At 72.4% G+C, this 115,343-nt stretch carries 95 protein-coding genes, 2 pseudogenes and 1 riboswitch (2 of these 98 cut by a window edge); of the genes and pseudogenes, 37 read left to right on the top strand and 60 right to left on the bottom strand.

Features of this window, described 5'->3' with window-relative positions; genetic code table 11:
- Window positions 1–716: the 3' portion of a LysR family transcriptional regulator gene (locus tag QFZ64_RS24610; protein WP_307069209.1), read on the top strand. Its footprint begins 166 nt before the window's first position; the window shows 716 of its 882 coding nt (coding positions 167–882); its start codon lies beyond the left edge, outside the window; it ends in the stop codon at window positions 714–716.
- A 6-nt stretch (window positions 717–722) separates the two neighbouring features.
- On the opposite strand, the gene QFZ64_RS24605 is transcribed toward QFZ64_RS24610, so the two are convergent.
- Window positions 723–1,304 (bottom strand): TetR/AcrR family transcriptional regulator, encoded by a 582-nt coding sequence (locus QFZ64_RS24605; RefSeq protein WP_307069207.1) that lies wholly within the window; start codon window positions 1,302–1,304, stop codon window positions 723–725.
- A 151-nt stretch (window positions 1,305–1,455) separates the two neighbouring features.
- On the opposite strand from QFZ64_RS24605, the gene QFZ64_RS24600 reads away from it, so the two are divergent.
- A complete protein-coding gene (locus QFZ64_RS24600) occupies window positions 1,456–3,084 on the top strand; it encodes an MFS transporter (RefSeq protein WP_373430659.1) in 1,629 nt (542 codons plus the stop codon).
- A gap of 52 nt (window positions 3,085–3,136) precedes the next feature.
- Here the strand turns inward: QFZ64_RS24600 and serA are convergent, their stop codons facing one another.
- From serA to QFZ64_RS24570, 6 genes are all read right to left on the bottom strand, one after another.
- The gene (gene serA, locus QFZ64_RS24595; protein WP_307069204.1) at window positions 3,137–4,726 is read right to left on the bottom strand and encodes a phosphoglycerate dehydrogenase; all 1,590 of its coding nucleotides are present in this window, start codon (window positions 4,724–4,726) and stop codon (window positions 3,137–3,139) included.
- A gap of 311 nt (window positions 4,727–5,037) precedes the next feature.
- Window positions 5,038–6,036: a ketol-acid reductoisomerase gene (gene ilvC / locus QFZ64_RS24590; protein ID WP_307069202.1), complete on the bottom strand. Its 999-nt coding sequence runs from the start codon at window positions 6,034–6,036 to the stop codon at window positions 5,038–5,040.
- Between the two features lie 185 nt (window positions 6,037–6,221).
- Complete coding sequence (gene ilvN, locus QFZ64_RS24585; RefSeq protein ID WP_307069200.1) at window positions 6,222–6,749, bottom strand: acetolactate synthase small subunit; 528 nt, start codon at window positions 6,747–6,749, stop codon at window positions 6,222–6,224.
- Between the two features lie 69 nt (window positions 6,750–6,818).
- Entirely contained in the window at window positions 6,819–8,684 is a 1,866-nt protein-coding gene (locus QFZ64_RS24580) for an acetolactate synthase large subunit (RefSeq protein ID WP_307069198.1), read from the bottom strand.
- Window positions 8,685–8,935: 251 nt separating this feature from the next.
- Window positions 8,936–12,166 (bottom strand): putative bifunctional diguanylate cyclase/phosphodiesterase, encoded by a 3,231-nt coding sequence (locus tag QFZ64_RS24575; RefSeq protein ID WP_373430658.1) that lies wholly within the window; start codon window positions 12,164–12,166, stop codon window positions 8,936–8,938.
- Between the two features lie 462 nt (window positions 12,167–12,628).
- The gene (locus QFZ64_RS24570; RefSeq protein WP_307069196.1) at window positions 12,629–13,582 is read right to left on the bottom strand and encodes a 2-hydroxyacid dehydrogenase; all 954 of its coding nucleotides are present in this window, start codon (window positions 13,580–13,582) and stop codon (window positions 12,629–12,631) included.
- A 74-nt stretch (window positions 13,583–13,656) separates the two neighbouring features.
- On the opposite strand from QFZ64_RS24570, the gene QFZ64_RS24565 reads away from it, so the two are divergent.
- Together QFZ64_RS24565 and QFZ64_RS24560 are read left to right on the top strand one after the other, a co-directional pair.
- The gene (locus QFZ64_RS24565) at window positions 13,657–14,655 is read left to right on the top strand and encodes an aldo/keto reductase (RefSeq protein ID WP_307069194.1); all 999 of its coding nucleotides are present in this window, start codon (window positions 13,657–13,659) and stop codon (window positions 14,653–14,655) included.
- Between the two features lie 502 nt (window positions 14,656–15,157).
- On the top strand, window positions 15,158–16,309 hold the full coding sequence (locus QFZ64_RS24560) for a sorbosone dehydrogenase family protein (RefSeq protein ID WP_307069192.1): 1,152 nt from the start codon (window positions 15,158–15,160) through the stop codon (window positions 16,307–16,309).
- Between the two features lie 17 nt (window positions 16,310–16,326).
- Here QFZ64_RS24560 and QFZ64_RS24555 read toward each other — a convergent pair whose 3' ends face one another.
- The 13 genes from QFZ64_RS24555 to QFZ64_RS24495 form a co-directional block, all read right to left on the bottom strand.
- On the bottom strand, window positions 16,327–16,587 hold the full coding sequence (locus tag QFZ64_RS24555; protein ID WP_307069190.1) for a type II toxin-antitoxin system RelE/ParE family toxin: 261 nt from the start codon (window positions 16,585–16,587) through the stop codon (window positions 16,327–16,329).
- 99 nt (window positions 16,588–16,686) lie between these two features.
- A complete protein-coding gene (locus QFZ64_RS24550) occupies window positions 16,687–17,412 on the bottom strand; it encodes a hypothetical protein (protein ID WP_307069188.1) in 726 nt (241 codons plus the stop codon).
- 36 nt (window positions 17,413–17,448) lie between these two features.
- Window positions 17,449–18,036, bottom strand: a complete 588-nt coding sequence (locus tag QFZ64_RS24545) for a GNAT family N-acetyltransferase (RefSeq protein WP_307069186.1) — start codon at window positions 18,034–18,036, stop codon at window positions 17,449–17,451.
- Window positions 18,014–20,272, bottom strand: coding sequence for an MMPL family transporter (locus QFZ64_RS24540; RefSeq protein ID WP_307069184.1), 2,259 nt, complete (start codon window positions 20,270–20,272; stop codon window positions 18,014–18,016). Before QFZ64_RS24540 ends, QFZ64_RS24545 begins: the two co-directional genes overlap by 23 nt.
- Before the next feature lie 202 nt (window positions 20,273–20,474).
- Entirely contained in the window at window positions 20,475–20,876 is a 402-nt protein-coding gene (locus QFZ64_RS24535) for a hypothetical protein (RefSeq protein ID WP_307069181.1), read from the bottom strand.
- 190 nt (window positions 20,877–21,066) lie between these two features.
- Entirely contained in the window at window positions 21,067–22,581 is a 1,515-nt protein-coding gene (gatB, locus tag QFZ64_RS24530; RefSeq protein WP_307069179.1) for an Asp-tRNA(Asn)/Glu-tRNA(Gln) amidotransferase subunit GatB, read from the bottom strand.
- 15 nt (window positions 22,582–22,596) lie between these two features.
- Window positions 22,597–22,839: a hypothetical protein gene (locus QFZ64_RS24525; protein ID WP_006139668.1), complete on the bottom strand. Its 243-nt coding sequence runs from the start codon at window positions 22,837–22,839 to the stop codon at window positions 22,597–22,599.
- Window positions 22,836–24,329: an Asp-tRNA(Asn)/Glu-tRNA(Gln) amidotransferase subunit GatA gene (gatA, locus tag QFZ64_RS24520; RefSeq protein ID WP_307069175.1), complete on the bottom strand. Its 1,494-nt coding sequence runs from the start codon at window positions 24,327–24,329 to the stop codon at window positions 22,836–22,838. Before gatA ends, QFZ64_RS24525 begins: the two co-directional genes overlap by 4 nt.
- A 5-nt stretch (window positions 24,330–24,334) precedes the next feature.
- Window positions 24,335–24,631, bottom strand: coding sequence for an Asp-tRNA(Asn)/Glu-tRNA(Gln) amidotransferase subunit GatC (gatC, locus tag QFZ64_RS24515; RefSeq protein WP_030380187.1), 297 nt, complete (start codon window positions 24,629–24,631; stop codon window positions 24,335–24,337).
- 289 nt (window positions 24,632–24,920) lie between these two features.
- Entirely contained in the window at window positions 24,921–27,053 is a 2,133-nt protein-coding gene (locus QFZ64_RS24510) for a putative bifunctional diguanylate cyclase/phosphodiesterase (RefSeq protein ID WP_373430657.1), read from the bottom strand.
- A 925-nt stretch (window positions 27,054–27,978) separates the two neighbouring features.
- Window positions 27,979–30,174 (bottom strand): NAD-dependent DNA ligase LigA, encoded by a 2,196-nt coding sequence (gene ligA / locus QFZ64_RS24505; protein ID WP_307069170.1) that lies wholly within the window; start codon window positions 30,172–30,174, stop codon window positions 27,979–27,981.
- Between the two features lie 15 nt (window positions 30,175–30,189).
- Window positions 30,190–31,197, bottom strand: a complete 1,008-nt coding sequence (locus QFZ64_RS24500; RefSeq protein ID WP_307069168.1) for a methionine synthase — start codon at window positions 31,195–31,197, stop codon at window positions 30,190–30,192.
- Between the two features lie 79 nt (window positions 31,198–31,276).
- Complete coding sequence (locus QFZ64_RS24495; RefSeq protein WP_307069166.1) at window positions 31,277–32,002, bottom strand: SDR family oxidoreductase; 726 nt, start codon at window positions 32,000–32,002, stop codon at window positions 31,277–31,279.
- 160 nt (window positions 32,003–32,162) lie between these two features.
- On the opposite strand from QFZ64_RS24495, the gene QFZ64_RS24490 reads away from it, so the two are divergent.
- The gene (locus tag QFZ64_RS24490; RefSeq protein WP_307069164.1) at window positions 32,163–33,158 is read left to right on the top strand and encodes a helix-turn-helix domain-containing protein; all 996 of its coding nucleotides are present in this window, start codon (window positions 32,163–32,165) and stop codon (window positions 33,156–33,158) included.
- On the opposite strand, the gene QFZ64_RS24485 is transcribed toward QFZ64_RS24490, so the two are convergent.
- From QFZ64_RS24485 to QFZ64_RS24460, 6 genes are all read right to left on the bottom strand, one after another.
- Window positions 33,127–33,816, bottom strand: a complete 690-nt coding sequence (locus QFZ64_RS24485) for an SDR family oxidoreductase (protein WP_307069162.1) — start codon at window positions 33,814–33,816, stop codon at window positions 33,127–33,129. The two genes, QFZ64_RS24490 and QFZ64_RS24485, sit on opposite strands and share 32 nt — an antisense overlap.
- A gap of 112 nt (window positions 33,817–33,928) precedes the next feature.
- Entirely contained in the window at window positions 33,929–34,639 is a 711-nt protein-coding gene (locus QFZ64_RS24480) for a hypothetical protein (protein ID WP_307069160.1), read from the bottom strand.
- A complete protein-coding gene (locus tag QFZ64_RS24475; RefSeq protein ID WP_307069159.1) occupies window positions 34,636–35,055 on the bottom strand; it encodes a hypothetical protein in 420 nt (139 codons plus the stop codon). The genes QFZ64_RS24480 and QFZ64_RS24475 overlap by 4 nt, the downstream gene beginning before the upstream one ends.
- A gap of 63 nt (window positions 35,056–35,118) precedes the next feature.
- Window positions 35,119–37,452 carry a glycoside hydrolase domain-containing protein gene (locus tag QFZ64_RS24470; protein WP_307069157.1) on the bottom strand — a complete coding sequence of 778 codons (2,334 nt, stop codon included), beginning with the start codon at window positions 37,450–37,452 and terminating at the stop codon, window positions 35,119–35,121.
- Window positions 37,453–37,559: 107 nt separating this feature from the next.
- Window positions 37,560–38,099, bottom strand: coding sequence for a hypothetical protein (locus QFZ64_RS24465; RefSeq protein ID WP_307069155.1), 540 nt, complete (start codon window positions 38,097–38,099; stop codon window positions 37,560–37,562).
- A gap of 439 nt (window positions 38,100–38,538) precedes the next feature.
- Window positions 38,539–39,078: a TIGR00730 family Rossman fold protein gene (locus QFZ64_RS24460; protein WP_307069152.1), complete on the bottom strand. Its 540-nt coding sequence runs from the start codon at window positions 39,076–39,078 to the stop codon at window positions 38,539–38,541.
- A gap of 93 nt (window positions 39,079–39,171) precedes the next feature.
- Here QFZ64_RS24460 and QFZ64_RS24455 point away from each other — a divergent pair, with 93 nt between their 5' ends.
- The 4 genes from QFZ64_RS24455 (at window position 39,172) to QFZ64_RS24440 (ending at window position 42,191) form a co-directional block, all read left to right on the top strand.
- Complete coding sequence (locus QFZ64_RS24455) at window positions 39,172–39,510, top strand: DUF427 domain-containing protein (RefSeq protein ID WP_307069150.1); 339 nt, start codon at window positions 39,172–39,174, stop codon at window positions 39,508–39,510.
- 122 nt (window positions 39,511–39,632) lie between these two features.
- The gene (locus QFZ64_RS24450) at window positions 39,633–40,415 is read left to right on the top strand and encodes an alpha/beta fold hydrolase (protein ID WP_307069148.1); all 783 of its coding nucleotides are present in this window, start codon (window positions 39,633–39,635) and stop codon (window positions 40,413–40,415) included.
- A gap of 185 nt (window positions 40,416–40,600) precedes the next feature.
- Window positions 40,601–41,563 (top strand): ketopantoate reductase family protein, encoded by a 963-nt coding sequence (locus tag QFZ64_RS24445; protein ID WP_373430656.1) that lies wholly within the window; start codon window positions 40,601–40,603, stop codon window positions 41,561–41,563.
- A 100-nt stretch (window positions 41,564–41,663) separates the two neighbouring features.
- Window positions 41,664–42,191: an SRPBCC family protein gene (locus QFZ64_RS24440; protein ID WP_307069144.1), complete on the top strand. Its 528-nt coding sequence runs from the start codon at window positions 41,664–41,666 to the stop codon at window positions 42,189–42,191.
- 18 nt (window positions 42,192–42,209) lie between these two features.
- On the opposite strand, the gene QFZ64_RS24435 is transcribed toward QFZ64_RS24440, so the two are convergent.
- Window positions 42,210–42,377, bottom strand: coding sequence for a hypothetical protein (locus QFZ64_RS24435; RefSeq protein ID WP_307069142.1), 168 nt, complete (start codon window positions 42,375–42,377; stop codon window positions 42,210–42,212).
- On the opposite strand from QFZ64_RS24435, the gene QFZ64_RS24430 reads away from it, so the two are divergent.
- Both QFZ64_RS24430 and QFZ64_RS24425 read left to right on the top strand, forming a co-directional pair.
- Window positions 42,376–43,146 (top strand): SAM-dependent methyltransferase, encoded by a 771-nt coding sequence (locus QFZ64_RS24430; RefSeq protein ID WP_307069140.1) that lies wholly within the window; start codon window positions 42,376–42,378, stop codon window positions 43,144–43,146. The two genes, QFZ64_RS24435 and QFZ64_RS24430, sit on opposite strands and share 2 nt — an antisense overlap.
- A gap of 160 nt (window positions 43,147–43,306) precedes the next feature.
- A complete protein-coding gene (locus tag QFZ64_RS24425; RefSeq protein WP_307069138.1) occupies window positions 43,307–44,725 on the top strand; it encodes a hydrolase in 1,419 nt (472 codons plus the stop codon).
- Between the two features lie 293 nt (window positions 44,726–45,018).
- Here the strand turns inward: QFZ64_RS24425 and QFZ64_RS24420 are convergent, their stop codons facing one another.
- Window positions 45,019–45,546, bottom strand: coding sequence for an ATP-binding protein (locus QFZ64_RS24420; protein ID WP_307069136.1), 528 nt, complete (start codon window positions 45,544–45,546; stop codon window positions 45,019–45,021).
- A gap of 305 nt (window positions 45,547–45,851) precedes the next feature.
- On the opposite strand from QFZ64_RS24420, the gene QFZ64_RS24415 reads away from it, so the two are divergent.
- Together QFZ64_RS24415 and QFZ64_RS24410 are read left to right on the top strand one after the other, a co-directional pair.
- Entirely contained in the window at window positions 45,852–46,703 is an 852-nt protein-coding gene (locus QFZ64_RS24415) for a helix-turn-helix transcriptional regulator (RefSeq protein ID WP_307069134.1), read from the top strand.
- A gap of 12 nt (window positions 46,704–46,715) precedes the next feature.
- Complete coding sequence (locus tag QFZ64_RS24410; RefSeq protein ID WP_307069132.1) at window positions 46,716–46,904, top strand: DUF397 domain-containing protein; 189 nt, start codon at window positions 46,716–46,718, stop codon at window positions 46,902–46,904.
- Window positions 46,905–47,031: 127 nt separating this feature from the next.
- Here the strand turns inward: QFZ64_RS24410 and mnmA are convergent, their stop codons facing one another.
- On the bottom strand, window positions 47,032–48,162 hold the full coding sequence (gene mnmA / locus QFZ64_RS24405) for a tRNA 2-thiouridine(34) synthase MnmA (RefSeq protein WP_307069130.1): 1,131 nt from the start codon (window positions 48,160–48,162) through the stop codon (window positions 47,032–47,034).
- A 60-nt stretch (window positions 48,163–48,222) separates the two neighbouring features.
- Here mnmA and QFZ64_RS24400 point away from each other — a divergent pair, with 60 nt between their 5' ends.
- Entirely contained in the window at window positions 48,223–48,945 is a 723-nt protein-coding gene (locus QFZ64_RS24400) for an N-acetylmuramoyl-L-alanine amidase (protein ID WP_307069129.1), read from the top strand.
- A 38-nt stretch (window positions 48,946–48,983) separates the two neighbouring features.
- Here QFZ64_RS24400 and QFZ64_RS24395 read toward each other — a convergent pair whose 3' ends face one another.
- The 3 genes from QFZ64_RS24395 to QFZ64_RS24385 form a co-directional block, all read right to left on the bottom strand.
- Window positions 48,984–50,153 (bottom strand): cysteine desulfurase family protein, encoded by a 1,170-nt coding sequence (locus QFZ64_RS24395; RefSeq protein ID WP_307069127.1) that lies wholly within the window; start codon window positions 50,151–50,153, stop codon window positions 48,984–48,986.
- A gap of 274 nt (window positions 50,154–50,427) precedes the next feature.
- Window positions 50,428–50,694, bottom strand: coding sequence for a DUF4190 domain-containing protein (locus tag QFZ64_RS24390; RefSeq protein ID WP_307069125.1), 267 nt, complete (start codon window positions 50,692–50,694; stop codon window positions 50,428–50,430).
- A gap of 47 nt (window positions 50,695–50,741) precedes the next feature.
- Window positions 50,742–50,909: a hypothetical protein gene (locus QFZ64_RS24385; RefSeq protein ID WP_307069123.1), complete on the bottom strand. Its 168-nt coding sequence runs from the start codon at window positions 50,907–50,909 to the stop codon at window positions 50,742–50,744.
- 111 nt (window positions 50,910–51,020) lie between these two features.
- Between QFZ64_RS24385 and QFZ64_RS24380 the strand changes: the two genes are divergently transcribed.
- The gene (locus QFZ64_RS24380) at window positions 51,021–51,722 is read left to right on the top strand and encodes a TetR family transcriptional regulator (RefSeq protein WP_307069121.1); all 702 of its coding nucleotides are present in this window, start codon (window positions 51,021–51,023) and stop codon (window positions 51,720–51,722) included.
- 36 nt (window positions 51,723–51,758) lie between these two features.
- On the opposite strand, the gene QFZ64_RS24375 is transcribed toward QFZ64_RS24380, so the two are convergent.
- The 5 genes and pseudogenes from QFZ64_RS24375 to QFZ64_RS24355 all read right to left on the bottom strand — a co-directional run bounded on the left by QFZ64_RS24375 (window position 51,759) and on the right by QFZ64_RS24355 (window position 56,171).
- A complete protein-coding gene (locus QFZ64_RS24375; protein ID WP_307071850.1) occupies window positions 51,759–52,469 on the bottom strand; it encodes a response regulator transcription factor in 711 nt (236 codons plus the stop codon).
- Window positions 52,466–53,419, bottom strand: a complete 954-nt coding sequence (locus QFZ64_RS24370) for a cell wall metabolism sensor histidine kinase WalK (RefSeq protein ID WP_307069119.1) — start codon at window positions 53,417–53,419, stop codon at window positions 52,466–52,468. Before QFZ64_RS24370 ends, QFZ64_RS24375 begins: the two co-directional genes overlap by 4 nt.
- A gap of 103 nt (window positions 53,420–53,522) precedes the next feature.
- Window positions 53,523–54,173, bottom strand: a pseudogene (locus QFZ64_RS24365) (MMPL family transporter); the annotation flags it as partial.
- 374 nt (window positions 54,174–54,547) lie between these two features.
- Window positions 54,548–55,438, bottom strand: coding sequence for a thioesterase family protein (locus QFZ64_RS24360; protein WP_307069117.1), 891 nt, complete (start codon window positions 55,436–55,438; stop codon window positions 54,548–54,550).
- Window positions 55,439–55,463: 25 nt separating this feature from the next.
- Entirely contained in the window at window positions 55,464–56,171 is a 708-nt protein-coding gene (locus QFZ64_RS24355; RefSeq protein ID WP_307069115.1) for a trimeric intracellular cation channel family protein, read from the bottom strand.
- Window positions 56,172–56,387: 216 nt separating this feature from the next.
- On the opposite strand from QFZ64_RS24355, the gene QFZ64_RS24350 reads away from it, so the two are divergent.
- A complete protein-coding gene (locus tag QFZ64_RS24350; protein ID WP_307069113.1) occupies window positions 56,388–57,077 on the top strand; it encodes a siderophore-interacting protein in 690 nt (229 codons plus the stop codon).
- A gap of 164 nt (window positions 57,078–57,241) precedes the next feature.
- On the opposite strand, the gene QFZ64_RS24345 is transcribed toward QFZ64_RS24350, so the two are convergent.
- The 9 genes from QFZ64_RS24345 to QFZ64_RS24305 all read right to left on the bottom strand — a co-directional run bounded on the left by QFZ64_RS24345 (window position 57,242) and on the right by QFZ64_RS24305 (window position 68,378).
- On the bottom strand, window positions 57,242–58,636 hold the full coding sequence (locus tag QFZ64_RS24345; protein WP_307069110.1) for a M1 family metallopeptidase: 1,395 nt from the start codon (window positions 58,634–58,636) through the stop codon (window positions 57,242–57,244).
- 108 nt (window positions 58,637–58,744) lie between these two features.
- Window positions 58,745–60,316, bottom strand: a complete 1,572-nt coding sequence (locus QFZ64_RS24340) for a dipeptide ABC transporter ATP-binding protein (protein ID WP_307069108.1) — start codon at window positions 60,314–60,316, stop codon at window positions 58,745–58,747.
- A gap of 14 nt (window positions 60,317–60,330) precedes the next feature.
- On the bottom strand, window positions 60,331–61,434 hold the full coding sequence (locus QFZ64_RS24335; protein ID WP_307069106.1) for an ABC transporter ATP-binding protein: 1,104 nt from the start codon (window positions 61,432–61,434) through the stop codon (window positions 60,331–60,333).
- On the bottom strand, window positions 61,431–62,429 hold the full coding sequence (locus QFZ64_RS24330; protein ID WP_307069104.1) for an ABC transporter permease: 999 nt from the start codon (window positions 62,427–62,429) through the stop codon (window positions 61,431–61,433). The genes QFZ64_RS24335 and QFZ64_RS24330 overlap by 4 nt, the downstream gene beginning before the upstream one ends.
- 111 nt (window positions 62,430–62,540) lie before the next feature.
- Window positions 62,541–64,334, bottom strand: coding sequence for an ABC transporter substrate-binding protein (locus QFZ64_RS24325; RefSeq protein WP_307069102.1), 1,794 nt, complete (start codon window positions 64,332–64,334; stop codon window positions 62,541–62,543).
- A gap of 69 nt (window positions 64,335–64,403) precedes the next feature.
- A complete protein-coding gene (locus tag QFZ64_RS24320; protein WP_307069100.1) occupies window positions 64,404–65,411 on the bottom strand; it encodes an ABC transporter permease in 1,008 nt (335 codons plus the stop codon).
- Window positions 65,412–65,757: 346 nt separating this feature from the next.
- Entirely contained in the window at window positions 65,758–66,549 is a 792-nt protein-coding gene (locus QFZ64_RS24315; RefSeq protein ID WP_307069098.1) for an enhanced serine sensitivity protein SseB C-terminal domain-containing protein, read from the bottom strand.
- A gap of 224 nt (window positions 66,550–66,773) precedes the next feature.
- Window positions 66,774–67,535: an enhanced serine sensitivity protein SseB gene (locus QFZ64_RS24310; protein WP_307069096.1), complete on the bottom strand. Its 762-nt coding sequence runs from the start codon at window positions 67,533–67,535 to the stop codon at window positions 66,774–66,776.
- 132 nt (window positions 67,536–67,667) lie between these two features.
- Complete coding sequence (locus tag QFZ64_RS24305) at window positions 67,668–68,378, bottom strand: AAA family ATPase (protein ID WP_307069095.1); 711 nt, start codon at window positions 68,376–68,378, stop codon at window positions 67,668–67,670.
- Between the two features lie 322 nt (window positions 68,379–68,700).
- Window positions 68,701–68,803, top strand: a riboswitch (glycine riboswitch).
- Window positions 68,804–68,984: 181 nt separating this feature from the next.
- Here QFZ64_RS24305 and gcvT point away from each other — a divergent pair.
- From gcvT to QFZ64_RS24285, 4 genes are all read left to right on the top strand, one after another.
- Complete coding sequence (gcvT, locus tag QFZ64_RS24300; RefSeq protein ID WP_307069093.1) at window positions 68,985–70,124, top strand: glycine cleavage system aminomethyltransferase GcvT; 1,140 nt, start codon at window positions 68,985–68,987, stop codon at window positions 70,122–70,124.
- A gap of 265 nt (window positions 70,125–70,389) precedes the next feature.
- Window positions 70,390–70,770: a glycine cleavage system protein GcvH gene (gene gcvH, locus QFZ64_RS24295; RefSeq protein WP_307069091.1), complete on the top strand. Its 381-nt coding sequence runs from the start codon at window positions 70,390–70,392 to the stop codon at window positions 70,768–70,770.
- 11 nt (window positions 70,771–70,781) lie between these two features.
- The gene (gene glyA / locus QFZ64_RS24290; protein ID WP_307069088.1) at window positions 70,782–72,065 is read left to right on the top strand and encodes a serine hydroxymethyltransferase; all 1,284 of its coding nucleotides are present in this window, start codon (window positions 70,782–70,784) and stop codon (window positions 72,063–72,065) included.
- 190 nt (window positions 72,066–72,255) lie between these two features.
- Window positions 72,256–73,623, top strand: a complete 1,368-nt coding sequence (locus QFZ64_RS24285) for an L-serine ammonia-lyase (protein WP_307069086.1) — start codon at window positions 72,256–72,258, stop codon at window positions 73,621–73,623.
- A gap of 192 nt (window positions 73,624–73,815) precedes the next feature.
- Here QFZ64_RS24285 and QFZ64_RS24280 read toward each other — a convergent pair whose 3' ends face one another.
- Window positions 73,816–74,289, bottom strand: coding sequence for a hypothetical protein (locus tag QFZ64_RS24280; RefSeq protein WP_307069084.1), 474 nt, complete (start codon window positions 74,287–74,289; stop codon window positions 73,816–73,818).
- A 335-nt stretch (window positions 74,290–74,624) separates the two neighbouring features.
- Here QFZ64_RS24280 and QFZ64_RS24275 point away from each other — a divergent pair, with 335 nt between their 5' ends.
- Window positions 74,625–75,182, top strand: a complete 558-nt coding sequence (locus QFZ64_RS24275) for a glycoside hydrolase family 25 protein (RefSeq protein ID WP_307069082.1) — start codon at window positions 74,625–74,627, stop codon at window positions 75,180–75,182.
- A 30-nt stretch (window positions 75,183–75,212) separates the two neighbouring features.
- Here the strand turns inward: QFZ64_RS24275 and QFZ64_RS24270 are convergent, their stop codons facing one another.
- Entirely contained in the window at window positions 75,213–75,902 is a 690-nt protein-coding gene (locus QFZ64_RS24270; protein WP_307069080.1) for a FadR/GntR family transcriptional regulator, read from the bottom strand.
- Between the two features lie 211 nt (window positions 75,903–76,113).
- On the opposite strand from QFZ64_RS24270, the gene leuA reads away from it, so the two are divergent.
- Window positions 76,114–77,886 carry a 2-isopropylmalate synthase gene (gene leuA / locus QFZ64_RS24265; protein ID WP_307069078.1) on the top strand — a complete coding sequence of 591 codons (1,773 nt, stop codon included), beginning with the start codon at window positions 76,114–76,116 and terminating at the stop codon, window positions 77,884–77,886.
- The gene (locus tag QFZ64_RS24260) at window positions 77,883–78,728 is read left to right on the top strand and encodes an ABC transporter ATP-binding protein (protein WP_307069077.1); all 846 of its coding nucleotides are present in this window, start codon (window positions 77,883–77,885) and stop codon (window positions 78,726–78,728) included. The genes leuA and QFZ64_RS24260 overlap by 4 nt, the downstream gene beginning before the upstream one ends.
- A 103-nt stretch (window positions 78,729–78,831) precedes the next feature.
- Here the strand turns inward: QFZ64_RS24260 and QFZ64_RS24255 are convergent, their stop codons facing one another.
- Both QFZ64_RS24255 and QFZ64_RS24250 read right to left on the bottom strand, forming a co-directional pair.
- Window positions 78,832–79,044 carry an EF-hand domain-containing protein gene (locus QFZ64_RS24255; RefSeq protein WP_307069075.1) on the bottom strand — a complete coding sequence of 71 codons (213 nt, stop codon included), beginning with the start codon at window positions 79,042–79,044 and terminating at the stop codon, window positions 78,832–78,834.
- 131 nt (window positions 79,045–79,175) lie between these two features.
- The gene (locus QFZ64_RS24250) at window positions 79,176–79,673 is read right to left on the bottom strand and encodes an ATP-binding protein (protein ID WP_307069074.1); all 498 of its coding nucleotides are present in this window, start codon (window positions 79,671–79,673) and stop codon (window positions 79,176–79,178) included.
- 180 nt (window positions 79,674–79,853) lie between these two features.
- Here QFZ64_RS24250 and QFZ64_RS24245 point away from each other — a divergent pair, with 180 nt between their 5' ends.
- A complete protein-coding gene (locus QFZ64_RS24245) occupies window positions 79,854–80,621 on the top strand; it encodes an enoyl-CoA hydratase/isomerase family protein (protein ID WP_307069072.1) in 768 nt (255 codons plus the stop codon).
- Between the two features lie 321 nt (window positions 80,622–80,942).
- Here QFZ64_RS24245 and QFZ64_RS24240 read toward each other — a convergent pair whose 3' ends face one another.
- Window positions 80,943–82,181 (bottom strand): Ig-like domain-containing protein, encoded by a 1,239-nt coding sequence (locus tag QFZ64_RS24240; protein WP_307069070.1) that lies wholly within the window; start codon window positions 82,179–82,181, stop codon window positions 80,943–80,945.
- Window positions 82,182–82,544: 363 nt separating this feature from the next.
- Here QFZ64_RS24240 and glgX point away from each other — a divergent pair, with 363 nt between their 5' ends.
- Window positions 82,545–84,797, top strand: coding sequence for a glycogen debranching protein GlgX (glgX, locus tag QFZ64_RS24235; protein WP_307069068.1), 2,253 nt, complete (start codon window positions 82,545–82,547; stop codon window positions 84,795–84,797).
- A 141-nt stretch (window positions 84,798–84,938) separates the two neighbouring features.
- On the opposite strand, the gene QFZ64_RS24230 is transcribed toward glgX, so the two are convergent.
- From QFZ64_RS24230 to QFZ64_RS24215, 4 genes are all read right to left on the bottom strand, one after another.
- A complete protein-coding gene (locus tag QFZ64_RS24230) occupies window positions 84,939–85,592 on the bottom strand; it encodes a response regulator transcription factor (RefSeq protein WP_307069067.1) in 654 nt (217 codons plus the stop codon).
- A complete protein-coding gene (locus tag QFZ64_RS24225) occupies window positions 85,582–86,832 on the bottom strand; it encodes a sensor histidine kinase (RefSeq protein WP_307069065.1) in 1,251 nt (416 codons plus the stop codon). Before QFZ64_RS24225 ends, QFZ64_RS24230 begins: the two co-directional genes overlap by 11 nt.
- Before the next feature lie 87 nt (window positions 86,833–86,919).
- Complete coding sequence (locus QFZ64_RS24220; protein WP_307071849.1) at window positions 86,920–87,654, bottom strand: ABC transporter permease; 735 nt, start codon at window positions 87,652–87,654, stop codon at window positions 86,920–86,922.
- Window positions 87,655–87,737: 83 nt separating this feature from the next.
- Entirely contained in the window at window positions 87,738–88,697 is a 960-nt protein-coding gene (locus tag QFZ64_RS24215) for an ATP-binding cassette domain-containing protein (protein ID WP_373430771.1), read from the bottom strand.
- A gap of 172 nt (window positions 88,698–88,869) precedes the next feature.
- Between QFZ64_RS24215 and QFZ64_RS24210 the strand changes: the two genes are divergently transcribed.
- The 6 genes from QFZ64_RS24210 to QFZ64_RS24185 all read left to right on the top strand — a co-directional run bounded on the left by QFZ64_RS24210 (window position 88,870) and on the right by QFZ64_RS24185 (window position 99,152).
- Window positions 88,870–90,789 (top strand): ABC transporter ATP-binding protein, encoded by a 1,920-nt coding sequence (locus QFZ64_RS24210; RefSeq protein ID WP_307069060.1) that lies wholly within the window; start codon window positions 88,870–88,872, stop codon window positions 90,787–90,789.
- On the top strand, window positions 90,786–92,702 hold the full coding sequence (locus QFZ64_RS24205; protein WP_307069058.1) for an ABC transporter ATP-binding protein: 1,917 nt from the start codon (window positions 90,786–90,788) through the stop codon (window positions 92,700–92,702). Before QFZ64_RS24210 ends, QFZ64_RS24205 begins: the two co-directional genes overlap by 4 nt.
- Window positions 92,703–92,801: 99 nt before the next feature.
- The gene (locus QFZ64_RS24200) at window positions 92,802–94,679 is read left to right on the top strand and encodes an ABC transporter ATP-binding protein (RefSeq protein ID WP_307069056.1); all 1,878 of its coding nucleotides are present in this window, start codon (window positions 92,802–92,804) and stop codon (window positions 94,677–94,679) included.
- A complete protein-coding gene (locus QFZ64_RS24195) occupies window positions 94,676–96,565 on the top strand; it encodes an ABC transporter ATP-binding protein (RefSeq protein ID WP_307069054.1) in 1,890 nt (629 codons plus the stop codon). Before QFZ64_RS24200 ends, QFZ64_RS24195 begins: the two co-directional genes overlap by 4 nt.
- A gap of 343 nt (window positions 96,566–96,908) precedes the next feature.
- The gene (locus QFZ64_RS24190; RefSeq protein WP_307069052.1) at window positions 96,909–98,564 is read left to right on the top strand and encodes a M4 family metallopeptidase; all 1,656 of its coding nucleotides are present in this window, start codon (window positions 96,909–96,911) and stop codon (window positions 98,562–98,564) included.
- A gap of 69 nt (window positions 98,565–98,633) precedes the next feature.
- On the top strand, window positions 98,634–99,152 hold the full coding sequence (locus tag QFZ64_RS24185) for a DUF1990 domain-containing protein (protein ID WP_307069050.1): 519 nt from the start codon (window positions 98,634–98,636) through the stop codon (window positions 99,150–99,152).
- Window positions 99,153–99,190: 38 nt separating this feature from the next.
- On the opposite strand, the gene QFZ64_RS24180 is transcribed toward QFZ64_RS24185, so the two are convergent.
- Window positions 99,191–99,421 carry a hypothetical protein gene (locus tag QFZ64_RS24180; protein ID WP_307069048.1) on the bottom strand — a complete coding sequence of 77 codons (231 nt, stop codon included), beginning with the start codon at window positions 99,419–99,421 and terminating at the stop codon, window positions 99,191–99,193.
- Between the two features lie 79 nt (window positions 99,422–99,500).
- The gene (locus QFZ64_RS24175; protein ID WP_307069046.1) at window positions 99,501–102,122 is read right to left on the bottom strand and encodes a glycosyltransferase family 1 protein; all 2,622 of its coding nucleotides are present in this window, start codon (window positions 102,120–102,122) and stop codon (window positions 99,501–99,503) included.
- A 561-nt stretch (window positions 102,123–102,683) separates the two neighbouring features.
- Between QFZ64_RS24175 and QFZ64_RS24170 the strand changes: the two genes are divergently transcribed.
- The 5 genes and pseudogenes from QFZ64_RS24170 to QFZ64_RS35400 form a co-directional block, all read left to right on the top strand.
- Window positions 102,684–104,894, top strand: a complete 2,211-nt coding sequence (locus QFZ64_RS24170) for an alpha-1,4-glucan--maltose-1-phosphate maltosyltransferase (RefSeq protein ID WP_307069044.1) — start codon at window positions 102,684–102,686, stop codon at window positions 104,892–104,894.
- Window positions 104,891–106,591, top strand: coding sequence for a maltose alpha-D-glucosyltransferase (gene treS / locus QFZ64_RS24165; protein ID WP_307069042.1), 1,701 nt, complete (start codon window positions 104,891–104,893; stop codon window positions 106,589–106,591). The genes QFZ64_RS24170 and treS overlap by 4 nt, the downstream gene beginning before the upstream one ends.
- Before the next feature lie 244 nt (window positions 106,592–106,835).
- Window positions 106,836–108,311: a maltokinase gene (locus tag QFZ64_RS24160; RefSeq protein WP_307069040.1), complete on the top strand. Its 1,476-nt coding sequence runs from the start codon at window positions 106,836–106,838 to the stop codon at window positions 108,309–108,311.
- A 115-nt stretch (window positions 108,312–108,426) separates the two neighbouring features.
- Complete coding sequence (gene glgB / locus QFZ64_RS24155; RefSeq protein WP_307069038.1) at window positions 108,427–111,036, top strand: 1,4-alpha-glucan branching enzyme; 2,610 nt, start codon at window positions 108,427–108,429, stop codon at window positions 111,034–111,036.
- Window positions 111,037–111,074: 38 nt separating this feature from the next.
- Window positions 111,075–111,176, top strand: a pseudogene (locus tag QFZ64_RS35400) (GntR family transcriptional regulator); the annotation flags it as partial.
- 68 nt (window positions 111,177–111,244) lie between these two features.
- On the opposite strand, the gene QFZ64_RS24150 reads toward QFZ64_RS35400, so the two are convergent.
- Complete coding sequence (locus QFZ64_RS24150) at window positions 111,245–111,763, bottom strand: hypothetical protein (protein ID WP_307069036.1); 519 nt, start codon at window positions 111,761–111,763, stop codon at window positions 111,245–111,247.
- Between the two features lie 132 nt (window positions 111,764–111,895).
- On the opposite strand from QFZ64_RS24150, the gene QFZ64_RS24145 reads away from it, so the two are divergent.
- Window positions 111,896–112,543 carry a LysE family translocator gene (locus QFZ64_RS24145; protein WP_307069034.1) on the top strand — a complete coding sequence of 216 codons (648 nt, stop codon included), beginning with the start codon at window positions 111,896–111,898 and terminating at the stop codon, window positions 112,541–112,543.
- A 58-nt stretch (window positions 112,544–112,601) separates the two neighbouring features.
- On the opposite strand, the gene QFZ64_RS24140 is transcribed toward QFZ64_RS24145, so the two are convergent.
- Both QFZ64_RS24140 and QFZ64_RS24135 read right to left on the bottom strand, forming a co-directional pair.
- The gene (locus tag QFZ64_RS24140) at window positions 112,602–114,872 is read right to left on the bottom strand and encodes a UvrD-helicase domain-containing protein (RefSeq protein WP_307069031.1); all 2,271 of its coding nucleotides are present in this window, start codon (window positions 114,870–114,872) and stop codon (window positions 112,602–112,604) included.
- 243 nt (window positions 114,873–115,115) lie between these two features.
- Window positions 115,116–115,343, bottom strand: the 3' portion of a protein-coding gene (locus QFZ64_RS24135) for a co-chaperone YbbN (protein ID WP_307069029.1). 132 nt of this gene lie beyond the right edge of the window; 228 of the gene's 360 nt are visible here — the last part of the coding sequence; its start codon lies off the right edge, out of view; it ends in the stop codon at window positions 115,116–115,118.

Here is a 115,343-nt window from a genome sequence, read left to right as displayed (position 1 = left end):
CCGAGGCGGGCGCCCGCCTGCTGGACCACGTGGCCCCGATCCTGCTGCGCATCGACGCGGCCCGCGCGGAGGTCCGGCGGGCGGGCAGCGGGTCCACCGGACGGCTGACCGTCGGCGTCTGTCCGCTGGCCGCCACCGCGCACACCCTGCGGGTCACCGGCGAGGTGGCACGGCGCGCCGGGGTCCACGAGTTCACGGTGCGCACACTGCCCCGGCGGGCGGTCGCGGAGGGCGTCGCCACCGGCACGCTGGACCTCGGCCTGGTCGACGGTTTCGCCCTGCCCGACGATCCGCTGCGCCCGGCCCGGACGGCCGGGGTGCGCGGGGTGCCGGTGGGCCGGGAGCAGGCGGTGGTGGCCCTGCCGTCCACCCACCCGCTGGCGCACCGCACGGGGCTGCGGCTGGCGGACCTGGTGGACGCCCGGTGGATCGACGCGCCCGATGTGGGTGCCCCGCCGGCGGATCTGCGCGCCCTGGTGGGGGACGGACCGCAGCTGCGGGTGGCCCTGCGCTACGACGGCCTCGACGTGCGGACGTACACCGAACTGCTCGCCGGCGGCCAGGGACTCGGGCTGCTCCCGCGCTCCGTGGCGGCCGGGCGGCGCGACCTGGTCGGCGTCCCGGTGACGGCACCGGAGCTGACGCACCGGATCGAGGCGCTGCGCGTCGCGGGCGGGCCCCCGGTGGTGGACGACCTGATCGCCTCGCTCACGTAGGGGCGGTCACCGCCCCGTCCCGGCGATGACCTGGCGCAGCCCCGCGGTGAGGGCGTCCGCGTCGGGGGCGCTGTCGGGGTCGAAGTTGTAGTGGGTGATCAGCCCCATCATCAGGGCGTAGTAGAAACCGCCGAGGGTCTCGACGGTCTCCTCGGGGACGTCTTCCTCCCGTCCGCCCATGAAGAGCGGTACGAGGGCGCGCATCGCCTCCCGCTGGGCGCGCGCGAGGTGGTCGCGGACCTCGGGCAGGCGGTCGCCCATCGCCACGATCTCGATGCTCAGGCGCCACATCGAACCGGGCTCCCGCATGGTCCCGATGATGTTCGACCACACCGCCTCGAACCGTTCGAGGGAGCCGGGCGCGGTGTCCGCGAGCAGCCGTTCGCTGCCGTCGAAGGCGTCGGAGACCTCCCCGACGAGCGCCACGTACGCCTGGGCGAGCAGTGCGTCCTTGGAGCCGTAGTGGTAGCCGATGGACGCCAGGTTGGTGCCCGACTCCTTGACGATGTCCCGTGCCGTCGTGGCCGCGAACCCCTTCGCCGTCAGGCAGCGCTTGGCTCCTTCGAGCAGATCCTCACGGTGTCCCATGCGCCCACCCTAGCCCGCCCCCTGAACAAGCGTCTATGACACCCGTCTACGACCGACAGGTCACGCCGGCCACCACCGGACGGGCCCGTTGAACAAGCGTATTACACGCTTGTACTAGACGTATGTATAAGACGTGCGTACAGTCCCCGCCATGACACCGACGAACCCGAACCACCACGACCCGGCGGCGGACTCCCCCACCGCCGGCACCCTGGCCGGCCGCCGCGAGTGGACCGCCATGGGCGTCCTGATGCTTCCGCTGCTGCTGGTCTCCATGGACATCTCCGTCCTGTACTTCGCGATCCCGTCGATCGGCGCGGACCTCGAGCCGAGCGGCACCCAGCAGCTGTGGATCTTCGACATCTACGGCTTCGTCCTGGCCGGACTGCTGATGACGATGGGCGCCCTCGGCGACCGGTTCGGCCGCCGCCGACTGCTGCTGGCCGGCGCGGCGGCGTTCGGCGCCGCCTCGCTCGTGGCCGCGTACGCCGACAGCGCGGAGACCCTGATCGCGGCCCGCGCGGTGCTCGGGCTCGGCGGGGCGACGCTGATGCCGTCGACGATGGCCCTGCTGCGGACGATGTTCACCGACCCCGGGCAGCGGGCGAAGGCGATCGGGCTGTGGTCCGGGGTGATGACCGGCGGCATCGCGCTCGGCTCGGTACTGAGCGGGGTGCTGGTGCAGTACTTCTGGTGGGGCTCGGTGTTCCTGGTCAACCTGCCCGCGATGGCGATGCTGCTGGTGCTCGGCCCGCTGCTGCTGCCGGAGTCGCGCAGCCCGGAGCCCGGCCGGTTCGACCTCCTCAGCGTGCCGCTGTCGCTGGCCGCGGTGCTGCCGGTGGTCTACGGCCTCAAGGAGATCCCCACCGACGGCTGGAACGTGCGGTACGTGGTGTCGGTGACGGTGGGGCTGCTGTTCGGGGCGCTGTTCGTGCACCGGCAGCGCACGGCCGCCTCACCGCTGATCCCGCCGGCGCTGCTGCGGGCCCGCGGTTTCTCGCCCGCGCTGGTGCTGAACCTGATCTCCTCGTTCGCGATGCTGGGCTCGGCGTTCTTCACGACGCAGTACCTGCAGTCCGTGCTCGGCAGGAGCGCGCTGGAGGCGGCGCTGTGGTCACTGCTGCCGTCGGTGCTGATCGGGGTGGCCGCGCCGGTGTCGGCCGGGCTGGTGCAGCGCGGGGTGGACAGGGCGTACGTGGTGAGCGGCGGGTTCGTGGTGGCCGCCGCCGGCTACGGGCTGCTGGCGCTCGCCGGGACCGGCTCGCTGTGGCTGGTGCTGGCCGGGGCGGGGGTGCTCGCCTCGGGGATCGTCACGGTGATGTCGCAGGTGACCGACCTGGCGATGGGGGCGGCCCCGGTGGAGCGGGCCGGGACGGCGTCCTCGCTGATGGAGACGGGCGCGGAACTCGGGGGCGCGCTCGGCATGGCGATGCTCGGCGCGATCGGCACGGCGCTGTACCGGCACGGGGTGGGGCCCGAGGCGCCGGAGGCGGCGCGGCAGACGCTGGGTGGGGCGCTGGCGGTGGCGGACGGGATGCCGGGGGCCGCGGGGGCGGCGGTCCGCGCGGCGGCGCGGGGGGCGTTCGTGGACGGAATGCGGGGGGCGGCGGTCGCGGGCGCCCTTCTGCTGCTGGCAGCGGCGCCGTTGGCGGTGCGCACCCTGCGCACCGCGGAGCGCACGGCTCCGCCGCGCGAGCCCGCCGGCCCGGAGCGCCCCGCCGGGGGCACGAGGACCGGCGCGACCGGCCACGACGCGCTCGCGCCCGACAAAGCCCCCTGAGCCTCCCAAGGGGCGCCCCGTGCCCCCGGAGCAGGGGCGCGGGGCGCGCCGGTCAGGCCAGGTTGATGGAGCGGGCCGAGGTCGCGCCGATCTCCTCGCCGAGTTCCGCCACCACGTTCGGCGGAACCGTGTCGTCCACCGTCAGCACCGCCAACGCCTCGCCACCGGCCACCGCCCGCGAGACCTGCATCCCCGCGATGTTGATGCCCGCCTCACCGAGCACACGCCCCAGCGTGCCGACGACCCCCGGCCGGTCGGCGTACCGCAGCACGACCATGTGGTCGGCGAGCGCGAGGTCGACGTCGTACTCCCCGACCGCCACGATCTTCTGGTGGTGCTTCGGCCCGGCGAGCGTGCCGGACACCGACACCTCCTCGCCGTCCGTGAGCGTGCCGCGCACCACGACCACGTTGCGGTGGTCGGCCGACTCGGAGCTCGTGGTCAGACGGACCTCGACCCCCCGCTCCTGCGCGAACAGCGGCGCGTTGACGTAGGACACCGTCTCGTCGACGACGTCCTCGAACACGCCCTTGAGCGCGGAGAGTTCGAGCACCTTCACGTCGTGCTGAGTGATCTCGCCGTACACCTCGACGTCGAGCCGGGCCGCGACCTCGCCCGCGAGGGCGGTGAAGATGCGGCCGAGCTTCTCGGCGAGCGGCAGGCCGGGCTTGACGTCCTGGGCGATGACGCCGCCCTGGACGTTGACCGCGTCGGGCACGAGCTCGCCGGCCAGCGCGAGGCGCACCGACTTGGCGACCGCGATGCCGGCCTTCTCCTGCGCCTCGTCCGTGGAGGCGCCCAGGTGCGGGGTGCAGACGACCTGGTCGAGCTCGAACAGCGGGGAGTCGGTGCAGGGCTCCTTGGCATACACGTCGAGGCCGGCACCGGCGACGCGGCCCTCCTTCAGCGCCGCGTACAGCGCCTCCTCGTCGACGATGCCGCCGCGCGCGGCGTTGACGATGCGCACGCTGGGCTTGACCTTGCGCAGCGCCTCGTCGCCGATGAGGCCGAGCGTCTCGGGGGTCTTGGGCAGGTGGACGGTGATGAAGTCGGAGACCTCGAGCAGCTCGTCGAGGGTCACGACCTTCACGCCCATCTGGGCGGCGCGGGCGGGCTGCACGTAGGGGTCGTAGGCGACGACCTTCATGCCGAAGGCGGACATGCGCTGCGCGACCAGGGCACCGATGCGGCCGAGGCCGACGACGCCGAGGGTCTTCTCGGCGAGCTCGACACCGGTGTACTTGCTGCGCTTCCACTCGCCGTTCTTCAGCGCGGCGTTGGCCTGCGGGATGTTGCGGGCGGTGGAGACGAGCAGACCGCAGGCGAGCTCGGCGGCGGTGACGATGTTGGAGGTCGGCGCGTTGACGACCATCACGCCGGCCTTGGTGGCGGCGGAGACGTCCACGTTGTCCAGGCCGACGCCGGCGCGGGCGACGACCTTGAGCTTGTGGGCGGCGGCGACGGCCTCGGCGTCGACCTTCGTCGCGGAGCGGATCAGGATGGCGTCGACGTCGGCGAGGGCCGGGAGCAGTTCGGCCCGGTCCGCTCCGTTGCAGTGCCGGATCTCGAAGTCCGGGCCCAGCGCGTCCACCGTGGCGGGCGACAGCTCTTCGGCGATGAGTACGACAGGTTTCGAGCTCACGTGAGTCCTCACATGTCCAGTGCGGACGGCCGTCCCGACGGCCGCAGGCGGTGGGAGGGGAGCGGCGCCGGGGAAGGGAGGGCAGCGTGCCCGCAGTTCCCCGGTGTCGCCGGGCCGCGTGGAAGACGCACGACGCTGTGGGCCTGACGCGTATTGGTGCAGCAGTCTAGTGGCGCAACGCGGGCGTCATGCGCCTCATCACGAGGATCACCCGTCCGAGGGAGGACGGGTGGGCCGGAGCCGCGCGGAGGGCCCCGGCCGGGGCGGCCGGGCCGGGACGTCGGTGCCCCGGCCCGGCCGCTCCCGAAGGCTTACGCCTCCTCGTTGACCCAGCTCATGAGCTTGCGGAGCTCCTTGCCGGTGGTCTCCAGGAGGTGCTCGGAGTCCTGCTTCTTGTACTCGTTGTACTTCTTCAGACCGCCGTGGTACTCGTCCATCCAGTTCTTGGCGAAGGTGCCGTCCTGGATCTCGGCGAGGACCTTCTTCATCTCGGCCTTGGTGGCGTCGGTGATGATCCGCGGGCCGGTGACGTAGTCGCCCCACTCGGCGGTCTCGGAGATCGACCAGCGCATCTTCTCCAGGCCGCCCTCGTACATGAGGTCGACGATGAGCTTCAGCTCGTGCATGCACTCGAAGTAGGCGATCTCCGGCTGGTAGCCCGCCTCGGTCAGCGTCTCGAAGCCCGCCTTCACCAGGGCCGCGGTGCCACCGCAGAGGACGGCCTGCTCGCCGAAGAGGTCGGTCTCGGTCTCCTCGGTGAAGGTCGTCTTGATGACGCCGGCGCGGGTGCCGCCGATGCCCTTCGCGTACGACAGGGCCAGCGCGAAGCCGTTGCCGGAGGCGTCCTGCTCGACGGCGACGATGCAGGGGACGCCGCGGCCCTCCTCGTACTGGCGGCGCACCAGGTGGCCCGGGCCCTTGGGGGCGACCATGCAGACGTCGACACCGGCCGGGGGCTTGATGAAGCCGTAGCGGATGTTCAGGCCGTGGCCGAAGAACAGCGCGTCGCCGTCCTTCAGGTTCGGGGCGATGTGCTCCTCGTAGACCTGGGCCTGGATCGGGTCCGGCACGAGGATCATGATGACGTCGGCCTCGGCGGTCGCCTCGGCGGGGCTGACCACGCGCAGGCCCTGCTCCTCGGCCTTGGCCTTGGACTTCGAGCCCTCGTGCAGGCCGACGCGGACGTCGACACCCGAGTCACGCAGCGACAGCGCGTGGGCGTGGCCCTGGCTGCCGTAACCGATGACCGCGACCTTGCGGCCCTGGATGATGGACAGGTCGGCGTCAGCGTCGTAGAACAGCTCGGCCACTTTCGGTTCACTCCTTGGTGTGCAGGTGTTGCGTCCCACCGTATGCCGGTGCGGGGGCGGAAAGCCGGGGGGTCTCGTAATGCGGGCGGCGCGCCGGGCAAGTGGTACCGGGCCACTGTGCGCGGGTACCGCCCGGGGCGGCCGGCGGGCGTTTCCGGCCATCCCGGGGCGGTTCTGAGCCGACGTCAGGCTGAGCGGTCCAGTGCGCGCAGCGAGCGGTCGGTGATGGAGCGGGCGCCGCGGCCGATCGCGATGGTGCCGGACTGGACCAGTTCCTTGATGCCGTACTGCTCCAGCATCCGCAGCATGGCGGTCAGCTTGTCGCCGGAGCCGGTGGCCTCGATGGTGACGGCCTCCGGGGAGACGTCGACGGTCTTGGCGCGGAAGAGCTGGACGATCTCGGTGATCTGGGAGCGCGTCTCGTTGTCGGCGCGCACCTTCACCAGGACGAGTTCGCGCTGGACGGCCTGGGCCGGCTCCAGCTCGACGATCTTGAGCACGTTGACGAGCTTGTTGAGCTGCTTGGTGACCTGCTCCAGGGGCAGGTCCTCGACGCTCACCACGATGGTGATGCGGGAGATGTCGGGGTGCTCGGTGACGCCGACGGCGAGCGAGTCGATGTTGAATCCGCGGCGGGAGAAGAGCGCGGCGATCCGCGCCAGGATGCCGGGGGTGTTCTCGACCAGGACCGAGAGCGTGTGCTTGGTGGACATGACGGTCGTACCTTCCTGAAATCCCTGAAGTCCCTGAAGTCGCTGACGTCCGGTGGCTCTCGCGGGCTCTCAGTCGTCCTCGGTGTCGCCGAAGTCGGGACGGACGTCCCGGGCGGCCATGATCTCGTCGTTGGACGTGCCGGCGGCGACCATCGGCCACACCATGGCGTCCTCGTGGACGATGAAGTCCACGACCACGGGGCGGTCGTTGATCGAGTTCGCCTCCTCGATGACCTTGTCCAGGTCCTCCGGGCGCTCGCAGCGGATGGCGTAGCAGCCCATGGCCTCCGACAGCTTCACGAAGTCCGGGACGCGGGTGCCCTTGGCCTCCGGGCTGATGTCGGTCGGGCCGGAGTGCAGGACCGTGTTGGAGTACCGCTGGTTGTAGAACAGGGTCTGCCACTGGCGGACCATCCCGAGGGCGCCGTTGTTGATGATGGCGACCTTGATCGGGATGTTGTTCAGGGCGCAGGTGGTCAGTTCCTGGTTGGTCATCTGGAAGCAGCCGTCGCCGTCGATCGCCCAGACGGTGCGGCCGGGCTGCCCGGCCTTGGCGCCCATCGCGGCCGGGACCGCGTAGCCCATGGTTCCGGCGCCGCCGGAGTTGAGCCAGGTGGCGGGCTTCTCGTACTGGATGAACTGCGCGGACCACATCTGGTGCTGGCCGACGCCGGCCGTGAAGATCGTGTCCTCGGGCGCGAGCCGGCCGATGCGCTCGATGACCTGCTGCGGGGAGAGCGAGCCGTCCTCGGGCAGGTCGTAGCCGAGCGGGTAGGTCTCGCGCCAGCGGTTGAGGTCCTTCCACCAGGCGGCGTACTTGTTCGCGGCGGCCTCGCCCTGCTGGCCCTCGGCGGCCTCCTTCTGGACGGCCTGGATCAGGTCGGCCAGGACCTCGCGGGCGTCCCCGACGATCGGCACGTCGGCGACGCGGTTCTTGCCGATCTCGGCGGGGTCGATGTCGGCGTGGACGATCTTGGCGTACGGGGCGAAGCTGTCCAGCTTTCCGGTGACGCGGTCGTCGAAGCGCGCGCCGAGGGCGACGATCAGGTCGGCCTTCTGCAGCGCGGTGACGGCGGTGACCGCACCGTGCATGCCCGGCATTCCCACGTGCAGCGGGTGGCTGTCGGGGAACGAGCCGAGCCCCATCAGGGTGGTGGTGACGGGGGCTCCGGTGAGTTCGGCGAGGACCTTGAGTTCGGCGCTGGCCTTCGCCTTGATCACACCGCCGCCCACGTAGAGGACGGGCCGCTTGGCGGCGCCGAGCAGCTTGGCGGCCTCGCGGATCTGCTTGGCGTGCGGCTTGGTGACGGGGCGGTAGCCGGGCAGGTCCATCACGGGGGGCCAGGAGAACGTGGTCTTCGCCGTGAGGATGTCCTTGGGGATGTCGACCAGGACCGGGCCGGGGCGGCCGGTGGAGGCGACGTGGAAGGCCTGTGCGATCACCCGGGGGATGTCCTCGGCCTTGGTGACCAGCCAGCTGTGCTTGGTGATCGGCATGCTGATGCCGACGATGTCCGCCTCCTGGAAGGCGTCCGTACCGATCGAGGAGGACACCACCTGGCCGGTGATCGCGACCAGCGGGACGGAGTCCAGGTTGGCGTCGGCCAGTGGGGTGACCAGGTTGGTGGCGCCGGGGCCCGAGGTCGCCATGCAGACGCCGACCTTGCCGGTGGCCTGCGCGTACCCGGTGGCGGCGTGGCCCGCGCCCTGCTCATGGCGGACCAGGACGTGACGGACCTTGGTGGAGTCCATCATCGGGTCGTACGCCGGCAGGATGGTACCGCCGGGAATGCCGAATACCGTGTCGGCGCCGACCTCCTCGAGCGAACGGATGAGGGACTGCGCGCCCGTCACCTGCTCGGGAGCGGACGACTGCGGTCCGGAGGAACGGGGCCGCGGCTGCGGATGGTGTGCCCCGGAGGCCTGCTCGGTCATCGGCATTCTCTTCTCGATGCTGAGGGTTTTTGCGAGGTTCGTACGTACTGCGACTGCGGCGCCTGCGGCGCGACGGGTGCCCGTGCAACAAAAAACCCCTCGTGCCAGGAGGCAAGCGAGGGGAGCGCGCCGGGTACGGTCGCTGGGTGTTCCGGGTGGTCCGGTCCGGCCCAGCTTCAGCCGACGCGCTGTCCAAGTACGAGAATTCGGGTGCGCATGGAACTGACCCTCTCGCCGGGGCGCACCAACTGTCAAGTGGGTGGGACGGGAGTCTCATCATGTGGTCGAAGGGCGGTGCCACCTCCCAGAACCGCGGTGCCGCCGCCGAGCCCGGCCGTCACGCTGCCGAGCGCGGTGGTCGTCCCGCCGAGGGTGGCGGCGCCCCGGGCGGCGGTCGCCGTGGTGCCCCGAGCGGCGGCCGCGGTGGTGCCGCGCAGGACCGTCGGGACGGCGCCCCCGTACAGGCTCGCGCCGCCGCCCGCGAGGACGGGCTCGGCCGGTCCGTGCGGCACCGGGTAGTGGCCGCGGGCGAGTGCCCGGCGCAGCCGGTGCTCGTCCAGCGGCCCGGAGAAGACCAGGCCCTGGCCGTGGGTGCAGCCCATGGCGCGCAGGGTGACGACCTGCTCGGGCAGATCCACCCCGTCGGCCACGGTCTGCAGTCCCAGGTCGGCGGCGATCCGGAGCAGCCCGCTGGTGATCTTGTGTAGCCGGGCCGACTCGACGACCCCCTCGACCAGTCCGCGGTCGAGCCGGAGGATGTCGACGGGGAGCCGGCGCAGTGCCGCGATCGTCGTCTGCCCGCTGCCGACGCCGTCCAGGGCGATCCGTACGCCGAGCCGGCGCAGGGCGCCCAGGCGGCGCTCCAGTTCCTCCAGGGGCACTCGGGCATCGATCTCGGCCAGTTCGAGGATCAGCGCGCCGGAGGCGAGTCCATGCCGGGTGAGCAGGCCCTCGACGGAGCCGGGCGGCAGGGTGCGGTCGAGGAGCCGGCGGGCGGTCAGGCGGACGGTGACGGGCGCGGTGATCCCCTGGGCGGCGCGTTCCGCGGCCTGGGTGACGGCCCGTTCGAGCAGCCCCCGGCACAGCTCGGCGGCCCGTTCCCCCGTCTCGGAGACGCCGAGGTACTCGCCGGGGGTGAACAGCACGCCCTGGGCGGAGCGCCAGCGGGCCTGGGCGGCGACCGAGGAGATCCGGCCGTCGGCGAGGGCCACGACGGGCTGGTGGAGCAGCAGGAACTCGCCGTCGTGCAGCGCGGCCCGCAGCCGGCCGGCCAGTTCGGCCTTGCGGACGACGTCCTGCTGCATCTGGGGGGCGTACAGCTCGACGCGGTTCTTGCCGGCCGCCTTGGCCCGGTACATGGCCAGGTCGGCGTTGCGCAGCAGCTCGCCCGCGCCCAGGCCGGGCTCGGCGAAGGCGACGCCGATGGAGGCGGCGACGCGGACATCGTTGCCGTCGATGGTGTAGGGCTGCGAGAGGCCCACGCGGAGACGGTCGGCGAGTTCCTCTATGTGGCGTTCTCTGGCGGCGTGGTCGCGGGTGCCGTCACCGGTGATGAGGGCGGCGAACTCGTCCCCGCCGAGCCGGGCGGCGGTGTCGCCCTGCCGCAGGGAGTCCTGGAGCCGGCGGGCGGCCTGGACGAGCAGTTCGTCCCCCGCCTGGTGGCCGATGGTGTCGTTGACGGCCTTGAAGCCGTCGAGGTCGATGAACAGCACCGCCGTGCCCCGCAGGGCGGGCCCCCGGTCGGCGGCGCGACGGCCGGACAGTGCCTGCCGCACACGCCGGGTGAACAGGGCGCGGTTGGGCAGGTCGGTGAGCGGGTCGTGCTCGGCGTTGTGCTGCAACTGGGCCTGCAGGCGGACCCGTTCGGTGACGTCCCGGCTGTTGAAGATGAGGCCGCCGTGGTGGCGGTTGACGGTCGACTCGACGTTGAGCCAGCCTCCGCCGCCGGAACGGAAGCGGCACTCGATACGGGTGGTGGGTTCCTCGACGGGGCTGGCCGCCAGGAAGCGGCGTACCTCGTGGACCACGCAGCCGAGGTCCTCCGGGTGGATGAGCCCGGCGAGTTCGGTGCCGACCAGTTCCTCCGCGGGCCGTCCGTAGACCCCCGCGGCGGCCGGGGAGACGTAGCGCAGGATGCCGCTGGGCGCGGCGATCATGATGACGTCGCTGGAGCCCTGGACCAGGGAGCGGAAGTGGTTCTCCTTCTGGGCCAGTTCGTGGGTGAGCGTGATGTTGTCGCGCAGCATGATGCCCTGGCGGACCAGGAGGGCGAGCACGACGGCCCCGGCGGTGACCAGCACCACGTGGTCGACGCTGCGGCCGTCGAGGAGGTTGTAGAGGATTCCCAGGGTGCAGACGGCGGCGGCGAGGTAGGGCGTGAGAGCGGCGAGCGAGCCGGTGAGGGGGCGGGTGACCGGGTACCGGCCGTGCCCCGGCTCCGCCGGGAACGGGTGCGGGTGCGGGTACGGGTGCCCCTGCCCGGCGGGGTGGGCCGGGGGCGGGGGTGGCACCGGGGGCCCGGGGGCCGGACGACGGTGTGCGGACGGGAGTCGGTCCTGGGCGGAGCCGGTCCTGCCGTCCGGCGAGGGCCCCGTCCTGGTGTGCTCGTGGGCCTGCCCGCCGGCGCCCGGCACATGGGCGTGCACCACCCGGGTGTGCGCCTCGCCGTACCCCTCGCCGGTGCGGGTGCCGACCCAGGGGGCGTAGGCGAGGAGCAGGGAGCCGGAGAACCAGCCCGCGTCGAGCAGTTGGCCGGAGTGGTAGGCGTTGTGCAGCAGTGGTGAGGTGAACAGGGCGTCGCACGCGACGGTCAGCCCGAGCGCGCCGATCGCGGTGTTGACGGCGGAGCGGTTCACCGCGGAGCGCCGGAAGTGCAGCGCGAGGACCATGCTCACCAGGGCGATGTCCAGCAGCGGGTAGGCGAGCGAGAGCGCGGTGTGGGCGACGCTCGGCCCGTCGAACCTGGCGGCCTGGGCGAGCGCGAGACTCCACGACAGGGTGAGCAGCGAGCCGCCGATGAGCCACGCGTCCAGCGCGAGGCACACCCAACCGGCCCTGGTCACGGGCCGTTTGGCGAGCACGAGCAGGCCGACGATGGCGGGCGGCGCGAAGCACAGGAAGAACAGGTCCGCCCAACTGGGGCTGGGCACCGGGCGGTCGAGGACGACCTCGTACCAGCCCCAGACGCCGTTGCCGAGAGCGGCCATGGTGGACGAGAGGGCGAACAGCAGCCAAGCGGGTCGAAAGCGGCAGCGGCGGGAGCGTGCGCGCAGCAGGCAGGAGATGGCGGCGGCGCCCGCCGCCATGCTGAGCCCGAAGTCGCCCATGAACAGCGCGAGCCGCTGCGAGCCCCAGCCGAGCGCGGCACCGGTGGCGTACCCCCCGCACAGGAGGGCGAGGAGGAGCTGCGGAACCGGGCTCGGGCGGCCGCGCGGCGCACGGCGGCGGAGCGGCAGGGCTCCGGGTGTGCTCACCGGTCCCACCCGGCCCGGGCAGGGGCGGCACCGCGGGTCCGCCGGTGTACGTGGCGCCTGCGGGAGGCGGGCCCTCGGTGGTGCGGGCCTCCGCGCGCGTGCCCGGGTGGCGCCGCGCGCCACGTTCGTCGGCGTTCGCCCTGTCGCGTCGGATCGGTGATGGTGGTCAGGCCGTGCATCGTCCGTCGCCCCCCCCTCGCAGTCCCAGTTCCTGGTCGTTCCCTCGTCCCCGGCGCCCAACGTGCGCGGCGCTGGCCCCTGTCGGGGACGATACACCAGGTTGGTCACTCAGGGACATAGTCTCTCTACGCTCCGTGACGAGCTGGGCGGATGCGTGCACGGAACGCTTCCGGAGGGCTGCGGAGCGTGCGCCAAGCGGAGTCGGCGCGCGCCGCGGGTGTCGTATGCGCTGGTGGTGCGCCCCGGTCGGCCGACCGCTCATGAAGGGCGCCCGCGGGCGCCCCGCCCGTTTCAGTCACCGGTGGTGAGGACCACGTTGCGCAGCGGTCGCCGGTTCACCAGCCGGGTGAGCTGATCGGTCAGGAGCCGCCTGGCGCGGGGCAGGAAGGCCGAGGTGGGGCCGCCCACGTGCGGGCTGATCAGCAGGCCTGGCGCGGACCACAACGGGTGGCCCGGGGGCAGTGGTTCGGGGTCGGTGACGTCCAGTGCGGCGGTGATCCGGCCGGTCTCCAGCTCGGTGAGCAGCGCCTTGGTGTCGACGACCGGCCCGCGCCCCACGTTGACCAGCAGCGCGCCGTCCTTCATGCGGGTCAAGAAGTCGGCGTCGACCAGTCCCCTGGTCTGTTCGGTGAGCGGGGTCACCAGCACCACCACGTCCGCCTCCGGCAGCAGTTCGGGCAGGGCGGCGATCGGGTGCACGGGGCCGCGCGCCGTCGTGCGCGCGGAGCGTGCGACGCGTGCGACCCGCGCCACCTCGAACGGTACGAGCCGGTCCTCGACGGCGCTGCCGATGGACCCGTAGCCGACGATCAGTACGGAGCGGTCGGCGAGCGCGGGGCGGAAGCCGCCCGCCCAGCGGCCCTCGTCCTGGGCGCGGACGAAGCCGGGGACGCCGCGCAGCGAGGCGAGGATCAGGGTGAGCGCGAGTTCGGCGGTGCTCGCCTCGTGCACGCCGCGGGCGTTGCACAGCGCCACCCCGGGCGGCAGCGCGGAGAGCCGGCCTGCCACGTCGTCGACGCCTGCGGTCAGCGTCTGTACGACGCGGACGTTGCGCAGCGCGTCCAGCGGCCGGACGCGCACGGGGTGCGGCTTCATGTACGGCACCACGTACACCGCGCAGTCGGCGGGATCGCCGGGGAACGGCTGCCGGCCGTCCTCGCCCCCGTCCCAGAAGAGGTAGCGGAACCCCTCGGGGAGCTGCGGGATCTCCTCGGGCGGGATGGGAAGCCACACGTCGTCGGTCATGCCAGGAGGCTATGCGAACCCGTGTGCGCGGAAACGGTTAGGTTGGTGGGCCGGGACAGGGAGGGTACGGCCAGGTGGAGCGCAGGACGATGGGCGCGGCGGCACTGCGGGTGGGGGCCGTGGGGCTCGGGTGCATGCCCATGAGCTGGGCGTACACCACGTCGCGGCAGCGGGGCGAGGAGTCGGTGCGGGCGGTCCACCGGGCGCTGGACGCCGGGGTGACGCTGCTCGACACGGCGGACATGTACGGGCCGTTCACCAACGAGCTGCTGGTCGGCCGGGTGCTCAAGGAGCGGCGCGCGGACGCCTTCGTGTCGACGAAGGTGGGGCTGCTCGCCGGTGAGCAGCACATCGTGGCCAACGGCCGCCCCGGATACGTCCGGCGGGCCTGCGACGCGTCGCTGCGGCGGCTCCAGACGGACGTCATCGACCTGTACCAGCTGCACCGCGCCGACCCCGAGGTGCCCGTCGAGGAGACCTGGGGCGCGATGGCGGACCTGGTGCGCGCCGGGAAGGTGCGGGCGCTGGGGCTGTGCGCGATGGACGTCCGGGGCGGCCGGCGGTCGCGGGCGGGGCTGTACGACGGGGTGGTGCGGCAACTGGAGCGCGTGCAGCAGGTGTTCCCGGTCACCGCGGTCCAGGCCGAACTGTCGGTGTGGTCGCCCGAGGCGCTGCGCACGCTGCTGCCGTGGTGCGCGGCGCGCGGGGTGGGGTTCCTGGCGGCGATGCCGCTGGGCAACGGGTTCCTGACCGGGACGCTGCGCCCGGGCGAGGGGTTCGAGCCGGACGACCTGCGGGCCCGGCACCCGCGCTTCACCGCCGAGATGATGGCGGCCAACCAGCCGATCGTGGTCGGCCTGCGGCGGATCGCGCGCCGGCACGGGGCCGGCGTGAGCGCCGCGCAGGTGGCCCTGGCCTGGACACTGTCCCAGGGGCCGCACGTGGTCCCGGTGCCGGGCACGAAGCGGGCCCGCTGGGCGGCGGAGAACGCGGCGGCGGCCGACGTGCGCCTGACGGAGGAGGACCTGGCGGAGGTGGCGGGTCTCCCGGCGGCGCTGGAGTCCTGGGACTAGGGTCTTTCGTTTGGATCAGGCGGCTGGGAGGCGCGGTGCGTCTTCGACCGACCCGAGCGGGGTCCGGTGCGTGCGGCTGCGAGGCGGAGGAGGGCGCCAGGGCGGAGCCCCGGCAACCGACGACAACGCCGCACAGGCGCGCACCGGACCCCGCGACGCCGGAATGATTCAAAGGAGAGGCCCTAAGGGCTGTCGCTCCCTTCCCGTCGTCCGCCCGGAGGGCGGGCCGGGCGGCATCAGGTACGTGCTCTGGGGGTCCCCCCTGCTCGAGCGAGGACGCGAGCTCGGGGGGAGCGTGCATGGTTCCGCCCGGCAGACGGGAAGGGAGGGACCGGCCCTGGAGCGGCTTCCCGCAAGGGGATTCCGCCTCGAACAGCCCGTCGTACGCGGTCCGTTCCGCACCGCCGGACGGGTGCGACCGACCGCCGGCGCCCCGCTCGGCGACGTACGCTTCCCCTCATGGCGCGGCTGTGCCGCGAAGCCCCGGCGAAGGGACTCCCTCGTGCGCTCTCGACCCACCGCGGCCGCGCTGGCGGTCGCCGCCCTGCTGCTGGCGGCGGGCTGCTCCGGCGGCTCCGGCTCGCCGGACGGCACCGGTACGAGCGCCTCCGCCGGCCGCACGCACAGCCCTTCCCCGACGGCGGAGCGCACACCCCCCGCCAAGGGCTCGGTGAAGGTGCTGCGCACGGTGGCCGAGGGCCTGGACTCTCCCTGGGGTCTGGCCCCGCTGCCGGGCGGCGGGCTCCTCGTCTCGTCCCGGGACGAGGGCACGATCATCCGCGTCGACGAGAAGACCGGGAAGAAGACCACGCTGGGCTCCGTTCCCGGCGTCGCCGCCGAGGGCGAGGGCGGTCTGCTCGGCATCGCCCTCTCCCCCGCGTACGGCTCCGACCATCTGGTGTACGCCTACTTCACGACCGACTCCGACAACCGCGTCGCCCGCATGCTGTACGACCCGAAGAAGCCGGCCGGGGAGCAGCTCGGCGCCCCCGACACGGTGTTCAAGGGCATCCCCAAGGGCGCCATCCACAACGGTGGCCGGATCGCGTTCGGCCCCGACAAGATGCTGTACGCGGGCACCGGCGAGTCCGGCGAGCGGCAGCCGGCCCAGGACAGGAAGTCGCTCGGCGGCAAGATCCTTCGGATGACCCCGGACGGCGACCCGGCCCCGGGCAACCCGTTCGACGACTCGGTCGTGTACACGTACGGACACCGCAACGTCCAGGGTCTGGCCTGGGACGGCGAACAGCGGCTGTTCGCCTCGGAGTTCGGCCAGGACACCTGGGACGAGCTGAACGCGATCGCGCCCGGCGCGAATTACGGCTGGCCCGACGCGGAGGGCAGGGGCGGCGGTCCGAAGTACCACGACCCGCTCGCCCAGTGGCACACCGACGACGCCTCCCCCAGCGGCATCGCGTACGCCGAGGGGTCGATCTGGATGGCCGGCCTGAGGGGCGAGCGCCTGTGGCGCATTCCGCTGGCCGGCACGAAGGCGTCGGCGGACCCGCAGCCCTTCCTGAAGGGCGAGTACGGGCGCCTGCGCACGGTGGTCGCGGCGGGCGGCGACAAGCTCTGGCTCACGACGAGCAACACGGACGGCCGCGGCGACCCCGAGAAGGGCGACGACCGCATCCTGGAACTGCGGGTCCGGTAGGGCCGGCAGTTCGACGGTCAGGCGTCGTTCACCAGGGACCGTCCGAGGAACGCCACGGACACCAGGATGAGAAAGGCCCGGTGCACCATGTAGTCGACGGTCAGTCCCGGGGCGACGGACACGACCCGGATGTCCTCGCCGCTCACGGCCTGCGACACCGGTGTGAACGGGTCCTCCGCCAGCTTGAGCAGTCCTCGCTCAAGGGGTTTGCGCCGCTCCTCGGGGAGGGCGTCCCGCTGAGTCGCGGCCCGCTCCGTGTACTCGATTCGATACAACACGACTCCACCGAACTCGGAACTTCCTCGCATTGTCCCGCCCGGAGCCACCAGTCGTGTCCGTCGTGGACGACGGGAGGCCCGGGGCCTCCCGTCCTCCGCTCAGCTCGCCGACGGAAGGCCGAGCAGGATGTCGGTGTACTTGGCGACCGCGAGCAGCAGTCCGAGGACGCCCAGTGCGACGCCGCCCCAGGCGACGGACTTGATCCAGGCCGCCTGCGGCCGGCCCGGGGCGCCGAAGGCGGGGCGGGCGAGGACGACGACGCCCACGACCAGCGCGAGCAGCGCGAAGAAGCCGCCCCACAGCGCGGCGGCGTGCCAGGCGTCGCCGTAGACCTCCTTGATCTGGGTGGCGACGTTCGCCGACGACGAGGTGTGGAGCTGCCCGACGAGCGTCTCGCGGGCGGAGGCCACCGTGCCGACCCAGCCCCCGGTGAGCGACACCACGCCGAGCGCCGCGGAGACCACGGCCCCGGCGCCCTGGCCGACCCCGGTGGGGCCGTCGGCCCGCGCCGTGCCGTCCGAGGAGTCGGCCGGGTCCGCCGGGTCCTCGGCGTGGTCCGCCGAGTCCGCGGGGAGGCTGCGCGCGGCGCCGTCCCCGGCCTGCGCGGCGTCGGCGTTCTCCCGCTCCTCCGGCTTCTCCGGCTTTTCGGCAGCCGTCTCCTCCGGCTGTGCGGTGGGCGGCACCGCGTCGGCCTTCGCCGTGGCCGTGCCGTCCGCCGCCCCGGCACCGTTCTTCGCCTCGGCGGCGTTGTCCGCCCCGGACTCGGGCTTCGCCTCGGCGCCGGTCACGGTCGCCCCGGCCTCGTCAACTGTCTTGGATCCCATAACTCCGCACCGTACGTACGCTCTCTGAGAGGTCTCTTAACGAGGGCTCCCACTGTCATCGGCGTCGGCAGCCGTGCGTGCCGCTCGCCACTCGGGGGCGAGCATGGACCACACTTCGAGGTCCTGCCGCACGCCCCGGTACAGGTTGTTCCCGCGCAGTACGCCGTCCTGGCGCATGCCCAGCCGTCGCGCCACGTTGATGCTGGGTGTGTTGGCGGACGACGCCCGCCACTCCACACGGTGGATGCCTCGCTCGTCAAACGCCCAGCCGAGGAGCACGCGCACGGCCCGGGTGACCAGCCCCCGGCCGACCGCCGCCGGTTCCAACCAGCAGCCGGCCTCGGCGGTGCCCTGCGCCGCGTCGAACGTGCGGAACAGCACACCTCCCACGAGCCGCCCCTGGTACCAGATGCCGTGCAGGCTGCCGCCGTCGTCGGCGCGCCGGTGGGCGTACATGGTGAGAAGGCCGCGCGCGGAGTCGACGTCCGTCTCCCGGGTGCCGAAGGGGATGTGCTGTCCTATGAACTCGCGCCCCCGGTCCAGGTGCGCGAGGAACTCCTCGGCGTGCCACGGCTCCAGGGGGCGCAGTTCGGCCCCGTCGTCACCCAGGGATGTCGCGTACATCGTCCTGCCGCTCCTTCACCAGTGCGTCCACCGCCTCCGCGAGCGCGGCGTCGTCCGCGCCCGTTCCGGGGGCCCCGGGCAGTGTCGCACGGCACTGTGGCGGCTCGATGCCGAGGTGGGGCAGGCGGGCGTCGAGGCCGCGCGGCAGCCACCAGTTGGCGTCGCCGAGCAGGTGCATCAGGGCGGGGACGAGGAGCGTGCGCAGGACGAACGCGTCGAGGGCGACGGCGGCGGCGAGCGCGATGCCGAACATGGCGATCGTGCGGTCGCCGCTGAGGACGAAGGCGAGGAAGACGGAGATCATGATGACCGCGGCGGAGTTGATGACGCGGCCGGTCTCGGCGAGGCCGACGCGTACCGCGCGCCGGTTGTCGCCGGTCTCCAGCCATTCCTCGTACATCCGGCTGACCAGGAAGACCTGGTAGTCCATGGAGAGGCCGAACAGCACCGACACCATGATCACGGGGAGGAACGGCTCGATCGGCCCGGCCCGGCCGAGGCCGAGGAGTTCGCTGCCCCAGCCCCACTGGAACACGGTGACGACGACGCCGAACGCGGCGGCCACGGCGGCGACGTTCATCACGGCGGCCTTGAGCGGGATGGCGAAGGAGCGGAAGGCGAGCAGCAGCAGGACGCAGCCCAGGCCGATCACCACGCCGACGAAGAGCGGGAGTTTGCCGACGATGACGCCGGCGAAGTCGTCGTACCCGGCGGTGACCCCGCCGACCTTCACGTCGAGCCCGGTGCCGGACCGGGCGCGCGGCAGCACCTCGGTGCGCAGCCGGTCGACGAGGTCGCTGGTGCGCGCCGACTGCGGTGCGGACTCCGGGATCACGGTGAGGTGGGCGGTGCTCCCGCCGGAGTTGTAGGTCACCGGTGAGACGGCGGCGACGTCGGGTGTGGTCCGCAGGGTGGCGGCGAGGTTGTCCATGACGAGCCGGTCCTCGGCGTCGTCGAGATGGGTGACGAGGGTGAGGGGGCCGTTGACGCCGGGGCCGAAGCCGTCGGCGAGGAGGTCGTACGCCTGCCGGGTGGTCGTCCGCGCCGGGTCGGTGCCGGCGTCGGAGGTGCCCAGGCGCAGCGAGAGGGTGGGCAGCGCGAGGACGGCCATGACGACGAGGGCGAGGGCGCCGAGGAGTCTGGGGTGCCGCTCGACGAAGCCGGACCAGCGGGCGACGAACCCGGTGGCGACTTCCGGTTCGGGCCCGTGCTCGGCCAGGCGGCGGCGTTCGCGGCGGCTGAGCACCCGCGTGCCGGTGAACGACAGCAGGGCGGGCAGCAGGGTCACGGAGGCGGCGACGGTCAGGACGACGGTGAGCGCGGCGGCGACGGCGACGCCGTTGAGGAAGTCGAGCCGCAGGATGAGCATGCCGAGCAGCGCGATGCACACGGTCGTGCCCGCGAAGACCACCGCACGGCCGGTGGTGGTGACGGCGTCCTCGGCCGCCTGGGCCACCGTGAGCCCGCGTTTGAGGCCTCTGCGGTGCCGGGTGACGATGAACAGCGCGTAGTCGATGCCGACGCCGAGCCCGATCAGCATGCCGAGCATGGGCGCGAAGTCGGCGACGGTCATGGCGTGGCCGAGCAGTTCGATGCCGGCGTAGGCGGTGCCGACGCCGACGAGCGCGGTGGCGATCGGGAGCAGCGCGGCGACGGGCGAGCCGAACGCGACGAGCAGGACCGCGGCGGCGACGAGCACGCCCACGATCTCGGCGAGGTGGCCGTCGGCGGACTGGGTGAGGGAGACGGCGCTGCCACCGAGTTCGACCCGCAGTCCGTCGGCCCCGGCGGACTGCGCGGTGTCGACGACGGCCCGTGCCTCGCTCTCGGTGACGCGCTGTGAGGGGCTGTCGAAGGTGACGGTGGCGTAGGCGGTGTGTCCGTCGCGGCTGATCCGCCCGGTGTCGCCGTCCTCGTAGGGGCCGGCGACGGAGGCGATGCCGGGGAGGTCGGCCAGCCGGTCCAGGGTGCGGGTCATCGTCTGTTGGACGTCGGCGTCGCGCACGGTGCCGTCGGTGGTGTGCCAGACGACGGTGTCGGTGTCGCCGTCGGCGCCGGGGAAGCCCTCGCGGAGCAGTTGGGCGGCCTGGCCGGCTTCGGTACCGGAGACTGTGTAGTCGTTGGAGTAGGCGGCTCCCACGACGGTCGCGGTCGTGAAGACGCCCGCGAAGACGGCCAGCCACAGCAGGACGGCGGCGAGACGCCGCCTGATGCACCAACGCGCGAGGGCTGCCACGGACGTGCTCCCTTGGGGGTGTGGATCTTTGCCCGAAGTCGGCACGGAATAAGGCGATCAGCCCGCAAAGAACGCTTGAACACTGCTCGTTCACTGTTGCAGGTGAAAATGATCGTTTGTGGTGATAGTGGCCTTACTCACAGCGGTGCGGGGAATGCGCGAGGGGATCGACGGGAGCCGTCCGTCCGCCGGTCCGGGCGCCTCAGTCGAACTGGTCCCCGACCGCCATCAGTGCCGTGCCGGCGATCATGAGCCACAGGGCCCGGCGGGTACGGCCGCGGGAGCCGAGCACGGCCGCCAGCGCGCAGCCGGCGGCGCCGGAGGCGTAGGCGAGGGGGACGAGCGGCGGGGCCGCGTCCACGGCGCGCAGCACCGCCGCGGCGAGGCCGGCGGCGGTCAGCAGGGCGCCGGTGCCGGTCGCGATCCAGCGGGCCCGCCGGGCGTCCGGGGAGAACCCGTCCTCGGCGTCCTCGTCAGCTACGGCGTCCTCGTCATTTACGGCGTCCTCGACAAAGGCATGCACGTCGGCGGTGCCGGGGGCGTCGGACGGGTCGGCGTGGGCGGCGTCGCGCCCGCCGACGTCGGAGGGGGAACGTCCGCTCATGGCCGCCGAGCGTAGTCCCTGCCGCGGCGTCTCGTGGGCCGGGGCCGCCCGGCGAGACGTCCGGCGCACCGGAACCCCGCGGCGAGACGTCCGGCGCACCGGGGCCGGACGTGCCGGAGGGGTGGCACCGCGACCGGCGCCACCCCTCCGACGACGTACGTGCGTGTGTACGTCTCGCTTCCGCTCCCGCTCAGCCCTCGGTGACGCCCAGCTTCTCGAGGATGAGCTCCTTGACGCGGGCGGCGTCGGCCTGGCCGCGCGTGGCCTTCATGACCGCGCCGACCAGCGCGCCCGCCGCGGCCACCTTGCCGCCGCGGATCTTGTCCGCGACGCCCGGGTTGCCGGCGATCGCCTCGTCGACGGCGGTGCCGAGGGCACCCTCGTCGGAGACGACCTTCAGGCCGCGCTTGTCGACGACCTCGTCCGGCGTGCCCTCGCCGGCCAGCACGCCCTCGATGACCTGGCGGGCCAGCTTGTCGTTGAGGTCGCCCTCGGCCACCAGTTCGGCCACCCTGGCGACCTGCTGCGGCGTGATCGCCAGCTCGTCCAGCGGCTTCTGCGACTCGTTGGCGCTGCGGGCCAGCTCGCCCATCCACCACTTGCGGGCGGAGGCGGCGTCCGCGCCCGCGTCGATCGTGGCGACGATCGGCTCCAGCGCGCCGGCGTTGAGGATCGCCTGCATGTCGAAGCCGGAGATGCCCCACTCCTCGCGCAGCCGGTTGCGGCGCACCAGCGGCAGCTCGGGCAGGGAGGCGCGGATCTCCTCGACCCACTCGCGGGCCGGGGCGACCGGCACCAGGTCCGGCTCGGGGAAGTACCGGTAGTCCTCGGCCTCCTCCTTCACGCGGCCGGAGGTCGTGGACCCCGTGTCCTCGTGGAAGTGCCGGGTCTCCTGGATGATCGTGCCGCCCGAGGAGAGCACCGCGGCGTGCCGCTGGATCTCGAAGCGGGCCGCGCGCTCGACGGAGCGCAGCGAGTTGACGTTCTTCGTCTCGCTGCGGGTGCCGAACTTCTCCCGGCCGTGGGGGCGCAGCGACAGGTTGACGTCGCAGCGCATCTGGCCCATCTCCATGCGGGCGTCGGAGACGCCGAGCGCCCTGATGAGCTCGCGCAGCTCGGCGACGTACGCCTTCGCGACCTCGGGGGCCCGCTCGCCCGCGCCCTCGATCGGCTTGGTGACGATCTCGATGAGCGGGATGCCGGCGCGGTTGTAGTCCAGCAGGGAGTGGGACGCGCCGTGGATACGGCCGGTGGCGCCGCCGACGTGCAGCGACTTGCCGGTGTCCTCCTCCATGTGGGCGCGCTCGATCTGCACGCGGAAGACCTCGCCGTCCTCCAGCTGTACGTCGAGGTAGCCGTCGAAGGCGATCGGCTCGTCGTACTGGGAGGTCTGGAAGTTCTTCGGCATGTCCGGATAGAAGTAGTTCTTCCGGGCGAAGCGGCACCACTCGGCGATCTCGCAGTTGAGCGCGAGGCCGATCCGGATGGCCGACTCGACCCCGGTCGCGTTGACGACCGGGAGCGCGCCGGGCATGCCGAGGCAGGTGGGGCAGGTCTGCGAGTTGGGCTCGGCACCGAGCTCGGTGGAGCACCCGCAGAACATCTTCGTCTTGGTGCCGAGTTCGACATGGACCTCGAGGCCCATGACGGGGTCGTACGACGCGAGTGCGTCCTCGTACGACACCAGGTCGGTCGTGGTGGTCACGGTGATGCTTCCCTCTCAGCCCAGCAGGACGTCGTCGTCGCCCAGCCGCTTCAGCTCGCGGTAGAGGATGGCGAGGTTGGTGACGACCGCGGCGCCGGTCACGACGGCGTCGATCAGTCGCAGCGTGTCGTGGTCGTCGCGGGCCTTCTTGATCTGCTTGTAGGCGCCGAGGGCGCCGAACGCCGACGTGGCCATCGAGACGTACAGACCGGTCCGGGACTTCTTGAAACCCTTGGCCTTGGACAGTGCGTTGCTCACAGCGACGGTGCCTCCTCGATCAGCGGGTGACCCCACCTTTCCACGAAGGCGGCCTCGACGGCGGCACCCACCTTGTACAGGCGGTCGTCCTTCAGGGCCGGGGCGATGATCTGCAGCCCGACCGGCAGGTTGTCCTCGGGGGCGAGGCCGCAGGGCAGCGACATCGCGGCGTTGCCCGCGAGGTTGGTCGGGATGGTGCACAGGTCGGCGAGGTACATCGCCATCGGGTCGTCGGCGCGCTCGCCGATCGGGAAGGCGGTGGTCGGGGTCGTCGGGGAGACGATCACGTCGACCTGCTCGAACGCCTTCTCGAAGTCCCGCGTGATGAGCGTACGGACCTTCTGGGCGCTGCCGTAGTAGGCGTCGTAGTAGCCGCTGGACAGGGCGTACGTGCCGAGCATGATGCGGCGCTTGACCTCGGCGCCGAAGCCGGCCTCGCGGGTCAGCGAGGTGACCTCCTCGGCCGAGTGGCTGCCGTCGTCGCCGGTGCGGCGGCCGTAGCGCAGGCCGTCGAAGCGGGCGAGGTTGGAGGAGCACTCGGAGGGGGCGATCAGGTAGTACGCCGACAGGGCGAGGTCGAAGGACGGGCAGTCCAGTTCGACGATCTCGGCGCCCAGTTCCTTCAGCAGCGCGACGGACTCGTCGAACCGCTGGATGACGCCGGCCTGGTAGCCCTCGCCACGGAACTGCTTGACCACGCCGACGCGCATGCCGTCGACGCTGCCGTTGCGGGCGGCCTCGACGACCGGTGGGACCGGGGCGTCGATGGAGGTGGAGTCCAGCGGGTCGTGCCCGGCGATCACCTCGTGCAGCAGGGCCGCGTCCAGGACCGTACGGGCGCAGGGGCCGCCCTGGTCGAGGGAGGAGGAGAACGCCACCATGCCGTACCGGGAGACCGCGCCGTACGTCGGCTTGACGCCGACCGTGCCGGTGACGGCGGCCGGCTGGCGGATGGAGCCGCCGGTGTCGGTGCCGATGGCGAGCGGGGCCATGTGCGCGGCCAGCGCGGCCGAGGACCCGCCGCCGGAGCCGCCGGGGACGCGGGTGAGGTCCCACGGGTTCCCGGTCGGCCCGTACGCGCTGTTCTCGGTGCTCGACCCCATGGCGAACTCGTCCATGTTGGTCTTGCCGAGGATGACGACGTCGGCGGCCTTGAGGCGCTGGGTGAGCGTCGCGTCGTACGGCGGGATCCAGCCCTCGAGGATCTTGGAGCCGACAGTGGTCGGGATGCCCTCGGTGGTGAAGATGTCCTTCAGCGCGAGGGGCACGCCGGCCAGCGGGCCGAGCTTCTCCCCCTTGGCACGCTTCTCGTCCACGGCGCGGGCCTGGGCGAGGGCGCCCTCGCGGTCGACGTGCAGGAAGGCATGCACCTTCTCGTCGACGGCCTCGATCCGGGCGAGGTGGGCCTCGGTGACCTCTACGGCGGTGAGTTCGCCGGAGGCGATCTTCTCGGCCGTCTCGGCGGCGGTGAGCCTGATGATGTCGCTCATGGCGGTTACTCCTCCCCCAGGATCTGCGGCACCTTGAAACGCTGCTGCTCCTGGGCCGGGGCGCCGGAGAGCGCCTGCTCGGGGGTGAGCGAGGGACGGACCTCGTCCGCGCGCATGACGTTCGTCAGCGGCAGCGGGTGGGAGGTCGGCGGTACGTCTTGGTCGGCGACCTCGGCGACGCGGGCGACCGCGCCGATGATGTCGTCCAGCTGTCCCGCGAAGTGGTCGAGCTCTTCGGGCTTCAGCTCCAGACGCGCCAGCCGGGCGAGGTGGGCGACCTCCTCGCGCGTGATGCCAGGCATGCGGCGTTCCTCTGAGTGAGTGCGAGCGGTTCGGCCCCAATCCTATGGGGCGGGACGGGGTGAAGGCGCACGGGTTCGTTGCCGCGCCCGTGAGGGGCGCGGGGAACCGCGCGAGAAGCCCCGCCCACCCGCGTCCGACGACGCACCGAGAGGTCCGGGGGCGGAGCCGCCCGGGGGCTGGGAACGGGAAAGGGCGGCGGGGGCGGGAAACCCTCCCGGGCGCCCCCGGCAGGAACCGCACCCCCACCATCCGGCGGGGACCACGCCCCCACCCCGGGGGAGCCGCAGGCTATTCGTCCCCGGCCGCCGCCGGCAGCGCGGGCGCGGCCGAGGCCCGCCGCGGCGCTCCCCGCGCCCGCAACCACGCCGTCGTCTCGTCCGGCGGCATCGCCGCCGACACCAGCCACCCCTGCACCGCGTCACACCGCAGATCCCGCAACCGCTCCCACGTCTCGTCGTCCTCGACACCCTCCGCGACCACCATCAACCCCAGCGAGTGCGCGAGATCGATCGTGCAGCGCACGATCTCCGCGTCCTCCGTGTCGATCGCCAGCCTCGCCACGAACGACCGGTCGATCTTCAGCTCGCTCACCGGCAGCCGCCGCAGGTGCACGAGCGAGGAGTACCCCGTCCCGAAGTCGTCCAGCGACATCTTCACGCCGTGCCCGGCGAGCGCCGCCAGCGTGTCCGCGGCCCGCTGCGGGTCCTCGAGCAGCACATGCTCGGTGATCTCGAGCTGCAGCGCCCCCGCCGGCACCCCGTGCCGGGCCAGCCGCGCGGCGACGGAACCGGCGAAGCCGGGGGTGTGGACGTCGCGCGGGGAGACGTTGACCGCGACCGGGACGAACAAGCCCTTCTTCCGCCAGGCGGCCACCTGTTCGAGCGCGGTCTCCAGGACGTACTCGGTCAGGTGCGGCATCAGCCCGGAGGACTCGGCGATGGCGATGAACTCGTCCGGCGGGACCCGGCCGCGCTCGGGGTGCACCCAGCGCACCAGTGCTTCGAGCCCGGCGACCTCTCCGTCGAAGCGGACCTTGGGCTGGTAGTGCAGTTGCACCTCGTGCGCGTCGAGCGCGCGCCGCAGGTCGCCCAGCAGGCCGAGGCGGTCGGGGGTGTTGGAGTCCCGCTTGGACTCGTAGACCTCGACGCCCGTGCGGTCACGTTTCGCCTGGTACATCGCCACGTCGGCGCGGCGCAGCAGTCCCTCGGCGTCGGTGGAGTGGTCGGGGAAGACGGCGAGCCCGGCGCTGGCCTCCAGGACGAGGGTGAGCCCGTCGAGGTCGAGCGGGGAGCTGAGCGCGACCACCAGGTTGCGGGCGACGCGGGAGGCGGAGGTGGTCGAGTCGGCGATCGGCAGTAAGACGGCGAACTCGTCGCCGCCGAGCCGTGCGGCCTCGGCCCCTCGGGGCAGCGCCAGCCGCAGTCGTTCGGCGATCTGGAGGAGCAGCCGGTCGCCCGCGAGATGGCCGAGGGTGTCGTTGACGGAGCGGAAGCGGTCGAGGTCGATCAGCATGAGGGCGGACCGTGCCCCGATGCGTTCGGCGTCGTCGAGGGCGCTCCAGGTGCGTTCCAGCAGCCACTGCCGGTTGGGCAGTCCGGTCAGCGGGTCGCGCAGTTGTTCCTCGGCGCGGATGCGGGCGATCCACAGGGTGGAGTCGAGCGCGATGAGGGGGATGGCGAACAGGGGCAGCAGCAGCGGCCGGGCCTCGGCGACGACGCAGATCAGCGGGGTGATGCCGAGCAGTGCGACGGCGAGCAGTCCCTGTCGGACCAGGGCGGTGCGGGCGACGGTGGGCAGGTGGCCGCCGCGCGGTCCGTGCAGGAACCACAGCAGGGCGCGGGTGACGACGAGGTAGGCGCAGGCGACCAGCGCGACCTGGGGTGCGGTGGCGAACGTCCAGGTGCTCGGGTACCAGGGGTGTTCGACGGACGGGACGCGGCCGCACGCGGCCAGCAGCAGGGCGCCGGTGCCGATGCCGAGGATGTCCACCGCGCCGTGCAGGACGCCCTGCCGCCAGCGCCCGGGCCGGGCGACGCCGACCAGGACGACGGTGGTGAGGCTGATCATGCCGGCGGCGACCCAGCCGTGGAGCAGCAGGACGGCGAGGGTGAGGGCGGCGCCGGAGCCGGTGCCGCCGGACCAGCGGGAGCGGCCGAGCGCCACGAGGTGGCCGACGATGACGCCGGTGAGCAGGGCGAGGGACCAGCCGACGGTGCCGGACGGGAAGAGCGCGTGGTGACCGTCGAACGCCCGGTAGAAGCCGGCGCCGAGGACGACGGCGCCGACACCGACGACGGCCGCGGGCAGCGACGGCCAGGAGGGGCCCCGCTCCCCGCGCTCCAGCGGATGACCGCCGCCGTCCGCCCGGGGATCGGCCGCCCGGGTGCCGCCCGGTCGCGGTGCCCCGCCCGGCCTCGGCACCCAGCGCGGCACCCTCCCGCTTCCGGTTCCGGAACCACCCTGCCCCGGCACGGCACCGGCCCCGGAGCCACGGGGCACACCCGAGGCACCGGCGGCACCCCGCCCACGCACGGCACCGGCCGCGCCCGGGGCAACTGACGTACCCGGGGCACCAGTGGCACCCGGAACACCCGAGGCACTGGACGCGCCAGAGGCACCGGAGGCACTGAAAGCACCGGAGGTGTCCGAAGCACTCCGAGCACCCGGAGAACCAGACGCACCCAGGGCACCCGAGGCACCGGACCTGCCAGAAGCGCTCTGCGCACCCGACGCACCCGAGTCACCCGCGGCCCCCGGCCGCCGCCCCGCGGCACCCGGCCTCCCCGAGGCACCCGGACGGCCCGGGAGGTTCGGAAGACCCGACGTACCCGAACGGCCCGACGCACCCGGACGACCCGGGAGAGCCGGAAGGCCCGACCCGCCCGCCCCGCCCAGGGCGCCCGCAGCGGCGTCCTCGGCGGCGGCGCCCGGGGCGGCTCCGGTAGCTCTGGCGGCGCCCGCCGTTCCGGCGGCTCCCGCCGCTCCCGTGTCCTCGCGCGGTATCGCCCCGGCGTCGGGCGAGCGCGACGCCGTTCGGGAGGCTCCGCGGCGCCACGCGCCGGATATCCGGCGCACGCGCAGCCGCGCGTCCGGGGCGGCGCTCTCGCTCGGTTCCATTCCCGTCCCTCTCACAGCCGGCGGTGCCCACGCGTTCGCGGCCCGGTGCCGGCGACGACCGCCGACGGCACCACGTCCAAAAACCCACCACGCAGCGGGGCACGGCAGGCGCACCTCTCAACAGTAGGCCGCGTAAGGCTTCCACGGGCAGCGGTCGACGATGGTTGCCCGAATGCGACCCGGCCACCCGTATGCATCTGGTATGCGCCGAACGGGTGGCCTTCAACCGCTACTCCTCGGTCGGAAGCGCGACTTCGGCCGCGGCTTCCGCTCCCCGCTCCAGCAGCACGGCGAATCCGTCCTCGTTCAGCACCGGCACCTTCAGCTGCATCGCCTTGTCGTACTTCGATCCGGGGCTGTCGCCGACGACGACGAACGACGTCTTCTTGGAGACCGACCCCGTGACCTTGGCGCCTCTGCTCTGCAGGGCCTCCTTGGCGCCGTCCCGGGTGTGGTGTTCGAGCGTGCCGGTGACGACGACGGTGAGGCCCTCCAGCGGGCGCGGCCCCTCGTCCTCGCCGGTGCTCTCCTCCTCCATGCGCACCCCGGCGGCCTTCCACTTGCGCAGGATCTCGCGGTGCCAGTCCTCGGCGAACCACTGTTTGAGGGAGGCGGCGATGATCGGGCCGACGCCCTCGGTGGCCGCCAGCTCCTCCTCACCGGCCGCCTCGATGCGGTCCACCGACCGGAACTCGCGGGCCAGCGCCTCCGCGGCGACGGGGCCGACGTGACGGATGGACAGGCCGGTGAGCACGCGGGCCAGCGGGCGCTGCTTGGCGGCGGCGATGTTCTCCAGCATGGCGACCGCGTTCTTCCGCGGCTCGCCCTGCTGGTTGGCGAAGACCGTGGCGACCTTCTCCTCGCCGGTCTTCGGGTCCCGCTTGGGCAGCCCGCTGTCCTGGTCCAGGACGTACGCCTTGATGGGCAGCAGCTGCTCCATGGTGAGGTCGAACAGGTCGCCCTCGTCGGTCAGCGGCGGCTCGGCGGGCTCCAGCGGTCTGGTCAGGGCCGCGGCGGCGACATAGCCGAAGTGCTCGATGTCCAGCGACTTGCGGCCCGCGAGGTAGAAGAGCCGCTCACGCAACTGGGCGGGACAGGCCCGGGAGTTGGGGCAGCGCAGATCGACGTCGCCCTCCTTCATGGGCTTCAGCGGGGTCCCGCACTCGGGGCACTCGGAGGGCATCACGAACTCCCGCTCGCTGCCGTCCCGCAGGTCGGCCACGGGGCCGAGGATCTCCGGGATGACGTCACCCGCCTTGCGGAGCACCACCGTGTCGCCGATGAGGACGCCCTTGGCCCTGACCACGTCCTGGTTGTGCAGCGTGGCGAACTCGACCTCGGAGCCGGCCACCGTCACCGGCTCAACCTGGGCGTACGGCGTCACCCTGCCCGTTCGGCCCACGCCGACGCGGATGTTGAGGAGCTTGGTGTTGACCTCCTCGGGCGCGTACTTGTACGCGATGGCCCAGCGCGGGGCGCGGGAGGTGGAGCCGAGGCGGCCCTGGAGGGGGATCTCGTCGAGCTTGACGACGGCCCCGTCGATCTCGTGCGCCACGGAGTGCCGGTTCTCGCCGTAGTACGCGATGAACTCCCGTACGCCCGCGAGGTCGTCGACCACCCTGTTGTGCGGGGAGGTCGGCAGGCCCCAGCTCGCCAGGAGTTCGTACACCTGGGAGAGGCGGGTCATGCCCTCGAAGCCCTCCAGGGCGCCGATGCCGTGCACCACCATGTGCAGGGGGCGGGTCGCGGTGACCCGGGGGTCCTTCTGGCGCAGCGAACCGGCGGCCGCGTTGCGCGGGTTGGCGAAGGGCTTGTCGCCGGCCTCGACGAGGCGGGTGTTGAGCTCCTGGAACTTCTCCATCGGGAAGTAGACCTCGCCGCGGATCTCCACCACGTCCGGCACCTGCTCGCCGTGCAGCCGGTCGGGGATCTCGGCGATCGTGCGCACGTTGGGCGTGATGTCCTCGCCGGTGCGGCCGTCCCCGCGGGTGGCGGCGCGGGTGAGCCGGCCGTGCTCGTAGGTGAGGTTGACGGCGAGGCCGTCGACCTTGAGCTCGCACAGGAAGTGGTACTTCTGGCTGCCGAGCTCCTTGGCGATGCGTTCGGTCCAGGCGGCGAGGTCCTCGTCGTTGAACGTGTTGTCCAGCGACAGCATGCGCTCACGGTGCCGGACGGAGGTGAACTCCGTCTCGTAGGCGCCCGCGACCTTCTGCGTGGGCGAGTCGGGGGTGCGCAGCTCCGGGTACCGCTCCTCCAGGTCCGTCAGTTCCCGCAGCAGCCGGTCGAACTCCGCGTCGCTGACGACCGGGGCGTCCTTCACGTAGTAGCGGAAGCGGTGTTCCTCGATCTGCTCGGCGAGCCGGACGTGCTGCTCCCGTGCCCGCGCGGGCACCGCCGTGGTCTGGGCTTGCTTGTCGCCGGCCACCGTGTTGTCCTCCCGTTACTCTGGGTCGTCCGCGAGGGACCTCGCCGCCCGGGCGCAGTGGGCGAGCGCCCGGCGCGCGTACTCGGGGGACGCGCCCGCGAGTCCGCACGCCGGGGTGACCGTGACCGCCTCCGCGAGAAGTTCCGGAGACAGCCCCAGCCTGCGCCACAGCGTCCTGACACCCATGACGCTACCGGCAGGGTCTGACAACGGGGCGTCCGTGCCGGGCACGACACCGGTGAACAGCCGGGTCCCCGCTTCCACTGCTTCCCCCAGCGTGTCGTCGTCACGCTCGGTGAGCAGGGAGAAGTCGAAGGAGACGGCCGCCGCACCGGCCCGGCGGAGCAGCGCGAAGGGCACGTCGGGGGCGCAGGAGTGCACGAGGACGGGTCCGGTGCCGTGGGCGCCGACGACGTCGCGCAGCGTGGCCTCGACGACCTGCCGGTCGAACGCGCGGTGGGTGCGGTAGCCGCTGGCGGTGCGGACCTCGCCGCGCAGGACGGCGGTGAGGGAGGGCTCGTCGAGCTGGAGCACGACTTGCGCGCCGGGCACCCGGCGGCTCACCTCGGCGAGATGCTCCCGCAGCCCCTCGGCGAGCGAGCCGGCCAGGTCGCGGCAGGCGCCGGGGTCGGAGAGGGCGGCCTCGCCGTTGCGCAGCTCCAGGGCCGCGGCGAGCGTCCAGGGGCCCACGGCCTGCACCTTCAGAGGGCCTTCGTAGCCCTGGGTGAACTCCTCCAGGGCGTCGAGGTCCTCGCCGAGCCAGGAGCGGGCCCGTTTGGTGTCGCGTCCGGGGCGGTCCCCGATCCGCCAGCCGCTGGGCTCCACGCGCGCGTAGAGCTCGACGAGCATCCCGGCGGTGCGGCCGATCATGTCGGCGCCTGGGCCGCGGGCCGGCAGTTCGGCGAGGAAGGGGAAGTCCTCGAAGGATCCGGTGACGGTCTTCGCGGCCTCCCGCGCGTCACCGCCCGGCATGGAGCCGACGCCGGTGGCGGGCCCGAACCTGAACTGGCTGTTGTCGCTCACGCGGGAAGCCTATGGCCTGCGGCGCGGGGCCCTGGCGTCCGCCCCGCGGCGCACTCGCCGTACGGGGCGGACGGAAGACTCAGGACTCGTGGAACTTGTCCGCCAGGCCGCGTTCCAGGTAGTCGTCCGGCAGGTCCTGGACGACCACCTCGGCCTCCTTGCGCTCCGTGTGCAGCCGCCAGTACGCGTCGGCGATCGTCTCCGGCCGGGAGGCGTCGCCGCCCTGGCCGATGTAGGCGGCGATCGCCACGTGTGCGGCGTGGACGCCGGTGCCGGAGAGCGCGGCGTGCAGGTTGAGGATCCAGTTGCGCATCCCGCCGGTGGCGATCTGCACGTTCGCCACGTGCGGGGCGATGATCGGACCGGACCCCGCGCCGCTGGTGACCAGGACGGTGCCCGTGCCGCGTTCCAGCATGCCGGGCAGGACGTGCTGTATCGCGGCGACGCCGCCGAGCAGGTAGAGGTCGAGCTGGGCCAGGACCGAATCGACGGTGACCTTCGTGGCCTCGACGAGCGGCGCCCGGCGCAGGTCGGCCGGGGTGGGCGCGGGCGAGTACTCGAGGACGTCGATCGGCCCGAGCCGCTCCTCGGCGGCGGTCAGCGCCGTGTGCAGGGCGGGACGGTCGGTGACGTCGGCGGGGAACACCTCGGCCCGGACGCCCGCGCCGGCCAGGTCCTCGGCCACGTCCTCCAGGGTCGTGCGGTTGCGGGCGAGCAGCGCCACGTCGAACCCCTCGGCACCGAATCGCCGGCCGATCGCGCGGCCCAGTTGCGGACCCGCGCCGACGATCGCGATCGTGCTCAATTGGCCACCTCGTTAGTCTTGTTCGTGCACGCAGTTGTTCCGTGCACGCAGTCGTCCTGCGTCGTCCTGCGGTCCGTCCCCCGCTCCGTAACCCTAGGAACGCCTCGGGCACCAGGGCTCGGACCGGTGCGACAACCTGATCGGAAGATGCGCGACAACGATGAACGGCACTTTCTCGGTGCACCTGAGCGGCGCCGACGCCTTCGGCGAGTTCGCCCACGAGTGGCGCTCCCGGATGGGCGAGACGTTCGCGCTGGCGCGATTCAGCCAGGAGAGCGTCGCCGGCTTCGCGGCGCGTTCCCGGGGGTTCCGGCTGCGGGACGCGATGTTCAACCGCTTCGAGAACACGGCGGCCCTACGGACGGTGGGCCCGGGGGTGGGGGCCGAGGACCACGTACGCCTGTGGATCGTGCACCGGGGGACCTGGCGGTTCGGGGAACCGGGCGGGGCCGAGCACACGGCTCCGGCCGGCCGGATCCTGGTGCAGACGGGGAAGCTGTCCCACTTCGCGGCGGCACCGCGCACCGCCGTCCGGATGCTCGTGCTGCCGGCCGCCGAGATCCGGCACGGGCGGGGCCGGACGGCCTCCGGCGAGGGCGGCAGCGCCGAGGTGCGGCTGCTCACCGCGCACGCCGCCGCGCTGCACGGCACGCTGGACGAACTCGGACCGGCCGGGCTCGACGCCGCCCGCGAGACCCTGGCCGAGCTGGCCCGGGCCGTGGTGCGGGGCGGGGTCGACGACGCGGAGCCCCGGCTGTCGCCGGTGCTGGCCCAGGCCGCCCGGGACGTGGCCGACCGGTGGCTCACCGACCCCGGGCTCTCCCCCACGGCGGTCGCCCGGGAACTGAACGTCTCCGTGCGCACCCTGCAGCGGGCCTTCGCGCGCGAGGGTCGGTCGCTGAGCGCCTACATCAGGGAGCGCCGCCTCGACGAGGCGCGCCGCGCGCTGCTCGCCCCGCACCGGCGCGCGACCGTCTCGGAGATAGCCGCCCGCTGGCAGTTCGCCGACGGCGGCCACTTCGCCCGCGTCTTCCGCGCCCGCTACGGGCGGACGCCCACCGAGTACGCCGCGGCGGACGCGGGCGCGGCGGCCGTCGGGGACCGCACGGAGCGGCCCGCGGGGTTCACCGGCCCGGGCGCACCGTCAGGTCGTTGACCTCGGCGTCGCGGGGCAGGTCGAGCGCCATGAGGACGGTGGTGGCGACCGACTCGGGGTCGATCCAGCGCTCCGGGTCGTAGCTCTTGCCCTCCTGCCGGTGCACCTTGGCCTGCATGGGGCTGGCGGTGCGGCCCGGGTAGACGGAGGTGACCCGGACACCGGCCGCGTGCTCCTCCTCGCGCAGCGAGTCCGCGAGGGCCTTGAGCGCGTGCTTGGAGGCGGCGTACGCGGACCAGCCGGCGTGTGCGTTCAGTCCGGAGCCGGAGTTGACGAACACGACGTGGCCTCGGGCGGCGCGCAGCTGCGGCAGGAGGTGGCGGGTCAGCTCGGCGGGGGCGAGCAGGTTGACGTCGAGCTGGTGGCGCCAGGCCTTGGGGGTCAGCTCGCCGACCGTGCCCAGTTCGATGACGCCGGCGATGTGCAGGAGGGAGTCGACGCGGTCGGGGAGCGACTGGTGGGAGAAGGCCCAGGACAGCCGGTCGGGGTCGGCGAGGTCGCCGACGAGGGTGCGGGCGCCGGGGAACTCGGCGGCGAGCTGCTTCGCCCGGGCGGCGTCGCGGGCGTGCAGGACGAGGTCGTCGCCGCGGGCGTGGAGCCGCCGTGCGACGGCGGCGCCGATGCCGGAGCCGGCCCCGGTGATCACATGTGTAGCCATGCGGCTCATGTTCCCATCCCGCGCGCTCCCGCCGCCCTCGGGAAGGGGCGCGGGGAAGTGCGCGGGCGACCGCGGACCACCCGCCGCCACGGCCGCCCGCACCCCCGGGCTGTCAGGCCCGCTGACGTGCCCGCATCGCCTTGGCGGCACGCAGCCGGCTCGGCGTGAACGCGTCGACCGCCCCGGCCCCCTCCCCCGGCGTCCGGTTCCACCTCTCGACGGTGTCCGCCAGCTTCCGCAGCCCCGCGTCGCCGGGGGGCACGTCGATCTGGAAGTGGCCCTCCTTCGGCACGTGCGGGTCGTCGCCGCCCCACCGCACCACCGCCCGGCACTCGGCGAGGATGTCCCGCACGACGGCGACCTCGTGCGGGAAGAGACCGCCCCGCGCGCCGGCCGGGTAGAGGTCGGGGCAGATCGCGACGGCCGTCCCGGACAGGTGGTTGGACTCCTGGTCGGCGCGCACGGACCGGTCGGTCGTGTGACCGTGCACGTCCCCCGCGCCCAGGGTGCGGATCTCGTAGTGGAAGCGGCGCGTGACGTGCAGCAGGACGGTGGCCACGTCCCCCGCCAGCAGCGCCACCGAAGCGTTCGAGCCCTCGACGCGGTGGACCGCGATGCCGTCGGACCCACCGGAGGCGTCCTTGACGGGCCATCCGTTCGCCGAGCGGCCGGCGGACCAGTGGCCGCCCCCGTCACCGGGCGCGGTCCGCGGGGACGCGCCGACCGCCGGGGCGAACCCGAGGGAGAGGGCGGAGGTCGCTCCGACGAGGCCGACCGCCGTGAGGAAGCCGCGACGGCCCAGGTTCTCGCTGTGATCGTTCACTGTGCCTCAGTGTTCCTTTCCCGGCCTCCGGCCGGACTCCGGTGCCCCGCGAACCGGGCGCGCACGGCCGCCCCCAGGCAGCACACGCAGGCCACGAGGTAGGCGAGGACGCCGGGATTCACATAGGGCGGGACGAGGTCGAAGTGCGCGTTGCACCTGCGGTGCAGCGGGACGAGCGAGGTCCGACCGTAGGCCGGGTCCAGTGGCTGCCCGTGCTGGAGGGTGCAGGTCTCCTCGATGTCCGTGGCGAACATGTGCGAGGCGCCCCACAGGTACAGCGCCAGCGCGCAGAGCAGGAACCCGGCGGCCGCGGCGGTCCACCGCACCGGGGGGCCGGCCGGCAGCAGCCGGACGACGGCACCGGTCAGCAGAGCACCGAGGACGGTCCACAGACAGACGACGAAGAAGGTCAGCACGTATTCACCTGCACCACGATTTCCGGCCGGCGGCCGCGAGGACGACCCGTCGCCGGCCGCCGTTCAGCCTTCCTGGTCGGCCAGTTTCTGGAGGGTCTCCGCGTAGCCCTGGAGGTACGGATCGAGTTTTCCGTCCGTGAGGTATCCGGGGAGCAGTGTGTTCCATCCGGAGACCTGCCGGATCGCCTGGGTGCGCATGGCGTCCAGGACGTCGTCGTCCCCGACGTCGACGAGCATGGTCCGCGCGGTGTCCTCCGCGTGCGAGACGCTGCTGCCGTGCCGCTGGGCGAAGTAGTCGCTGAACCGGTGCAGATGGCCGTTGCCGCCGATGAGCGACTGCACCTGTTCGTCGATGCGCGCCCCGTTCCTCACCGCCGTACCGACGAGGTAGCCGTCGACGTCCTCCACCATGTCCCCGAAGGAGAACGACGAGCTGACGTTGAGCTTGGCCAGCCGGTCCATGCAGAAGGCGTAACCGGAGGCGTAGGAGTCGGCGTTGTTGCGCCAGTCCCCGTAGAAGGTGCTGAGGTCGCCGCCCCAGCCTCCGAAGTCGCCCCGGTTGGCGCCGGTCCCGGAGCCGCTGCCCTTGAGGTAGAAGGCGTTGGCGGTGGCGCCGAAGTGGTCGGCGTGGACGGTCACGCCGTACGACGGGTCGGTGAAACTCGTGACCCGTTTCGGCCCGTTGTCGTCGGCGTAGGCGATCCAGTCGCGGTCGACGTCGCCGATCAGGGTCTTCCAGCCGCTGTAGAGGTCGACGTAGCGGGGATAGCGCAGGTACTCCATGACCCTCAGGCTCGGGTTGCCCTTGTTGTACCGCACGGCGGTGCTGTACAGGTCGGCGATGTACTGCAGGTATCCGGCGACCGGGGACTCGGTGCCGCCGATGCCGTCGCGCCCCACTCCGCGGTCGGCGCCCGGCCGCTGGACGTCGCGGTCCAGGTCGAAGGCGTCGGTCTGGCTCGCGCTGAACCGGAACTCCTTGATCTGGGTGAAGGACCAGTTCTCCGGCATCGGGAAGCCGAGGTTCCCGGAGAAGCCCCAGGACATCCCGGAGACGAAGGAGTAGCGCGCGTACGCCTCCGCGCTCACCCGTGAGCAGACGTTCCGGGAGCCGTACACGCCGGCGACATAGCGTTTCCCTCGACTGGCCAGGCCCGACTGGACACCGGTGAAGTAGGGGACGATGTTGCTGGTGATCTCCGGGTCCGTGGCGTCGTAGTCGACGGCGAAGTAGATCACCGTGCCGGTGTTGAAGCCGTAGCCGACGGCGCGGTCGTGTGCCTTCTGGGCGTGGGCGTAGCCCTGCGGGAAGGTGAAGTCGGCCAGCGAGCGGGCGCCGTACTGGGAGATGGGGAAGACCCGCATGCCGCCGTCGAAGAGGGCGTCCAGTTCCCCGGGCTGGATCTCCTTGTCGAGGGTGCTGTCGGGGTCCTCGTCCAGATAGCGGCCGACGACCTTGTAGCCGCCCGAGACCAGGGCTCTGGCCCGGTCGACGCTGATGTGGAAGCGCGTGTCGCAGGCGCCGGCGGGCCGGTCGGGATCGCCCATGGAGACAAGGAGCTGGGCCCATGTCTCGTAGTCACCGCGGCCGTTGACGGTCAGCGCGGAGAATTCCTGGAAGGCACGCACGTAGGTGGCGAGGGCCGAGTCGAACGCCGTCTTGAACACCGTGGAGGTGGAGCCGACGCTGCCGTTGAAGACGCAGGCGGCGCTGAAGAGTTTGACGAAGATGCCGGTGTCGTCCTCGGACACCTCGTGGCTGCGCAGTCCGGCCTGGGTCGAGGGGCCGAAGTTCCCGGTCGCCTGGTCCTCGGCAACGCCGAACTCGTACTGCAGCGCCTTCATCAGGGCGGTCTGCACGTCCCGGGTGTAGTGCCCGTCGCAGGGGATGAGGAAGAAGGTGGACTTGTTGAGATAGCTGCTGTTGAGCCACTGCTGGATCGTGCGCACCTCCTCGGTGCCGCCCGACAGCAGCGAGTAGGCGTCCATGGTCAGCAGCGCCTTGAAGATCTTCGGCTGCACCCTCCCGTCGGAGGGGACGGCGAAGCCGGCGTTGCGTTTGAGCTGGGTGACGGAGGCGGTGGTGGCGTCGTCGTACGTGCCGTCCGTGTTGCCGCCCCAGTAGCCCTTGCAGAACAGGGCGCTCTGCACGATGCGGACGATGTTCTTGTTCGACGTCGACGGGCCGATGTCCCCGAGGGCCGCCAGCTTGGACAGGGTGGTGGGGCCGAAGCTGTCGGAGAGGGTGGTGATGCCCAGCTCGACCTGGAGGCCCCGGGTGAGCGAGTACATGGTCGACCACCCGGTGGCGCCGTCCTCGGGACATCGGTTGTAGCCGCTCACACCGCCGTAGGTGGCGTTCACCCATTTCTGGGCGGCGAGGACCTTCTCGTCCATCTCGTGCTCCTTCCGGTTCAACCACGGTGGGCCGGCGCCGTCCGGCGCCGGCCCACAAGGCGGCAGCCGTCGACGGGCGAGGCAAAGGGGTACGGGCGGGGGACGGCTCAGTCGCAGGGGAACACGGTGTCGGACTTGTAGTCGATGTAGAGGCTGCCGGAGGTGTTGCCCATCTTGGCGGTGATGGGTGCGCAGGCGAAGCTGGAGACGTTCACGGGGCCCGCGTACTCGCTGAAGTTGCCGGTGTCGGTGTCGCAGCCCGTGCCGTCGACCTTGCACACGCGCAGGTACATGTACTGCGACTTGCCCACGTTGTTGTCGAGGATGGCGCACCCCTTGCCGCCGTTCCCGTAGGCGAAGAGGGTGCCCAGCCGCAGGTTCGGGTCGGTGCCGAGGGGCAGCGGGACGGCCTTGAGCAGCGTGTAGCCGGAGCCGCACACCGTGGCCGCCGCGACGGCCTGCGGGTCGCTCTTGGCGATGGCCCGGGTGGTGGCGTCGGCCTTGGCGGAGACGGCCTGGGCGCCGGCCTTCGCCGCTACCGCCGGGGCGGGGCCCTGCGCGGCCACTGCCTGCGGTGCCGTGACGGCGACCGCGGCCAGCGCGGCGGCTACGGCAGCGGCGCGGATGCCTGCCTTGAACTTCGGCATGGGAAGTGGGGTCCTCTCGTCGAATGTCGTACGTCGAGCGGCGAACGCGAAGGCCGGACATCGAACGGCGAAGCCGGACGTCAAACGCCGAAGCCGGACATCAGGCGCCGAATGCCCACCGATCTCGAACCTTTGTTCGAGATCGAGTCGGCGGAGCCACTGTAGACATGACGTGAACGCTTCAGGAAGAGGGCGATCATGGAACGCACCGGCCCGGACGGCCGAAAAACGCCCCCCGCCGCAGCGGCCCGACCAACCGGACCGAGCCGACTGGAGGGCGAAAACACTTGCGAAGACTGAGCGGAGAGAAGGGGCGGACGATGTGGAGTCCCCGGGTCCGCCCCTCGACGATTGGCTGATCACCGCGCCCCGGGGCCGCACCCCCGCAGACGCCGGGGCGCAGCCCCGCAGGGCCGGGGGCCGCAGCCCCCGCCACCCCTCACTTCACCCCCGCGCTCTCCTCCAGGTACGCCAGTGCCCCCACCGGCTCCTCCGCGAAGAAGACCAGCTCGGCCAGGGGGCGGGGCAGGAAGCCCTCGGCCTCCATGCGGTGGAACTGCTGCTTGAGGCCGTCGTAGAAGCCGGCCGTGTTGAGCAGGACGACCGGCTTGTCGGTGTGGCCGTGCTTCTTCTGTTCCAGGATCTCGGTGGCCTCGTCGAGCGTGCCCGTGCCGCCCACCATGATGACGACGGCGTCGCCCTTCTCCAGCAGCAGCCGTTTGCGCTCGGCGAGGTCCTTGGCGATCACCATGTCGTCGACGCCGGGCCGCACCTTGTGCGAGAGGAAGTCGACGGAGACCCCGCACAGCCGTCCGCCCGCCTCCTGGACGCCGTCGGCCACGACCTTCATCAGGCCGGCGTCCGAGCCGCCCCACACCAGGGTGTGGCCGCCCTTGCCGAGCAGTTCCGCGAACTCGCGGGCGGGGCGGGTGTAGCGGTCGTCGAGGTCGGCGGCGGAGAGGAAGACGCAGATTCGCATGGCGACCACGGTACGCGCGAGGAACCCGCCGCCGGGCGGGAAAAACCTGGGCACGCGCGGGAAGAACACGGCGCGCGCGGGTGCTGAACCGGCATGAGCAAAGGACACGTCATCACTGTCGAACAGAGCGACGAGCGCGTGCGCGTGGTGCACGACGGCCAGGTGCTGGCCGAGAGCGACCGCCCGCTCGTCCTGCGGGAGACCGGTTGTCCCCCGCGGTTCTACCTGCCCCCCGAGGACGTCCGGCTGGACCTGCTGACGCCGTCCGCGACGCACACGGTCTGCCCGTTCAAGGGCACGGCCTCGTACTGGTCGCTGCCGGACGCCGCCGATCTGGTCTGGGCATACCCGGACCCCAAGCCGGATGTGGCCGCGATCAAGGACCACCTGTGCTTCTACGAGGTGGAGGTGGTCGGTACGACGGCCACCTGACCGGCTCCGCGCCTCCCGGCGTCCTCGCCCCGCCGTGTCGTACGCGGGGATCGCCACGCCCGGTGGCAGTCTCCACAGACATGGCAGACACAGGGACGGCAGACAGGGCGGACGGGGCAGGCATGGACAGGACGGTCATCTCGCGCGACGGCACGTCCCTCGCGTACGCACGCTCCGGACGGGGCCCGGCTGTCGTGCTGGTGAGCGGGGCGATGTCGACGGGCGCGACGACGGCACCGCTGGCCGCACGGCTGGCGGACCACTGCGAGGTGATCGTCTACGACCGGCGGGGCCGCGGCGGCAGCGGGGACACCCAGCCGTACGCGGTCGCCCGCGAGGTGGAGGATCTCGGGGCGCTGATCGGGGAGGTGGGCGGGGGCGCCGCCCTGTACGGCGTCTCGTCGGGCGGCGCGCTCGCCCTGGAGGCCGCGGCGAGCGGGCTGCCGGGAGTGACCCGGGTCGCCGTGTACGAGCCTCCGTTCACGCTGTCGGAGGAGCAGGCGGGCGCCCGCCTGCGGTACACCGAGCGGCTGACGGAGGCGCTGCGGCGCGGGGCGCACGGTGACGCGGTGGAGCTGTTCCTCTCCCTCACCGGTCTCGCCCCGGAGATGATCGCGAGCGCCCGTTCCTCCCCCATGTGGGCCGGCATGGAGGCGGTCGCGCCGACCCTGGCGTACGACGACGCGGTGATGGGCGGCGGGTCGGTCCCCCGAGAGCGGCTCGCGTCGGTCGGGGTGCCGGTGCTCGCCGTGGCCGGCGGCGCGAGCCCCGCCTGGATGCGCGAGGCGGCCGAGGCGGTGGCGGACGCGGTGCCCGACGGCGCGTACCGCTGTCTGGAGGACCAGAACCACATGGTCGACCCGGACGCCCTCGCGCCGGTGCTCGTGGACTTCCTCGGGGCCTGACATCACCTGACCCGCGGCGTGCCGGGCCATGGCCGGCCGAACCGGACAGGGCCGGACGGCTCCGGGCGGTGGTGGACGGTTCCGGGCGGTGGCCGGAAATGCGGTGGGACCGCCTCGTGTTGCCGTCCACCGGGAAGACAGTTCCGGCCACCGGGCCGGCCCACGACCGGAAGGACAGCCGCCGCATGCCCAGCACCGCACCGGAATCAGAATCGACATCGGAATCGGTATCGGACCGCACTGAGAACCCTGCCGACGCCCACCACCCGTGGAGCGTGGCCGTACTCGGCCCCGGCGGCGTCGGCGGGCTGCTCGCCGCGTTGCTGTCCCGGGCCGGACACCGGGTGATCTGTCTGGCCGGCGAGACGACCGCGAAGACCCTGCGCGAGAACGGGATCCGGGTGCGCAGCGAGCGGTTCGGGGACTTCACCGCCGAGGTGGAGGCCGACACCGAGCTGCGCGAACCGGTCGACCTGTGCGTGGTGGCCGTCAAGCACACCAGCCTCGACGAGGCCCTCACCCGGCTCCCGCCGGACGTACTGGGCCCGGACGCGCTGGTCCTTCCCCTGCTCAACGGCGTCGAGCACACCGAAACGCTGCGCGGCCGCTACGGCGACGGCCGGGTGGCGGCCGGTGTCATCCGCGTCGAGTCCACGCGGGTCGCGCCCGGTGTGATCGAGCACGGCAGCCCGTTCGCCGACATCGACCTCGCGGGCCGCACCGCACGGCCGCTCGCCGAGGTGGCCGGCGTACTCGAAGCCGCCGGACTCCGCGCCCGCGTCGCGGAGTCGGAGACCGCGATCCTCTGGGCGAAGCTGGCCTTCCTCGCCCCGTTCGCCCTGCTCACCACGCGGTACGGCACAGGCGCCGGTCCGGTGCGCACCGAGCACCGGGAGGAACTGCTCGCCCTGATCGACGAGACCACCGCCGTCGGCCGGGCGGAGGGCGCCCCGCTCGACGCGGCCCGCAGCGTGGCGATGTTCGACGCGTGCCCGGCCGACATGAGGTCGTCGATGCAGCGCGACGCGGAGGCGGGCCGCCCGCTGGAGCTGGAGGCGATCGGCGGGGCCGTGCTCCGCGCGGCCGAGCGGCACGGGATCGCGGTGCCGACGGCCGCACGCCTGGTGGCCGAGGTGAAAGCGCTGTGAGCAACCGAACACCTGACGCGAGGAGTTGACTGCCCGGCGGCTGCCCAGGATCCCCTCGCGGGCGCGGCGCACGACCGCGTTCCGCCAGGGGAGGGACAGCATGCGGTACGCCGACCGGCCGGGAACCCGGCGCGAGGTGCACATCGACGCGGATCCGGCACGGGTGTGGGAGATCGTGACGGACGTCGAGGCGATGACGGGGTGGAGCCCGGAGCTGGTACGGGTGGAGTGGCGGGACGGCGCCGGCGGACCGGCCCCGGGCGTCCGTTACCTCGGGCACAACCGTCATCCCGTCATCGGCGAGTGGTGTACGACGTCGGAGATCACGGAGTGCGTCCCGCGCCGCACGCTCACCTGGCGCGTCCTGGACACCGAGGGCGTCTACAGCGACCCCGCGAAGGACGCCACGGCCCCCATGGCCACGTGGTCCTTCGCCCTGACCCCCGCGCCCGACGGCGGCACGGCGCTGCGCCAGTCGGTCACCCTCGGCCCCGCTCCCTCGGGCCTGAGCGCGTACATCGGGCGCGCCCCCGACCAGGAGGAGGCGATCGTCGCGTACCGCCTGGGAGAACTGGCCAGGGGCATGGAGGCCACGCTGGAGGGGATCAGGCGGGCGGCGGAGGCCTGACCGCCGCCGTCGCCACCGTCACCGCCGTCCCGCACCCCGTGCCCAACTGGCCGCACCGACCGGTATGTTGCCGGTGTCCTTGCCCCTGGGCCAGGGTGTACGGATTGCGAGGGTGCCGATGACGAGGGAGTACAGCGCTGTGAGCGAACGGCCGACGAGCGCGAGGGTGCCGATCAACTCCTCCATGGCCCACCCCGCCCGGGTGTACAACGCCTGGCTGGGCGGCAAGGACAACTACCCCGCCGACCAGGAGGCGGCCGAACTGGCCGCCGCCGCCAACCCGCACATCATCGAGGCGGTCCGCGCCAACCGGGCCTTCCTGGGGCGTGCCGTGCGCGAGCTGGTGGAGGGGGCGGGGGTCCGGCAGTTCCTCGACATCGGCACCGGCATACCCGCGGCCGACAACACGCACGAGGTGGCGCAGCGGGCCGATCCCGGGGCCCGTGTCGTCTACGTGGACAACGACCCGGTCGTCCTGGCCCACGCCGAGGCGCTCCTGGTCAGCAGCCGCGACGGGGCGACGGACTACATCCAGGCCGACCTGCGCGAGGTGGACCGCATCCTGGAACGGGCCCGCGCGACGCTGGACTTCTCGCAGCCGGTCGGGCTCATGCTCGTCGCCGTGCTCCAGTACGTCCCGGACGCCGACGACCCGTACGCGATCACCGCGGCCCTCCTCGACGCGCTGCCCGCCGGCAGCCACCTCGTCGTCTCCCACCCGGCCTCGGACATCGCCGCCGAGCAGGTCGCGAAGTCGATGCGGGTCTACAACGAGCGGGCCGACGCGCACGCGGGCGCCACCCCGCGCACGCACGACGAGGTCACCCGCTTCTTCCGCGGCACCGACCTGCTGGAGCCCGGGGTCGTCGAGCTCCCCCGGTGGCACCCGGACGCCGGCACCGCCACGCCCACGGGCCCGCTCCCGATGTGGTGCGGAGTCGGCCGCACGTCCTGAGCGGCGGACGGCCGGGGGCTTCGGGCCCGGCACGGGGGCCGGGGGCCGGACAGTGAGGGCCAGGGGCCGGGGCCGGGGCAACGCGTCCCGCCTCTTCGGGCACACCTCGTGCCCCTGAGCTTCCTGACGTGGTACGGGAGTCACGTTTAGCGTCCAGGGGGTGAGCCTTTGGACCTCCCTGGAACCCGCCTCCGCCACCGTGGACCCGGGTGGCGTGACGACCGTACGGCTGCGTCTGCGCAACACCGGTGACGTGGTGGACGAGTACCACTTCGAAGCGGTCGGATCCCTCGCGCCATGGACCGTGGTGGAGCCGCGGACGGTGCGCCTGTACCCGGGGACGACGGGGTCGGTGGACCTGACGATCGCCCCGCCGCGCACCCCGGACGCGACGGCGGGCCCCCATCCGTACGGGGTCCGCGTCACACCGACCGAGCACCCGGAGGCGACGACCGTCCCGGAGGGCAACGTCACGGTCACCCCGTTCACGGAGGTGCGGGCGGAACTGGTGCCGGTGACGGTGAAGGGCCGCCTGCGCGGACGCCCGAAGCTGGCCGTGGACAACCTGGGCAACACGAGGCTGACGGCCTCGGTGAGCGGCAGCGACAACGGCGACCAGTTGTCGTACGAGATCCGTCCGGCCAACGTGCAGATCGAGCCGGGCCGCGCGGCGTTCGTGAACGCGGTGCTGAAGCCGCGGCGGATCATCTGGTTCGGCGCGAAGGAGGACCGGCCGTACGCGCTGTCCGTGCAGCGGTCCGGTGTGACGCCGCTGAAGGTGGAGGGCACGTATGTCCAGCGGGGGTTCCTGCCGCGCTGGCTGGCCACCTGCCTCGGCCTCTTCATGGCCCTGGCGATCACCTTCGTGATGCTGTGGATCGCCTACAAGCCGCAGGTCCGCACCGCGGCCACCGAGAAGATGCAGGGGGCCGGCGCCAGCACGCTCGCGCCTTCCGCCCCGCCGTCCCTCGAAGCGCCCAAGAGCCCCGACGCGACGGCCTCCGCCCCCGCGGGTCCGGCCTCTGCCGACGCGAAGGGCGGCGGAGGCGGCGGAGGCGGCGGGAACAAGAAGGCCAAGCCTCCGGAGACGACCGCGGCGACAGCCGTCCAGAAACTCGCCGCGCAGGATCCGGGCGGGCGGCACATCTGTTACCGGGCGTTCGTGGCGGGCGACGGCTGGACGGACGCCGTGTGCGACGGCCAGACGGCCGGCACCCCGGGCGAGGGAACGATCACGTCCGTCAACATCGCCGTTGCCGACGCCAAGGGCGTCAACACCCGCGCCTACGTCTACGATCCCGCCTCCACCAACGGCGAGGGCAACTACTTCGACCCCTGGTCCACCGCCGAGGACGGCATCGACACCTACGTGGGCAGCACCAAGAAGGACGCCCCGCACATGCTGGGGTTCGCCGTCAGCGTCGACAAGGGCGCCGGCAACGTCTGCCAGACCACCTACATCCACGACGGCGACTGGCTCGGCCTGGAGTGCGACGCACCTGACGCCGGACTGTCGTTCACCTACGCCGGAACCCACGACAACAACGAGTGGATCCAGGCGTTCCGACTCACCGTCTGAACCCGACGCGCGCCCGCCCGCGCATCGGGCGCGGGCGGGCCGGTCTTCACACCAGGTGCTCCGTGAACCGGCGGGTGGTCGCCTCCACGGGCGTGTTCCCGCACCGCGTCGGGCTCCTACAGGCCCTCTCGCAGGAGGACGGGCTCCGCCCTGCGACGAGTGCGGCGCCGATGCCGCGGCGCCACGCCACAGGCCGCCGCCGCGTTGTCTGCTGCCGACATCACCAACCACTCCTGCGGGTTGCGGGTGGAGCCGACTCGATGGGGCACGGACGGACGGGCGACCGTCGCGGGTCAGACGACGAGGGCGGATGCCGGCCCGCCGGCGGGCGGGCCCGGCGGAAGGGCCAGCTCGAACCAGACGGTCTTGCCGGCGGGCCCGTACGGCCCCCCGCCGGTGCCGCAGCCGCCCCAGCGGTCCGCGAGTACGTCGAGGATCAGCAGCCCCCTCCCGGTGAAGGCGTCCGGGGGGACGGCGGAGCGCGGGCCGAGCGGCGGCAGGTCGGGGCTCATGTCCCACACGCTGACCCGCAGCACGGGGTCAAGCCAGTGCAGCCGGACGGAGGCGGGTCCCCTGGTGTGCCGTACCGAGTTGGTGGTGAGCTCGGACGTCAACAGCTCCGCCCGGTCGGCCAGTTCGGCGAGACCGTGGGCGGCGAGCACGGCGCGCAGGGTGAGGCGGGCGATGCCGGGGGCGCGGGGGTCGCAGGGGTAGTGGAGTTCGTAACTCCAGGGTGCGGCGAAGGGGAGCGGACCGGGGTGGGGAACGGGGTCCGGCTCGTCGTCGGCCTGAGCGGTGAGGACGGCGGGGGGTCGGGTCACGCGGCACCTCCGTTGGTGCGGGTCGTTGTCGCCGGGGAGCACGCGGCTGTACGTCCACGCGTGCGGGCCGTGCCCTCCGCCTGTCCGCCGACGCGGTGTCCTGCCGGTACGTTCACCGCGTCCCGGGTGGGCGGCGGGGTTCCGGTGCGCTTCCGCTGGGGCGGGGAGGTGGCTTGCGCCTCACCATACGAGGTCCTCACATAACGGTGCTACCTGCTTCACTAGAACTGATTAACTTCGGTTTTCAGGTGGATCCGGGCAGCCGGGATCGGCACACTGTGCGCGGGCGAAGAGGGAGATCACTTATGGCACCAAGGCACACCCCGTCAGTCCGACAGCGTCGCTTCGGAGCCGAGTTGCGCAGGATGCGGCAGGCAGCGGGCATGACGGCCCCTCAGGCAGCCGACATGCTCTCTACGGACCGCACGGTGATCGCCAATGTCGAGGCCGGCCGATTCGGCATCAGCGAGGAGAGGCTCCGCCGCCTCGCAAGCATCTACGAGTGCAACAACCCGGCACTGATCGATGCACTGGCGACCATGACCGGCGGACGCACGACAGGCTGGTGGGAGGAGTACAGGGGCAAGATTCCGCCGGGCTTCCTCGATGTCTCTGAGATCGAGCACTACGCAGTCCGGCTACGCACTTTGCAGACCGCGCACCTGCCCGGCCTGTTCCAGACCGAGGAGCACGCTCGCGCTCTCTTCGACCTTCTCGTGCCCGCTCTGCCGCGACTGGAAGTTGAACTACGCGTTGCCCACCGCCTCGGGCGCCAGCGCGTGGTCACAGGTGACAGCCGTGTGCCGTACGTCGGGATCATCCACGAAGCGGCACTACGCATCCAGGTCGGAGGCCCCAAGGTCGCCCGTGCTCAGCTGAAACACCTCCTTGAGGCGAGCGACCGCGACAACGTCACCATTCTCATCATCCCGTTCGCTGCGGGCGGGTTTCCCATGGCCGGTGAGTCCCTCATGTACGCAGAGGCGGCAGACCCTCACCTGGACACGGCACACATGGACTCCCCCAGCGGCGCCGTCTTCCTGGACTCCCCGACGCAACTGGAGAACTTCCGCAAGCGTCTGGATCTCATCGAAAAGATAGCGTTGGGAGCACGAGCGTCCCAGGACGCGATCCGTGCCGTCATCCGCGACCTGTAAGAGGTGCGTCCCTTGCCCGAGTTGCGCTGGATCAAGTCGTCGTTCTCCGAAGAGGGCGGCAACAACTGCGTCGAGATAGCCGCGCCGAGCCTCGACGGCATAGCCCTCCGGGAGAGCGAAAGCCCGGCCCGCGTACTGACCACGGACCGGGCGGCGCTGGGTTCGCTGGTGCGGAGCGTCAAGGCGGGGCTCAGCAGTTGACTGCTCCGCTCAGTCGCTTCGAACCCGAGCGACGAGCATGTCCTCGACGACCGCCCGCTGAACGGTCCTCAGCTTCGTCGGTCTGCTTGCCCGCTCACTGGAAGTACGCTCGGCCGGCGGACGGGGATCAGACCGCCGCCGTCGCCCTCCGCGTCGACGCGATCGTGGCCGAGCCGACCACCCTCGTCCCGTCGTACAGGACGATGGCCTGGCCGGGGGCGATGCCTCGGACGGGGGTGGTGAAGGAGACCTCCAGGGAGCCGTCCACCACCTCGGCCGTCACCTCCGTCTCGTCGCCGTGGGCGCGGAGTTGGGCGGTGTAGGTGCCGGGGCCGGAGGGGGCCGTGCCGCACCAGCGGGGCTTGATCGCGGTGAGCGCGTCGACGTCGAGGGCGGCGGCCGGGCCGACCGTGACCGTGTTGGTCACCGGGGAGATGTCCAGGACGTAGCGCGGCTTGCCGTCGTCGGCCGGGGTGCCGATGCGCAGGCCCTTGCGCTGGCCGATGGTGAAGCCGAAGGCGCCCTCGTGGGTGCCGACCTTGGCGCCGGACTCGTCGACGATGTCGCCCTCCGCGCGGCCCAGCCGGTTCGCGAGGAAGCCCTGGGTGTCGCCGTCGGCGATGAAGCAGATGTCGTGCGAGTCGGGCTTCTTGGCAACGGCCAGGCCCCGGCGCTCGGCCTCCGCGCGGATCTCGTCCTTCGTCGTCATCGTGTCGCCGAGCGGGAACATCGCGTGCGCGAGCTGCCTCTCGTCCAGCACGCCGAGGACGTACGACTGGTCCTTGGCCATGTCGGAGGCGCGGTGCAGCTCGCGGGTGCCGTCCTCACGGAGGATCACCTTGGCGTAGTGGCCGGTGCAGACCGCGTCGAAGCCGAGCGCGAGCGCCTTGTCGAGCAGCGCGGCGAACTTGATCTTCTCGTTGCAGCGCAGGCAGGGGTTGGGGGTGCGGCCGGCCTCGTACTCGGCGACGAAGTCCTCGACCACGTCCTCGCGGAAGCGCTCGGCGAGGTCCCAGACGTAGAACGGGATGCCGATGACGTCCGCGGCGCGGCGGGCGTCCCGCGAGTCCTCGATGGTGCAACAGCCCCGCGCCCCCGTACGGAACGACTGCGGGTTCGCGGAGAGCGCGAGGTGGACGCCGGTGACGTCGTGGCCCGCTTCCGCGGCGCGGGCGGCGGCGACGGCGGAGTCGACCCCTCCGGACATGGCGGCGAGGACGCGAAGGCGGCGGGGGTGCTGCGGGATGTCGTCAGTCATAACCCCTCCAGGGTACGGGGGCGTGGGAACCGGAACACGCGAGTATCCGTTTACCAGTACATGGGGGAAGAACTCGCGGAGGAGACGGCGGGGAGTGCGGGGGGCACGGAGCGCGCCCGGGCACCCGTGGAAGGCGTGGGCGACGGCGACCGGCGTCCCGGTCGGCGGGCGCTGCTCGTCGGCGGCGCTGCGGCCGCGCTGGGCACGGTGATCCTGGCCCGCCAGGAGCTGTCGCACCTGTGGTGGCGGCTGCCGGGCGTGGAGCGGCCGCGCGACGAGGGCGCGGTCGACTACCGGGGCGCCCAGTGGATAGCCGCCTCCGCCGCCAATCTGCGGCGGGCGGACCGGCCCGACGACTACCGCATAGACCGCGTGATCATCCATGTCACGCAGGGCAGTTACCGCAGCGCGGTCAAGGTCTTCCAGGATCCCTCGCACCAGGCGGCGGCCCACTACGTCGTACGCAAGGACGGCCACGTCGCGCAGATGATCCGCGAGCTGGACGTGGCGTTCCACGCGGGCAACCGGCAGTACAACGAGCGCAGCGTCGGCATAGAGCACGAGGGCTTCGTGGAGAAGGCGTCCTCGTTCACGGACGCCATGTACGCGTCCTCGGCACGGCTGACGGCCGCGATCTGCGCGCGGTACGCGATACCCGTCGACCGCACGCACATCATCGGCCACGTGCAGGTCCCGGGGACGGACCACACCGATCCCGGGCGGTACTGGGACTGGGAGCGGTACATGAAGCTGGTGCGGAGGGCGCGCACGGCCGTGGCGTGAGCCCGCGGTGTACGTGACGTCCGCGTCGGCCGGGTCGGCTATGTCAGGCCCGCGGTGCGGGCGCGTTCGACCGCCGGGCCGATCGCCTCGGCGACCGCCCGCACGTCGGCCCGGGTGGAGGTGTGGCCGAGGGAGAAGCGGAGCGTGCCGCGGGCGAGGTCCGGGTCGGCGCCGGTGGCCAGGAGGACGTGGCTGGGCTGGGCGACGCCCGCCGTGCACGCGGAGCCGGTGGAGCACTCGATGCCCTGGGCGTCCAGCAGGAGCAGCAGGGAGTCGCCCTCGCAGCCGGGGAAGGTGAAGTGCGCGTTGGCGGGCAGCCGGCCCCCCGGGGAGGGGTCGCCGCCGAGGATCGCGTCGGGGACGGCCCGGCGGACCGCGTCGACGAGTTCGTCGCGCAGGGCACCGACCTCCCGGGCGAACCGCTCGCGCCGCTCTGCGGCGAGCCGGCCCGCGACCGCGAAGGAGGCGATCACCGGCACGTCGAGCGTGCCGGAGCGCACATGCCGCTCCTGGCCGCCGCCGTGCAGCACGGGCACGGGGTCCTGGTCCCTGCCGAGGACCAGCGCGCCGATGCCGTAGGGCCCGCCGATCTTGTGACCGGAGACGGTCATCGCGGCGAGCCCGGACGTGGCGAAGTCGACCGGGACCTGCCCGAACGCCTGGACCGCGTCCGCGTGCAGCGGCACATCGAACTCCCGGGCGACGGCGGCCAGTTCGGGCACCGGGAAGAGCGTACCGATCTCGTTGTTGGCCCACATGACCGTGACCAGGGCCACGCCTTCGGGGTCGCGGGCGAGGGCCTCGCGCAGCGCCTCGGGGTGGACCCTGCCGTACGTGTCCACGGGGAGGTACTCGACGGTGGCGCCCTCGTGCTCGCCGAGCCAGTGGACGGCGTCCAGGACGGCGTGGTGCTCGACGGGGCTGGCGAGGACGCGGGTGCGGCGGGGGTCGGCGGCGCGACGGGACCAGTACAGGCCCTTGACGGCGAGGTTGTCGGCCTCGGTGCCGCCGGAGGTGAACACGATCTCGCTGGGCCGGGCGCCGAGTGCCTCGGCGAGGGACTCGCGGGACTCCTCGACCGTGCGGCGGGCCCTGCGCCCGGATGCGTGGAGTGAGGACGCGTTGCCGGTGACGCCGAGCCGGTCGGTCAGCGCGGCCGCCGCCTCGGGGAGCATCGGAGTGGTCGCGGCGTGGTCGAGGTATGCCATGGTGAGGCGAATTCTACGGGGGCGCCGCGCTCGCCTTGGCAGGGGCGGTGCGGGGGCCTGGTTGTGCGTGCGAGGAGCGGCTGGGTGCGCCGGAGGGGGAGGGTGGAGCGGTGCGTTGGCGGGTGCGGGTGGGATGTGGCTGGTCGCGCAGTTCCCCGCGCCCCTTTTCGGTCGGCCGGGGCGGCCGGGGGCCATCAGTGCGAGTTTCCGCCCCGCCCTCCAAGGCCGGCCGAGGGCATGAGTGCGGATATTCCCCCAGTGCCCCTCGGGGGTCTCAGAAGTTCCAGGAGACGGTGTTGTCGGCCTGCATGAGGGCGGCCAGGACGACGAGGTCGGCCATGCCGAGGGTGAGGCCCAGGGCGGCGCGGCCGGGGCGCCTGGTGCCGCGCCAGAGGGAGAGCGAGGCCAGGACGATGGCGATGGGGCCGAGGAAGACGTTGAGCACCAGCAGGCCGAGCAGACCGAGGACGAAGGACGCCACGGCCATGCCGTCGGTGTCCCGCTTGCCGGTGGGCCGGGTCGAGGTGGCGGTGAGGTGCATGGTGCGGTCAGCTCCCGGAGTTCGAAGGGACGGTGGGCGGGCGGATGTCAGTGCGCCGAGGTGTGGCGGCCGCGCCCGTACCGTTCGCGGGCCGCGAAGATCGCCAGCCAGAGCGCGATGGCGCCCGCGGCGAGGAGGGTGACGGGGAGCGGTACGTGGGCCACGGTGCCGAGCACGGTGCCCAGGAGCAGGAGGGCGGCGACGAGAAGCAGCATGGGACGGGACCCCCTTCGGAGAAGCCTTGCAGTGACAGTTGTTCACTGACTAACCAGTCTAGTGGGCCTCATGACTTTGCAAGCCCGGAGAACAGTTGTTAACTGCATGGCATGAGTCACACCTCCGGCATCCGCCAGGCACAGAAGCAGAAGACCCGCCGGGCGCTCCTGGACGCGGCGCTCGTGCTGCTGGAGGAGCAGAGTCTGAGCAGCCTGGGGCTGCGGGAGGTCACCCGGGCGGTGGGGGTCGCCCCGACCGCCTTCTACCGGCACTTCCGCTCGACCGCCGACCTCGGCGTCGCACTCGTCGAGGAGGCGCTCGGCTCCCTGCACCCGATGATCGGCGCGACGGTGTCCGTACCCGGGGACAGCGAGGAACGCATCACCCGCGCCGTCGAGTTGATCTCACGACACGTGGAGGCGCATCCCGCGCACGTGCGGTTCGTCGCCCGCGAGCGGCACGGCGGGGTGGCGCCGGTGCGCGAGGCGATACGGCGGGAACTGGCAGGGTTCGCCGAGGAGGTGCGCGCCGAACTCGCCGGGCACCCGGAGTCCGAGGGCTGGAGCGACGACGACCTGCTGATGCTCGCCGAGCTGTACGTCGACCAGATGCTGATGACGGCCTCCCTGTTCCTGGAGGCCCAGGAGGCGGAGGAGGTTCAGGAGGCGGAGGCGACGGCAGGGGCAGAGGCCGGGACCACGGACGGTCCGGCCCCTGCCGTCCGCGCCCGCGCCCGCGAGCACGTGGCCCGCGTGGCGACCCGGCAGATGCGGCTCATCAGCATCGGCCGCCGGCACTGGCTGGACGGCTGACGGCCCCGCCCGCGCGCCGGAACCGACGCGGCGTCCTCAGGACGCCTCGGGGAACCGGCTCAGCAGCGTGTCCTTCAGGGGCGTACCCGGCACCACGAGGCCGTGTTCGTAGGCGAAGGCGATCGCGTGGCCCCGTCGGCTGACCCCGAGCTTGGACAGCAGATGGGCGATGTGGGTCTTCACGGTGAGCGGGCTGATCCGCAACGCGGCCGCGATGGCGGGCGCCTCCTGGCCGCTCGCCAGCAGGGTGAGGACCTGGCGCTCCCTCAGGGACAGCGTCCCGACCACCTCCGCGCCGGCCGTCCGCCGCCGCTCGGGCACCGCGACGACGGGGGCGGTGCCCAGTACGACGACCAGACCCCCGCGCAGCACCGTCTCCAGGGCCGCGACGAGCTGGACGGCGGTGATGTCGGCGGCGAGGACACCGGTGGCGCCCGCGCGCAGACAGGTGTCGGCCTCCGGGGCGTCCGCGACGCCGAGGACGATCGTCCGGGCGAGCGCGGAGGCGGTGGCGACCGACTCCGCGAACCGGATGACGCCGCCGCTCGGGTCCCCGTCCCGGCCCCGGTCCCGGACCGTGCGCGTGAGCAGGACGACGTCCGGCCGGACACCCGCGCCGAGCAGCTCACCGAAGCGGGTCTCGTCGGCGGCCCGTGCCACCGTGTCGACGAGACGGCTCCCCTCGACGACCCGCGCCACGGCCTCCCGCACCAGCGCGGGACCCCCGACGACGGCCGCGGTGGTCACGGCCGTCCCTCCCCCCGCGGCAGCCGGATGGTGACGGTGGTCCCGATGCCCACCTCCGACTCGACGTTCACGTGACCGTGGTGGGCGTGCACGATGGCTTCGACGATGGCCAGGCCGAGGCCCGAACCGCCGTACGCCCGACTGCGGCTGGCCTCGGCCCGCCAGAAGCGTTCGAAGACCCGGGGCAGGTCCTGGGCGGGGATGCCGGGACCGTCGTCGACGACGCGCAGTCGCACGTCCTTCCCGACGAGGGTGATCTCCACCAGGACGCTGGTGCGGGCGGGGGTGTGCTGCACGGCGTTGCCGACGAGGTTGCGCACCACCTGCTGCAGCCGGCCGGCGTCGCCGACGACGTGGGCCGGCGGCGCGGGCGCCATGGTGACGCGGCGCTCGGGGTAGATGATCTGGGCGTCCTCGACGACGCCGGCGGCCAGCGCGGTGAGATCCACGGGATCCTGTTCGACGGGCCGGCCGGCGTCCAGCCGGGCGAGCAGGGCGAGATCCTCGACGAGCAGGCGCATCCGCCCCACCTCGTTCTCGATGTGCTCGAACGCGGTCTCCAGGCCGGGTCCGGAGATCCCGCCCTGCCGGTGCAGGTCGAGCCAGCCGGAGATGGTGGCGAGCGGGGTGCGCAGTTCGTGCGAGGTGTCGGCGGCCATGGAGCGCACGGTCGCCTCGGCGCGGGCCTGGGCGTCGAAGGCGCGGTTGACGGCCTCGGCGAGCAGGTCGGTCTCGCTGCCGTCGCGCCGGGTGGGCAGCCGTTCGCTGAGGTGGCCCTCGGCGATGGCGTCGGCGGTGCGGGCCATCCTGACCAGGGGCCGCATGCCGAGCCGCAGGACGAGGGCGGCAAGGGCCAGCAGGACGATCAACGCGCCGCCGACCAGGGCAAGTTGGCGTTTGATGAGGGCGGCGGTCGAGCTGTCGTCGATCGAGGTGTCGATGGACAGCACGAGCGCGGCCGGCCGGAGGAGACGGACCCGGCCGGTGGGCCCCGGCGACCGACAGTCCGGCCAGGGCGATGACGACCGTCGCGCCGGCGAAGACCACGGCGCTGCCCGCGGTCGCGTTGGCGCGGGCGACGGACTCCACCACGGGCATGCCCTGGGCGAGCTGGGCCCGGTGCCGGGAGACGATGAACAGGGCGTAGTCGATGCCGACGGCGAGCCCCAGCATCATCGCCAGGGTGGGCGCGTTGTCGCTCACACCGAGGAACGAGGCCGCGCCCATCATGGCGGCCATCGTGCCGACGACACCGAGGGCGGCGGTCAGCAGCGGCAGTCCCGCGGCGAACAGCGAACCGAACGTGATCATGAGGATGACCAGGGCCACGCCCATGCCGATGAGCTCGGTGGGTCCGATGGGGGCGGTCGACTCCGCGTAGGCGTCACCGCCGTAGATGGTCTTCAGGCCTGCCTGCTCGGCCGGTTCCCCGGCGGCCTTGACGGCGTTCAAGGTGCCCGCGGGGACGTCTTCGTCGGCCTTGGTGGTGAAGCCGACCTCCGCGACCGCGGTGCGCGCGTCCTTGGAGAGGGTGCCGTCCTCGGCCGGGTCGCCGACGTCCGTCACTCCGTCGACGTCCCGCATTCCCGCGAGGCCGGCCGCCAGCGCCTTCTTCAGGCCGGGCTCGGTCAGCTTGTGTCCGGCCGGTGCCCGGAACACGATCCGGGCGGACTGGACGTCCGGCGAGGGCCAGTGCCGGTCCATCTTGGTCAGTGCCGTCTGGGCCGGTGACCCGGGGATGGAACCGCTGTCCTGGAAGTCACCGGCGGCCGAGAAACCCAGACCGATCAGCGCGCCCAGGGCCACGAGCCACCCGACCAGCATCGTTCGCCATCGTCGGGCGCCCAGGGCACCCAGGCGATACAGAAGCGCAGCCATGTCTCTCCCTCATCCGTCGTGTCTGACGCCTCCGATACTTCCGAGGGGACTTGACGGCCTGCCCACGGCGAACCTGAGGGTTTCTTGACGGTCCGCCCTCCGCGCCGTCAGCTTCGCGGCGGGGAGGGCAGGGAGGCGGGAGGGAGAGGGAGGGGGAAGGGGAGAGAGGGACGATGGTGGCGGTCGGGCCGTACGGCCTCTCAGACCCGCTCGGTCAGCCGGACCCTGGCCAGTTGGCGGGACTGGGCGACCAGGCGGTCGGCGGCGTCCCAGATCTCGGCGTCCTCCTCCAGGAAGCCGCCGGCCAGGTTGCGCGTGGTGATCGACACCCGCAGCGGGCCCGGGGCCGGGCGGGCGCGGACGTGGGCGGTGAGTTCGACGGTGGGCACCCAGCCGGACAGGCCCAGCTCGAAGGCGGTCGGGGGAAGCGCGTCGACCGCGAGGAGCAGCGCGAACGGGTCGGCGTCGCGGCCGTCGGCCAGTTGGAACCAGCCCCGCATCTCGCCCCTGCCGGACGGGGCGCCCAGCGCCCAGCCCGTCGTCGCGGGGTCCAGCCGGAGCGTCATGCGGTCGGCGAACGACGAGCCGCCGAGCACGGGAGTGGGCGAGTCCTCGGAGCCGGGGCACTGGTCGATCGGCGGTATCGCCGGCGGTTCGGCGGAGGTGCGGACGTCGTCGGGGAGGGAGGCCAGGTCGCCGTAGGAGGCGAGGACGCGGAGGCGCTCGACCTCCCGCCCCTCGTCGTCGTACTGGAAGAGGGAGGCCTGGCCGGTGGAGAGGGTGCGGCCGGTGCGCACGACGTCCGTGCGGATCACGGCGGGGCCGGGCCGGGACGCGGTGAGGTAGTGCGCGGAGACGCTGAACGGGTCGGCGTGCGGCAGGGCGTCGGCGAGGGCGCGGCCGAGGACCGCGAGGAGATAGCCGCCGTTGAGGGCGCCCATGATCGTCCAGCCGGCGGAGAGGTCGATGTCGTAGACCCCGGGGGCGCCGGCGTCGCGTCGGGTGACCGCGGTGTCCCGGTCGAACTCGCTGTCACCGGTCGTGGCCCGGGTGCCGGGGGCGACGGCCGGTGCGGTGGGTGCGTCTGCCATGGGAGCACCGTACAACGGATCTATACTAAGCGGTAGCTTTCTCTTGCTCCGATGCGCCGCCCGCCACGGCATCGTCCGGCACCTCCCGCACGGTCGAGCGCCGGTTCCACGCCCGCGGGGCCCGCCAGTGGAAGCGCAGCGCCGCCAGTCGCAGCACGAAGGCGGTGGTCACCGCGAACGCCGTGGTGAAGGCGGTGAGCACGTCGTAGTGCAGGAACACGGCGACCATGCAGGCGCCGACGATCGCGGGCACCGCGTACAGGTCGCGGTCCCAGCGCAGCAGCGAGGGCACCTCGTTGGCGAGGACGTCGCGCAGCACTCCCCCGCCGACGGCGGTGGCCAGGCCCAGGGCGGCCGAGGCGGTGAGGTTCAGCCCGTGCCCGTACGCCTTCGTCGTGCCGGCGACACAGAACAGGCCGAGACCCGCCGCGTCGAACACGTTGACCGCGCCCTGGATCCGCTCCACCTGGGGATGGAGGAAGAACACCAGCAGCGCGGCGAAGAGCGGGGTGACGAAGTACCCCTTGTCGGTGAAGGCGGCCGGCGGCACCGCCCCGATGATCAGGTCACGGAAGAGACCGCCGCCGAGCGCGGTGACCTCGGCGAGCACGGCGATGCCGAAGACGTCGAAGTTCTTGCGCACGGCCAGCAGCGCGCCGGAGATCGCGAACACGAAGATGCCGACGAGATCGAGGGTGTGCTGGACGGAGGGGCTGAAGAGTTGCGTAAGCACCCTTCCATTCTTACCCACTTCTCCCCGCACGCCTTCCAAAGCAAGGAATACCACCGGAAGCGTCTTGCAGTGTGGGCATCAAGGCCGGGCGTCACCTGGGACGCACCTCGGGACGGAACAAGCACTATCGCGTCTCCGGAGAACGCGATAGTATCGCGTTCGGAGGGGCGACCGCTTTCGGCGCCCCACCGCATCGACGACTTTCCGAGGAGTCCCGTGGCCACCCTGCTCTCCCCCCTGCTGGACCTGCTGACGCTTCAGGGCACCGTCACCGAGACCGAACCTGTCACCGCCCGTTTCCGTCGGCTGCGCATCGAGGGCGAGGCCCTGTCCGGGCTGACCGTCCGCCCCGGACAGCAGGTGCGGGTCATGGTCGGCGACGGGCTGACTCTGCGCACGTACTCGATCTGGCGCTACGACCCGGAGGGGGCCGTCGAGTTGCGCGTACTGGATCACGCCGGGGCCGGACCCGGGGCACGGTGGGCAAGCGCGGCCGCGGTCGGCGACCGGGTCCGGATACGCAAGCCGGAAGGGACGTTCGTGCTGCGGCCCGACGCCACGCACCATGTGTTCGTCGGGGAGGAGACGGCGTCGGTCGCCTTCGGCGCGATGCTGGGCGCACTGCCCGACGGGGCACGCATATCCGGCTGCGTCGAGACGGAGACGGCTGCCGACCGGCTCGCCCTGCCGTACGCGGACCGCCTCGACTGGGTCACCAGGGGCGGCACTTCGCTCCCGGACGCGGTGCGACGCCTCGCCCCCGAGCCGGGCGGGATGGCGTACGTCGCCGGGGAGGCGCGGACCGTGCAGCACGTGCGGCAGGTGCTCGTGCGGGAGGCCGGCTGGGACCGACGGGCGGTCCTCACCAAGCCGTTCTGGGCACCGGGCAAGCGCGGGCTGGAGTAGGGCGGCACGCGGGACCTGCCGCAACCGGGCCGGCCGCAGCCACTCGTCGATGGCTGCGACCGGCATGGTCACTTCGCGGCGGACGGCGGGTTCGTCGTACCGGGTCAGAGGGCACAGTGCCGCTCGTCGATCCGGTCGAGTGGCACTCGGCCGCGTGCCGGGCCTCAGAGAAGCTCGGGCCTGCCCGTGGTGTACAGCCAGGTGTCGAAGAGGTCGCCGAGCCGTTGCCCGGAGATCTTCTCGGCGAGGCGGACGAAGTCGGCGGTCTGCGCGTTGCCGTAGCGGTGCGCCCGGGTCCAGGCGGGCAGCAGCTCGAAGAAGGCGTCGTCGCCTATGCGCTCGCGCAGCGCCTGGAGGGTCATCGCACCCCGGTCGTAGACAGCGGAGGCGAACATGGTGTCGCGCTGCGGGTCGGCGACCTTCACCTGCCAGAAGCCGCTGTCCGCCGGGCGAGAGGCGTAGTCGGCGAGGAAGGCGTCGTGCGCCGAGCGGGTGCCCTTGTGCTCGGCCCACAGCCACTGGGCGTAGGTGGCGAAGCCCTCGTTGAGCCAGATGTCCTTCCAGTGCTTGACGGAGACGGAGTCGCCGAACCACTGGTGGGCCAGCTCGTGCACGATGGTCGACTCGTTGCGCACGGCGGAGTAGGCGGGCTTGGACTGCACCTCGAGGGAGAAGCCGGCCTGCGGCATGTCGTCGACGATCGCACCCGTCTCCTCGAAGGGGTACGGGCCGAACACCTGGGACCAGTAGTCGGTGGCCTCGGCGGTGACGGCGTACACGTCGACGTTGTTGCTGTTCTTCAGCACCGGGTCGACGGCGACGTAGATCGGCGTGCCGGCCGGGGTGCGCCCCGTGCGCACGTCGAACTTCCCGATGGTGGCCGTGGCCAGGTAGGAGGCCATGGGGCGGCTCTCGCGCCAGTGGGTGTACGTCGAGTCGCCACGGTCGCGCGTCGAGATCAGCCGCCCGTTGGAGACGCCGGTCAGGCCGCGCGGGGCCTTGATGGAGATGTCGTAGGTGGCCTTGTCGGAGGGGTGGTCGCTGGAGGGGAACCAGGTGGAGGCGGCGTTGGGCTCGCAGGCCACGAAGACGCCGTCGTCGGTTTTCATCCACCCGTAGGAGGAGCCGAAGACGATGGGCCCGCCGAGCGGCTCGGGCACGCCGCCGTAGGTGACGGAGACGGTGAAGGTGCGGCCCTTGGACAGGGGCGAGCGCGGAGTGATGCGGATCTCGTCGCCGTCCCGGGTGAACCGCGCCCGTCTGCCGTCGACATCGACGCGCGTGACCTCGAGCTTCTGCAGGTCGAGGTCGAAGGAAGACAGGTTCTGAGTGGCCTTCGCCGTGAGAGTGGTCCGCCCGTCGAGGCGGTCGGTGTCCGGGTCGTAGGCCACGTCGAGCGCGTAGTGGCGGGCGTCGAAGCCGCCGTTGCCGAGCTCGGGGAAGTAGCTGTCGCCGATACCGGGGGCACCGGGGGCGGGGTGCGAGCCGGCGGCGATGACGAGGAAGGAGGCCGCGGCGGTGGCGAGGGTCAGTAGACGTGCCGAACGGGAGAGTGCCATGTGTCGTCCCTTTCGCGCGTGGGCCGATCGATCGTCGATCGGGCGTGCGGGGTCGACTCTGCGCTCTCCCGTTCAGGCATGTACATGACTTTACCAACTCGTCATGCGTTACTTCGGGGTTGACTCCTGACCGTCGGTGCCGGCCTCGCCGTCGGCGGTCCCGGTCCCGGCGGACTCGGCGCCGGACTCGTCGGCTGCCTCCCCGGCGGCGGCCTCGGTGCCCGTCACCTCGGTGACGTCCTTGGCGAGCCCCGGCTTCTCGGCCGCGCCCTCAGCCGCGCCGGACGCGTCCTCCGACGCGGGGGTCGGGTCCTCCGACGCGGCGGTCGCGTCCCCGGACACGGCGGTCGCGTCCTCCGACGCCGGGGTCACGTCCTCCGACGCGGGGGTCGCGTCCTCGGACACGGCGGTCGCGTCCTCCGACACAGCGGTCGCGTCCTCGGACACGGGGGTCACGTCCTCCGACGCGGCGGTCGCGTCCTCGGACACGGCGGTCGCGTCCTTCGCCACCGGCACCGTCCCCTCGGCCACCTCGGCCGCCACCGCCGCCGACGTGACCGCGGACTCCGCGAGCACCTCGTCGGCGACCGTCTCGGCGGCCTTCTTGGCGTCCCGCAGCAGCACGGTGTCCTGCGGGGCCTGGTCGGCGAAGTTCTCCGGGTGGTGGCAGGCCACCTGCTGCCCCGGCCGGAGCTGGAGCAGCGGCGGCTCGGTGGTGCGGCAGATCTCCGTCGCCTTCCAGCACCGGGTGTGGAACCGGCAGCCGCTCGGCGGGGCGATCGGCGAGGGCACGTCGCCCTGGAGCAGGATGCGCTCGCTCTTGGCCGACTTGCGCGACGGGTCCGGGATCGGCACCGCCGACATCAGCGCCTTGGTGTACGGGTGCATCGGCGACTTGTAGAGCAGGTCGCGGTCGGCCAGCTCCACCATCTTGCCGAGGTACATCACGGCGATGCGGTCGGAGACGTGTCGGACCACGGACAGGTCGTGCGCGATGATCACGTACGTCAGGCCCAGCTCCTGCTGGAGGTCGTCGAGCAGGTTGACGACCTGGGCCTGGATCGACACGTCCAGCGCGGAGACCGGCTCGTCCGCCACGACCAGCTTGGGGCTGAGCGCGAGGGCGCGGGCGATGCCGATGCGCTGCCGCTGACCGCCGGAGAACTCGTGCGGGTAGCGGTTGTAGTGCTCGGGGCTGAGGCCCACGACCGACAGCAGCCGCTGTACTTCCTTCTTGATGCCCCCCTCGGGCGAGACGCCCTGGAGCTTGAAGGGAGCGCCGACGATCGTGCCGATGGTGTGGCGCGGGTTCAGCGACGAGTACGGGTCCTGGAAGATCATCTGCACGTCGCGGCGGAGCGGGCGCATGCCGCCGACGCCGAGGTGCGTGATGTCCTTGCCCTCGAACTCGACCTTTCCGGCGGTCGGTTCGAGCAGCCGGGTGATGAGTCGGCCCATGGTCGACTTGCCGCAGCCGGACTCGCCGACGACGCCCAGGGTCTCGCCCCGGCGCACCTCGAAGTCGAGTCCGTCGACCGCCCGGACCGCGCCGGTCTGCCGCTGGAGCAGGCCCTTGCGGATCGGGAAGTGCTTCTGCAGCCCGGTCACCTTCAGCAGCGTCTCGCCACCGGCGGCGTCCTTGGTGAGGGTCGCGCCTTCGCTCTTGGCGGGAGTGGTCACAGCTTTGTCCTCGCTCACAGCTTCGGGGCGATCTCGTCGGTCCAGATGCGCTCCCGCTGCTCCGTGCTCATGTGGCAGGCGGCCCAGTGCCGGCTGCCGACCTCGGCCAGCTCGGGGCGGACCGTGCGGGTCAGATCGTCCTTGGGGACGTCCGCGTACGGGCAGCGCGGGTTGAAGGCGCAGCCGGACGGCACGTTGATCAGGGAGGGCGGGGAGCCCTTGACCGGGATGAGGCGCTCCTGCTGGTCGCGGTCGAGCCGCGGCATCGAGCCGAGCAGACCCCAGGTGTAGGGGTGGCGGGGCTCGTAGAACACCTTCTCGGCCGGGCCGCGCTCCACGCAGCGGCCGCCGTACATCACCAGCAGGTCGTCGGCCAGCTCGGCGACGACGCCCAGGTCGTGGGTGATGATGATGACCGCGGAGCCGAACTCCGTCTGCAGGTCGCGGATGAGGTCGAGGATCTGCGCCTGGACGGTGACGTCCAGGGCGGTCGTCGGCTCGTCCGCGATGAGCAGCTCGGGGTTGTTGACCAGCGACATCGCGATCATCGCGCGCTGGCGCATACCGCCGGAGAACTCGTGCGGGTAGCTGTCGACGCGCTTGTCGGGCTGCGGGATGCCGACGCGGTCGAGCATCTCCACCGCGCGCCGCTTGGCGGTCTTCTTGTCGACGTCGTGGTGGACCCGGTAGGCCTCCACGATCTGCTGCCCGATCGTGTAGTACGGGTGCAGCGCGGACAGCGGGTCCTGGAAGATCATCGACATCTGCCGGCCGCGCAGCTTGCGCACGTGGTCGGGGTCGGCGGACAGCAGCTCGGTGCCGTCCAGCCATATCTCGCCGGAGATCTGGGCCTTGCGCTTGCCGTACTGGCCGGCGGTGTGCAGGCCCATGATGCCGAGCGAGGTCACCGACTTGCCGGAGCCGGACTCGCCCACGATGCCGAGGGTCTTGCCCTTCTCCAGCTGGAAACTCAGCCCGTCGACGGACTTGACCAGGCCGTCGTCGGTCGGGAAGTGCACCTTCAGGTCGCGCACTTCCAGGAAGGCGCTGGGCGCCGGCGAGTCCTTGACGGCCCGCGGTTCGCCGAGCGCGGCTCCGCTCTTGGCGATGTCGGTCATGCCAGCCTCACTCGGGGGTCGATGACGGCGTACAGGATGTCCACGACGAGGTTGGCGACGAGCACCGCGAGCGAGGTGATCAGGGTGACGCCCAGGATGAAGGGCAGGTCCTGGTTCTTGATCGCGTCGAGCACCTTGGCCCCGAGGCCGGGCAGGCTGAACGTGGTCTCGGTGAGGATCGCGCCGCCGATGAGGGCGCCGAGGTCCATGCCGAGCATGGTGAGGAGGGGGGTCATCGTGGAGCGCATGGCGTGCTTGCGGATGACGACGGGCTCGCGCAGACCCTTGGCGCGGGCGGTGCGGATGTAGTCCTCGCCGAGGATCTCCAGCATGGTGGCGCGGGTGATCCGGGCGTACATCGCCGCGTAGAGGAACGCGAGGGTGATCCAGGGCAGGAGCATGCCGCTGAACCAGCCGGTGAAGCTCTGGTCCAGGGGCACGTACTGGGCGTCGATCCAGCCCAGACCGAAGTCGAAGATCGCCGCGGCCAGCATGCCGGTGAAGTAGATCGGGAGGGAGACGCCGGACAGCGCGACGACCATCGCACCGCGGTCCCAGATGCTGCCCCGCTTGAGCGCGGAGAGCACACCCGCCGCGACACCGAAGATCAGCCACAGCACGGCGGCACCGAGCGCCAGGGCCAGGGTCACCGGGAAGCGGTCGGTCAGCACCGGCCAGACGGCCTGCTCGCTGCGGAACGAGTAGCCGAAGCAGGGCGCGGCGCACTGGGTGACGTCGCCGCCGCCCGAGTAGGTGCGGCCGACGAAGATTCCCTTGAAGAACTCCCAGACCTGGGAGTAGACCGGGTCGGCCAGACCGAGCTTCTCCCGTACGGCCTCGACCGAGGCGGGGTCCGCCTGCTTGCCCACGAAGCTCGTGGCGATGTCGACCCCGGCCCACTTGGGGATGAGGAAGAAGATGCTGAAGACCACCACGATGATGACCACCAGCATCACTGCGGCGGCGATCAGCCGCCTGATGAGGTAAGCGAGCACAGCTTACGGCCCGCCGCGGACCGCGGGCCGCCGGAGGTCTTCCGGCGGCCCGCGGTCACGCCGCGCCGGCCTTCACCTGCCTTTCGTGCCGTTCGGCGGGTGTGCCGGTAATTACTTCGCGGACTTCAGACCCATGTTGACGAAGTCGTACATGCCGCTGTACGCGCCCGTCGTGTACACGTTGGCGACGTTCGAACCGCGCCAGTTGATGAACTTCTCGAAGGTGAAGGGCAGGTAGTAGCCGCCCTCCATGACCTTGTGGTTGATCTCCGTGGCGATCTCCGCCTTCTTGGAGTCCTCAAGGGTCTTGTTGTAGTCGTCGAACAGCTTGTCGATCGACTTGTCGTTGATCAGGCCGAAGTTGTTGTTGCCGCTCTGCAGGATGTACTTGCTGTCCCACAGCGGCAGACCGAAGCCCTGCACGGACGGGAAGTCCGGGCCCCAGCCCATGATGATGATGCCGTAGCCCTTCTTCTTCACGTTCGAGGGGCTGCCGATGATGCCGGTGGTCTGCGAGCCGTCGAACTGGTCGATGTCGACGTTGATGCCGACCTTCTTCAGCGACGCCTGCATCGACGTGGCGGTGGCCACCTCGACCGGCTTGTTGTTGCGGACCGCGATGGTGGTCTTGAAGCCGTTCGGCTTGCCGCAGGCCTTGAGCTCTTCCTTGGCCTTGGCGGCGTTGCCGTTCTTGTTGTCCGTGGCCAGCTTGTACGGGTCGTACTTCTGGCCCTCGGAGCCCGGCACCGACGGCGGGAGCATGTTGGTGCCGATGTCACCGCCGGCCATCGGGCCGCCGCGCGCGGTCTGCAGGGAGACGTGGTCGGCCCCGTAGATGACGGCCTTGCGGCAGTGCTCGTTGTCGAACGGCTTCACGCTCTGCGGGAAGACCGCGTAGCGGATGTAACCGGAGACCGGGTTGTCCACGTTGGCCTTGTGCTGCTTCAGGGCGGTGGTGCGGCCCTGCGGGGACAGACCGGTCTGGGCCAGGTCGATGTCGTAGTCGCCGCTGATCAGACGCTGGTCCAGGTCGTTGGCGTTGGTGAAGAACTTGATGCTGACCTTGTCCGGGTAGGCCTTGCGGACCGGGTCGGAGGCGGCCTTCCAGTTGGTGTTGCGCACCAGCATCAGGTTCTTGCCGGGGGCGTAGGCCTGGAACTTGTACGGGCCCGAGGAGAACGGGTGCAGGCCGTACTTGGACTTGGTGTCCTTGTCCTGGCGGACCGGCGAGGACGAGGTCAGCGCCAGCATCTGCATGAAGTCCGAGTTGGCCTTCGGCAGGTGGAAGACGATGGTCTTCGCGTCCGGGGTGTCGATCGCCTTCAGGCCGAGGTGGTCCTTGGCCTTGTCCTTGAAGGGGCCCTTGTAGTCGCCCTTGGGGTCGAGGACGTCACGCAGGTAGACGGGGCCGCCGGACAGCACGTCCTGCGCCCACTGGCGCTCGATGCCGTACTTGATGTCCTGGGCGGTGATGGCCTTGCCGTCTTCCCAGGTGACGCCGTCACGAAGGGTGAAGGTGTAGGTCTTGCCGTCGTCCGAGACCTTGCCCATGTCGGCGGCGAGGTCCGGGGTCAGCTCGGCGCCCGCGGTGCCCGGCTCCGTCTTGTAGGTCAGGAGCTGACGGCTGTAGTAGCGGGAGAAGTTCCACATGAAACCGTAGTAGCCGCGGGTGGTGTCCCACGAGTCGGCGTCCTGGGCGCTGGCGAACTTCAGCTCGCCGCCCTTCTTGGCCAGCGAGGCCTGGGCGACCTTGTCGTTGGCCGCGTTGAAACCGGCCGCGCCGCTCTTCGAACCGCCGTCGCCGTCGTCATTGCCGCCGCACGCCGCCGTGCTCAGCAGCGCGACGACCGCGATCGCGGCGGCCGCCGCCTGCTTGCGCCGCCCTGTGGTGCGTTGGGTAGTCACGATCTCGGATCCTCCGGATGTCAATCGGTCCGCGGATAATTCGCGAACCTCAGTAGGGGGTACGGCAGTTCAGCGGGAACCCTTCGGGTCGAGCGCGTCACGCACGCCGTCGCCGAAGAGGTTGAAGGCAAGGACGGTGATGAAGATCGCCACACCGGGGACCACCATGAACATGGGATCCGACTCGTAATAGTCGATCGCGGTGGACAGCATCTGTCCCCAGGAGGAGGTGGGCGGCTTGACGCCCACGCCGAGGAAGCTGAGCGCCGCCTCGGTGAGGATGTTGGTCGGGATCATCATCGTCGTGTACACGATGATGGGCGCGACCAGGTTGGGCAGCAGCTCCTTGAACAGGATGTAGAACCGGCCGGCGCCCAGCGAACGGGCCGCCTCGACGTACTCGCGTTCACGCATGGACAGCGTCTGGCCGCGCACCACACGGCCGATGTAGGGCCAGCCGAAGAAGCCGATCACCAGGATCATCACGAAGACGCGCACGCCCGTGCCGGTCAGGCCCAGCATGTGGTTCGGCATGACCGAGACCAGGGCGATGATGAACAGCAGCTGCGGGAAGGCGAGCAGACCGTCCATGACGCGGCTGACGACGGCGTCGACCCAGCCGCCGAAGAAGCCGGCGAGGATGCCGAGCACGGTGCCCAGGATCACGGCCACCATGGCCGACAGGAAGCCGACGAGCAGCGAGATCCGGGCGCCGTAGACGACGCGGGCGAAGATGTCGCGGCCGTTGACGGGCTCGACGCCCAGCAGGTGGTCGCCGCTGATGCCGCCCATGGACCCGGTGGGCGTGCCGAACAGCGGGTCGATCAGGTTCTCGTGGTACGCGTCGGGGTCCTGTCCGGCCAGGTCCGCGATGAGCGGGGCGAAGATCGCGACCAGGATGAGCACGACCACGACAACACCGCCCGTCAGGGCGAGCTTGTCCCGCTTCAGGCGCTCCCAGGCGATCCGGCCCAGGGAGCGCCCCTGCACGGCCTTCGTCCCGGCGCCTTGAACCGCCGCTTCTTCGGCCGCACTCGGAGCCGCTTCCGCGGTCGGCTCGTGCAATGGTGCCGTCATCTGGCAGGGACCCCTCTCAACCGGCGGTAGCCGGCCCGCACTTGCCGCTCGTAGCGGCGTGATCAGTCCGTCGTACACGGGAGCGAACGCTCCCCTGGTGCGGGAGTCTTCAACGCTCCGGCGATCTGTTGCCAGGGTTGACGGTGAATGGATGCGTAACCGTGATGCTCTTTGAGGTGTTCCGTTATGCGGACAGCGGGTAACAGGAGTCGGACGGGGGGCAATTGGGGCACCAGACCCGAAAACCCACCGGAACCACTCGTTCCGTTGCCCTCTACGCGCGCAGAAACACGGAGTAAACGTGAAGGTACGATGAGCAGCCTTCACTCGACAGCGTACGCGTGTCTCAGTATCCGGGCGTATGCGGGTAACCGTAGCCCGCACCGGGCACCGCGGCGGTGGCGTGGGCTTCGCGGTCGTAGAACGGCCGGGCCCTGGCCCGCAGCCACATCGCGACCGGGTCGTGCGGGTCGGACAGCGCGACGGTGGAGACCGGCAGCCCGTCCGGCACGGCGACGACCGACTGCCGCATCATCGTGCGCACCGCGTCCACGGCCGGCGGCGACGCCTCGTACACGTCGAGCCCGATGGCGAGATACGGCGCGCCGAGGGCGGGCTGCACCCAGGCGCGGCGCAGCGCGCGCACCGCGGGAGTGCGGTGCGCGTTCTGTGTGAGCAGGGCGTAGAACTGCGGGATCTCGATGGCCGGTTCACTCAGCCGGAGCGGTCCCGCGGGCTGTCTGTCCAGACCCGTGGCGATCCGGCGCAGATCCAGCCAGGGGACGCCGACACCACCGCCGGGGGCGTGCGGATTCAGCCACAGGCCGTAGTGGTCGGGGTAGAGGGCGCGGGCCGCCTCCAGCCCGTCGACCACCTCGTAGGAACGGTTCCAGCCGCTGGCCGACAGCTCCTGCGCGGAGGTCACACAGGGGGCGTAAGGGAAACCGCCGACCTCCATGGTTCCGTACTGCGCGTCGGACGAACCGGTCCGCCCCTGCCAGAGCAGCATCCACAGATGGCCGGAGGACGGCGCCGCGAGCGCGCGGAGCAGCGCCTCGTAGGCGTCGTAACGCCCGGGCGTGACTTGGCGCAGCATGTGCTCGACCTGCCCGGCCGCGGCCGTGCCCGACGCGCTCACCTTCTACCGCCCCTTCGCGAGACATTGGCTGAGGACAGCTTAAGGTCTGCCGGCGGCGCGGGGAGGGGCCGGGGCGGCGCGGGGAGGGGCCGGGGCGGCACGGGGAGGGGCCGGGGCGGCACGGGGTGACGGCGCGGCACGGGGTGACGGCGCGGCACGGGGTGACGGCGCGGCGCGGGGGCCAGGGCCTGTCCGGCGGTTCTTCGCGGGACAGGCCCTGCTCGTCAGTAGCCCAGTTGGTAGAAGGGCCGCACGTTCTCGCGGAGCCAGTCGCAGACGGGGTCCTGAGCGGCGTCCAGGAAGACCATGTTGACGGGGGTGGCGAAGGGCGCCTTGGCCAGCGCGCGGCCGAGGGCCTCCAGCGGGACCGTGTGCGCCTCGGGGTCGAGGGAGGCGAGTTCGACGCCGACGAACATGACCGGGTCGGCGGTCTCGATCACGGCGAGGCAGCGGCGGGCCGAGAGCACGGCACCGGTCGCGGCGAACTCGGCGGAGGCGGCGGCGAGCAGGTCCACCGGGTCGTCCTGCCAGTCGGGCTCGAAGAGCCGGACCCGGCCGCCGGACACCGAGCCGTCCAGCGGATCGATCCCGCCGCGGCACAGCGCGGCCACCGCGTCGGGCGGCAGCGGTATGCCGAGCAGACCGTCGGGGTTGACGACGAGGCCGACCTGCGGGGGAAGTCCCCGCGCGAACTCCACGGCGGGGGCGATGGTGAACCCCATGTGCGTGCCGGCCACTTGACGGAACTGTTCCTCGGAGCTGAAGACGGGGACGTAGACCTGGCCGTCGAGTTCCAGGGTGGGCAGGTCGAGGGGACCGCCGTGGGCGCCGCGGCCATTGGGCAGCGGGACCCAGAGGAAGCTGCGGGCGAGCACCTCGACGATGCGGGCGCCGGCGGAGGGGACGCCGAGCGAGGCGGAGAGCACCTCCTCCAGCTCGTTGCCGGGCCAGCCGCCGTGCGGATGCGCCTGTGCCGGGACGTCCATGTGCCTCTCCTGCCCTTCCTGCCCTGCTGTGCTGTGCTGTGCCGTGCTCTGTCGTGCTCTGCGCTGTGCTGTGCACTGCTGCGCCGGTGCACTGCTGCGCCCTGCCGGTATGTGCCGTTCCGGCACGGAACCCTATCGCCCGGCGGGCGGGCGGGCGTCCTCGAATTCGATCCTGCGCAGGGCGTCGGCGGCGGGCCGGTCCAGGAGCGTGGCGGAGGCGCAGCCCTCGGGGAGGGTGCCGCGTTCGACCGCGCGCAGCAGGCGCCGCGACGCCCTGCGGTGCCGAAGGAAGGCGTACGCCGAGACACCCCGGCCCCGCGCGCGCTGACCCTCGCGGGCCCGGTCGACGCCGACGTCGAGGACCAGCAGGTGCAGGGCGCCGCCGCGCCTCCGGGCCTCGCGGGCGAGCCAGCCGCGGACCCAGGCCTGGGTGCCGCAGTCGTGTACGACCACGCCCCCGCCGGCGCGGACCGCGCGCCGCAGTCCCGCGTAGTGGGCGAGCCGGACGAGGGGTCGGTAGACGGCGTACGGGAGGAAGCGGGGGGTACGGGCCTCCCAGCGGTCGCGGGTGTCCTGGGAGTCGACGCGGGGGCCGCGCACGGCGCGGTGCATCAGCGTCGACTTGCCGCTGCCGGGGAGGCCGGTGACCACGACGACGTCGTCGGGGCCGAAGGTCAGGCCGTGCGGGCTGCGGCCGCGGCGGGAACGGAGGTCGCGGACGACGGGGGTGGCGGGCGCGAGGTGCGGGCCGTATGCGGGGCCGACGGGTTGCGGGGGCAGTGCGACGGGTCCTTCGGGCAGCGCGAGGGCCGGTGTGGTGCCGTACGCCGTGGTCCTGTCCACCCTGATCGTCCTCCTCCGGGACATGTATGCCCCTTCCCCGCCGAGCGTAAAGAGAAGGTAATGCACGGTGTCTCGCCATCACGTCCGTCTCCTGCAACAGGCGTGCTACAGAGCCGGGGTGGGCGGGGCGGGTGCGCGGTGGGGGAGGCGGGGCGGCCTTTTCTCGCCCCCGCCGCTCCTTCCCTTCCCGTCCCCGAGGGGTTCCGCCCCCCGGACCCCCGAGAAGATCGCGCAGTTCCCCGCGCCCCTGTCAGGGGCGCCCCTCAAGGACCTGGGGCGGAGGTGCGTGCAATGATGTGGCCTCAACCGCATACCGGCCGTTCGAATCCGCGCGGGAGAGTCCCCGGCCCGAGGGCTGTGACCGGGGCGCCGAAGGAGCAAGCACCTCCCTTGAATCTCTCAGGCCCAGTTACCGCGCGGGCGAGGCACATCTGGAAAGCGGACCGTCCCTGAACACGGCGGTCCCACCCAAGGTGCAAGCCATGACCCCGTCGCCGGGTCACGGCGAAGCTCTCAGGTTCCGATGACAGATGGGGAGGACAAGGGGATCGCCGTCCGCGTTCCCCCGCCCGCCTCGCCACGCCTTCTCGTCCGGGAGAACGACCGATGAGCAGCACCACCACCTCCGGCGCCCCGCGCCGTACCGCCCTCGACGCCCTGCACCGCTCGCTCGGCGCCACCATGACCGACTTCGCCGGCTGGGACATGCCCCTGCGCTACGGCTCGGAGCGCGAGGAACACCTCGCCGTCCGGACCCGCGCCGGGCTGTTCGACCTCTCCCACATGGGCGAGATCACCGTCACCGGCCCGGACGCCCCGGCCCTGCTGGGCCACTCGCTCGTCGGCGACCTCGCCACGCTCGCCGCCGGCCGGGCCCGCTACACCATGATCTGCCGGGCGGACGGCGGCATCCTCGACGACCTGATCGTCTACCGGCTCGCCGACGCGGAGCACCCGGTGTACATGGTCGTCGCCAACGCCTCCAACGCGCAGACGGTCCTCGACGCGCTCACCGAGCGGGCGGCGGGCTTCGACGCCGAGGTGCGCGACGACCGGGACGCCTACGCGCTCCTCGCCGTCCAGGGCCCCGCCTCCCCCGGCATCCTCGCCTCCGTCACGGACGCCGACCTGGACGGCCTGAAGTACTACGCCGGCCTGCCCGGCACCGTCGCCGGTGTCCCCGCGCTGATCGCCCGTACCGGCTACACCGGGGAGGACGGCTTCGAACTGTTCGTCGACCCCGCCGACGCGGAGAAGCTGTGGCAGGCGCTCACCGAGGCCGGGGCGTCCGCCGGGCTCGTCCCGTGCGGGCTGTCCTGCCGGGACACCCTGCGCCTGGAGGCCGGCATGCCGCTGTACGGCAACGAGCTGACCACCGCCCTCACCCCGTTCGACGCCGGGCTCGGCCGGGTGGTCAAGTTCGGCAAGGAGGGCGACTTCGTGGGCCGCGAGGCGCTGGCCGAGGCCGCCGGGCGGGCGGAGCAGAACCCGCCCCGGGTGCTCGTCGGGCTGGTCGCCGAGGGCCGCCGGGTGCCGCGCGCCGGTTACCCCGTCGTCGCGGGCGGTGCGGTGGTCGGCGAGGTCACCTCCGGCGCCCCCTCCCCCACGCTGGGCAGGCCGATCGCCATGGCCTACGTCGACGCCGCGCACGCCGCGCCGGGCACCCCCGGCGTCGGGGTGGACATCCGCGGCAGCCACGAGCCGTTCGAGGTCGTGGCGCTGCCGTTCTACAAGCGCCGCAAGTAGCCGCCGCGCGGTTCCGCCCGCGCCGCGGAGAGCCCGCCGACTCCGTGAGCGGCGCATGCGCTCGCCGCTTCACGAGCGGCGCGTGGGGCGGGAGGGGAGACTGGGCGCAGCGCGCCGACCGGGTCTCCCCGTCGGCCACCTCACCACCACCCGCCCCTTCCGGCCACCTCACTGCGTCCCTCCCCTCCCCCACAGGTCACATCCCTCCCCCACACGTTTCCGATCCCTTTCCGGGCCCTTTCCCCGCGTACAGGAGAATCCAGCCATGAGCGACAACCCCCAGCAGCTGCGCTACAGCAAGGAGCACGAGTGGCTGTCGGACGCCGCGGACGGCGTCTCGACGGTCGGCATCACCGAGCACGCGGCCAACGCGCTCGGCGACGTGGTCTACGTCCAGCTCCCCGACGTCGGCTCCACGGTCACCGCGGGCGAGACCTGCGGCGAGCTGGAGTCCACCAAGTCGGTCAGCGACCTGTACGCCCCGGTCACGGGTGAGGTCACCGAGATCAACGACGACGTGGTCGCCGACCCGTCGCTGGTCAACTCCGCGCCCTTCGAGGGCGGCTGGCTGTTCAAGGTGCGGATCACCGGCACCCCGGACGACCTGCTCTCCGCGGACGAGTACACCGCCTTCATCACCGGCTGAGGACGCACCCCATGTCACCCTTGTCCCCCCAGTCCCTGCTCGACGTCCCGCTGCACGAGCTCGACCCCGACGTGGCGGCCGCGCTCGACGCCGAGCTGGACCGTCAGCAGTCCACCCTCGAGATGATCGCCTCGGAGAACTTCGCCCCGGTCGCGGTCATGGAGGCCCAGGGCTCGGTCCTCACCAACAAGTACGCCGAGGGCTACCCGGGCCGCCGCTACTACGGCGGCTGCGAGCACGTCGACGTCGTCGAGCAGATCGCGATCGACCGGGTGAAGGCGCTGTTCGGCGCCGAGCACGCCAACGTGCAGCCGCACTCCGGCGCGCAGGCCAACGCGGCCGCGATGTTCGCGCTGCTCAAGCCCGGCGACACGATCATGGGCCTCGACCTCGCGCACGGCGGGCACCTGACCCACGGCATGCGGATCAACTTCTCCGGCAAGCTCTACGACGTGGTCGCCTACCACGTCGACGGCGAGAGCGGCCGGGTCGACATGGCCGAGGTCGAGCGGCTCGCCAAGGAGTCCCGGCCGAAGCTGATCGTCGCCGGCTGGTCGGCGTACCCCCGGCAGCTCGACTTCGCCGCGTTCCGCAGGATCGCGGACGAGGTCGGCGCGTACCTGATGGTCGACATGGCGCACTTCGCCGGGCTGGTCGCGGCGGGGCTGCACCCCAGCCCCGTCCCGCACGCGCACGTCGTCACCACGACCACACACAAGACGCTGGGCGGCCCGCGCGGCGGTGTGATCCTCTCCACGGCCGAGCTGGCCAAGAAGATCAACTCGGCTGTCTTCCCCGGTCAGCAGGGTGGTCCGCTGGAGCATGTGATCGCCGCCAAGGCGGTCGCCTTCAAGGTCGCGGCTTCCGAGGAGTTCGCCGACCGCCAGCGTCGTACGCTGGAGGGCGCCCGCGTCCTGGCCGAACGGCTGGTGCGGGACGACGTCCGGGAGCACGGCGTGTCCGTGCTGTCCGGCGGGACCGACGTCCACCTGGTCCTGGTCGACCTGCGCGACTCCGCGCTGGACGGGCAGCAGGCGGAGGACCGGCTGCACGAGATCGGCATCACGGTCAACCGCAACGCCGTACCCGACGACCCGCGTCCGCCGATGGTCACCTCGGGACTGCGCATCGGCACGCCCGCGCTCGCCACGCGCGGGTTCGAGGCGCGGGACTTCGCGGAGGTCGCGGACGTCATCGCCGAGGCGCTGAAGCCGTCCTTCGACGCCGAGGCGTTGAAGGCGCGCGTCGCGGCACTCGTCACGGCGCACCCGCTGTACCCGGGCGTGCGCAAGTAGCACGTCACCGGGCGTGCGCGGCTCGTACGTCCCGAGCGGGCGCACGTGCCCGCTCGTCCACCCGCCCCGTCCGGGGGCGCGCCGCACCCGCGTGCGCCCCCGGGACCCCGGCCGCCGTGCCCGCGCCCACACCGCGCGGGAGCGGCGGCCACGCCCGGCCTCGCACCACCCCGCCCAGAGGAGTCCGCCCGTGGCCATCTCGGTCTTCGACCTGTTCTCGATCGGCATCGGCCCGTCCAGCTCCCACACCGTCGGCCCGATGCGCGCGGCCCGCATGTTCGCGCGCCGGCTGCACAACGAGGAACTGCTGGACTCCGTCGCCTCGGTCCGCGTCGAGCTGTACGGCTCGCTGGGCGCCACCGGCCACGGCCACGGCACCCCCAAGGCGGTGCTGCTCGGCCTGGAAGGCGCCTCCCCGCGCACGGTGGACGTGGAGCGCGCCGACGACCGCGTCGCCGCGATCAGGGAAAGCGGGCGGCTGAACCTCCTGGACGAGCACGAGATCGGCTTCTCCTTCGACGACGACCTCGTCCTGCACCGCCGCAAGGCCCTCCCCTACCACGCCAACGGCATGACCCTGTGGGCGTACGACGCCTCCGGCACTGAGCTGCTGACCAGGACGTACTACTCGGTGGGCGGCGGTTTCGTCGTCGACGAGGAGGCGGTCGGCGCCGACCGCATCAAGCTGGACGACACCGTCCTGAAGTACCCCTTCCGCACCGGCGACGAACTGCTGCGCCTGACGCGCGAGACGGGGCTGTCCATCTCCGCGCTGATGCTGGAGAACGAGCTGTCCTGGCGCACGGAGGAGGAGATCCGCGCCGGACTCCTGGAGATCTGGCGGGTGATGAAGCATTGCGTGGCGCGCGGCATGTCCCGCGAGGGCATCCTGCCCGGCGGCCTGAAGGTGCGCCGCCGCGCCGCGACCACCGCGCGCAAGCTGCGCTCGGAGGGCGCCCCGGCGACCCTGGCCATGGAGTGGATCACCCTCTACGCGATGGCCGTCAACGAGGAGAACGCGGCCGGGGGCCGGGTGGTGACCGCCCCGACCAACGGCGCGGCCGGCATCATCCCGGCAGTGCTCCACTACTACATGGACTTCGTGCCCGGCGCCGACGAGGAGGGCGTCGTCCGCTTCCTGCTCGCGGCCGGCGCGATCGGCATGCTCTTCAAGGAGAACGCCTCGATCTCCGGCGCCGAGGTCGGCTGCCAGGGCGAGGTCGGCTCGGCCTGCTCGATGGCGGCGGGCGCGCTGGCCGAGGTGCTGGGCGGCTCCCCGGAACAGGTGGAGAACGCGGCCGAGATCGGCATGGAACACAACCTGGGCCTGACCTGCGACCCGGTGGGCGGCCTGGTCCAGATCCCGTGCATCGAGCGCAACGGCATGGCCGCGGTGAAGGCGGTCACCGCCGCGCGGATGGCGATGCGCGGCGACGGCTCGCACAAGGTGTCCCTGGACAAGGTCATCAAGACGATGAAGGAGACGGGCGCGGACATGTCCGTCAAGTACAAGGAGACGGCCCGGGGCGGGCTCGCGGTGAACATCATCGAGTGCTGAGAACCGTCCGTCCCGGTCTCCCCGGGGGGGGCGCTGCCAGGACGTCCGCACCGCGACGAGCCCGACCGCCACCTCCCACGAGGTGGCGGTCGGGCTCGCGGTCGGCCCATCTCGCCCGGTCGTCACGACCCGGTACGACGCGGTGCGTGCAGGGGTCACACCCGAGCGCTTCGCCGCCGGCCCCGAGGACGGTTATCCGGAGGCGCCCAGGGACGCCGGGGGCTGGGAGGGCTGCTGCGCCCCGACGGGGTAGGCGGGCTGCTGGTCCTCCACGGGCGCGGAGGAGTACGGGGATCCGGACGGCTGCGGGCGGGCGGTGGGGTACCCGGGTACGCCGGCCTCGCCGGGATCGGGGGCACCCGAGATCTGCGGGTTGGTGGGGTACCCGGGTATGCCGGCCTCGCCGGAATCGGGGGCACCCGAGACCTGCGGGTTGGTGGGGTACTCGGGATTCAGGGCGGACCACGACGTATCGGTGGAACCCGAGGGCTGTGGATCAGCGGTGGGGTAGTCGGGCTGGGCCGGCCGCATGTCGCCCTGCGGTACCGAGAGGTCGCCCGCAGGAGAGGCCGAACCGCTCCCGCAAGCCGTCAGGGACGCAGCCGCGGCCAGCGCGAGCCCTGCCATCAGGCCGGCTTTTCGAGCCCCGAATTTCACTTTGAACATGACAAAATGCGCCTTTCCTCAGTGCGGCGAAGTGGGTCCGTGGACAGGGAAGACACGCATGGCGGCCTTCCGCCGGACCTACCGGAACGTTCGCAGCTCGGGTCCCCCGCCTCCAGGGGCGTTGGGGCAACGTGCGCGCACAGCAGGGCAGTTCAGCCGTCCGAGAGGTTTGAGGGCGCGATGCCCGGGCCCGGCCGCCCGAGTCGGAAGGTCCCCACCGACATCTCCGGCGTCACCGGTGTGATTTTTCCTCTCCCGCCCATCGGGCATCCGGGAAGTGCCAGAGTGAACGGGCGGCAACTCCCGTTCCTGACCGCACACTTCGAGGAGCCCCCATGCTGCGAGGCATCGACGTCAGCGCCTACCAGTCCTCTTCCTTCGGCACGGACGGTCTGTCGTTCGCCTTCATAAAGGCGACCGAGGGCCGCAGTTACGTCAATCCGAGGCTGTCCGCGCAGACGAAGCACGCCCGGGACGCCGGACTCGTCGTCGGCTTCTATCACTTCCTGTGGCCGGGCGACCTCACCGCCCAGGCCGAGTACTTCGTCGCACACGCCCCGGAGAAGGGCGGCGACCTCCTCGCCGTCGACTGGGAGACCACCGGCGAGGGCACCCACGCGAGCAACGCGGAGAAGGACAGCTTCATCCGCAAGGTGAGGGCGCTCCGGCCCAACAACCGGGTGTTGTTGTATTGCAACCGGAGTTTTTGGCTCAACGTCGACAGGACCTCCTACGCCGGTGACGGTTCCTGGATCGCCGACTACGTGACGGCGGGCGAGCCGCGCATCAAGGCCAAGTGGCGCTTCCACCAGTACACGTCCGACCCGCACGACAAGGACGTCGCCGACTTCGGCAGCAAGGCCGCGCTGAAGAAGTGGGCGGACGACGCCTGAGGGTCGGGTTCCGCCCCGCCCGGGCACACGTCACGCCCGGCGCAGCAGGTCCAGGGTCTGCTGGAGTTCCTCGCGCAGGACCGTCGACGCCGCCTCCGCGTCGCCCCCGGCGATCGCCTCGACCAGGGCCTCGTGGGTGTCGTCGCCCGTGTTGGGGTCGTGGCGGCGCAGGCCGACGAGGTCGAGCATCTCGATCAGGCCGCGGCGCAGGGCCGGGGTGAACTCGGTGAAGAGGTCGGTGAGTACGGGGTTGTGCGCGGCGGCGACGACGGCCGCGTGCAGGGCGATGTCGGCGTCGACGAAGGCGGCGTCGTCCGCGGCGGCGGCCGTGCGGCGGCCCCCCAGGGCGGCCCGGAGCGCGGCGGTGTCCTCGGGGGTGCGGCGGACGGCGGCGAGGGCGGCCGCGTGGACCTCGACGCCGAGGCGGACCTCGTAGACGTCGGTCACGGCGGCGCGGCGCAGCCGGGCGGGCCAGTCCTCGGCGGGTTCGGTGGCGGTGACGAAGACGCCGGCGCCGTGCCGCGCCCGGACCAGTCCGGCGCCGGCGAGGGCCCGCAGCGCCTCGCGGACGGTGGAGCGGCCGACGCCGAGTTCCTTGGCCAGCGTGGTCTCGCCGGGGAGTCTGGTGCCGACCGGCCACTGTCCGCCGGTGATCTGCGCGCGCAGCCGGTCCGCGGCCTGTTCGACGAGCGGGCTGGGGCGGACGGCGTCCAGTGGCATGAGGGCACCTTACGTGGGCGGTGGCGCGTTTCCCGCACCCCGGACAACTTGTCTGAGGAGCTGAGGTGTGGATAGCGTACCGGCATGACGTACCGCGGTCTGCTTCTTCTCGGCTGCCGCGGCGGGGTCCGACCACGACCGGCACCCCGCCGCGGGGTTCCGCCGTGCCGCCGGTCGCCTCCGACCGAGCCGAAGGCAGCCATAGACCAGCATGAACACCGCGATCACGTACGACGGCGACCCGTCCGCCCAGGAGCCCTGGAATGCGCAGCGGCCCAGTTCGATGCCGTACCACCGGTACCGCCCCTTCGAGGAGCGCGTGCGCGTTCCCGTCGACGGACGGCGGTGGCCCTCCGCCCGGATCGAACGCGCCCCGCTGTGGGTGCCGGTCGATCTGCGCGACGGCAATCAGGCGCTCGCCGAGCCCATGGACACCCCGCGCAAGCGCCGCTTCTTCGACCTGCTGACCAAAATGGGGTTCAAGGAGATCGAGGTCGGCTATCCGTCCGCGAGCCGCACGGACTTCGACTTCGTGCGGCACCTGGTGACGGACGGGGCAGTGCCCGACGACGTCACACCCGTCGTGTTCACGCCCGCCCGGCCGGAGCTGATCGACACCACCTTCGACGCGATCGAGGGGCTGGACCGGGCCGTCGTCCATCTGTACATCGCCACCTCGCCGGTGTGGCGGGAGGTCGTGCTGGGGCGGGACCGGGAGGGGGTGCGGCGGACCGTGCGGGAGGCGGCCGCGCGCATGGCCCGCCGCGCGGACGGGCTGCGCGGCCGGGTGCGCTTCCAGTTCTCGCCCGAGACGTTCAACCTGACCGAGCCCGACTACGTGCTCGAACTGTGCGACGAGCTGACCGAGCTGTGGGACGCGAGCCCCGACCGTCCGGTCACCCACAACCTCCCCGCCACGGTGGAGATCGCCACGCCCAATGTCTACGCCGACCAGATCGAGTACGTCCACCGCAACCTGGCCCGCCGCGGCTCCGTCGTCCTGTCCGTCCACCCGCACAACGACCGCGGTACGGGCGTCGCCTGCGCCGAACTCGCCGTGCTGGCGGGGGCGCAGCGTGTGGAGGGCTGTCTGTTCGGCAACGGGGAGCGCACCGGCAACGTCGACCTGGTGACGCTGGCGCTCAACCTGTTCGCGCAGGGCGTCGATCCGATGATCGACCTGGGCGACATCGACGCGGTGCGGGCGACGGTGGAGCACTGCAACCGGCTGCCGGTGCACCCGCGCCATCCGTACGCCGGTGAGCTGGTCCACACGGCGTTCTCCGGCACGCACCAGGACGCCGTCGCCAAGGGCTTCGCCGCGCACGCGAAGCGGGCCGCCGAGCTGGGGGTGCCGGAGCGGGAGGCGCCGTGGGCGGTGCCGTACCTGCCGGTCGACCCGGCGGACCTGGGGCGGTCGTACGAGGCGGTGATACGGGTCAACTCGCAGTCCGGGAAGGGCGGGACGGCGTACCTGTTGCGGACCGGGCACGGCGTCGACCTGCCGGCGCGGATGCGGGCGGACTTCTCCCGGGTGGTGCAGCGGGCCACCGACGACAGCGGCCGGGAGGCGACGGCGAAGGAGCTGTACGCGCTGTTCGAGACGGCGTACCTGGCGCCGGGACGGGAGGGCGGGGCGGTGACGCTGTCCGCCTGGTCGGCGACGCAGGACCCGTCCGATCCGTCCGGGGCGCACCGGTTCGTGTGCACGCTGGAGCGCGACGGCCACAGCGGCGACCACGAGGGCACCGGCAACGGGCCGTCGGCGGCGTTCGCCGACGCGCTCGCCGGGGCCGGGATCGCGGTGGAGGTTCTCGATTTCGCCGAGCACGCGGCGGGCCCCGGCACGGACGGCGACGCGGTCGCCTACGCGGAGTGCCGGGTGAACGGCGTCACGGCGTGGGGCGCGGGCCGGGACACCTCGGTGCCGGCGGCGTCCGTGCACGCGGTGCTGTCGGCCGTGAACCGGGCGGGGGCGCGATGAGCGGCGGGGGCGCGCGGGACGGCGACCACGCGGTGAGCGACGGCGACGGTACGAGGGCGGTGCTTCTGGACGCCCGGGACGTGCATGTCGTACGGGACGGGCGGCCCCTGCTGCGGGACGTCTCACTGACCGTGCGCGCCGGTGAGCACTGGGCGCTCCTCGGCGCCAACGGGGCCGGCAAGACGACCCTGCTGAGCCTGCTGGGCGCGCGCGTCCACCCCACGTACGGCACGGTGGAGGTGCTGGGCCGCCGGCTGGGCACGGTGGATCTGCGGGAGCTGCGGTCGCTGGTGGGGCACGTCGACCCCCGGCATCCGCCGCGTTCGGCGCTGCGGGTGCGGGACGTCGTCCTGACCGGGCTGACCAACTCCGTCGAGCGGCTGCCCCGTTGGGCGCCGACGGCGGAGCAGGAGGAGCGCGCCGACCGGCTGATCGGCACACTGGGGCTGGCCGGCCGGCGGGAGGCCCGCTGGACGACGCTGTCGCAGGGCGAGCGCGGCCGCGTGCTGATCGCCCGCGCGCTGATGCCCGAGCCACGGCTGCTGCTGCTCGACGAACCGGCCACCGGCCTGGACCTGCCGGGCCGGGAGCAGTTCATCGAGGCGCTGGACTCGCTGCGCGAGGAGCACCCCCGGCTGGCGACGGTCCTGGTCACCCACCACCTGGAGGAGCTGCCGCCGGGTACGAGTCACGCGCTGCTGCTGCGCGAGGGGTGCGTGTCGGCCCGGGGGCCGGCCGGGCAGGTCCTCACCGGTGACCAGGTCGGCAAGTGCTTCGACCTGCCGCTCGTGCTCGACCGGCACGGCGGTCGCTGGAGCGTGCGCGTCGCACGCCGGCGCTGAACGGCGCCGAACGGCGCGGGGGCGCCCACCGGTGCACGGTGGGCGCCTCCGGAACGGGACCACGTACGAGTACGGATACGGGTACGAGGCGTACCCGGGCACGTCACTTGTTCAGGTACGTCCAGAACTCGTCGAACGACAGCACCTTGTCACCGTTGAGGTCACGGCTGGAGATGATGGACTCGGCCACCGACTCGGTGACGTTCCAGTCCCCTCCCTGCGCCAGGGCGGACTTGAACTCCGCGGCGGTGATGAAGCCGTCGCCGTCCGTGTCGATCCGCTGGAATTCCTTGCGCGCTGCCTCGATGTCCGCCACCGATCGGCCCCCTTCTGTGGTGCCTTGTCCGTCGCCGGGCACGCGCGGTGCCGCCGTACGGGCGTCCTGTTGACGCAGGCCAGGTTAACGGCCCGCGCGAGCCCGCGGCGCGGCGGCCATGCGAGCCGACGTCACGGCGCGCGCATCTCGAACCAGGTCGTCTTGCCGACCGGCAGCAGGTCCACGCCCCAGCGGTCGGCGAGGGTGTCGACGAGGGAGAGGCCGCGGCCGCTCTCGTCCAGTTCCTGGACCGGCATGAGGCAGGGCAGGCCGCGCGAGGGGTCCCGCACCTCCACCCGGATCCGGCCGCGACGGCGGTGCATCCGCAGCCCGAACACGCGTGCGCCGGTGTGCCGTACGGCGTTGCCCACGAGCTCGGAGACGAGCAGGACGGCGTCCTCCGTCAGCTTGGGGCCGAGCCCCCAGTGGCGCAGGAGTACGACCTGCGCGAGGCGGCGGGCGGTGGCGGCGGACTCCGGGAGCGACGGCAGCGACACTTCCCGCCGGGTGGGGTCGCCGAACAGGTCCAGCGCCTTCAGCGCCCGTTCGTCCTCCACCGCGGGCGTCCAGCGCGCGGCGGTCGCACGACCCTGTCCCCGCGGCTGATCGATGCCCTCCAGCCCCGCCATGCCCTCATCATGACCGCCCGGCGGGAGCTACGGGCCGGTTCGGCCGGATTCCACCCGTGGACGGCTGATGAGACACCGCGTCAACTGCAAGAGGCCGGACATAACGACCGGGACACGGTGGCACGGAACGGGGCGGTCGGGCACCGGCGGCCCCTCGTTAGCGCACGTTAACCTGCGTGCATGACCGTACATCTCGAAGTCTCCGAAGGCATCGGCACCGTCCGGCTGGACCGGCCGCCGATGAACGCGTTGAACGTGGCCGTCCAGGACCGGATCAAGGAGCTCGCGGAGGAGGCCGGGCGCCGCGACGACGTGCGCGCGGTGATCCTCTACGGCGGGGAGAAGGTGTTCGCGGCCGGCGCGGACATCAAGGAGATGCGGGACATGGACCACGCCGCGATGGTCGTGCGCTCCCGTGCCCTGCAGGAGTCCTTCACCGCCGTCGCCCGCATCCCCAAGCCGGTCGTCGCCGCCGTCACCGGGTACGCGCTGGGCGGGGGCTGCGAACTGGCGCTCTGCGCGGACTACCGCATCGCCGCGGACGACGCGAAGCTGGGCCAGCCGGAGATCCTGCTCGGGCTGATCCCCGGCGCGGGCGGCACCCAGCGGCTGTCCCGGCTGATCGGGCCGTCCCGCGCGAAGGACCTCATCTTCACGGGCCGTCAGGTCGGGGCCGACGAGGCGCTGGCGCTGGGCCTGGTCGACCGGGTGGTCCCGGCCGCCGAGGTGTACGAGGCGGCGCGTGCCTGGGCGGCGCGGCTGGTGCGGGGGCCGGCGCTGGCGCTGCGCGCGGCGAAGGAGTCGGTCGACGCGGGCCTGGAGACCGACATCGAGACCGGTCTGGCCGTCGAACGCACCTGGTTCGCGGGCCTGTTCGCCACGGAGGACCGCGAGCGCGGGATGCGGAGCTTCGTGGAGGAGGGGCCGGGCAGGGCGAAGTTCGTCTAGGGTCTTTCGTTCGGATCAGGCCGGCTGGGAGGCGCGGTGCGTCTTCGACCGACCCGAGCGGGGTCCGGTGCGTGCGGCGGCAAGGCGGAGGAGGGCGCCAGGGCGGAGCCCCGGCAACCGACGACAACGCCGCACAGGCGCGTACCGGACCCCGCGACGCCGGAATGATCCGAACGAGAGGCCCTGAGGACCTTTCCGGCGGGCCGCGCGGCAGCCCCCGGACGGACGCCGCGGCCCCGTGCCTCGAAAGGCGCGGGGCCGCGGTGGGCCGTCGGTGTGCCGGGCCGTCGGGCTCTCGCCCTCGTCAGGTCCTCCCCCTCGTCAGGCCGTCCATTGCTTCCAGGACATGTTCCAGCCGTTGAGGCCGTTGTCCGGGGCGACGGTCCGGTCGTGGGAGTGCTTCACGACCACCACGTCGCCGACCATCGAGCGGTTGAAGAACCAGGCCGCCGACACGCTGCCGTCGTAGCCGCCCTTGACGTCGCGCAGGCCGACGCAGCCGTGGCTGGAGGCGTAGTTGCCGAAGGTGCCGCCGCCCCAGTAGTTGCCGTGGATGAACGTGCCGGAGCTGGTCAGACGCATGGCGTGCGGCACGTCCTTGATGTCGTACTCGCCGCCGTAGCCGACCGTCTCGCCGTTCATCCGGGTCACCGAGAGGCGCTCGGTGATGACCATCTGGCCGTTCCACGTGTCGTAGCCGGGCTTGCCGGTGGTGACCGGGATGGTCTTGATGACCTTGCCGTCGCGGCGGACGGTCATCTTCTGGGTCTTGACGTCGACCGTGGAGACCTGGCTGCGCCCGATCGTGAAGCCGATCTTCTTGGCCTGCTTGCCGTAGACGCCGGGCCGGCCCTCGACGCCGTCCAGGTTCAGCGTGACGCTGACCTTGGTGCCGGGCTTCCAGTACTCCTCGGGCCGGAAGTCGAGCCGGTCGTTGCCGAACCAGTGGCCGCGGACCTCGACGGCCGGCTCGGTCTTGATGGTGATCGCCTTCTCCACGTCCTCCGGGTGCGTGATGCCCCGGGTGAAGTTGACGGAGAAGGGCATCCCGACGCCGACCTTGGTGCCGTCCTCCGGTGTGAAGTTGCCGGTGAAGGTGGCCTTCGGGGTCAGCGTGGTGAAGCCGGACTTCTGCGTCGTACTGCGGCCGCCGGAGTCCTTGGCGACCGCGCGGACGGTGTAGTGGGTGTGGGTGGCCAGATGGCCGGAAGGCGTCCAGCCGGTCCCCCCGCCGGTGATCTTCCCGTCCACCTCGTGGCCCTTGGCGTCCTCGACGCTCACGTCGGTCAGCCGGCCCTTGGCCGCGGTGACCTTCAGGGCCCCGCTGGTGGCCACGCCGTCGGCGCCGTTCTTCGGCGCGATCGTCACCACGGCCTGCGGCGACACGCTCTTGGCGCCGTCCGCGTCCTTGCCGCCGCTCGCCGCCCCCGAATCGGATCCGCCTCCGCCGCACGCGGTCAGCGCGAGCAGCAACGAACCCAGCAGCGTCGCACGGACCACCCCCCTGCGGCCGCGTATCCGTGCGCCAACCGACGCCCCCGGTATCGGTCGTCTGTTCACTTGTCGTTCTCCCCTCGCACGGCCTGTCGAGGCCCGCACTCCAGCGCGTCACACGCGCGTACTGCGCAAATGAATCACACGGCACGGCCCGCCGGACCCCCGCGATTGTCACTGTTCAGTCCCAATTCCGGCCACGCACGGATGAGTGGGGCGCCGGACAGCGCCGCGCCGGGGTGCGCGCGCGGCGTTCCCGCCCCGCGTGTGCCCCCACCTGTCATGTCTCCGCGTCGGCGGTCCCGCGAAACGTGAGTGCGTGCCACGCTCTGGGCAGAACCTTGGGGAGGACGACGCGACGAGGTGCCGCGGCCGGGACGCCGTGCGCCCTTTTCCGCGCCGTCGCACCGAGCCGCGGGAGGCCTACCGGTGTCGAGCGCAGCCGAGCAGGAGGCAGTACAGGAAGCGGCGGGGCACGCGAGCCGCCGCGACGCCGTGCTGGACGGCGCCCCGCGCGCGGCGCCCGCGCCACCGGTGTGGCCGGGGGCGCCGACCCCGCTCGGGGCACGGTTCCGCACCGGCCCGGACGGCACCGCGGGCACCAACTTCGCGCTGTGGGCGGGGGGTGCGGAGGCGGTGGAGCTGTCTCTGTTCGACGGGCCGGGTCCCGGCGCCGCCGAGACCCGGGTCCCGCTCACCGAGCTGACGCACGGGATCTGGCACGGCTTCGTGCCCGGCGTCCGCCCCGGGCAGCACTACGGCTACCGGGTGCACGGCCGCTGGGACCCGTGGACCGGCGCCCGCTGGAACCCCGCCAAGCTGCTGCTCGATCCCTACGCCCGCGCGGTGGACGGGGAGTTCGGGCTGCCGCCGGAGGTCTACGGGCACGTACGGGACTGGCCCGAGCAGCACGTCGCCGACACCGTGCGCGACGAGCGGGACTCCGCGCCGTACGTCCCCAAGGGCGTCGTCGTCCACGACGTCGACGACTGGGCCGACGACCGCCGGCCCAAGACCCCCTGGTCGGACACCGTCCTGTACGAACTCCACGTGCGCGGCTTCACCATGCTGCACCCGGAGATCCCGCCCGAACTGCGCGGCACGTACGCGGGGTTGGCCCACCCGGCGGCGCTCGCCCACCTGACGCGGCTGGGTGTGACGGCGGTGGAGCTGCTGCCCGTGCACCAGTTCGCGCACGAGGACCATCTGCTGCGCCGGGGGCTGCGCAACCACTGGGGCTACAACTCGATCGGCTACTTCGCCCCGCACGCGGCGTACGCGGCCTCGGGGACGGCCGGGCAGCAGGTCGGCGAGTTCAAGCGGATGGTGCGGGCGCTGCACGCGGCCGGGATCGAGGTGATCCTCGACGTGGTCTACAACCACACGGCGGAGGCGGGCGAGCTGGGTCCGACCCTCTCTCTCAAGGGCATCGACAACCGCGGCTACTACCGCCTCCAGCCGGACGCCCGCCGCTACGCCGACTACACCGGCTGCGGCAACACCCTGCACGTCGTCCAGCCGCACGTGCTGCGCCTGATCACCGACTCGCTGCGCTACTGGGTGACGGAGATGGGCGTGGACGGCTTCCGCTTCGACCTCGCGGCGGCGCTGGCCCGCTCGATGCACGACGTCGACATGCTCTCGCCGTTCCTCGCGGTGATCGCCCAGGACCCGGTGCTGCGCCGGGTGAAGCTGATCGCCGAGCCGTGGGACGTCGGCTCCGGCGGCTACCAGGTGGGCGCGTTTCCTCCACTGTGGACGGAGTGGAACGACCGCTACCGCGACGCCGTGCGCGACTTCTGGCGGCACGCGCTGCCGGACGTGCGGGAGATGGGCTACCGGCTGTCCGGCTCCAGCGACCTGTACGCGTGGGGCGGGCGCCGCCCGTACGCCTCGGTCAACTTCGTCACCGCGCACGACGGTTTCACGCTGCGGGACCTGGTGTCGTACGAGCGCAAGCACAACGAGGCCAACGGGGAGGGCAACCGGGACGGCAACGACGACAACCGCGCCTGGAACTGCGGAGTCGAGGGCGAGACGGAGGACGAGGCGGTACGGGCGCTGCGGCGCCGGCAGCTGCGGAACCTGCTGACCACGCTGCTGCTGTCCACGGGCGTGCCGATGCTGGTCGCGGGCGACGAGATGGGGCGCACGCAGGGCGGCAACAACAACGCGTACTGCCAGGACAACGAGACCGGGTGGGTCGACTGGAGCCTGCTGGAGGAGCCGGGGTGGCGGGCCCTGTTCGACCTCACGTCGCGTCTGATCGCGCTGCGGCACGCCCATCCCGTACTGCGGCGGCGGGCGTTCTTCTCCGGGCGGGCGCACTCGGCGGACGGGCTGCGGGACCTGGCCTGGTTCACGGCGCGGGGAGAGGAGATGACGGAACAGGACTGGTACGCGCCGGCGGCGACGCTGGGGATGTACCTGTCCGGGCGGGACATTCCCGGGCGGGACGCGCGGGGGGAGCCGGTGGTGGACGACAGCTTTCTCGCGGTGCTGCACGCGGGGGGTGAGGAGGTGTCGTTCGTCTTGCCGGGGGTGCCGTGGGGGGAGCGGTACGAGGTGCTCGTCGATACGGGGCGGGAGGCGCAGGGAGTGGTGCCGGGGGAGGTGTACGAGGGGGGTGCGGTGGTGCGGGTGGCGGGGCGGACGGTACTGCTGCTGCGGGTGGCGGCGTAGCCGCGTTTTCCCGGCGCCCCTAACCGTCCCGTCCCCGGGGGCTTCGCCCCCCGGACCCCCGAAATGATCGCGCCCACGCGGCGGAGCCGCACATCGACACAGCCCCGCGCCCCTTTCCCGGGGCGCGGGGAACTGCGGGCGTCAGCCCAGAATTCCCCTGTCGTACGCCGCGGCGACCGCCGCCGCGCGGTCCTTCACGCCCAGCTTGGCGTACAGGTGCGTCAGGTGCGTCTTCACCGTCGCCTCGCTGATGAACAGCGCCCGCGCGATCTCCCGGTTCGACGTCCCCCTGGCGACCAGCGCCAGCACCTCCCGCTCGCGCGACGACAACGGCTCACCTCCCGGCGCCCGCACCGCCGACACCAACCGCGTCGCCACCGCGGGCGACAGCACCGTACGCCCGCGCGCCGCGGCCCTCACCGCGGTGAACAGTTCCTCGCGCGGCGCGTCCTTCAGCAGATAGCCCGTGGCCCCGGCCTCGATCGCCGGCAACGTGTCGGAGTCGGTGTCGTACGTCGTCAGCACGAGGACCTTCGCCCGCACCCCCCGCCTCCCCAGCTCCCGGATCGCGTCGACGCCCGAACCGCCCGGCATCCGCAGGTCCATCAGCACCACGTCCGGATCGAGCGCGACGGCCCGCTCCACGGCCTCCACTCCGCCCGCCGCCTCTCCCAGCACCGTGAACCCGGGCGCGGGCGCGGACTCGAACATGCCGCGCAGCCCGTCCCGTACGACGGGGTGGTCGTCGACGACGAGGAGGGAGATCGGCGCGTCGGGGGCGGTGTCAGGGCTCATGGCGCACCAACGGTACGCGAGCCGACACCGCCGTGCCCTGCCCCGGTTCGGCCTCCACGGCGACGGAGCCGGCGATGCGTTCGGCGCGGGCCCGCATGCCGTCGAGGCCGAAGCCGCCGCCCCGGGTGCGGGCGGGCACGGCGGCGGGATCGAAGCCGGAGCCGTCGTCGCGGACGTCGAGGCTGACCTCGTCGCCCATGAAGGACAGGGTGACGCCGACCCGGGCGGCGCGGGCGTGCCGGGCGGCGTTGGAGAGGGCCTCCTCGGCGATGCGGAGGAGGGTCGCGGAGACCTCGTCGTGGAGCTGCTCGGCGTTCCCCGTGACGGTGAAGTCGGCGCGTGTCCCGTTGCGTTCGCCCCACTCGGCGACCGTCTTGCGCAGCGCCTCGGGCAGTCCGTCGGCGGCGAGGGCGACGGGGGCGAGGTTGTGCACGGAGCGGCGGGCCTCACCGAGGCTGTGCCGGGCCAGTGCGGCGGCGCGCTCCACGTGCGTGCGGGCGGTGGCCGGGTCGGGTGTGCCGGTGACCACCTGGAGCTGGGCGATGATCCCGGTCAGGCCCTGGGCGAGGGTGTCGTGGATCTCGGCGGCCAGGCGTCGGCGTTCGTCGGCGATGCCGGCCTCGCGGGCCTGGAGGAGCAGTTGGGCGTGCAGGGCCGCGTTCTCGTCGAGGGCCTGCTGCAACGCGGCGTTGGTGCGCTCGAGTTCGGCGATGGTCCCGGCCTGGGTGGTGACCCTCAGCTGCTCCTGGTCGGCGTACCGGGTGAACACGCTGACCATGCAGATGTTGACGCCCAGGACGAGGAGGAAGCCGAGCCAGAGGACCAGCCCGTGCGGCGGCCAGCCGCCGATCTCGCTGCCGGCCATGGTGACGGCGGTCAGGACGAGTCCGGGCATCACCAGCCGGCGCGGCAGCTCCCGGGGCGCGGTGTAGTAGCCGATCACGGCGTAGAAGGCGAAGAACGGGTTGGCCCAGGTCAGTACGAAGGCGATGGCCCAGCGTACGAAGTACAGGACGGTGCCGGTCCGGCCCGGACCCGGCCGCTTCCGTTTGGCCCGCCCCCAGTAGAGCTGCAGCACGGCCCCCGCCGGTACGAGCACCGCGCAGGCGACCACCCCGGACCGGTCCATCCCGACGCCGGACGCGGAGAGGACCGCCGCGACGACGCCCGCGGACAGCAGTACCCACGGCCCCCAGAGGTCGAAGGAGGCCCTGTACTGCGGCTGTGTGACGCTCGTCATGGATCCAGTGTCCGGCACGTCCCCGTACGCGTCCCCGAACGTCGGCCGGCCCGGCGCTCACGCCCGCTCCCCCGCCCGCGCTCCCGCTCACTCCCAGCGGAACCAGCGTGCGGCACCGGCGGTGAGCAGCACCGTCCAGGCGGCGAGCACGCCCAGGTGGGTCCAGCCGGGCCAGTGCCCGGCGGCGGCCCGGTTCAGGGCCTCGGCGGCGGCGCCGAAGGGTGTCCAGCCGACGATCCGGGCGAGCACGTCCGGCATGCTCTGCACCGGCGCCCACAGGCCGGCGCAGAACATCATCGGGAACAGCACCGCGCTGCCGACCGCCCCGGCGATCTTCGTGGTGCGGGACAGCGCGGAGACCAGCGAGCCCAGCGCGAGGGCGACCGCGACGGCCAGCAGCAGCGCGAGCGCGTAGCCGGGGCCCTGCGCGGGCAGCCGGACGCCGAACGCGAACCGGCCGACGAGGAGCGAGAGCAGCGCCGAGACCAGGGCCGCGCCCGCGAAGACCACCATGTGGGCGAGGAGCAGCGCGGCGGGCCGGACCGGGGTGGTGGACATCCGGCGCAGGATGCCGCGCTCGCGGTAGCCGGTGAGGACCTGCGGCATGGCCTGCAGGCCGCCGAGGATCATGCCGAGCAGCACGGTGACGGGCACGTAGGTGTCGACCAGACGGAGACCGCCGACGGAGTCGTCGTGCTCCCGGAAGGAGGGGATGGAGCCGAGGATCGCCAGCAGGAGGGTGGGGAAGCAGACGATCCAGAAGAGCGCGCCGGGTTCGCGGCCGAACAGCCGGATCTCGGTGCGCAGGACGGCGGGGTGCACCAGCGTGCCGACGCGGCGCGCGAGGCCCGGGGCGGCTTGAGCGGTCGGGGTGACCGGGGCGGTCGGGCCGGTCGGGGTGCTGGTCATGGCGTGGTCGTCTCCGTGAGGTCGAGGAAGGCGTCGTCGAGCGTGGCGTCGGTGACGCGGAGCTGGTGGGCGGTGACGCGGTGGCGGGCGAGGAGGGTGAGGACGGCGTCGACGGTGGCGTCGGTGCCGGAGAGGGTGAGCCGGCCGTCCTTGTGCGTCACCGAGGCCACCTCGGGGAGCGCGGCGATCAGGTCCTCGTCCAGGGGCACGGACGGGGTGAAGCTGATGACGGTGGCGCCCGCCGAGCGGCGGATCAGGCCCTGCGGGGTGTCCAGGGCGGCGATCCGGCCCTTGTCCAGCACCGCGATCCGGTCGCAGAGCCGCTGGGCCTCCTCCATGAAGTGGGTGACGAGGAGGACGGTGACGCCGCTCGCGCGGACGTCCTCGATGAGCTGCCAGGTGTCCCGGCGGGCCCGCGGGTCGAGGCCGGTGGTCAGTTCGTCCAGGACGACCACGCGGGGGCCGCCGATCAGGGCGAGCGCGATGAACAGCCGCTGCTTCTGACCGCCGGACAGCTTCGCGAACCGGGTGCCGAGCCTGGCGTCGAGGCCGAGGCGTTCGGCGAGGGGGCGCCAGTCGGCGGGGCGCGGGGCGAAGGAGGCGTACAGCTCCAGCGCCTCGCGCACGGTGAGTCTGGCCTGGAGCCCGCTCTCCTGGAGCTGGACGCCGAGGACCCGGGTGACCCGGTCGTGGTCGGCGACCGGGTCGAGCCCGGCGACCCGGACCCGGCCGGCGTCGGGCACCCGCAGGCCCTCGACGCACTCCACGGTGGTGGTCTTGCCGGCGCCGTTCGGGCCGAGGACGCCGAAGATCTCGCCCTCCTCGACGGTGAAGGACACACCGTCGACGACGTTCCGGCCGCCGTAGGTCTTGTACAGGCCGCTGACTTCGATGACGGGCTCGGCAGAGGTGAGGGACATGCCTCCAGGGTCGCGGCGGGCGGCACCCCGGCACATCGTCCGTCCCGCTCGGACCCGCATCGTCCGATCGGTGGATGCGGGGGGTACGACCGGACGGGCGCGGGACCGGTGAACCGGCCTGCGGGACCGGTGAACCGGCCCGGCGGACCGGGGACCCGGCGCGAAACCCGGTGGGCACTGTCAGTGGCGAACCGTACAGTCGCTGATGATGTCCGAGACACCTGCCACCGCCGACGACCGTTCCGCCGTTCGCACCCTCGTGCGCCTGTGGCCGTACGTACGCCCCGTGCGGGTGCGGCTGTTCACGGCCGCGTTCGTCGCGATAGTCGCCTCGTGCGTGGGACTGGTGATCCCGCTCGTCCTGAAGTGGATGGTGGACGGACCGGTCGCGGACAAGGACCCGCGGGGCGTGTGGCTGGGCGCGCTGTACCTGCTGCTGCTCGGGGTCGCCGAGGCGCTGCTGTTCGGGCTGCGGCGGTTGCTGGTGGCGCGTCCGCTGTCGCAGGTCGAGGCGGACATGCGGGCCGATCTGTACCGGCACCTGCAGCGACTGCCGGTGGCCTTCCACGACCGGTGGGCCTCCGGGCAACTGCTGTCCCGGGCGACGACGGATCTGATGCTGCTGCGTCAGTTCCTCGCCTTCCCGCTGACGTTCCTGCTGGTCAACGGCGTGACGATCCTTGTGGGCGTGACCATCATGCTGGCTCAGGACTGGCCGCTGGGGCTGGTGATCCTCGGGCCCGCGGTGCCGGTCGTGCTCGTGTGCGCGATGTTCGAGCGCCGGTACTCGCTGGTGGCGCGGCGGGCACAGGACCAGGTGGGCGATCTGACCACCGTGGTCGAGGAGAGCGTGCTCGGCATCCGGATCGTCAAGGGGTTCGGCCGGCACCGCAGCCAGGCGCGCGCCTTCCGCGAGCTGTCGGGGAAACTGCGCGGGACGGAGCTGGCGAAGGCGCGGCTGCTGGCGTCGATCTTCGCGGTGATGGTCACCCTGCCCGAACTCGCCATCGGGGCGGCGCTGGTCCTCGGCACGGTACGGGTGGCGGACGGCAGCCTGTCCGCGGGCACGCTGGTCGCCTTCCTGTCGACGGCGCTGGCACTGCGCTGGCCGGTGGACTCCATCGGCTTCCTGCTGGCGATGAGCCAGGAGGCGGCGACGGCGACGGCACGGTTCTTCGAGGTGATGACGGAGGAAGAGGAGGGGGAGGGGGACGGGGCCGACGCCGATGCGGCCGAGGTGAGGTCCGCCGGTGTCACCGCTCCGGCCGACGGCGTTCCGGCCGACGGCGTGCTGTTCGACGGGGTGCGGTTCCGGTACCCGGACGCCCCGGCCGGCTCCCCGCCCGTCCTGGACCGGATCGACCTGCACATCCGGCCCGGCGAGACGATGGCCCTGGTCGGGGCGACCGGCAGCGGCAAGACCACGCTGACCGCGCTCGTCCCCCGGCTGCACGAGGCGACCGCGGGGCGGATCACGCTCGACGGGCGGGACATCACGGCGATGCCGCGGCAGGAGCTGCGCACGCTGGTGGCCGTGGCCTTCGAGGAGCCCACGCTGTTCTCCGCCTCCGTAGGCGAGAACGTCCTGATGGGCGCCCCGGACACGGCGGGCGAGACAGAGCTGGAGCGGGCGCTCGCGGTGGCACAGGCCGACTTCGTGCACGCGCTGCCGCAGGGGTCCGGGACGCAGGTCGGCGAGCAGGGCCTGAGTCTGTCCGGCGGCCAGCGGCAGCGGCTGGCGCTGGCCCGCGCGGTCGTCGGCCGGCCGCGCTTCCTCGTCCTGGACGACCCGCTGTCCGCGCTCGACGTGCACACGGAGGCCGCGGTGGAGGCCGCGCTGCGGCGGGTGCTGGCCGCGACGACGGCACTGGTCGTCGCCCACCGCCCGTCCACGGTGCTGCTCGCCGACCGGGTCGCACTGCTCTCCGGCGGCCGGATCACCGCCGTCGGCACACATCACGAACTGCTGCGCGACAACCCGGAGTACGCCCGCCTGATGTCCGGCACGGAACCGGAAGGGCCCCCGGGGCCGGCCCCGGCCCGCCCCGCCTCGTCCGCCTGCAAGGCGCCCGCCTCGAAGGCCGGTCCGCTCACCACGTCGGCCACGGAACAGGAGGCCCGCCCATGACGGCGCCCACGACCGCCGCCGAACCGTACGAGGAGGAGCCCGCTCAGGGCGGCGCCGTGACCGCCCCGGCTCCGCACGGTGGCCGCCCGGACGCCGCCGGCCCGGCGGAGCCGTCCGGCTCCGGTGACCCCTTCGACCGGGACGCGCTGCCCACCCCGCCCGGTGCGACGGGCGTCCTGCTGCGCTCCCTGCTCGCGCCGATGCGCCCCCGCGTCGTCCTCACCGTCGTCCTGCTCCTGGTGCAGCAGGCCGCCGTGCAGATCGGCCCCCTGCTCGTGGCGTACGCCCTCGACCGGGCCGTCCCCGCGTTCCGGGACGGCCGGCACGGCCCGCTGATCGCGGTGGCGGTCGGCTACCTGCTCGCCTCGGCCGCCTCCGGCGCCCTGCAGTACGCGTTCATCGCGCTCTCCGGCCGGGTGAGCCAGGACGTGCTGCTCGACCTGCGCGGCAGAATCTTCCGGCACGCCCAGGCACTGAGCATCGACTTCCACGAGCGCTACACCTCCGGCCGGCTGATCTCCCGCTCCACGACCGACGTCGAGTCCCTGCGCGAGCTCCTCAACGAGGGTTTGCAGGAACTGGTCATGGTGATCCTCTCCTTCGTCTACATCTCGGCGATGCTGCTCTGGCTGGACCTCGGCATCGGCGCGGTGGCCGTGGCCTCGTTCGTGCCGCTGTACGGGATGGTGCGGCTGTACCGGCACCGCGCGGGCCGGGTGTTCCGGCTGCGGTCGACGGCGATCGCGGCGGTGATCGTGAAGTTCGCGGAGACGATGAACGGCATCCGCCCGGTGCGCGCGTTCCGCCGCGAGGACGTCAACGACGCCGACTTCCGCGTCCTGAACCAGCGGCACGCCCGTGCCAACGGCGACGGCATGCTGGAGATGGCCCGCTATGTCGTCGGCTCCCGGCTGGTGGCGAACACGGCGGTGGCCGGGATGGTGCTCTGGGGCGCCTACCGGGTGGCCGACGGCACGCTGGCGCTGGGGGTGCTGGCGGCGGCCGTGCTGTATCTGCGGCGGCTGTACGACCCGATCGACCGGCTCGGCATGTTCCTCAACTCCTACCAGTCGGCGGCGGCCTCACTGGAGAAGATCGCGGGGCTGCTGGCGCAGCGGCCGTCGGTGCCCGAGCCGGCCGAGCCGCTGCCGCTGCCCCCGGCCCCGTCGGAACTGCCGGGCCGCGAGGTGGTGTTCGACGGTGTCCGGTTCGCGTACCGCACGGGCGGCGAGGTGCTGCCCCGCTTCTCGCTGACGCTGCCCGCCGGGCAGACGGTGGCCGTGGTCGGTTCCACGGGCGCGGGCAAGTCGACGCTGGCGAAGCTGCTGGCCCGGTTCTACGACCCGACCGAGGGCCGGGTGCTCCTGGACGGCGTCGACCTGCGCGCGCTGAGCACGGCGGAGCTGCGGCGGGGTGTGGTGATGGTGACGCAGGAGGCGTTCCTGTTCTCCGGCTCGGTCGCGGAGAACATCGCGCTGGGGCGCCCGGACGCGACGCGGGAGGAGATCGAGCGGGCCGCGAAGGCGATCGGCGCGCACGACTTCATCGCCGCGCTGCCCGACGGCTACGACACGGACGTCCGCAAGCGGGGCGGCCGCATCTCCGCCGGCCAGCGCCAACTCGTCGCCTTCGCACGGGCGTTGCTCGCCGACCCCGGCGTGCTGATCCTCGACGAGGCGACCAGCTCGCTCGACGTGCCCGGCGAGCGGGCGGTGCAGCGGGCGATGGAGACGGTGCTGCGGGGCCGTACGGCGGTGGTGATCGCCCACCGGCTGTCGACGGTGGAGATCGCGGACCGGGTGCTGGTGATGGAACACGGCCGCGTGGTGGAGGACGGCGCCCCCTCCGCCCTGATCGCCGGCACGGGCCGCTTCTCGAACCTGCACCGGGCATGGCGGGAGAGCCTGGTGTAGCGACCGTCGCAGGAGCACGGGGCGCGTGGGACGCGGAGCACGGAGCACGAACGAGGGAGCACGGTCCACGGGACGCGGGGATTCAGGGGGAGGGAGCGGATGATCGACGCGCACGGCGATCCGGGCACGCCCGACGCGCGCGGGGGCGGCCGTTATCTGTGGTGGCTGGTGACGCGCCAGCCGGGCCGGGCGGCCGCGGGCGCCGTCCTCGGCACGGTCTGGATGGTGCTGCTCGCTGCCGCCCCGTACCTGATGTCACGGGCGGTAGACGACGGCCTGCAGCGCGGCGACCAGGCGGCGCTGGCCGGCTGGTCGGCGGCGCTCCTGGCGGTCGGTGCGTGCAACGCGGGGGTGGGCCTCATACGGCACCGGGTGATGACCCAGGTCCGGATGGACGCCAACTTCCGCACCGTCAAGGTGGTGGTGGGGCAGGCGGTACGGCTGGGGGTGGCGCTGTCGCGGCAGGTCGGGACCGGGGAGGTGGTCACGATCGGCGTGGGCGACGTACAGACGATCAGTTCGTCCCTGACGGTGGTCGGTCCGGGAGTCGGCGCGGTCGTGGCGTATCTCGTGGTGGCCGGGCTGCTGCTGTCGATCTCGCCGCTGCTGGCGGTGCTGGTGCTGCTCGGGGTGCCGGTGCTGGCGGTGGTCGTCGGTCCGCTGCTGAACCGGCTGCAGGGCGTGGAGACGGAGTACCGGGAGCGGCAGGGGCTGCTGACCGCGCGCATCGGGGACCTGGCGGGCGGGCTGCGGGTGCTCGGCGGGCTCGGCGGCAAGGGGCTGTTCGCGGACGCCTTCCGGGCGGACTCGGGGCGGCTGCGCGATCAGGGCTACCGGGTGGGCGCGGTGACCAGTTGGGTGCAGGCCCTGGGCCTCGGGCTGCCGACGCTGTTCCTGGCCGCGGTGACCTGGCCGGCGGCGCGGCTGGCGGCGCAGGGGTCGATCACCGTGGGCGAACTGGTGTCGGTCTACGGGTATGTGGCGGTGCTGGTGGCGCCGGTGGCGTTCTTCCTCGAATGCGGTTACCAGGTCAGCCGGGGGCTGGTCGCCGCGCGCCGGGTCGTGGCGTTCCTGCGGCTCGCCCCGCTGCCGGACACCGGCACCGCGCCGCCGCCCGCCGGTCCGGCCGAGCTGTACGACCCGGACTCGGGGGTGCGGGTGGTGCCGGGCCTGCTGACGGCGCTGGCCGGGGCACGGCCCTCGGACACGGCGGCGGTGGTGGACCGGCTGGGCCGGTGCACGGAGTCGGCGGTGACGTGGGGCGGGGTACGGCTCGACGCCGTACCGGCGGCCCGGGTCCGGGAGCGGATCCTCGTCGCCGACAACGAGGCCGACCTGTTCGCGGGGCCGCTGCGCGAGCTGATCGGCGGCCCGGGCGAGGGGGCGAGTGAGGGGGCTCCGCGTGCGGGGGCGCTCGCCCGCGCGGTGCACGCGGCGGCGGCCGAGGACGTCGTACGGGGGCTGCCGCGGGGACTGGACACACCGGTCGACGCGCAGGGCCGCAATCTGTCGGGCGGTCAGCGACAGCGGGTGCGGCTGGCGCGGGCGCTGCTGGCGGATCCGGAGGTGCTGCTGGCGGTGGAGCCGACCTCCGCCCTCGACGCACACACGGAGGCGGTGGTCGCGGCCCGGCTGCGGGCCGTCCGCACCGGGCGCACGACGCTGCTCGTCACCGGTTCGCCGCTGCTGCTCGAGCGCGCCGACACGGTGTACCACCTGGTCGACGGGAAGGTCGCGGCCCACGGCCCGCACGACCGGCTGCTCGCCGAGGAACCGGGGTACCGGGCGCTGGTGTCCCGGGACGAAGAGGCCGCCGGGCCCGACGAGCCCGACGGTCGCGACGAGCCCGATGGCCACGACGAGCCCGGCGGGCGCGACGGCCCGGCCGGACCCGCCAGGGATTCCAGGGACTCCAGGGACTCCGGCGACTCCGGCGACTCCGGCGACTCCAGAGACGCCAGGGAGGCCGTACGGTGACCGCGCCCGCGACCCCGAAGGACGGCGGCATCGACGAACAGGCGTCCGGGCGGCTCCCGGTGGCCGGGGCCGCCCAGGTGCGGCGGGCCGCGGTGCGGGTGGTGCGGGCCGACGGCCGGGCGTTCGGCGTCGTGCTCGCGCTCAACGCGCTGGCGGCGGGCGTCGGCCTGGCCGGGCCGTGGCTGATCGGACGGCTGGTCGACGAGGTGCGGGCCGGGGCCGGCACCGGCGCCGTGGACCGGCTGGCGCCCTGGCTCCTGCTGTGCGCGCTGGCGGAGACGGTGCTGGCGCGCTGGGCCCGCTACCTGGGCCACCGCTTCGGCGAGCGGGCGCTGGCCCGGATCCGCGAGGAATTCGTGGACCGGGCGCTGGCGTTGCCCGCCTCGGTGGTGGAACGGGCCGGCACGGGCGATCTGACCGCGCGGGGCACCGCGGACGTGGCCGCGGTCGGCACCACGCTGCGGGACGCGGGCCCCCAGTTGCTGATCTGCTCGGTGCAGGTCCTGTTCCTGTTCGGCGCGGTGCTGCTGCTGAACCCGCTGCTCGGCGCCTGCGGGCTGCTCGGCATGGTGGGCATCGGGTGCGCGCTGCGCTGGTACCTGCGGCGGGCGCGTACCGCCTACCTCGTGGAGGGGGCGGCCAACTCCGACGTGGCCGAGATCCTCGCCGCGACCGCCGAGGGGGCCCGCACGGTGGAGCTGCTCGGACTCGGGCGACGCAGGATCGCCGCGAGCCGTCGGGCGCTGGCGGCCTCCCGCTCCGCCCGGCTGCGCACGCTGTTCCTGCGCAGTGTGTTCTTCCCCGCGGTGGACTCGTCGTACGTCGTGCCGGTGGCCGCGGTGCTCACGGCGGGCGGGGCGCTGCACGCGCACGGGCTGGTGAGCGTCGGCGAGGTGGTGGCGGCGGCGCTGTATCTGCGGCAGCTCACCGAGCCGCTGGACACGATCCTGACGCACGTGGAGCAGCTGCAGAGCAGCGGCGCCTCGTTCGCGCGCGTGGAGGGCCTGGCCGGGGCGCCGCACACCGATCCGGCCGGGCGCGCACCGGCACCGGACCCGGTGGACGACCGGATCGAGGTGCGCGGCGTGCGCTACGCCTACGACGGTGGCGAGGAGGTGCTGCGTGGCGTCGACCTGACCGTGCGGCCCGGGGAGCGGCTGGCGGTGGTCGGGCCGTCGGGCGCGGGCAAGAGCACGCTGTGCCGGCTGCTGGCGGGCATCGACGCGCCGGGCTCGGGCACGGTGACGGTGGGCGGCGTGCCGGTCACGGCGCTCGGTCCGGAGCGGTTGCGCCGTCAGGTCGTCCTGGTCACGCAGGAGCACCACGTGTTCCTCGGCACGGTCCGGGACAACCTGCGGATCGCCGAACCGTCCGCCACCGACCGCGAGCTGTGGCGGGCGCTGGCCGCGGTGGGGGCGGACGGCTGGGTCGCCGGGCTGCCGGACGGCCTGGACTGCGTGCTGGGAACCGGCGGGCACGCGACCGACGGCTCGCAGGCGCAGCAACTCGCCCTGGCACGGGTGGTGCTGGCCGATCCGCACACGCTCATTCTCGACGAGGCGACGGCGCTGCTCGATCCGGCGAGCGCCCGGAGCACCGAGCGCGCCCTCGCCGCGGTGCTGTCGGGCCGCACGGTGATCGCGATCGCGCACCGGCTGCACACCGCGCACGACGCGGACCGGGTGGCGGTGATGGAGGACGGCCGGCTGACCGAGCTGGGCAGGCACGAGAGCCTGGTGGCGGCGGGCGGGACATATGCGGCGCTGTGGCACTCCTGGCACGGCGAGGGGCAGTTTTCGGCCACCGGGACCGATTCGGCCGGTGGGACCGGACGGGCGGCGGACACGGGGGCCGGGAACGGCGCTCCGTCGGGTCCGGCCGGCTGAGCACAGGCGGAGGGCGATCGTCCGAATACTGACGGTCTCTCAACTCACGTCCTGGGCGCCGCGCTTCACGCATTCGACCCACGACGGACCATTCGCATCCGGTCCGTCCCGGCCTCCGCGCGACAGTCGGATCGGTCCGGAGGGGGTCGGGAGAGATCTGTTCCGCATTGCGTACACCGATCTTCACTCTGCGGACGATTTTCGGCCAACGTCCCGTCGGGGTCCTGACATGCACACGCCTTCAATGTCAGTCTTCCAGCGCACGGACGGCACACCGCACCGCAACTTCAGCTGTCCGCGAGGCCCCCCACGCCTCACGGGCGCCCCCACATAAGGAGCTTGCGTGACTCCCCTCTACGCGCGTCACAAGCGCACCACTCTGGCCATCGCCACCGCCGTCGCGGCCGGAGCCCTGCTGACCACCGGTCTGAGCACCGGGGCAGCCGCACAGACCCCCGCCGACCAGGGCGCGGCCACCCCCGCCGCGGCCCCGCTGCAGCTGTCGGCGAGCGCACGTACGGGCCTCATCCGGCAGGCCGAGGCCGCCGCCCCCGAGACGGCACAGAGGATAGGCCTCGGCGCCAAGGAGAAACTGGTCGTCAGAGACGTCGTCAAGGACGCCGACGGCACCGTCCACACCCGCTACGAGCGCACCTACGACGGCCTGCCGGTGCTCGGCGGCGACCTGGTCGTGCACGAGTCCGCCTCCGGTGCGACGACGAGCGTGACCAAGGCGACGAAGGCCGCCATCAAGGTCGCCTCGGTGACCCCGAAGGTCGCCGCCTCGACGGCGAAGAAGCAGGCCCTGACCGCCGCGAAGGACGCCGGCTCCGCCAGGACCGACGCCGACCGTGCCCCGCGCAAGGTGATCTGGGCGGCGAACGGCACCCCGGTGCTGGCGTACGAGACGGTCGTCGGCGGCCTCCAGGACGACGGCACCCCCAACGAACTGCACGTCGTCACGGACGCCGCCACCGGCAAGAAGCTCTACGAGTACCAGGGCATCGAGACCGGCACCGGCAAGACCCTGTACTCGGGGACGGTCACCCTGGGCACCACCAAGTCCGGCTCCACGTACCAGCTCTACGACACCACGCGCGGCGGCCACAAGACGTACAACCTGGCCCACCGCACCTCCGGCACCGGCACGCTGTTCACCGACGCCGACGACGTGTGGGGCACCGGCGCGGCCTCCAGCTCCTCCACCGACCAGACCGCCGCCGCCGACGCCGCGTACGGCGCGCAGGAGACCTGGGACTTCTACAAGAGCACGTTCAACCGCAGCGGCATCAAGAACAACGGTGTCGGCGCGTACTCCCGGGTCCACTACGGCAGCAACTACGTCAACGCCTTCTGGGACGACAGCTGCTTCTGCATGACGTACGGCGACGGCTCCGGGAACAACCACCCGCTGACCGCGCTGGACGTGGCCGGCCACGAGATGAGCCACGGTGTCACGGCCGCGACCGCGGGGCTCAACTACTCGGGCGAGTCCGGCGGTCTGAACGAGGGAACCTCGGACATCTTCGGCACCGGCGTGGAGTTCTTCGCCAACAACTCGTCCGACAAGGGTGACTACCTCATCGGCGAGGAGATCGACATCAACGGCGACGGCTCGCCGCTGCGGTACATGGACAAGCCCAGCAAGGACGGCGGCTCGGCCGACTACTGGTCCTCCTCCGTGGGCAACAAGGACGTGCACTACTCGTCCGGCGTCGCCAACCACTTCTTCTACCTGCTGTCCGAGGGCAGCGGCGCGAAGACGATCAACGGCGTCAGCTACAACTCGCCGACGTCCAACGGCTCCACGGTCACCGGCATCGGCCGCGCCAAGGCGCTGCAGATCTGGTACAAGGCGCTCACCACGTACATGACCTCGACCACCAAGTACTCCGGCGCCCGCACGGCGACGCTGAGCGCGGCGTCCGCCCTGTACGGCTCCGGCAGCGCCGAGTACAACGCGGTCCAGGCTGCCTGGAGCGGCGTCAACGTGAACTAGTCCGACACTCGTTCAGCTGAGCCGCCCCCGGCGCGCATCGCGCCGGGGGCGGCTCTACCCTTGGGCCCCATGTCGTTCACGTACGAGGATGTCGGCGCCACGCGGGAGCCGGAGCGCTGCCCGCCGGGGTTCCACCGCCTGCATGTGCGCTCGCGCGTCGGCGAGGGCGAGGGGGTGTTCCGCCGCGCCACGGAAGCCCTCTTCGGGTGGGAGATGCACCGGGCGGCGGGCCTCGGCGTCGACACCGAGGCCCCGGCCGCGGCGCCGGGCGTCGAGGTCACCGTCGTACTGGGCGGGCTGATCAAGGCGCCGTGCCGGGTGGTGTGGACGGTGGAGGAGCCGCGCCGACGGGGCTGGGCGTACGGCACGCTCCAGGGGCATCCGGAGACGGGCGAGGAGTCCTTCGTGCTCGACCGCACCGGGGACGGCACGGTGTGGCTGACGGTGACGGCGTTCAGCCGCCCGGCGAAGTGGTACGCGCGGGCGGGCGGCCCCGCGGTACGGGGCCTGCAGCACGCGTACGCCCGCCGCTGCGGCGCGGTACTGCGCCGGCTGACGGCCGAGGAGAACGAGGCGGGACTGACGTAGCGGCCGGTCCCCGCCGAAACGGCCCGCCGCCGGCCCCTCTACCCGGCTCCGCCCGTGAAGAGAGCGACCGCGTCGTAAGCCAGGGACTCGGCCCGGTCGAGGGGTGCCCGGCCGGAGGTCACCAGTAGGGCGATGCCCTGGAGCACCGCGACGAGGAGCAGGCGGAGCCGCTCCGGGTCGCCCGGCGGGAGCGCCCCGGCCTCCTGCGCCTCGCGGATCAGCACGCCCACGTCGGTGAACAGCCGGACGGCTTCCTCCCCCCTGTCCACCGGCCCGCCGTCCTTCTTCTTGGCGAACGACCGAGGTCCGCGAGCTCGACCTCGCCGACCTCTCGGCCGAGCAGGCGGATCACCGCATCAGCACCCCCGCCCCCTCCCCCGTCCCGTCCGGCGGGACGACCAGGAGGCCCAGTTCGGCGGGTGAGGCCAGGAGCGGGTGGGAGGGGAGGATGCGGACCGTGTAGCCGAAGGGGCCGGCGCGGTCCAGGGAGAGCGGGCCCTCGTAGACCCAGCGGCCGTCCTCGCCGCCGCCCGCCGGTTTCAGCGGGACCACCGACGCGTCCGCGATGCGGTCCTCCTCGTCGACCCGGCCCGAGACCACCTGCACCTCGACGTCGTCCGGGGCCAGCTCGCCGAGGGCCACCCGGACCCGTACCACCAGCGCGGCGCCCAGTTCGGCCCGGTCCGCCGCCGACGACGTCTCCACGTGCTCGACGGTGACCCGCGGCCAGGCGCCCCGCACCCGGGCCTTCCAGCCGGCCAGGTCGCGGGCCACCTGCGGGGTCATCGCCCGGTGGGCCCGGGCGGCGGGGGTGTACAGCCGCTCCACGTACTCCCGGACCATCCGTCCGGCCAGCACCTTCGGGCCGAGGTGGGTGAGGGTGCGGCGGACCATCTGGATCCAGCGGTCGGGCAGCCCGTCCGCGCCGCGCTCGTAGAAGCGGGGCGCCACCCGGTGCTCCAGGAGGTCGTAGAGCGCCGCCGCCTCCAGCTCGTCGCGCCGGTCGTCGTCGGTGGCCGCGCCGTCCGCCGTGGGGATCGCCCAGCCGAAGTCGGGCTGGAACCACTCGTCCCACCAGCCGTCCCGCACGGACAGGTTGAGGCAGCCGTTGAGCGCGGCCTTCATCCCGCTGGTGCCGCACGCCTCCAGGGGCCGCAGCGGGTTGTTGAGCCACACGTCGCAGCCGGGGTAGAGCTTCTGCGCCATCGCCATGCCGTAGTCGGGCAGGAAGACGATGCGGTGCCGCACCCGGGGGTCGTCGGCGAACCGGACCAGCTCCTGGATCAGCCGCTTGCCGCCGTCGTCCGCGGGGTGCGCCTTGCCGGCGACGACGATCTGCACCGGCCGCTCCGGGTGCAGCAGCAGTTCCATCAGCCGGTCCCGGTCGCGCAGCATCAGCGTGAGCCGCTTGTACGAGGGGACGCGGCGGGCGAAGCCGACGGTCAGCACGTCCGGGTCGAGGACGTCGTCGATCCAGCCGAGCTCGGCGGTGCCGGCCCCGCGCTGCCGCCAGGAGGCGTGCAGCCGCTCCCGCACCTCCCGCACCAGTTTCTCCCGCAGCGTCCGGCGCAGGCCCCAGATGTCCTGGTCGGCGAGGTCCGCGACCGAGTCCCAGCGGTCGGAGTCGCCGACGGTCATGGCGTCCTCGGCGCGCTTCGCCCCGATCTGCCGGGCGCCGAGCCGGACCACCTCGGGGGCCACCCAGGTCGGGGCGTGCACCCCGTTGGTGACGGAGGTGATCGGCACCTCGTCGGCGTCGAATCCCGGCCAGAGTCCGGAGAACATCTCCCGGCTGACGTGGCCGTGCAGCAGGGAGACGCCGTTGGCACGCTGCCCGAGACGCAGGCCCATCACGGCCATGTTGAACAGGTTGGGCTCCCCGCCCGCGTAGGTCTCCATCCCCAGGTGGAGAACCCGCTGCACGTCGATGCGGGGCAGTTCGGCGTCGGGGCCGAAGTGGCGGGCGACCAGTTCCCGGTCGAAGCGGTCGATGCCGGCCGGGACGGGCGTGTGCGTGGTGAACACGGTGCCCGCGCGGACGGCCTCCAGAGCGGCGTCGAAGTCGAGCCCCGCGTCGCACAGCTCGGCGATCCGCTCCAGGCCGAGGAACCCGGCGTGCCCCTCGTTGGTGTGGAAGACCTCCGGTGCGGGGTGGCCGGTGAGCCGGCAGTACGTGCGCACGGCGCGGACACCCCCTATGCCGAGCAGCATCTCCTGGAGCAGCCGGTGCTCGCTGCCGCCGCCGTAGAGCCGGTCGGTGACGTCGCGCTCGCCGAGGTCGTTCTCCTCGACGTCGGAGTCGAGCAGGAGCAGCGGGATCCTGCCGACCCGGGCCAGCCAGATCCGGGCGCTCAGCCGACGGCCGCCGGGCAGGGCGAGGGTGAGGTGGCACGGCGTGCCGTCCTCCTCGGTGAGCGGGGCGAGGGCCAGCTCGTGCGGGTCGAGCACCGGATAGTGCTCCTGCTGCCAGCCGTCGCGGGAGAGGGACTGGCGGAAGTAGCCGTGCCGGTAGAGCAGGCCGACGCCGATGAGCGGGACGCCCAGGTCGCTGGCGGACTTGAGGTGGTCGCCGGCCAGAATGCCGAGCCCCCCGGAGTACTGCGGCAGCGCGGCCGTGATGCCGAATTCCGGCGAGAAGTAGGCGATCGCGGACGGCAGCTCGGCCGACTGCGCCTGCGTCTGGTACCACCGGTCGCCGCTCGTGTAGTCGGCGAGGTCGTCGGCGGCGGCGGTCAGTCGGCGCAGGAACCGGCGGTCCCCGGCCAGCTCGGTCAGGCGCGCGGACGGGACGCTGCCCAGGAGCCGCACGGGGTCGCCGCCACAGGCGGCCCACTGTTCGGGGTCCACGGACTGGAAGAGGTCACGGGTCTCGGCATGCCAGGACCAGCGCAGATTGTGCGCGAGGTCGCTCAGCGGCTTGAGGGCGTCGGGGAGTACGGGACGGACGGTGAACCTGCGGATGGCCTTCAAAAGTCCCACCTTCACCAGGGGCGTACGCGGCTTCGGACCGCACTGTGCGTACGGCCTTCGTCACTCACGACGGTAACGGTGCCGACGGTCCGGCAACCACGGCGCTCGACGGCGCGTTGCGTCAGTACCGCGCACTCGGCGAAGAAAACATGCGAAAACGCCTCAGGTCGTCTTCTCTCACCTCCCTCCCGCCTCCTCCTTCAGTCCTCCCTCCGCAGTCCTCCCCACCCCGCTTCCCTTTTCCTCCTCCGGTTCACTCCCCTTTCGGCTCCGTTCCGCTCTCCTTCCGCTTCCCTCCCATCTCCGTCCGCTCCCCTCGGTTACCGTGCGCTCCCGTACGTCCCTGTCCGGTCTCGTCTGCTCCCGGCAAAATTCGGCCGCTTCTCGAACATGGCCGAGCGCAGCGGGTTTGAACGCAGACATACGCGTGAGTAGTTAACAAAGTGCCGGATTGCTCACCCGAACAGGGTGGGAAGGCTCCTCCGGTACGTCCCGCAGGCCCCGGACCACCCACCACACCCGCCAGCCGCCCACCCACGTTCGCAGCGGACAGGAGCGGTCATGCCCGCCACGCACGACCCGTCGGCAACCCCGACCACCGGCCCCACCGGCATCACCACCGCCGGCCCACCGGGCCCGGGAGCACCCCCACCGGTCGCCACCGCGCCCGGGACGGCCCCCTCGCGCGCCGATTCCGCCCCGGCCGCCCCCGCGCGCCCCGGTTCGGCTCCGGCCTCCGTATCCGCCGCCGCCCAGGCCGTCGGGCGCATCCCCGTCCTGGACGTGGCGCCGGTCGTCCTGCGCGGCCGGCGCCCGGCCAAGGCCGTGGTCGGGGAGGAGTTCGAGATCTCGGCCACCGTCTTCCGTGAAGGCCACGACGCCGTCGCCGCCAACGTCGTCCTGACGGACCCGGAGGGCCGTCCGGGTCCCTGGACCCCGATGCGCGAGCTCGCCCCCGGCACGGACCGCTGGGGCGCCCGCGTGTCGGTTCCGGCCGAGGGCCGCTGGAGGTACCGGGTGGAGGCGTGGGGCGACCCGGTCACCACCTGGCGGCACCACGCCGGCATCAAGGTGCCCGCAGGTCAGGACACGGAATTGGTCCTGGAGGAGGGTGCGCGACTCCACGAGCGGGCCGCCGAGGGCATAGCCGCCGGCATACCGGAGGAGGACGAGGAGGAGGTGGGCCGGGCCCGCGACGTGCTGCGTGCCGCCGTGGCCGCCCTGCGCGACACCGCCCGCCCGGTCGCCTCCCGGCTCGCGGCGGCACTCACCCCCGAGGTGGACCGGGTACTGGCCCGACACCCGCTGCGGGACCCCGTCAGCACCTCGGAGGAGCTCGAACTGCTGGTCGAGCGGGAGCGGGCGCTGTTCGGCTCCTGGTACGAGTTCTTCCCGCGCAGCGAGAGCGGGGTCCTGGACCCCACGGTGCACGGCACGTTCCGCACGGCCGCCGAGCGGCTTCCGGCCATCGCGGACATGGGCTTCGACGTCGTCTACCTCCCGCCCATCCACCCCATCGGCACCACCTTCCGCAAGGGCCCCAACAACACTCTGTCCGCCGGCCCGGACGACGTGGGCGTACCGTGGGCGATCGGCTCTCCGGAGGGCGGGCACGACGCCGTCAATCCGGCGCTCGGCACCCTGGACGACTTCGACGCCTTCGTCGCCCGTGCCGGGGAACTGGGCCTGGAAGTGGCCCTGGACTTCGCGTTGCAGTGTTCGCCGGACCATCCGTGGGTGGAGAAGCACCCGGAGTGGTTCCACCACCGCAGCGACGGGTCGATCGCGTACGCGGAGAACCCGCCGAAGAAGTACCAGGACATCTATCCGATCGCGTTCGACGCGGACATGGACGGGCTGGTCGCGGAGACGGTGCGGGTGCTGCGGCACTGGATGGACCACGGGGTGCGGATCTTCCGGGTGGACAACCCGCACACCAAGCCGGTGGTGTTCTGGGAGCGGGTGATCGGGGAGATCAACGGCCGGGATCCGGACGTGCTCTTCCTGGCGGAGGCGTTCACGCGTCCGGCGATGATGCACACCCTGGGCGCGGTCGGCTTCCAGCAGTCGTACACGTACTTCACCTGGCGCACCACCAAGGAGGAGCTGACGGAGTACCTCACCGAACTCTCCGGTGAGGCGGCCGCGTACATGCGGCCCAACTTCTTCGCCAACACCCCCGACATCCTGCACGCCTACCTCCAGCACGGCGGCCGCCCCGCCTTCGCCGTCCGCGCGGTCCTCGCCGCCACCCTCTCCCCCACCTGGGGCATCTACAGCGGCTACGAACTGTGCGAGAACACCCCCCTGCGCCCGGGCAGCGAGGAGTACCTCGACAGCGAGAAGTACCAGCTGCGGCCCCGCGACTGGGCCGCCGCCGCACGCGAGGGCCGCAGCATCGCCGGGCTGGTCACGGAACTGAACGCGATACGGCGGCGCAGCCCGGCCCTCCGGCAACTGCGCGACCTGCACTTCCATCACGCCGACAAGGAGGAGGTCCTCGTCTACTCGAAGCAGCGCGGAGCGAACACGGTTCTGGTGGTCGTGAACCTGGACCCGTTCCACACCCAGGAGGCGACGGTGTCGTTGGACATGCCGCAGCTCGGTCTCGACTGGCACGAGGCGGTGCCGGTGCGTGACGAGCTCACCGGCGACACCTATTCCTGGGGCAGGGCCAATTACGTGCGTCTGGAGCCGGGCGACAGGCCGGCACACGTGCTGACCGTCCTGCGACCGTCCTCACCGCAGATCGGAGGGTCACCCACACCATGATCGTCAATGAGCCCGTCCCGGACACCTTCGAGGACACCCCCGCCAAGGACCGGGACCCGGACTGGTTCAAACGCGCCGTCTTCTACGAGGTCCTGGTCCGCTCCTTCCAGGACAGCGACGGCGACGGCGTCGGCGACCTCAAGGGCCTGACCGCCAAACTCGACTACCTGCAGTGGCTCGGCGTCGACTGCCTGTGGCTGCCGCCCTTCTTCAAGTCCCCGCTCCGCGACGGCGGCTACGACGTCTCCGACTACACCGCCGTCCTGCCCGAGTTCGGGGACCTCGCGGACTTCGTGGAGTTCGTCGACGCCGCGCACCAGCGGGGCATGCGCGTCATCATCGACTTCGTCATGAACCACACCAGCGACCAGCACCCGTGGTTCCAGGAGTCCCGCAAGGACCCCGACGGCCCCTACGGCGACTACTACGTCTGGGCCGACGACGACAAGCAGTACCAGGACGCGCGGATCATCTTCGTCGACACCGAGGCCTCCAACTGGACCTTCGACCCGGTCCGCAAGCAGTACTACTGGCACCGGTTCTTCTCCCACCAGCCGGACCTGAACTACGAGAACCCGGCCGTGCAGGAGGAGATGATCTCCGCACTGCGGTTCTGGCTCGACCTGGGGATCGACGGCTTCCGGCTCGACGCGGTGCCGTACCTCTACCAGGAGGAGGGCACCAACTGCGAGAACCTCCCGGCCACGCACGAGTTCCTCAAGCGGGTGCGCAAGGAGATCGACACCCACTACCCGGACACCGTGGTGCTGGCGGAGGCCAATCAGTGGCCGGAGGACGTGGTCGACTACTTCGGCGACTACAGCACCGGCGGCGACGAGTGCCACATGGCGTTCCACTTCCCCGTCATGCCCCGCATCTTCATGGCCGTCCGCCGCGAATCGCGCTACCCCGTCTCCGAGATCCTCGCCAAGACGCCGGCGATTCCCGCCAACTGCCAGTGGGGGATCTTCCTGCGCAACCACGACGAGCTGACCCTGGAGATGGTCACCGACGAGGAACGCGACTACATGTGGGCCGAGTACGCCAAGGACCCCCGCATGCGCGCCAACATCGGCATCCGCCGGCGGCTCGCACCCCTGCTGGACAACGACCGCAACCAGATCGAACTGTTCACCGCGCTGCTGCTCTCCCTGCCCGGCTCGCCGATCCTGTACTACGGCGACGAGATCGGCATGGGCGACAACATCTGGCTCGGCGACCGCGACGCCGTGCGCACCCCCATGCAGTGGACCCCCGACCGCAACGCCGGGTTCTCCTCCTGCGACCCCGGACGGCTCTTCCTGCCCACGATCATGGACCCCGTCTACGGCTACCAGGTCACCAACGTCGAGGCCTCGATGTCCTCGCCCTCCTCGCTGCTGCACTGGACCCGCCGGATGATCGAGATCCGCAAGCAGAACCACGCCTTCGGCCTCGGCTCCTACACCGAACTGTCCTCCTCCAACCCGGCCGTACTGGCCTTCCTGCGGGAACACGGCGACGACCTCGTCCTGTGCGTGCACAACTTCTCCCGCTTCGCCCAGCCCACCGAACTCGACCTCCATGCCTTCGAAGGACGCCACCCGGTCGAACTGATCGGCGGAGTGCGTTTCCCGGCCATCGGGCAACTGCCGTATTTGTTGACGCTCGCGGGGCACGGGTTCTATTGGTTCCGGCTCCGCAGGGAAGCCGGCTGATCATCGGTTCCGGCTCCGCGGGGAGGCCGGCGATCGTCGGCCGGACTTCGCTCCCGGGTCCGTACGCGGGCCCGGGGAGCTTGTCCCGGGCCCGTACGCGGAACCGGGGAGCTGCCTCTGGGTCCGTACGCGGGCCCGGGGAGCCGGTACGCGCACGTGGCAGGCCCCGGCGAGGCGTTTCCCTCGCCCCGCCCGGGGCACGCAGTAATGACACCCCGACCACTCCGGGGAAAGGACGCACGCCATGCCGGAAGCCGTCACCCGTGCCACCACCGTCACGACCAGCCCCGGCCTCCTCGCGTCCCTCGATCCGTTGCTGCGCGAGTGGCTGCCGCGGCAGCGCTGGTTCGCGGGCAAGGGCCGCCCCGTCACCGGGTTCTCCCTGGTCGCCGCCACCGAGCTGCTGCCCGCGGGCTCCCGCCTCGGCCTGTTCCACCTCTTGGTCCGCGCCCACCAGCCCACCACCCAGGGCTCCCCCACCCACCCCGGGGACTGCTACCAGCTCCTCATAGGCGTGCGCGAGGTGCTGCCGCCCCGGCTGGCACCCGCGCTGATCGGCCACGTGGAACAGGGTCCGCTCGCCGGACGGACCGTCTTCGAGGCGCTGTACGACACCCGCTGCGCGGACCTGCTGCTGGAGGCGATACGCACCCGGGCCCGCATCGGCGCACTCCGCTTCGAGCGGGACGCGCGCCAGGAGATACGTGAGGAACTCGTACCGCGGGTGGCCACCGCGGAGCAGTCGAACTCCTCGATCATCTACGGAGATACGTTCATCCTGAAGCTGCTGCGGCGCATCGTGCCGGGCATGAACCCCGATCTGGAACTGCCGCTGGCGCTGGCCCGCGAACACTGCCCGCGGGTCCCGGCACCGACCGGCTGGCTGCTGGCGGAACTCGCCGAGACGGCGGGGACGGCGGACCGGTCCGGCTTCGCGGCCGGGGCCGACCCCGCCGACGAACCGTACGTCCTCGGCGTGCTCCAGCCCTTCGTGCGGGGCGCCACCGACGGCTGGGAGCTGGCGCTGCGCGAACTGGCCAAGGGCGAGGACTTCGCCGCCGAGGCGCGGGCGCTGGGCCGGGCCACCGCCGAGGTGCACACCGCGCTGGCCCGCGCGCTGCCCACCGTCACGCTGGGGCATCCGCAGGTGCGGCCACTGGTCGACGGCATGACCGAGCGGCTGGAGGCGACGGCACAGGCGGTGCCCGCGCTGCGGCCGTACGTCCCCGCGCTGCGCTCCGCCTTCGACGCGCTGGGCGACCTCGCGGCCGAGGGACGCACCTGGACCGCGCAGCGCATCCACGGCGATCTGCACCTGGGGCAGTGCCTGCGGTCGGCGTCCGGTGCGTGGTCGCTGATCGACTTCGAGGGCGAGCCGTCCAAGCCGCTCACCGAGCGGCGTCTGCCGCAGCCGGTGGCCCGTGACATCGCCGGGATGCTGCGCTCCTTCGACTACGCCGCCCACTCCGTGCCGTCCACCGCGGCGCGCGTCGCCGCACCGCGTACGGGCGGTGACTGGGCGGACGCCTGCCGGGCCGCCTACTGCACCGGTTACGGGGAGGTGGCGGGCGTGGACCCGCGCACCGAGCCGGTGCTGCTGCGGGCCTACGAGACCGACAAGGCGGTCTACGAGGTCCTCTACGAGGCCCGGCACCGACCGGACTGGCTGCCCGTGCCGATGGCGGCGGTGCGCCGACTGGCCGCCGACGCGTCGTCGTGACCGGCCGCGGACGCGCCCTCGTGACCGGCCGCCGTCGGTACGAGGCCGGTCGCCTCCGCACCGCCGCACCGCCCCTGCCCTTCCTGCCGACGTACCCGCCGAGGAGGCCCCACCCGTGACCCCCCGCTCTTCCTCCGACGACAGCACCCACCAGAACGGCGCCGGCAAGAACCCGGCCAGCGGCGGCAAGAAGGCTGCCGCCGCGAAGAAGGCGGCGGGAACGAAGTCCGTCGCGAAGAAGACAGTGGCCAAGAAAGCAGTGGCCCAGAAGGCAGTGGCCCAGAAGACCGTCGCCAAGAAGGCGGCCGCGACCAAGGCCGTGGCCAAGAAGGCGGCGGCGAAGGAGGCCGCAGTGGTGAAGAAGACGGCCGCGAAGAAGGCCACGCCGAAGAGGACCACCGCGAAGAAGACCGCGTCCCCCACGAAGAAGACGGCGGCCAAGAAGACCGCGGCGAAGAAGGCACCCGCCGTCGCGCCGCCCCCGTCGGGGAAGACACCCGAAATGCCCCCCGCCCCCGCTGTCACCGGCGAGGTGACCGTCTCCCCCGCCGTGCACGCCGAGGACCGCGCCCGTCTGCTGGCCGGTACGCATCACGCCCCGCACTCCGTGCTCGGCGCGCACCCCGTCTCCGGCGGGGTGGTGTTCCGCGCGCTGCGCCCCTACGCGCGGTCCGTCACGGTCGTCACCGGGGAACTGAGGGCCGAGCTCCACGACGACGGCGACGGCTTCTTCTCCGGACTGCTGCCCCTGCGCGACGTACCGGAGTACCGCCTGGCCGTCGCATACGAGGGGGCCACGCAGGAGACGGAGGACGCCTACCGCTTCCTGCCCACGCTCGGCGAGTTCGACCTGCACCTCATCGGCGAGGGCCGGCACGAGGAGCTGTGGCGGGTGCTGGGCGCCGAGCCCATGACGCACCAGGGCGTGGCGGGCACGAGGTTCAGCGTCTGGGCGCCGAACGCGCGCGGCGTGCGCGTGGCGGGGACCTTCAACTTCTGGGACGCCACCGCCTTCCCGATGCGTTCGCTCGGCTCCTCCGGGGTGTGGGAGCTGTTCGTGCCGGGGGTCGGCGAGGGCGAGCTGTACAAGTTCGAGATCACGCGCCCGGACGGGTCCCGGTCGATGCGCGCCGACCCGATGGCCCGCCGTACCGAGGTGCCGCCCGCCACGTCGTCGGTGGTCACGGCCTCGCACCACGAGTGGGACGACGCCGAGTGGCTGGCCCGGCGCGGCGAACGCCCGGCGCACGAGGCCCCGTTCTCGGTCTACGAGGTCCACCTGCCGTCCTGGCGCCCGGGCCTCACCTACCGCCAACTGGCCGAGCAGCTCCCCGCGTACGTGTCCGACATGGGCTTCACGCACGTCGAACTGCTGCCGGTCGCGGAGCACCCCTTCGGCGGCTCCTGGGGCTACCAGGTCACCGGCTTCTACGCGCCCACCGCGCGCCTGGGCACACCCGACGACTTCAAGTACCTGATCGACGCGCTGCACCGGTCCGGGACAGGCGTCCTGATGGACTGGGTGCCGGCCCACTTCCCGCGCGACGCGTGGGCGCTGGCCGAGTTCGACGGCCGCCCGCTGTACGAACCGGCGGACCCGCTGCGCGCGGCCCACCCCGACTGGGGCACCCTCGAGTTCGACTACGGACGCAACGAGGTGCGCAACTTCCTCGTCGCCAACGCCGTGTACTGGTGCGAGGAGTTCCACATCGACGGCCTGCGCGTGGACGCCGTCGCCTCCATGCTCTACCTCGACTACTCGCGCGAGCCGGGCCAGTGGACGCCGAACGAGCACGGCGGCCGGGAGAACCTGGACGCGGTGGCGTTCCTGCAGGAGATGAACGCGACCGTGTACCGGCGGTGCCCCGGCGTCGTGACCGTCGCCGAGGAGTCCACGGCGTGGGACGGCGTCACCCGGGCCACCCACCACCAGGGCCCGGGCGGCTTCGGCGGGCTCGGGTTCGGGCTGAAGTGGAACATGGGCTGGATGCACGACTCGCTCGACTACATGAGTCACGACCCCGTCCACCGCAAGTACCACCACGGCGAGATGACGTTCTCGATGGTGTACGCGTACAGCGAGAACTACGTCCTGCCCATCTCGCACGACGAGGTGGTGCACGGCAAGGGCTCGCTGGTGAGCAAGATGCCGGGCGACTGGTGGCAGCAGCGCGCCAATGAGCGGGCGTACCTGGGCTTCATGTGGGCCCACCCCGGCAAGCAACTCCTCTTCATGGGGCAGGAGTTCGCGCAGGGCGCCGAGTGGTCGGAGGCGCACGGCCCCGACTGGTGGCTGCTCGACCCGGCGTACGGCGCGGAGCCGGACCACCGCGGCGTACGGGACCTGGTGCGCGACCTCAACACGGTCTACCGCCGCACTCCGGCCCTGTGGGAACGGGACGCCTCGCCCGACGGCTTCTCGTGGGTGGTCGGCGACGCGGCGGAGGACAACGTCTTCGCCTTCCTGCGCCGCGACGCGGAGGGCACCCCGCTGCTGGTGGTGTCCCACTTCTCCCCGGTGGTCCGGGAGGACTACCGCCTGGGCGTCCCGGAGGACATACCGGCCTGGCACGAACTCCTCAACACGGACGCGACCCGCTACGGCGGCTCCGGCGCCCACAACCCGGACCCGGTGAAACCGACGCCCCACCCCTGGCACGGCCGCCCCGCCAGCCTCACCCTGACCCTGCCCCCGCTGTCGACACTGTGGCTCCGCCCGGCGTGAAGCCCCCTGCCCCGCGCCTCACCCGCAGGGGGCGCGGGGCACCGCTCGCGACGAGCTACCTTCCCATGCGCCTGGTCGCCGCCTCCGCGATCACCGAGGAGGAGACCGGCCCCGGCGGCACCTACGCCAGGCTCGCCGAACCCACATGTCGACGTCGTACACCTCGTCGAGCGGTACTCCCGCATGAGGAACAGAGGTGACCCCCACGTCATTCGTCGTCCAAGGCTCTGCGTGCGGCCGTGAGGAAGTCGGCGGTTGTGGCCGATCGGGCTCGTAGTGCTTGGGCTCGGGGCAGGGGTGTGGTGTTCGTGGGGTCGGGTGATGCGCTCGCGGCCGGGGTGTGGGTGCGGAACTCCTCGGTCACGGCGCGCACCACCGCTGCCGCCCGCTCCGCGACGTGTTCGGGGCCCACCAGGCCGACCCGGATGCAGGCCTCGTCCAGCGCCCGGCGGGCGGCGAAGCCCGCTTGGGTGGGCGGGGTGCCGGCCAGCCAGTGTTCGTCCAGCAGGCGGTAGGCCGCGTCGGCGCGGGACAGGAAGCGTTCGTAGGCCTCGCGGCGCGTCTCCCCGTGGTCGGTCGCGCGTCGTTCGGCGCGTTCCTCGCGGGCGAGGGCGGCCTGGTGGCGCAGTTGCCTGCCGGTCGTCCGGGTCGAGACCCAGCCGGCCAGCCCGGCGGCCGTGAGCGTGGACAGGGAGGTGATCAGGGCAACCGCGACCGTGTCGTTCACGGGGTCATTGTCGCGTGGGCCAAGGGGTGAGTAAGGGGTGAGGGCCGGCGCACGGCACCCCGCCGACGGGATGTGTCCGCCCGCGGAAAAATGCCATGGAACGGTGCCGTCTCCCCGTGCTTGCATGGGCGCATGGTGTCCGTCGACCGTCTGCTCGCCTTCGCCGCCGTGTCGTTCCTGCTGATCGTGGTCCCCGGTCCGAGCGTGCTGTTCGTCGTCGGGCGGGCGCTGGCGCACGGGCGGCACGTCGCGCTGATCACGGTCGCCGGGAACACGCTCGGCGCCTATGTGCTCGTCGCGGCGGTGGCGTTGGGGGTCGGGGCGGTCGTGGAGCGCTCGGTGCTCGTCTTCACCGTGCTCAAGCTGGCGGGCGCCGCCTACCTCGTGCATCTCGGCGTGAAGGCGTGGCGGCAACGCGGTTCGCTGCGGGCCGCGGTCACCGGCGTCGGTGCCGGGGTCGCGCACGGCGGTCGGCTGCGGACGTTCGGGGAGGGGTTCGCGGTCGGCGTGACCAATCCGAAGACCCTCGTGTTCTTCGCCGCCGTACTGCCGCAGTTCGTCGACCGGGGGCACGGGCACGCGGCGGCGCAGATGCTGCTGCTCGGCCTGGTCTTCAACCTCATCGCCCTCGTCTCCGACTCGGTGTGGGGCGTGGCCGCGGCCACCGCCCGTGACTGGTTCGCCCGTTCACCGCGGCGGCTCTCCCTGGTCGGCGGTGCCGGTGGGCTCGGCATGATCGGTCTCGGGGTCACGATCGCCGTGACCGGGGGCAAGGACTGACCGCCCGGGGAAGGGTCCCTGCCCGGCCGGTGCGACGGCCGGGCAGGGACAGCGGGCATCAGGCGTTCGCCAGCCCCGCCGGCAGGTTCCCCGTGTGCAGGATGCCCAGGTGCTGGGTCGCGCGGGTCAGGGCGACGTACAGGTCGCTCGTGCCGTAGTGGGACGGTTCGACGACCAGGACCGCGTCGAATTCCAGGCCCTTGGACTGGCGGGGGTCCAGAAGGACGACGGGATGGGTGAGGTCCGGGTCCGCGCCTGCCGTGACGTCGGGCAGGCGGGTGGCCAGGGCGCGGTGCAGCGCCCGCGGGGCGATCACCGCCAGCCGGCCCTCCTCGGGGGTCAGTTCGGCGACCGCCTTCTCCACCGCGTCGGGCAGGTCGCCGGTGGTGACCTGGCGGATCCACGGCTTCGTGCCCGTGGACCGTACCGACCTCGGTGGCTCGAAGGACGGGTTCTCCGCCCGTACGACCGCCGCCGCGAGGTCCATGATCTCGGCGGGGGTGCGGTAGTTGACGTCCAGGCGGGTGTGTTCCCAGCGGTCGCCGACGTACGGCTCGAGGATCCCCGACCAGGAGCCCACTCCCGCCTCCTCCGCCGTCTGCGCGGGGTCGCCGACGAGTGTCATCGCGCGGGTCGGGCTGCGGCGCATCAGCAACCGCCAGGCCATCGGCGACAGTTCCTGCGCCTCGTCGACGACGATGTGGCCGAACGCCCACGTCCGGTCGGCCGCGGCGCGCTCGGCGGCGCTGCGGTGGTCGTCCTCCTCCTGGCGCTCGGCGAAGCGTTCGGCGTCGATGATGTCGTGCGCGGAGAGCACCTCGGAGCTCTCGGGGTCGCCCTCCTCCTTGTCCTCGAACTCGTAGGTACGGGAGGCGTACGACATGTCGAGCACGCCCTGCGCGTACGACACCTGCGCCGCGCGCTCACGTTCGGCGCGGGCGCGGACCGCGCGGTCGTCCTCGCCGAGCAGTTCGGCCGCCTCGTCGAGCAGCGGCACGTCGGCGGGGGTCCAGGCGCGGGTGACGGGGCGGCGTACGGCGTCGGCGTCCTCGGCGGTGAGACAGCCCTCGGGGGCGGCGAGGAAATCCGCGACCATGCGCTGCGGGGTCAGCACCGGCCACAGTTCGTCGATGGCGGACCACACCTCCGGGTTCTCGGCCAGCTCGTCGCGGATCTGGGTGACGTCGCTGGGGTCGAGGAGGTTGGTGCCGTCGTAGGGATCGGTGCCGAGGCGCTCGGCGACCATGTCGGTGAGCGTGTTGAGGATGTGCCCCTCGAAGTGCTCACGGGCCGCGTTGTGCGGCAGCTTCGCGGCGCGGGCGCGGTCGCGGGCGACCTGGACGAGCCCGGCGTCGAGGAGGAGCACGTCCCGGTCGTGCTCGATGGTGACGACGGGGTCGGGCAGCGCCTGCCGGTCGGCGACCGCCCGGGCGAGGGCGTCCGCCATGGCGATGCCACCCTTGACGGCGGCGGCGCGGGGCGTGTCGACGGCCGTGGCCTTCACGCCGGGGAACAGCTCCCCCACCGTGGCGAGCAGGACGCCGGTCTCTCCGAGCGCGGGCAGTACCTCGCCGATGTAGCCGAGGAAGGCGGGGTTGGGGCCGACGATGAGGACGGCCCGGCGGGCGAGCAGTTCCCGGTGCTCGTAGAGCAGGTAGGCGGCCCGGTGCAGGGCGACGGCGGTCTTGCCGGTGCCGGGGCCGCCCTCGACGACGAGGACGCCCTGGTGCGGGGCGCGGATGATGCGGTCCTGGTCGGCCTGGATGGTTCGCACGATGTCGCCCATCCGGCCGGTGCGGGCGGCGCCCAGCGCGGCGAGCAGGACGGCGTCGCCGCTGGGGTCCTCGTAGCCGGTGCGCTCGGTGTCGGCGAGGTCGAGGATCTCGTCGTGCAGCTCGGTGACGCGGCGGCCCTCGGTGCCGATGTGCCGGCGGCGTCGCAGGCCCATCGGGGTGTGGCCGGTGGCCAGGTAGAAGGGGCGGGCGACGGGGGCCCGCCAGTCGATGAGGACGGGGGTGCGGTCGGCGTCGTCGGCGCGCAGCCCGAGGCGGCCGATGTGGTGCGCCTCGCCGGGTGGGGGTCCCCCCTGCTCGAGCGAAGCCGAGAGCTTGGGGGACAGGTCGATGCGGCCGAAGCAGAGCGAGCCGTCGACGGCGTTCAGCGCGGCCAGCAGCCCGGAGCGTTCGGCGACGAGGATGTCCCGCTCCAGCCGGGCCTGCATGGGGGTGTTGCCCTGGGCGAGGGCGTCGTCGACGGCGGTCTCGGTGGCGCCCCGCAGCCGGTCCACGCGGGCGTACAGGTCGTCCATGAATTCCTGCTCACGCCGCATTTCCCGGTCGGGGAAATCCGCCGGTGTTCCTGCGTGCGACTCTGTTGGCGATCCCGTGTTTGACAATTCCACTCCCGGCCGGATATGATGGCGTCATCGATACATCCGCGACCTTCTCCTTACAAAGTCGCGAACCATCGAATATACGCAAAGAAATCCCCCGGGCGCAATCGCCCGGGGGATTTCTTGTTCCGCCTCCGCCTCCTCACGTCATCTACGTCCCCGTCTACGTCCCCTGGCTCGCTACCGCAGCACGTCCGCGTCCGCGAGCTCCTCCAGCAGGCGGCGCTTGGGCCTCGCCCCCACCATGGAACGCACCGGCTCGCCGTCGCGGAACACCAGGAAGGTCGGCATGGAGAGCACCCGGTAGGCGTTGGTGGTCTCGGGGTTGGTGTCCACGTTCAGCCGCACCACCTTGAGCCGGTGGCCCTCCTCGTCGGCCAGTGCGCTGAGTACCGGACCCATCTGGCG

Origin of the sequence: Streptomyces sp. B3I8 (genome assembly GCF_030816915.1) — a bacterium.
GTDB lineage: Bacteria > Actinomycetota > Actinomycetes > Streptomycetales > Streptomycetaceae > Streptomyces.
The sequence above is the reverse complement of the archived record's forward strand: the minus strand, read 5'-3'. Positions and strand labels throughout refer to the sequence as shown.

Bases quoted from the DNA above. Each gene is read 5' to 3' on its own strand.
- QFZ64_RS24605 (WP_307069207.1), bottom strand. From the start codon at position 1,304: ATGGGACACCGTGAGGATCTGCTCGAAGGAGCCAAGCGCTGCCTGACG.
- QFZ64_RS24600 (WP_373430659.1), top strand. From the start codon at position 1,456: ATGACACCGACGAACCCGAACCACCACGACCCGGCGGCGGACTCCCCC.
- ilvN (WP_307069200.1), bottom strand. From the start codon at position 6,749: ATGTCCACCAAGCACACGCTCTCGGTCCTGGTCGAGAACACCCCCGGC.
- QFZ64_RS24580 (WP_307069198.1), bottom strand. From the start codon at position 8,684: ATGACCGAGCAGGCCTCCGGGGCACACCATCCGCAGCCGCGGCCCCGT.
- QFZ64_RS24570 (WP_307069196.1), bottom strand. From the start codon at position 13,582: ATGACCGACGACGTGTGGCTTCCCATCCCGCCCGAGGAGATCCCGCAG.
- QFZ64_RS24550 (WP_307069188.1), bottom strand. From the start codon at position 17,412: ATGGGATCCAAGACAGTTGACGAGGCCGGGGCGACCGTGACCGGCGCC.
- QFZ64_RS24545 (WP_307069186.1), bottom strand. From the start codon at position 18,036: ATGTACGCGACATCCCTGGGTGACGACGGGGCCGAACTGCGCCCCCTG.
- QFZ64_RS24535 (WP_307069181.1), bottom strand. From the start codon at position 20,876: ATGAGCGGACGTTCCCCCTCCGACGTCGGCGGGCGCGACGCCGCCCAC.
- gatA (WP_307069175.1), bottom strand. From the start codon at position 24,329: ATGAGCGACATCATCAGGCTCACCGCCGCCGAGACGGCCGAGAAGATC.
- gatC (WP_030380187.1), bottom strand. From the start codon at position 24,631: ATGCCTGGCATCACGCGCGAGGAGGTCGCCCACCTCGCCCGGCTGGCG.
- QFZ64_RS24490 (WP_307069164.1), top strand. From the start codon at position 32,163: ATGAACGGCACTTTCTCGGTGCACCTGAGCGGCGCCGACGCCTTCGGC.
- QFZ64_RS24485 (WP_307069162.1), bottom strand. From the start codon at position 33,816: ATGGCTACACATGTGATCACCGGGGCCGGCTCCGGCATCGGCGCCGCC.
- QFZ64_RS24470 (WP_307069157.1), bottom strand. From the start codon at position 37,452: ATGGACGAGAAGGTCCTCGCCGCCCAGAAATGGGTGAACGCCACCTAC.
- QFZ64_RS24465 (WP_307069155.1), bottom strand. From the start codon at position 38,099: ATGCCGAAGTTCAAGGCAGGCATCCGCGCCGCTGCCGTAGCCGCCGCG.
- QFZ64_RS24460 (WP_307069152.1), bottom strand. From the start codon at position 39,078: ATGCGAATCTGCGTCTTCCTCTCCGCCGCCGACCTCGACGACCGCTAC.
- QFZ64_RS24455 (WP_307069150.1), top strand. From the start codon at position 39,172: ATGAGCAAAGGACACGTCATCACTGTCGAACAGAGCGACGAGCGCGTG.
- QFZ64_RS24450 (WP_307069148.1), top strand. From the start codon at position 39,633: ATGGACAGGACGGTCATCTCGCGCGACGGCACGTCCCTCGCGTACGCA.
- QFZ64_RS24445 (WP_373430656.1), top strand. From the start codon at position 40,601: ATGCCCAGCACCGCACCGGAATCAGAATCGACATCGGAATCGGTATCG.
- QFZ64_RS24440 (WP_307069144.1), top strand. From the start codon at position 41,664: ATGCGGTACGCCGACCGGCCGGGAACCCGGCGCGAGGTGCACATCGAC.
- QFZ64_RS24430 (WP_307069140.1), top strand. From the start codon at position 42,376: ATGGCCCACCCCGCCCGGGTGTACAACGCCTGGCTGGGCGGCAAGGAC.
- QFZ64_RS24435 (WP_307069142.1), bottom strand. From the start codon at position 42,377: ATGGAGGAGTTGATCGGCACCCTCGCGCTCGTCGGCCGTTCGCTCACA.
- QFZ64_RS24415 (WP_307069134.1), top strand. From the start codon at position 45,852: ATGGCACCAAGGCACACCCCGTCAGTCCGACAGCGTCGCTTCGGAGCC.
- mnmA (WP_307069130.1), bottom strand. From the start codon at position 48,162: ATGACTGACGACATCCCGCAGCACCCCCGCCGCCTTCGCGTCCTCGCC.
- QFZ64_RS24400 (WP_307069129.1), top strand. From the start codon at position 48,223: ATGGGGGAAGAACTCGCGGAGGAGACGGCGGGGAGTGCGGGGGGCACG.
- QFZ64_RS24395 (WP_307069127.1), bottom strand. From the start codon at position 50,153: ATGGCATACCTCGACCACGCCGCGACCACTCCGATGCTCCCCGAGGCG.
- QFZ64_RS24390 (WP_307069125.1), bottom strand. From the start codon at position 50,694: ATGCACCTCACCGCCACCTCGACCCGGCCCACCGGCAAGCGGGACACC.
- QFZ64_RS24385 (WP_307069123.1), bottom strand. From the start codon at position 50,909: ATGCTGCTTCTCGTCGCCGCCCTCCTGCTCCTGGGCACCGTGCTCGGC.
- QFZ64_RS24380 (WP_307069121.1), top strand. From the start codon at position 51,021: ATGAGTCACACCTCCGGCATCCGCCAGGCACAGAAGCAGAAGACCCGC.
- QFZ64_RS24360 (WP_307069117.1), bottom strand. From the start codon at position 55,438: ATGGCAGACGCACCCACCGCACCGGCCGTCGCCCCCGGCACCCGGGCC.
- QFZ64_RS24345 (WP_307069110.1), bottom strand. From the start codon at position 58,636: ATGGCACTCTCCCGTTCGGCACGTCTACTGACCCTCGCCACCGCCGCG.
- QFZ64_RS24335 (WP_307069106.1), bottom strand. From the start codon at position 61,434: ATGACCGACATCGCCAAGAGCGGAGCCGCGCTCGGCGAACCGCGGGCC.
- QFZ64_RS24320 (WP_307069100.1), bottom strand. From the start codon at position 65,411: ATGACGGCACCATTGCACGAGCCGACCGCGGAAGCGGCTCCGAGTGCG.
- QFZ64_RS24310 (WP_307069096.1), bottom strand. From the start codon at position 67,535: ATGGACGTCCCGGCACAGGCGCATCCGCACGGCGGCTGGCCCGGCAAC.
- gcvT (WP_307069093.1), top strand. From the start codon at position 68,985: ATGAGCAGCACCACCACCTCCGGCGCCCCGCGCCGTACCGCCCTCGAC.
- gcvH (WP_307069091.1), top strand. From the start codon at position 70,390: ATGAGCGACAACCCCCAGCAGCTGCGCTACAGCAAGGAGCACGAGTGG.
- glyA (WP_307069088.1), top strand. From the start codon at position 70,782: ATGTCACCCTTGTCCCCCCAGTCCCTGCTCGACGTCCCGCTGCACGAG.
- QFZ64_RS24280 (WP_307069084.1), bottom strand. From the start codon at position 74,289: ATGTTCAAAGTGAAATTCGGGGCTCGAAAAGCCGGCCTGATGGCAGGG.
- QFZ64_RS24275 (WP_307069082.1), top strand. From the start codon at position 74,625: ATGCTGCGAGGCATCGACGTCAGCGCCTACCAGTCCTCTTCCTTCGGC.
- QFZ64_RS24270 (WP_307069080.1), bottom strand. From the start codon at position 75,902: ATGCCACTGGACGCCGTCCGCCCCAGCCCGCTCGTCGAACAGGCCGCG.
- leuA (WP_307069078.1), top strand. From the start codon at position 76,114: ATGAACACCGCGATCACGTACGACGGCGACCCGTCCGCCCAGGAGCCC.
- QFZ64_RS24260 (WP_307069077.1), top strand. From the start codon at position 77,883: ATGAGCGGCGGGGGCGCGCGGGACGGCGACCACGCGGTGAGCGACGGC.
- QFZ64_RS24250 (WP_307069074.1), bottom strand. From the start codon at position 79,673: ATGGCGGGGCTGGAGGGCATCGATCAGCCGCGGGGACAGGGTCGTGCG.
- QFZ64_RS24245 (WP_307069072.1), top strand. From the start codon at position 79,854: ATGACCGTACATCTCGAAGTCTCCGAAGGCATCGGCACCGTCCGGCTG.
- QFZ64_RS24230 (WP_307069067.1), bottom strand. From the start codon at position 85,592: ATGAGCCCTGACACCGCCCCCGACGCGCCGATCTCCCTCCTCGTCGTC.
- QFZ64_RS24225 (WP_307069065.1), bottom strand. From the start codon at position 86,832: ATGACGAGCGTCACACAGCCGCAGTACAGGGCCTCCTTCGACCTCTGG.
- QFZ64_RS24215 (WP_373430771.1), bottom strand. From the start codon at position 88,697: ATGTGCCGGGGTGCCGCCCGCCGCGACCCTGGAGGCATGTCCCTCACC.
- QFZ64_RS24210 (WP_307069060.1), top strand. From the start codon at position 88,870: ATGTCCGAGACACCTGCCACCGCCGACGACCGTTCCGCCGTTCGCACC.
- QFZ64_RS24205 (WP_307069058.1), top strand. From the start codon at position 90,786: ATGACGGCGCCCACGACCGCCGCCGAACCGTACGAGGAGGAGCCCGCT.
- QFZ64_RS24200 (WP_307069056.1), top strand. From the start codon at position 92,802: ATGATCGACGCGCACGGCGATCCGGGCACGCCCGACGCGCGCGGGGGC.
- QFZ64_RS24185 (WP_307069050.1), top strand. From the start codon at position 98,634: ATGTCGTTCACGTACGAGGATGTCGGCGCCACGCGGGAGCCGGAGCGC.
- QFZ64_RS24170 (WP_307069044.1), top strand. From the start codon at position 102,684: ATGCCCGCCACGCACGACCCGTCGGCAACCCCGACCACCGGCCCCACC.
- treS (WP_307069042.1), top strand. From the start codon at position 104,891: ATGATCGTCAATGAGCCCGTCCCGGACACCTTCGAGGACACCCCCGCC.
- QFZ64_RS24160 (WP_307069040.1), top strand. From the start codon at position 106,836: ATGCCGGAAGCCGTCACCCGTGCCACCACCGTCACGACCAGCCCCGGC.
- QFZ64_RS24145 (WP_307069034.1), top strand. From the start codon at position 111,896: ATGGTGTCCGTCGACCGTCTGCTCGCCTTCGCCGCCGTGTCGTTCCTG.
- QFZ64_RS24140 (WP_307069031.1), bottom strand. From the start codon at position 114,872: ATGCGGCGTGAGCAGGAATTCATGGACGACCTGTACGCCCGCGTGGAC.